This is a genomic window from Paenibacillus nuruki, assembly GCF_963311185.1.
Taxonomy (GTDB): Bacteria; Bacillota; Bacilli; order Paenibacillales; family Paenibacillaceae; genus Saccharibacillus; species Saccharibacillus nuruki.
In genome coordinates this window covers 1713946-1829288 of sequence record NZ_OY725677.1, presented here as the reverse complement: position 1 = coordinate 1829288, position 115343 = coordinate 1713946, and the positions used below count along the sequence as shown (strand labels likewise).

Genomic DNA, 115343 nt, shown 5'->3' with positions numbered 1-115343 from the left:
CAGACCATTTTTGGCAAGTAGCAAGGCAACCTATTTTATTCCAACAAACGATTCAATATATAGAATCCTCTGCTCCACATATGTATATCGATAATAGCCCTGGAGGAACATTATCAACTCTAGTCAAACGCAATCTAAATACTCATTCTTTATCATCCACAACGGTCATTCTTGGTCCTGCTTTGGATGAGAACGTGAATATAGAACGTCTATTCAATCAATCGAATAGGGTTCATCATTCCACACCTTATTCATCTGTACCGTCTCAATCACAAGGAGGAGAACAGCTTATGAGAGCCTATGTATTTCCAGGACAGGGATCACAATATAAAGGTATGGGTAAAGAATATTTTGCTGAATTTCCAGAGTTAATAGCTCAAGCTAATGAAATCCTTGGCTATTCGATGGAAGAACTTTGTCTAAAGGATACTCAAAATCAAATCGGACATACTTCTTTTACTCAACCAGCACTATACGTAGTCAATGCACTTATGTATTACACCATGATAAAAGAAAACAAGACTCCTGATTACGTAGCTGGACATAGTCTAGGTGAATTCAATGCATTATTAGCAGCAGGCGTGTTTGATTTTGCAACCGGTCTAAAAATCGTCCAATATCGGGGCGCACTTATGGGAGAAGCAAACGGTGGGGCAATGGCAGCGGTTGTTGGTCTTGATCAGGCTAGCATAGAACGAATTTTAAAAGAAAACCGACTTAGCACTATCGATATAGCTAATCTTAATACACCTTCACAAATTGTGATCTCCGGGCCTAAAGATGATCTTGTACAAGCACAATCTATATTTGAACAACAGGGAGCTACAAATTATGTAATGCTTAAAGTCAGTGCAGCTTTTCACTCTAGGTATATGGCAAACGTGCAACAAAAATTTGCTGATTATCTAAAGCAATTTCATTTTAATATGCCTGCTATCCCTGTCATTTCAAATGTATATGCATGTCCTTATGAATCCAATAATCTACATGAGTGTATGATTCAACAAATCACCTCATCCGTACAGTGGACAGATAGTATACGTTACTTAATGGGAAAAGGAGTGCAAGAAATTATCCAAGTAGGGCCTGGAAAAGCAGTTACTAATATGGTGGCAGCCATTCAGCGGGAGGCTAGCCCATTGATTATAGAAGAAGCCATTGTAGAGCCATCGCAACAAGAAGTGCCTACATCAACAGCACACCGTTATGATGCTTCTACACTAGGTTGTCATGAATTTAAAAAAGAATATAATCTCAAATTGGCTTATATAGCTGGTGGAATGTACGGCGGAATTGCATCTGTACGTATGGTGAGTACATTAGCCTCTTTTGGTTGCCTTGCTTTTTTAGGCACTGGAGGACTAACGATGGAACGAATTGAAGCTGATATTGTTGCCGTCCAGCAAACACTTCGGCATGGAGAGTCGTACGGAGTGAATTTTTTACATAATCAAGTTCAACCAGACATGGAACAACAATTGGTCGAACTTTTATTAAAGCATCAAGTAAATATCATAGAAGCCAAAGGGTTTTTAACGATGACAACAGCGCTTGTATACTATCGGGTGTCTGGTGTATCGCTTAATCCTAATGGTGAAATAAACACCTCTCATCGCATCATCGCTAAATGCTCACGTCCAGAGATAGCGACTTTATTTATGAGTCCACCACCTCAACATATATTAGATCAATTGGTGCAAAGTCGACACATTACAGCGGAACAAGCAAATTGGGCTAAAAAAATCCCAATGGCAGATGATATTTGTGCAGAGGCAGATTCAGGTGGTTATACGGATAGTGCAGTTATGATGGCTTTATTACCTTCACTCCTTAGTTTGAGAACCACAATCATGAAACAATACTCATATCCTCGAAAAATAAGAATAGGCGCTGCTGGAGGGATTGGTACACCAGAAGCGGCGGCAGCAGTATTCGTTATGGGAGCCGATTTTATTTTGACAGGTTCTATTAATCAATGCACTGTCGAAGCGGGAACCAGTACAACAGTAAAAGAATTACTTCAACACATTAATGTACAAGATACAGAATATGCACCTGCTGGAGATATGTTTGAATTAGGAGCGAAAGTACAGGTACTAAAAAAGGGGTTATATTTTCCAGCACGTGCCAATAAATTATATGAATTATATCGTCAGTATAATGCAATTGAAGATATTGATGAGAAGACCAAAGCAAGATTACAAGAACAATATTTCAAAAAAAGTTTTTCAGATATCTATGATGATGTAAAAGAAACGCATAGTACGCAAGAAATTGAACGTGCTGAACGTAGCCCCAAAGCAAAAATGGCTTTGCTGTTTAAGTGGTATTTTACCTACTCTACAGAGTTGGCATTACATGGAGATCAGGAATCCAAAGTAGATTATCAAGTATACTGCGGACCTGCATTAGGTGCATTTAATCAGTGGGTACAAGGCACTTTACTTGAACACTGGCAACAAAGACATGTAGACCAGATAGCAGATAAGTTAATGAACGAAACTGCCGATTTACTAAATCATCGCCTGCTTCATAACCAGTAGATACAAATAACCCTAAGGTGAAGGAGTCAAATGAATGCATATAAATACAGATGTATTGATTGTCGGTGGTGGAATTGCAGGTGTAGCATTAGCTCTAGCTATGGGCAAAAAAGGTCATGATGTTACTTTAGTAGAGCGTTTAAAACAATTTAAGCCTATACCGAAAGGTGATTTTTTACAGCCGGTTACGATAGAACTTTTAAAAGGGCTAGATGTACTTCCTGAAATTCGTAAGCATTGTGCACTGGTAACTAAAGTTCATTATGGAACAGTAGGTGGGAAACGCTGTTTTACTGGAGATTACAGCACAATGGATATCCCTATTCAATATGCTTTAAATGGAGATCATCATAAAATTCATGAAGGTATATTTAATGCTGCGGTTGCTCTTCCTAATGTTCATTTCTACGCTGGAGTCAATGCTCAGCAGCTATTATACGATAATGGAAAAGTGATAGGGCTAGAAGCAACGACTGATGGAGAATCTATGATCATTCATAGCAAAGTCGTAGTAGGTTCAGACGGTATTAAGTCTAAGATTAGGGAACAATTAGGAATTAAGCATCATCTATATCCGTATGAAGAGAAAAAAGCTAAAATGTTTGCTTTTACTTTTCATATGGAAGAAGAGCCACCAGCAGAAGCCAGTTTCTTTTTTGGAAGCGGGGTAAGCTGTGGTGTATTTCCTTTGCCTGGTAAACGTACTCGTGTCTATCTCGCACTTCGTAAAGAGCTATGGCAGAGTATCAAAGACGACGGGATTGATTCTTTGCGTCAATTGCTTGTATCTCTTTGTCCACATCTTCAGCAAGAGTTAACACAGATCACCGATTTCAAACAAGTTCAGTCTATACCTGCATTTTATCTGGAGACAGATAAGTGGGCTGTAGACGGTGCAGTTCTTTTGGGTGATGCTTGTCATGCATTGAGCCCAGCGCTAGGACAAGGCATGAATCTGGCGATTCAAGGTGCGATGGAGCTTAGTCAAACGTTAACAGAAGCATTGTCTACTGAAAATTATTCTGAATCGATGTTACGTTCTTACGAAAAGAAAAGACGTAAATATGTAAAGTTAATTCAGCAAAATAGCACAGCACATACTTTCTGTTGGTTTGTTAAAAATAGTTCTTTTATCAAATTACGTAATGCTGCTTTTCGTCGTATGGGTCATTGTCCGAATCTTCTCGAAGCCCAAATGCTAACCACATCAGGCTATAGTGATAAATCACCATCATTTTCATATTTGCTTCGTTTTGCAGGTATTATGAAACCTTAATTCCACGGAGGTGAAGAGTAATGGACTCGAAAAAAACAGATATCGCTATTGTAGGAATATCTTGTCGTTTTCCAGATGCGAACGGATATGATGAATTTTGGGACAATCTTGAAGCAGGTGTTAATTCTATTCAAGAAATTCCTGCGGATCGTTGGAATATTCAAGACTATTACTCTGCCGATGTGCTCAAAGCAGGCAAAACCAATAGTAAATGGTGTGGAGCGATAGATCATGTATACGATTTTGATCATCGATTCTTTAATATTTCGCCACGTGAAGTAAACAACATGGACCCTCAGCAACGATTGTTGTTAGAGGAGACCTGGCATTGTATTGAGGATTCTGGTATTTCATTATCACATTTGCAACAACAAATCACTTCTGTCTACGCAGGTATCATGTCAGCTGATTATTTACAAGAAATAAGCAGTTTGAATCATGAGAATATAGATAGCTATGCCTGCTTAGGTACATATGAAAGTTTATTAACTAATCGAATCTCATACATTTTAAATCTAAAAGGAATGAGTATGCCGATTAACGCCGCTTGTGCTTCATCTCTAGTGGCTGTCCATGAAGCTAGACGCGCATTGATTGATCATGATTGTGATTATGCTATTGCCTCGGCCGTTAATCTAAATTTACATCCGATGAAATATGTTTCCTTTGCTCAGTCTAGAATGCTTAGTCCAGATGGACAGTGCAAAACATTTGATCAACAAGCGAATGGTTATGTACCTGGTGATGGGGTGGCTGTACTGTTATTACAGCGACTTGATCAAGCGATAGAAGATGGGAACCATATTTATGGAGTGATCCGAGGGTCCGCTGTAAATCATGTAGGTAAAAGTGTTTCTTTGACTGCTCCCAAAATGGAAGCTCAACAAAAAGTTATTCAAGCTGCCTATCAATCTGCTGGTGTGAAAGCATCGACTATAAATTATATAGAAGCTCATGGTACAGGTACATCATTAGGTGATCCTATCGAAATCGAAGCGTTAACTCAAGCTTTTCGGACAGATACTTTAAATAACGGATTTTGCCAGATCGGTTCTGTCAAAACCAATATTGGGCATTTGGAAAGTGCAGCTGGAATGGCAGGAATAATTAAAGTCTTAATGATGATGAAGCACAAAAAGATACCGCCATCTCTAAATATCCAAACCCTTAATCCTATTATTGATTTTGAATCAACTCCATTTCAAGTCACTACAAAATGTAGTGTATGGGAATCTATAGATTCAGAGCAACCTTTACGAGCAGGAATAAGTTCTTTTGGATTTGGTGGTGTTAATTCTCATGTCTTGTTAGAAGAGTATCGTTCAGTTGTTAGTGAAAGTGATGCTGTTGTAGAATCTTCACTCAGTACACCACCCGCTCCATTTATTGTATTATCTTCCAAAACTATTCCAAGTCTTAAGCAATTGATTGAGAACTGGAAAAGTTGGATTCAGAATATAGATGAACATGAATATTCGTTGAACGATATTTGTCGAACTCTTTTGCAAGGTAGAGAATCTTTTTCTTATCGAGTAGGTAGTATTGTCTCATCTATCAACGACATCAAAAAATGGTTGGAAATCGCTGCTTCTCATATTGTCAAAGCTGAAATGCCTAATTGGAGCTTAGATACCAGATTCTCATCTTGGAAAGGGTATGCTGATATCACATCAAGTGCTATAAATAATCATTTATACAAACAAAAACAAGCAGAACTGCTAAATATTCTTCAACAATTAACAGAAGATTCCCAAAAAATCGAAGGATATTATCAGGATATTTGGCTTGAAGAGAATAGCGAATTATATACATTTATAAGCGGGTATAGTTATGTTTATACATTGATCGAATTAACTACAACTCCGGAATGGGTTACCGTATTTGGCAAAGGCACATGGGTTGGACTAGCCATTAGTGAGGTTTTACCGATCACAACGATTATCAAGCTATTGCTTAATCGACAAAATAAAGAAGAGATTGTTTTTAAGCGCCCCTCTGTTCCTTTATATATAGGAAATGGTCAGTCTATTATGCCTTTGATAGGGGATGCTCAATACGTTCAATATCTATCCAAGCAACTATCAGAGCTTGCACAAGATCAACATATACTACTTGTTCAACAAGAACATATAACAAAAGCTAAAATATTATATGCTCATCAGTATACGTTTAAATCATTGCTAGATGAATGGAATAAGGTCACACAGGAAAAATATAACATCGATATTGTGAAATGTATTATTCAAGACGAACAAATAAAGTCTGATTATCCTATCACTCATATCAACATGATGCTATTGTTAATCATTGTGCATTCTTTACGCAAACTGAAACAAAAATGGAATTTGTCTGAGCCTTATACTTTTGATCATCAAGCATGGCAAGAATTAATAGATTTATTAGACGATGAGATTATTAGCAAACAAGATGCTTTGGAAATTATTCTTTATTCTAATCAGAACGATGAACAGATAGCCTATTCATTGTCCAAACAACTAAATAATATAAATAAGCAAAATAATTATTCTATACTATATACGCATAATCGCACTTTGAACGAAATAGATCATCCTTCCGATTGGTTAGCCTATCTAGTCGGTGCAAAGTATGATTCATCTACATTAGTGGAAGATCTGATTGCACAGAGCATGATAACTAACAAAGAATCTTTAATTAGCTTAGATGGCGATTATGAAGAGCAATTATTACAATTATGGCTGAATGGTGTAGATATTCGATGGGATGTAGTGTATGACAATCAATCTTATACTAAAGTCAGTTTACCTTTATATGCATTTCAGCGTAGCACATTTCGACTGAAATCTAATCTACCCACAGCTCAAAAGTCTAGGCTAAAAGACATTGCAGCACATCCGATGTTACAACAAAATAGATCTACAGCAGACCAAATTTCTTTTCAATCTACATTTACAGGAGAAGAGTTTTTTTTATTGCATCATCATGTGCAAGGGATTGCTGTTCTACCGGGTGTAGCTTATTTGGAAATGGCTGTTGCGGCGCTTCAAAAAGCAAGCGGGATGTTAGCGAAAGTGCATACTGGCTTTGTATTGCGTCATGTGACATGGAATCAACCTATCTATATTACAGATAAACCTATTGATGTACATGTTCATCTACATTCTGAGAAACAAGAACAACTACGTTATGAAATTGCTATGCGACATCATGATTCGAGCCTTCCTATATGCGGTCACGGGATGGTTACTATGAAGAATCATTCTGTATCTAATGAATTAAATATATATCCTGAAGAACTCAAACGATTGTGTACAGAACAACAATGGGATGCTACAACCTGCTATAAAAAGCTGAATCAATGGGGGCTTAATTATGGCGACAGTCATCAAGGTATCGATTATTTATGGATCGATCAGAAGCAAGCAGTAGCTCGGATCAAGCTTCCAACTCGGATAGAAAATACGTTATCAGACTATATACTGCATCCCACTATGCTTGACTCAGCATTCCAAGCCGCTATTCTATTTACAATGTCTCAAGAGGGTACGAATTTGAAAGGAAAACCTCAGTTACCTTTTGCTTTGGAAGAGTTAGAGTATATTCAAGCTTGTACACCTACGATGTGGGCACGTATTTGTTGGAGCGAAGGAACAACTGCTCAAGATAAAGTGCAGAAGTTAGATATTAATCTCTATAATGATTCCGGGCAACTATGTATACGTATTTCAAAATATACAGCTAGAACTTTAGAAGGACAATTATTAGAACCCACTGTTGTACCTGTATGGACTGAATTACCTGAACATTTAACTATGTTTGCATCTATCTGGGATACTTTCTCAACAGATAAGATAGTAGCTTTGGATACTTCTATAATCAATTTACAGAAAATACTGGTTATTGGAAGTTCCGATATACAGTGGAATGCTATTTCTTCTTCTTATCCGAATGCTATACGGTGGCAATGGGACACAGATCAGACGATTGATTCTATCTATCAATCTATACTTCTGCATGATCAGTTAGATCATATAGTATGGATAGCTTCTGATCCCCCATTAGACACCACTCATAGTGAAGCTATCATATATGGACAAGAACAAGGCGTTATTCGACTGTTTCGACTGATCAAAAGTTTACTTCAACACCATTATGATCGTCATAGTTTGGAATGGACTATAGTCACTATGAATACGCAATATGTATCTCCTTCTGAAGAGGTCAAACCTATTCAAAGTAGTATTAGCGGCTTCATCGGTTCGCTGGCTAAAGAAATCAAAAATTGGCGCTTTCGTGTGGTTGATCTTGAGCAAACAAAAACGATAGATTGGCAATTTCTTTTTTCTTTGCCTACAAATCCTGATGGTAATATAATCAGCTATCGCAGATTGCAGTGGCACGAACAGCAACTCATTCCTGTACAGTATAAAGCTATTCAACAAACTGCTTATCGTAAAAATGGCGTCTATATAGTGATTGGTGGTGCGGGCGGGATTGGCGAAGTATGGAGTGAGTATATGATACGTGAGTATCAGGCGAAGATTATTTGGATAGGTAGACGTCGTATCAATCAACAGATTGAAGCAAGCTTGCGTCATTTATCACAGTATGGAACGGCGCCTGAATATATAAGTGCAGATGCAGCCAATCCCGATGAGTTGGAACGTGTCTATCAAGAAATAATAGAGCGTTATCCTCAGATTAACGGTGTTATTCATGCGGCGATTGCTTTATTAGATAATACAGTAATTCAGATGGATGAAGAACGATTTCGAGGAGCATTAACTGCCAAAGTTAATGTATGCGCTAGTATAGAACATGTATTTCAAAAGGTATCGCTTGATTTTGTATTGTTTTTTTCTTCAATCAACGCATTTGCCAAACCAGCAGGACAAAGTAATTACGCAGCAGGATGTACATTTAAAGACTCATTTGCTCAATATTTATCGAGTCATTGGACTTGTTCTGTAAAAGTTATGAATTGGGGATATTGGGGAAACGTAGGTACAGTAGCATCAAGAAATTATCGTGAACGTATGCTCAAGCAGGGTATTGGTTCTATTGAACCTCAAGAAGCTATGCAAGCGTTAGAATGGTTACTTGTCTCTCCATTTCAACAAATAGGATTGGTCAAACAAATAGATGAACGTAATGTGTATCATCTTAATGAACACGAATTAATGATTATACAATGATAAGAAAAGGGAGATTTTTATGTCTGATAATGAACAACTATACAATCAACAGCAACAGTTAGACGAACTCAATCAATGGCTTGTTCAATTATTATATGTACAGATGCAAAAAATAGGCTATACAGCAGATATGCCTATTTCTGAACTGTTAGACTTACTTCCTAAAACGAATCAAATGTATATGAAGTGGCTACAACAAACCACAACTGTTTTAACACAATATTCGGTTCCTTTGATCAATACGAATGAGTTATGGCGCAACTGGGCAGATTATAAAGAAAAGTGGTTACAAGATTCTAATATGCGTGCCAAAATTATCTTAGCTGAAACGATGCTACTTTCTCTACCCGATATTTTGCATGGTCATAAGCCAGCAACAGACTTGATGTTTTCGCACGCTTCTATGGATTTAGTAGAAGGGATCTACAAAAACAATAACATAGCAGATCATTTTAATCATATCGTTGCCGATCAAGTGATTGCTCAAATCGAACACATGGATCAGACGATCCCGTCCAAATCATTACGCATTTTGGAAATTGGAGCAGGAACAGGCGGAACAAGTGCGCTTTTGTTTTCTAGATTACAGCCGTATACGCAATATATAGCTGAATATGCTTATACTGATATTTCTAAATCTTTTCTTAATCATGCTCGTAAACATTATGGAATTCATTATGATTATTTAACATATCATCTTCTAAATATTGAAGATTCCATGTTGAATCAACAGATTGATATAGGTGGTTATGATATCGTTGTAGCTACTAATGTATTACACGCTACGCGCGATATTCGTTTAACATTACGTAATGCCAAAGCATTGTTGAAAAAAGACGGCATGATGATTATTAATGAAATTATTGAATATTCGCTATTTAATCATGTTACTTTTGGTCTGCTTCCGGGATGGTGGTTATACGAAGATCCTATATTACGGATTCCGGGGTGTCCGTTATTAACTCCTGCACAATGGCGTAATGTATTGGAACAAGAAGGGTATCAACATATTGCGTATCCAACTGTAGAGACTGAATTTTTGGGACAACAGGTGATAACGGCTTTAAGTGACGGGGTGATTCGTCAGAAAAAAAGAATAACGCTCCAAAAGACAATCATCAAAATGAAATCATTGAACAATCTAAAAGTATAGAAGATATCTCAAATAAAGTCATTGCGAAACCAATGGTATCGCATCAGACTGAAGAATTATTAAAACAGAAAAGTATGGACCATTTCAAAATAGTCATTGGACAGATTTTGGAAGTGGAACCCGATAGTATAGATGTCAGTGAAGAACTAGAAATGTACGGTATGGATTCTATTTTGATTATTCAATTAACAGATGAACTTAATAAAGTGATGGAAGAGCATGTAAGTAGCGTGCTCTTTTTTGAATACTCTACTATAGCTACATTAGTGGATTATTTTATAACTCACCGTTATGAAGCGTTAATAACCATGTTAGGGGAAAAAGTAGATGTGATAGAGCCAGTTATTCAGCCTTCTTCTGTTGTTCCTACAGAGCCATTACTTGAATCTGAAACGATCACATCACCAGAATCTAAGGATTCCATCAAGCCAGATATCGCTATTATTGGATTAGCCGGTAGATATGCACAAACAGATGATATGACTGAATTCTGGAATCAATTGCAAGAAGGCAAAAGTGCGATTACTGAAATACCTGCTGATCGCTGGCAATGGCAACAACATTATCATCCTGAAAAAGGGCAAACAGGATTCTCTTATAGTAAATGGGGAGGATTTATCAAAGGAATCGATACTTTTGATCCTCTATTCTTTTATATTTCTCCCAAAGAAGCAGAACAAATGGATCCTCAAGAACGACAATTTTTACAAATTGCGTACTCTTGTATTGAAGATGCTGGCTATATTCCACAACAACTCAGTCATTCACAAAAAGTAGGCGTGTTTGTAGGTGTGATGAATGGAAATTATCCTACAGGATCATCGTACTGGTCTGTTGCCAATCGAGTCTCTTATAGCTTTAATTTTGTTGGGCCTAGTCTGGCGGTTGATACGGCTTGTTCATCATCATTAACAGCTATTCATTTAGCATTAGATAGTTTGTATAGTGGAACCAGTGAATGTGCGATTGCTGGTGGGGTGAATTTGATTGTTGATCCTGTACACTATGAGCGATTATGTGATAAAAATATGCTTTCCTCTGGAGAACAATGCCGTTCATTTGGAGAATCTGCTGATGGGTTTGTCGATGGAGAAGGTGTAGGAGCCATTGTATTAAAGCCACTTCATCAAGCCATACAAGATGGTGATCATATCTATGGTGTAATTAAAGGTAGCATGATTAATACAGGTGGTAAAACAAAAGGGTATACGGTTCCTAATCCAGCGCTTCAATCCAAAGTGGTTGCAGATGCTATTCAAACATCTGGAATAGATGCACGAATGATTAGTTATATCGAAGCTCATGGTACAGGTACAGCTTTGGGTGACCCTATTGAAATTGAAGGATTACGAAGAGCATTTGAACAGGATACTACAGACACACAATTTTGTGCTATTGGTTCAATTAAGTCTAATATTGGCCATTGTGAAAGTGCAGCAGGCATAGCGGGATTAAGTAAAATATTATTACAATTACAACATCATCAATTAGTACCATCTCTTCATTCGGAGAGATTGAATCCTAATATTAAGTTTGAACAGACTCCTTTTCATGTTCAACAACAATTAACAACATGGAATAGACCACAAATTGAAGTGAATGGTCGTCAAGAAGAAATACCGAGAATAGCGGGTATTTCTTCTTTTGGTGCAGGAGGAGCAAATGCACATCTTGTTGTTGCAGAATATATTCCTACATCTGTGCAACGACCAGTCTATGTATCTCAGGATTCTAACAGTCCTGTAGCTATTCTGTTGTCTGCTCGTACAGAAGAGCGGCTACAGGTAGTAACAGAACGCTTGCTTCAACAATTGGAACGCTCTTCTCTAGATGAGAATCAATTATCTAATATAGCCTATACTTTACAAGTTGGTCGGGAAGCAATGGAGTTTCGTCTGGCTATCCTAGTGTCCTCTATAGATGAATTGAAACAACATATAAAACAGAGCATTGATCCTATTGATACATCTACAAATGTGTATAAAGGCGATGCTACAAATAGTAAGTCAATAAAAGCGCAATGGTCAGACGAGGATATGCAAGCTACCCTGACATCATGGATTCACAAAAGAAAATATCCTCAATTGTTAGAGTTATGGGTACAGGGTGTAGATATCAATTGGTCGTTAGCCTATAACGATAATGAGACTCGCCCGCAACGCATGTCTTTACCGGTATATCCATTTGCCAAAGAAAAGTATTGGTATAAGCCAGCAGAAACGGTATCTAGTATAGATACCCCATTACAGTTTCAATCTGATACTAAAGCAGAATTACTTCATCCTTTATTACATCATAATGATTCAAGACTACAAGAACAGAAGTTTACGTCTATATTTAGTGGAAAAGAATTTTTCTTAGAACATCATCAAGTACAAGGTATAGCAGTATTGCCTGGAGCAGCTCATTTGGAAATGGCTTTACAAGCAGTCAAACACTCTATGCCTTTATCAAGAGGTTCGAATACTGAACGGCCTTTGTCTTTTGCATTAACTCATATAGTATGGGCGAATCCTATTTCTATCGAACATGCACCTAAATCAGTGCATATTAATCTGCAATTGGAACATGTAGAAGAGATTAGTTATGAGATTTATAGTGAGCAAGATCAACAAGAATGGCGCTTATGTAGTCAAGGCAGAGCGACATTTGATATTGCATTGCAAAAAGAAGTCATCGATATCCAGTCTATTCAACAAGATTGTCAGCTAAAACAATGGTCTGCTGCTGAATGTTACAGAGCATTTACTGCGATGGGATTATCCTATGGTGTTGCTCATCAGACCATACAGCATGTATCTTTAGGTTCGAATCAACTGATAGCTAAATTATCTTTACCAGATGTATTTGAAAATACAATTCAACCTTATATTCTTCACCCTGCTCTGCTTGATGGGGCATTGCAAGCTTCTATAGGACTAACTACTGGATTTGATGCATCTATGAGTGTACCGTCTCTTCCTTTTGCTCTACAAAGGCTCGAAGTAGTAGAGAACTGTGATCCAGAGATGTGGGTGCATATTCAATACAGTGCAGGTAGTCATTCTCATGATCCTATGCCTAGATTGGATATTAATATTTGCAATCAGCAAGGAACTGTATGTATACGATTAAAAGAATTTGTTACACGTCGCATGCAATCCGATCATACTATCGAGCAGCCTTATACAAGTACAGATACTCGGGCGACTTCAAATACAGCAACAATGATGTTTACGCCAGTATGGGAGATGCTCGACAGTATTCCTACAACAGATTTATCGGAGTCTATAGAAACTGTCGTTTATATCCATAATCAATCTAGCATGTCAGAAATGTGGTCACAGTATATTCCAAATATAAATATAGTGTCTCTAGATCCTAATCAATCGATTGATGGCATAAATAATCAGTTATCTATATTCAAAGAAATCGATCATATCATATGGTCTGCTTCTTCGGAATCTATGCCATATGCCAGTGAGCAACAAAGTATCACTTTTCAAGAAAAAGAAGTTCTTCTATTCTTTCGCTTCGTTAAAAGTTTGTTAGCACTTGGTTATGGGAGCCGATCATTACATGTAACTGTACTCACCTATCAAGCACAAAGTATCCATCCATTTGATGCTATTAATCCCGCACAAGCTGCATTACATGGATATATTGGATCGCTTGCCAAAGAATATAGTCACTGGCATATTCGTCTAGTGGATATGGAAATAGGAGCAGATATTCCAATTGAAAGTATTTTATCTCTTGCACCTGATCCGCAAGGAGATGCTTATCTATTTCGTGAACAAGAATGGTATCGTCAGGAATTACTAGCTGTCGAATATGAACAAAACACCACATCTACGATATATCGTCAAGGTGGAGTCTACGTGATTATTGGTGGTGCTGGCGGAATAGGTGAAGTATGGAGCGAATATATGATTCGTAAGTATAATGCCCATGTGATATGGATAGGAAGAAAAGAAAAAAATCAACAGATTCAAGCTCAGTTAGATCGACTGGCTCGTTGGGGACCACAGCCTTTATATATTTCGAGGGATGCTACAGATATTAATCAATTACAGCTGGCGTATCAGCAGATCAAGCAACATTATAATCGTATTGATGGAGTCATTCATTCTGCTCTGGTCTTGTCTGATCGTAGTTTGGCAAATATGGATGAGCAACAATTCTGTAAAGGGCTTGCACCCAAATTAAATATCAGTGTAAATATGGCACAGGTATTCGCTAAAGAATCATTAGATTTTGTGTTATTTTTTTCTTCTTTAAATTCATTTATGAAATTACCAGGACAAAGTAATTATGTAGCGGGTTGCACGTATATGGATGCTTTTGCCCGTCAATTATCACAGTCTTTCTCATGTGCAGTTAAAGTGATGAACTGGGGATATTGGGGAAATGTTGGATCTGTTGTATCTCCAGAAGTTCAACAGAGTATGGCAAACAAAGGAATTGGTTCTATTGAGCCACCAGAAGCTAATCAAGCGCTTGAGTTACTTTTAACAAATACTTTAGATCAGCTTGTAATGATTGAGACGATAGGACAACCAGAGTTGCCATTATGGAACAACAACAAAACGATTATGGTATATCAATAATCGTTTTGTTTGGGTTGCAATAAAAAGGAGTGCTCAGACATGAAAAACTTCAAGATGATGGAATCAGCAAATCAACAAATGGAAGCTGTCAATGAACTTTTAATCCAACTATTGTGGTGCCAGTTGCATGCTACAGGTTGTTTGAATAAAGATTTTGTATGGCAAAAAGGTACATTATCATTTTATCCTCAATGGTTAGTGGAAAGTATTGCAATGCTTCAAGCTCAAGTTCAGTTATTGCCTATTCATAAAGATAACTTAAAAGACACGAACATATATAAACAAGTAGTAGATCGCTATTGGGACAAATGGGAAAAACAACTTTCTGGCTGGTTACAAAATCCGGATCTTCAAGCTCAAGTCCAGTTAGTAGATCGTATGTTGCGTAATCTGCCTTCTATTTTGCAGGGAGACAGATTAGCTACTGAAATTATGTTTCCTGAATCTTCTATGCAACTGGTAGAAGGTATTTACAAACATCATTCTACAGCAGATTACTTCAATACTGTACTTGCAGAATCTGCCTCTGTTTATGTTGAAAAGTGTGCACAAGCAGGCAAAAAAGTACGTATTTTAGAAATAGGAGCAGGAACGGGTGGAACAAGTGAAGTAGTTTTTGAACATTTAAAAATATGGGAAAGTCATATAGAGGAATATGTTTATAGCGATATTTCAAAAGCATTCTTGATGCATGCAGAACAAAAGTATGGACCGTCTGTACCTTATTTAAACTATCAAATTATTGATTTGAAAAAGTCATTTGCTAGTCAAGGCGTTGATCTGGGTTCATATGATCTTATTATTGCCAGTAATGTTCTGCATACAACCCAAAATATTCGTCATACTTTGCAAACTGTTAAAAACGCTCTAAAGAAAAATGGGATGTTACTTGTGAATGAAATCACAGATAAGTCACTAATCAATCATCTGACTTTTGGATTACTTGAAGGATGGTGGGCTTATGAAGATAAAGCTTTACGTATTAGTGGATCACCTGCACTATCAGCTGACTCCTGGAAAAAAATATTAAAACGCGAAGGTTTTCACACGATTACATATCCTGCATCAGAAGCGGTAATGTTTAAGCAACAAATTATTGCTTCTCAAAGCGATGGAATTGTTATTCATGCTCGAAATAATATCATACCGGAAGTCGATATACCTATAATTCCACCTAACCATACTTTTATGAGAAAGCAAGCTAAAGAAGATGCTAGTGTTACTGCTGTAACAGATCAAGCGGTGCTGGACTTTGTCAGTGATATCGTTCGCGGAAGTATAGCAGAGGATCTCAAAATCAATACAGATCGTATTCAAAATGATCGTAGCTTTGCTGAATATGGAGTCGATTCTATTATTGCTGTACATCTGGTTAATTTAATCAATAAGCGTGGTCAATTATCTCTACAGACTACCGTATTGTTTGATTACAACAATGTTGATTTGTTGGTAGAGTACTTATTAGAAGAATATTCTGATCATTTCAAACAGATGTTACAAGTGGCTAAAGATTCGTCTGAAGCGAGTGAACCTGTTTCAACGACTCAAGATAATCTAACTCCTAGCAAAGTCAGTGTATCTGTACAACCTTCAAAAGAGGATACCAAATATAATTCTTCACCCATAAACCAAATTATTTCAGAGGAGCATACAATAACTCCTAACGCTTCTGACACCTCTTTTTATCAAGTTGTACTTCATCGACCATCTGATATTCAAGAATTATCTATTCAAGCGCATGAAGTACCAGCACTTAAAGAAGATGAAGTTCGTATCGCTGTACGCGCGTTTTCTTTAAATTTTGGTGATTTATTAAGCGTAAAAGGGATGTATCCTACAATGCCTCCCTATCCATTTACACCTGGTTTTGAAGCCGCAGGAATTGTAGTCGATGTAGGGGCACAAGTGACACATATTCGTTCTGGAGAAGACGTTGTCTTTTTTGCTAGCGAACATATGGGAGCCCATGCAACAGCTATTACATGTAAAGCATCTCAAGTGTTTGCCAAACCATCTACGCTTTCTTTTGCAGAAGCTTGTTCTTTACCTGTTGTCGCTATGACTGTTATTGCTGCTTTTGGCAAAGTACAGATCAGACCCAAGCAACGGATATTAATTCAGACTGCCACCGGAGGAGTTGGTCTGGTCGCTATTCAGCTGGCTAAACACTATGGGGCTGAAATCTATGCCACAGCAGGCTCACAACACAAGTTAGATTATTTATTATCTATAGGTGTAGATCATGTGATCAATTATAGAGAAGTCGATTTTGAAAAACAGATTAAACAGCTTACAAACGGTCAAGGTGTGGATATGATTCTGAACACTTTATCAGGCGATGCTCTTCAAAAAGGATTAAATAGTCTAGCTTCCAATGGAAGTTATATTGAAATCGCAATGACTGCTTTAAAAAGTGCAAAAGCAATCGATCTATCTCAAATGGGCTCTAATCAGTCTTTTTACAGCCTTGACTTAAGAAAACTAAGCTTAGAGCAACCTGAACGATTGGTAGAGTACTACAACGAAATGTTAGATTGGGTAGCAAAAGGGATCATTGCTCCTCATATCGGTCAACTGTTTAGATTTGATCAATTGCAAGAAGCTTATCGAAATATTGAAAACCGCGAAAATATCGGGAAAATCGTAGTGACTATTCCAGAAGAATGGCAATATCATGCAGTGCCACAACCCAAGCCTGCGTTATCTTCCAAATCTTCCAATCAGGATATACATTCACGTGAACCGATTGCGATTATAGGGATTAGTGGGCGCTTTGCAGGTTCCAATACTCCTGATGAATTATGGGAACATTTAGAACAAGGAACCGATCTGATTCAACGTGTATCTCGATGGGATTTATCGCAATATTATGATGCAGATCAGGAATATTGCGATAAAGGTAGTTTTTTAGATGATATCAGCACATTTGATCCGTTATTTTTTAATATTTCAGGACAAGAAGCTATATATATGGATCCGCAACAACGTATTTTTCTAGAAGAATCTTGGAAAGCATTAGAAGATGCAGGTTATGCGGGTCATTCGATCAAAGGTCAAAAATGCGGTGTTTATGTAGGTTGTACGAGTAGTGATTATCCAACGCTAGTCGGAGATAATCCGCCACCACAATCTTTTTGGGGCAAAGCAGGATCTATTATACCTGCACGAATTGCTTATTATTTAGATTTACAAGGACCTGCTATTGCTGTAGATACAGCTTGTTCTAGCTCGTTGGTTGCAATTCATTTAGCTTGTCAGGCATTATGGGCAAATGAAATTAATATGGCATTAGCTGGTGGTGTTTTTCTTCAATCGACACCTCAATTTTATCTGGATTCTAATCGTGCAGGTATGTTATCTCTTGAAGGAAGATGTCATACTTTTGATGAGAAGGCAGATGGTTTCGTACCCGGGGAAGGTGCAGGAACTATTGTATTGAAACGTCTGCACGAAGCACTAGAGGATGGAGATCATATCTACGGTGTGATACAGGGAAGTGGAATCAATCAAGATGGTACAACGAATGGGATTACAGCACCAAGTGCCAAATCTCAGACTAGATTAGAACAACAAGTATATGATTCGTTCAATATTAATCCGGCACATATTCAGATGGTAGAAGCACATGGGACTGGAACAAAATTAGGCGATCCTATTGAATATCAAGCATTAACAAAAGCTTTTAGCACGTATACAAATGAACAAGAATATTGCGCTATAGGTTCGATCAAAACTAATATCGGACATTTGGCGACAGCGGCAGGTATTGCAGGAATTCTCAAAATAGTACTATCACTTAAAAATAAAAAAATTCCAGCTTCTTTACATTTGGAAAAGGGTAATGCCAACATTTCTTTTTCAGATAGCCCTTTTTATGTTAATACGACCACTAAAGAGTGGGAAGTTCCTATAGATCAAGCTCGACGTGCAGCGATTAGCTCATTTGGATTTAGCGGAACTAATGCTCATATGGTAATAGAAGAAGCGCCACAGACTGGTGCCCAATCCCAAGTATCCAAAGCAGGATATCTTATCGTATTATCTGCACGTACAGAGCAACAATTACGTCAGCAAGCGCAACAATTACTATCTTGGAATATGAATCATACAGCTGATTGTGCTGCGATCAGTTACACACTATTGAGTGGTAGACAGCATTTGAATCACCGTTTGGCTTGTATTGTACAAAGTCAGCAAAAATTAACGACATATCTACAACAATGGTTAGATCAAGGCGAATCTCCAGAAGTAACTGTAGGGCAAGTAAACCGAAGTGAAAACCGTGAACAATTATCATTCAAAAAATATGCAGCAGACTGTATTCAAAAGTGCCAACAAGCCAAACAAGATGCTTCTTATCTGGAATATTTAGTAGCAGTGAAGGATGTATTTGTGCAAGGGTATGAGTGGAATCTGGGAGATATATTTGCAAAAGAAGAACAACATCGGATACCGCTTCCAACCTATCCATTTGCTAAAAATCAATACTGGGTTCCAGCCTTATCTACATCAGCAGCAAGCTTTACCTCTTCTAAATCAGTAGCTGTTGAATCTATTCATCCATTGCTGCACAAAAATACGTCAGATTTACAACAACAAAAGTATACTTCTATATTCACGGGTAACGAATTCTTTTTCCGAGATCACATTGTACAAGGGAACAAAGTATTGCCAGGGGTGGCTCATCTGGAATGGATACGAGTAGCTGTTACAGAAGCGATAGGCGGTATCCCAGATCATCAAATCATTCAACTTAAAAATATCGTGTGGACCAGTCCTTTACATTTAGAAATAGATCCATTTATAGCTCATCTTGATATATATGTAGAATCAAATGGTGATCTTTCTTTTGAAATTTATAGCGATTCTACAGAAAATAGAGATCGTCTTGTATATAGTCAAGGATCAGCATCCATTATAGAGCAAGCACAACCAACAGCCATCGACATTGTTCATCTACAATATCAATATTCAATCAGTCCTATAAGTGCTAACCAATTCTATGAGCAGTCACAGAAAAATGGAATAGCCTTAGGAGAAAGCTTAAAAGGCATAGAGGTCGTCTATACCAAAGCAACAGAAGATCATGAAGTGTTAGCACGCCTCGAGATGCCTGTAGATCAGTTACCGGATAAAGAGTTATATCAATTGCATCCTAGTATGATGGATTCCGCCTTACAAGTAGCGATTGGTTATACGATCGGGACTGTAAGTAACCCTTTATATCAAGGTAAATCTACACTTCCATTTACACTACAGAAATTGGAAATATTTCAACCATGCCTTCCAGAAATGTGGGTATGGGCAAGATATAGTGCTGGAAGTACAGCAAATGATAAAATTCATAAATTAGATATTGATCTTTGCGATAATGAAGGTCATGTTTGTGTTCGGTTTAGTGGCTTTACACCTAGAACATTAGAGCATGCAATAACAGCATCTTCAGATCATCATGATTCGATGCTACTTACGCCAACTTGGACGGAACAGACAGTATTATCACATTCCGATCATACCAATAGAAATATTCATCATATCATAGTATTAGCTCCATCATTTGCATCTATGTACAATGATATTCGTACAAGTATGCCACATGTTGACTGTATTCTTTTGCAAGAAGAAGAGATTGCTTATGTAACAACAGAAGAACAGAATGCACACTTATTTACAAGTTGCACAGTACAATTGATTGACGTGTTAAAGCAATCAATATCCAATTCTTCCGAAAACATATTGCTGCAACTTATTGTACCTAATAAAGGAAAGTATCATACGTTACTTGGATTAGCTGCAACATTACAGACGGCTCAACAAGAATACAGTAAATTTAAAACGCAATGTATTCAAGTGGATCTTCAAGAAACAGCTATAAATGTGCTACACAAAATCAAAGATAATCAGAATGAATCTGTTTCTATTGTACGTTACGATAATCAGATTCGTTATATACGTGATTGGAACAAGTGGGAGCCTACACTATCTGAAGAATCGCAGCTTCCATGGAAAGATCAAGGTCATTATTTAATTACAGGAGGCCTTGGAGGTCTTGGGTATATTTTTGCGCAAGAGATTATTCAACAAACCAATCAAGTTACTCTTATTATAGTGGGTCGTTCACCGCTAGATCATTTTATGCAAGCAAAGTTAGATCAATTGCAACATCATCAAGCTCAAATTCACTATCTTGTAGCAGACATTACAATAGCAGAAGATGTAACTACTATGATCGATCAGATTAGATCCATCTGTGGAGAGTTGCATGGTATTATTCACAGTGCAGGTATACATCGTGATCATTATATCCAGCACAAAGTTAATGAAGAAATCGAAGAAGTATTAGCTCCTAAAGTTCATGGAACATTGTTGCTAGATCAAGTAAGCGCAGATATGCCACTTGATTTTTTTGTGCTGTTCTCTTCTCTTGCTTCAGTGGTCGGTAATACAGGTCAAGCAGATTATGCAGCCGCTAATGCTTTTATGGATATCTTCGCTTCGGAGCGTAATCATAAAGTAACTCATCAACAGCGTTCAGGTAAGACATTATCACTCAATTTTCCACTTTGGGAAGATGGAGGGATGCAGTTAAATACTGTAGAACGCACACGAATTCGAAAACAGTTAGGTATGATTCCTATGGATGCCGATACAGGAATCCAGTTATTTTATAAAGCTATTAAAAGTAGCCAAGATCAGGTTGTTGTTTTACATGGCGATACCGATAAGCTTCAATCGTTATTACAACCTTTTGTAGCAGAAAGCTTAACAGAACAGCATGCTTCTAATATCCTGCATAACGATCCAAATCCATCTATATTAGACCCATTCATAGAGGGGAAAAGCGAGATGAATTCAACTCCATTAATTGAGAAAATGCAATCTGCTTTAATTCAAATCGTTTCTCATATGCTTAAAGTAAGCTCAAAAGATATTTATCCAGATGTAGAATTGAACGAATATGGATTTGACTCGATCTCATTTACAGACTTCTCCAATCAGCTAAATGATAAATATCACTTGGATTTAACGCCAACTGTCTTTTTTGAATATTCAACTCTTCATACATTAGCCAAACATTTGGTAACTACTTATGCGGTACAATTAACATCTACCTTGATGCCAAATGTTCAAAGGAAAGTTTCTTTTACTTCGGATTCAACGAAGACAGTAGATAATGGGCTTAAAGAAGCTGAATCGGTAAATAGTAGGGCTATTCCTACAACACGCTCGCGTTTTCAACAGCCAGTAGAAACAGAGACCTCATATCCACCTGTTTCTTCTACAGATCAAAGTCCAGACCCTGTCGCTATTATAGGGATGAGCGGTAGATTTCCTATGGCAGAAGATATTCATGCACTTTGGGAAAATCTAATAGAAGGTAAAGATTGTATTTCCGAGATACCTGCTGATCGTTGGGATTGGAAAGCCTACTATGGTGATCCTTATCAAGAAAAGAATAAGACGAATATTAAATGGGGAAGCTTTATAGATGGAGTAGCTGATTTTGATCCAATGTTTTTTGGCATTTCTCCACGTGAGGCTGAATTGATGGACCCGCAACAGCGTCTCATGATGATGTATATCTGGAAAGCGATAGAAGATGCAGGTTATGCTCCTTCTAGCTTATCAGGTAGTAAAATGGGAATTTTTGTAGGTACGGCTAATAGTGGATACGGTCATCTCTTGTCTCAAGCAAATACAGAGATCGAAGGGTATTCATCGACAGGTAGTGTGTCGTCTGTAGGACCGAATCGAATGAGCTTTTTTCTAAATGTAAACGGACCGAGTGAACCTATCGAAACAGCGTGCTCCAGTTCTCTGGTTGCTCTTCATCGAGCTGTACAAGCGATTCATAATGGAGATTGTGATACGGCAGTGGTGGGTGGAGTCAATACTATTCTTGATCCTGATTATCATATTAGCTTTAACAAAGCAGGGATGTTAAGTCAGGATGGTCGTTGCAAAACGTTCTCTGATCAGGTTAATGGTTATGTTCGTGGAGAAGGCGTAGGTATGATTTTTATCAAACGCTTAAAAGACGCCGAGCAAGCAGGCGATCATATCTATGGATTAATTCGTGGTACCAGTGAAAATCATGGAGGAAGAGCCACCTCATTGACTGCACCGAATCCAAGAGCTCAGGCAGATTTGATTAAATCTGTCTATAGCCGTGCTCATGTTGACCCTGCAACGATCAGTTATATTGAAGCACATGGAACAGGGACTCCACTGGGTGATCCTATTGAGATCAATGGTCTGAAAATGGCATTCAATGAGTTAGGTTATGATGCTGCATCTAATACAGCAACTTGCGGATTAGGATCTATCAAAACCAATATTGGGCATTTGGAATTAGCAGCAGGTATTGCAGGAATCATTAAAGTATTATTACAAATGAAACATCAAACACTGGTTAAAACAGTCCATTTTGAACAATTGAATCCATATATTCAATTAGAGCAAAGTCCATTTTATATTGTGGATACAAACCGATCATGGGTGCCTTTAAAAGATGAACAAGGTAACGTATTGCCACGTAGAGCAGGAGTAAGCTCTTTTGGATTTGGTGGAGTGAATACTCATGTGCTGGTCGAAGAATATGTACCTTCTTCTATAGACACAGATTCATCTGCACATGAAGAGTCTGTATTGATTGTATTATCTGCACGAAATGAACAGCGTTTACGAGAACAAGCTAAGCAATTAAGAATAGCTATGCAATCTGATCGCTATACAGATCATGAGTTAGAACGGATTGCATACACTTTGCAAGTGGGTAGAGAAGCCATGGAAGAAAGATTAGCTATACGTGTATCTTCGATTCATGAACTTATTACTCAATTAAATAACTATATTGAACAAACCGATTCTACATTATGGAATGATCATATGTATGTTGGACAAGTAAAGCGAGATCAGGAAGTACTTGAATTTTTAACAGCAGATGAGGATATGCAAGAAACTGTACAACGCTGGATGCAAAAGGGGAAATATCATAAATTATTAAAACTGTGGGTAAAAGGAATGGATATCGATTGGGCAACTATGTATATCGATCGTTCATTACAACGAATCAGTTTGCCGACATATGCTTTTGAAAATAAACGATATTGGATTCCGAATGAATTAACGATAGATTCTAATCAGAATACAACAGCAAATGAATCGAATATGATCCATCCATTGCTTCATCATAATACGTCTACACTGATCCAACAGAGATTTACATCCACATTTACAGGAAAAGAATTTTTCTTGGACGATCATGTGATTAAAGGACAGCGAATATTGCCAGGTGTTGCTTATTTGGAGATGGCACGTGCTTCTGTGGTGCAAGCATTAGAACTTTATGAACATCAAGAATCAATGATTGTATTCAAAAATGTAACCTGGGTACGTCCAATAGCTGTAGACAAAGAACCTGTACAGATTCATATTCAATTGATTCCACAAAATGATCAGGTACTACATTACGAAATTTATAGTCAACAAGATGATGCACTGACTACACTGTACAATCAGGGAACAGTAACGGTGGTTCCAACTACAAAAGAACACAAAGAAATTGATATCTCTTCTCTTATTCAAAAGTGCGACCAGCAGATGATTATAGGAGAAGAATGTTATGCATCTTTCAAACAGGTTGGACTTTATTATGGGCCTGCTCAACAAGCGTTACAAAACATATATGTAGGGTATCAGCAAGCTATCGCTCAATTATCACTGCCGCCAAACGTATCACATACAGAAGAACAATATATTTTACATCCAAGTATGATGGATGCAGCTATTCAAGCATGTATAGGATTACCTTCACTTGGCTATGATTCAGTGACTCCATTTGCATTGGATGAAATGAGAATATATCAATCATGTACATCTACCATGTGGGCCTGGGTACGTTATCAAGATACTCCAGAACAACAGAAATCTTTGGATAAAGTAGACATTGATATCTGTAATGAACAAGGAGAACTCTGTATTGAACTTAAAGGTCTAAGTATTCTTCATTTGAGTCATCATCAAGATGATGTACAGCATACTGTGAGTTCTCCTCCAGTAGGTGCATTGATGCAGTATCCGGTATGGGATAGCGTTATTCCTGAATTTACAGCATCTCATATTTTGCCTTCAACACATATGTTATGCATAGGAGAGACTCCAGCATTGTGGTTGAATCTAATCCAAGATTATCCACAGATACGATATGCGCAATTAGAAATAGATGCTGATGTAGATCAAATCACTGCTTTGTTAGAAAAAGAGCCTGTAATTGATCATATCGTATGGTCTGTATCTAATACGACTCATCTTGATCTTTTACATGTCCCTGTACACCAACCATCTAAAGGGATATTACAAATATTTCGAATATTGAAATCATTATTACAGTTAGGTTATGGCGAAAAGGATCTAGCATGGACTATTGTTACAGCATATACGCAGCCTTTATCTGTTAACGAAAATGTATACGCAGAACATGCAGGTATTGCAGGTCTAGTAGGTTCTCTGGCTAAAGAATATTCCAATTGGAATATTCAACATGTGGATATGGAAGATCATTTTGATATTGCTACCTGTGATTTGTTAACTTTACCTGCTGATCTTGAAGGTAATACTTGGTTATATCGTGAAAAACAATGGTATCGTCAACAGTTAATGATAGTTGATGCCCCAAAAGAATCAGTCACTTCTTTTCAACAGAATGGAGTCTATGTAGTTATTGGTGGTGCTGGCGGAATTGGGGAAGTATGGAGTCAGTATATGATTAATACGTATAATGCAAGAATAGTATGGATCGGTAGACGACCATTGAATCCGCAAATTCAAAATAAAATAGATCGCTTAGGTCAGCAGGGGATAGCACCTTTATATATCAGTGCCGATGCATCTAATCTGCAAAGTCTGACAGAAGCTTATCAAACGATTAAACAATCGTATTCGTCTATTAATGGTATTATCCATTCGGCGGTAGGAGTTATGGATGCCAGTTTGAGTCATATGCAAGAAGAACACTTTCAAGCCAGTCTATCTGCCAAAATAGATATCAGTCTTGCTATGATGCAAGTTTTTGCAAAAGAGCCGCTAGAAATTGTACTATTCTTTTCTTCTATGAGTTCATTTAGCAAGCCGATTGGTCAGAGTAGCTATGCGGCAGGCTGTACTTTTACAGATACATTTGCGTATGAGATGAGAAGACAATTTGAATTTCCAATCAAAGTAATAAGCTGGGGATACTGGGGAGAAGTCGGAATTGCCGAAAAAGTACCTACAGCCTTCAAGCAAAGGTTAATTCAATCAGGCGTAGGATTTATAGAGCCCAAAGAAGCTATGCAGGCTATTGAATATCTCGTGGGGAATGCTATAGATCATATGACTTTTATTCGTACCACTCAACCTGATGCAGTCATTACTACCCATGCAGATGAACAATTATGGATTGCGCCAGAAGTGAATGCTATAGCTATAGAGACATTACAACGAGATTATAAAGATCATGCTAAAGTGAATAGCTTGATGCAAACGATGAAAATATTTGATCAAGAATTAGAAACTTTATTAGCCCATTTATTGTACCATCAGTTACAAGAGGCACAGTGTTTGGAGCATCATAATGAAGTTATTGAAGTATATGAACGCTGGTTAGACCATAGTAGATTGATGCTAAAACAAAAAAATATAGATGATCTACATGGTTCCACTGAACAACTTTGGATTCAATGGGAGCATCGAAAAGAAGTCTGGATTCAACATCCTGATCTGCGCGCTCAAGTCGTATTAGTAGATACAATGTTGAAGCATCTTCCTGATATTATAAAAGGTAAAGTGTTAGCTACAGATATCATGTTTCCAGATGCTTCGATGTCATTACTTGAAAACTTGTACAAGAATAATGCAGTTGCAGATTATTTTAATGAAAAGCTTGCTGATACAGTTGTCTCTTATATTCAAGCAAGGTTACAACATGATCCATCAGCGTCTATTCGTATTTTGGAAGCAGGAGCAGGTACTGGAGGAACAAGTAGTATCGTCTTGAAAAAATTAAAGCCTTATACAGACGCTATTGCAGAATATGCATACACCGATCTGTCGAAGGCTTTTTTGAATCGAGCAGAAATAATGTTTGGTCAAGATCATTCTTATCTCAAATACCAATTATTCAATGTCGAACAGCCTGTGCAAGAACAATCATTATCTATAGGTAGTTATGATATTGTTATTGCCGCAAATGTGCTACATGCAACACAAAATATTAATCGTACAGCCAAACATATCCATTCACTTTTGAAACGTAATGGATTGTTATTGTTGAATGAACTCAATCGCAGTACGTTGTTTAGCCATCTTACTTTTGGATTGTTAGAAGGTTGGTGGATGTATGAAGATGCATCTATTCGTATTTCAGGATCGCCTGTATTGGATGAGCATCACTGGCGTACAGCACTTGAATATACAGGTTTTCATACAGTAACATTTCCTACGAAGTCAGCCCAACCATTAGGGCAACAAATTATTGTAGCTGCTAGTCAAGGATTGATTCGTTTACCACGATCTCAATCTAATAATCTTTTACTCAACAATACGGATAAGAAGATGCTGGAGCAAGCCCGGACAATCAATACTACATCTATGGAACAAGATATCTCTTATCGACATGAGCATCAGGAGAAGGTTCAGATAAATTTGAATCTTGCTACCGAAGAACCAATCACAGAAGAACAAATGCTGCAACATAGTAAGCCTTATTTTCAGCAACTAATCGGGGATTTAGTGAAGTTACCTTATGACCAGATTGATATTTCAGAGCCGTTAGAGAAATACGGTATCGATTCAATATTGATTGTGCAATTGACGAATAAGTTACGTAAACATTTTGATTCGATCAGCAGTACTTTATTTTTTGAGCATCAGTCATTGCTAGCTCTTATGAAGTATTTTATAAAAGAGCATCAGCAACAGCTTATTGAACTATTAGAGATAAATCCATCCCAATCAACTAGAGTACCATCAACGTCTTTATTAACTAATAACAGCTCTAAAGTGATTTCGGACAAAGGATATCGTAAATTAAGAATGCCTGTACAAGAAATGCAAGCGCAAGAACCAACAGTACCACCTGTAGCTCAATCTGTTAGTTCAGCTCACTCTACATCGCCCATACAACAAGAGCCTATAGCTATTATTGGGATGAGTGGACGCTATCCGCAAGCCGGTAATCTAGAACAATATTGGTACAACTTGGAACATGGAATCGATTGTATTAGCGAAATACCTGAAGAGCGCTGGTCTATCGAAGGATTTTATAACCCTGATCGTAAGCATGCCGTAGCTCAAGGACAGAGTTATAGCAAATGGGGCGGATTTATAAACGGGTTTGCAGATTTTGATCCTTTATTTTTCAAACTATCGCCTCGAGAAGCGATCAATATGGACCCACAAGAACGTATTTTTTTACAATCAGTATGGGAATCGTTAGAAGATGCTGGACATACTAGAGAAAAGCTGGCAGAACATTATAAGAGCAGAGTGGGTGTATTTGCCGGTATTACGAAAACAGGATACAACTTGTATGGACCGGAACTGTGGAAGCAGGGGAGTGATTTATTTCCAATGACTTCATTTAGCTCAGTAGCGAATCGAGTGTCTTATTTGCTTGATCTGCATGGACCTAGTAAGCCGGTCGATACGATGTGCTCTTCTTCGTTAACAGCCATTCACGAAGCTTGTGAAAGTATACGTAGTGGAGCTTGTGAATTAGCGATTGCTGGAGGAGTAAATCTATATTTGCATCCATCCAATTATATTGGTCTATGTGCACAACAGATGCTAGCAGCTGATAGTCAATGTAAAAGTTTTGCAGAGCAAGCAGATGGATTTGTTCCAGGTGAAGGTGTAGGTGTATTGCTACTCAAACCACTATCAAAAGCTATAGCAGATGGGGATGCTATTCATGCTATCATCCGAGGCACAGGTATTAATCATGGCGGTAAAACCAATGGATATATGGTTCCCAATCCGACAGCTCAGGCTAACCTCATTCGCGATACGATGGATCAAGCAGGTATTCATGCGCAGGAAATCAGTTATATCGAAGCTCATGGAACAGGGACAGCGTTAGGTGATCCTATTGAAGTATCAGGATTAACCAAAGCATTCCGTATAGACACGCAAGAACAACAATATTGTGCTATTGGTTCTGTGAAAAGTAATATGGGACATCTTGAATCAGCAGCAGGAATCGCAGGAGTGACCAAAATCATTTTACAAATGAAGCATAAAAAAATTGCACCTACATTACATGCAACAAGACTTAATCCGGAGATTCCGTTTGAGCAGACTCCTTTTGCTGTACAGCAACATTTATCAGATTGGAAAAGACCACAAATAAATATCGAAGGTCAATTTAAAGAAATTCCGCGTATTGCTGGAATCTCTTCTTTTGGTGCGGGCGGATCTAATGCCCATGTGATTTTAGAGGAATATATAGCACAGCCGACTGAACTCCAATCACAATCTGAACCGATTGATCTTCAGCCAACAATGATTGTATTGTCTGCCCGTCAATCCGAGCAACTGCTCGAACGTGCTCGTCAATTACTTTCATTTCTAGAGCATGCTGTTTCATCTCATTCTTCATTAACAGATATTGCTTATACGTTACAAGTGGGTAGAGAAGCGATGGAAGAACGTGTGGCTTGGATGGTACATTCGGTATCGGATTTACAATCCAAATTAACCTCTTTTATTCAACAACCTGACGAACATATGCCTAATTATTACAAAGGAACTGTAAAACGTTTATTTGATATGACGTCGATGTTTGACTCTGAAGAACACATGCAGCAGATTATAAATGATTATTATTTACAAGGTCAGTATGATGCTCTTTTAGAACTTTGGGTACAAGGTGTGCCTATTCATTGGAGTGCATTGAATCGATCAGTCACAAGCAATATTATTCATTTACCTGCTTATCCTTTTGCAAAAGAAAAATATTGGTTAGCACCTACGCAGACAGAAGCAGATATAGCGATATCAGATCAAGACCGGGAGCGTAATGCATCGACAGTCATGGATAAGATGGTTTTGCATCCTTTGCTACATCGCAATACTTCTCAATTATCGGAGCAAAGATTTACTTCTATTTTTAATGGTCAGGAATTCTTCTTCGCAGATCATGTAGTGAATGGGAATAACATTTTGCCAGGTGTTGCTTATTTAGAAATGGTGCGCGAAGCGATTGCACAATCTACAAGTACGTCTCTAGATGACCATCTGTGGTCTTTAGAAAATATAATCTGGGCAACTCCAATCCGTATGGAAGATAGAGAATTGGCTGTTCATGTTGCGTTATATGCAGAAGATGAAAACCATATTCAATATGAAGTGTATACAGAACAAGAAAGTCACCATGTAACTACAAGAACTATTCATAGTCAGGGTAGAGCGGTACAACAATCTTTAACAGATGCACCTATATTGGATTTAGCCACTATTCAAGAGTCTGTTACAGAAGAGATAATAGCGACCACCTGCTATGAAAAGTTTGAACAGATGGGATTGTATTATGGAGAGCGGTTGCAGAGTATTTCTTCTTTGCAAATAGGCACAATGGGGGTGCTGGCTCCATTGAATATACCTAAGATGCTAGAAGCTTCATTATCTTCTTATGTGATTCATCCAAGTATGATGGATGGAGCATTACAAGCTTCTATTGGGCTGATCGTGGGTAGCCATCATTCAGCAGATCGTTCAAATGCTCCACTATTGCCATTTGCATTAGAACAGATTCGAATATTTAGTGCATGTTCTGCATCGATGTGGTCTTATATTCGTTACAGCGAAGGAAGTGATCCAATGGATAAAGTACAGAAATTAGATATTGATATTTGTCATGAAAATGGGGAAGTCTGTGCGAGTCTAAAAGGATTTACAAGTAAACGTTTAGAATCGTTACAAGCTCCGTTGTATCCTAAAGAAACTGTAATGTTGGTACCCGAATGGTTGGAGCAAGATACTGTAACAGTACCTGAAATTTCATTTCATCAACATATCATTATGGTCTGTAGTCCTGCGACACATATAGCTGAACAGATTCGACGAGAACTTCCAGACGCATTATGCATACAGATTGGTTATGATGGGAATCAACCTTTAGAACAACGATTTGGAACGGCGGCTTTAGAAGCATTTACTCAAGTGCAACGATTACTACAGTCCAAACCAGAAGGTTCTATTTTAGTACAATTAGTGGTCGTACATGATCAAGATTATCAATTGTATACTGCACTTTCAGGTATGTTAAAAACAGCGGAGTTAGAAAAGCCGAAGTTAATTGTACAAATGATCGAATTAGACGGTTTAGCTGCTGCATTTGATCCAGTAGATAAATTATGTGAGTGTAGAGATAGTGCAGGTGATACGCATATTTCATATCATAACTATCGAAGATATATTTCAACATGGCAAGAATTTGTTCCTAGTGCTACCTCTATAAAACAGGCATGGAAAGATCAACATGTCTACTTAATTACTGGGGGAATGGGAGGAATCGGTTATCTGATTGCGCAAGATATAGCACGAACTGTTACAGAGCCGATTTTGATTATCACAGGCCGCTCTATGTTAGATAAAGAGATTCAAACCAAAATAGATAAATTACAAGAGTATGGGGCTCAGGCTTTTTATTATGTATCTGATATTGCAAATAGAGAAGAAGTATCTACTTTGATGAATACTATTCAAAAAGAATTCGGTAGATTAAACGGAATTATACACAGTGCTGGTGTGTTGAAAGATAGCTTTATGATTAGAAAAACACCGGAAGAGTGGAACAATGTATTAGAAGCTAAAGTGAATGGAACGATATATTTAGATCAATATAGCCAACTGTTCGAACTGGATTTCTTTATTCTTTTTTCATCTCTTGCAGGAGTTCTTGGTAATATCGGACAGAGCGATTATGCAACAGCTAATGCTTTTATGGATCAATATGCTCATTATCGGAATAAATTGGTGCATACAGCTAAGCGAACAGGTCATACGCTATCTATAAATTGGCCTCTTTGGGAGCAAGGTGGTATGCAGATGGATACACAAAGGAGTACTTCTATGAAGGAGATTTCGGGAATGCTTCCTATCGATCAATCCACCGCTATTGATGCATTACATCAAGCATTACAACATGAACAATCTCAAATCGTAGTTATGTATGGCAATGGTGTACAAATTCGTAGCTTTATGGATGTGGACAAAGGTAGAGATTTAGACGTACAAGATCAATATTTTTTGGAAATGTTTGACCATATTCAAAGTGGTCAATATTCGTTAGATCAATTATTAGAACAGCATAATCAGTCAAAGCCATTTTAAAAAGAATAAAGAAATGAGGTGTTAACATTGAATGAATCATTATCACATCTATACAAACAGATTGAACAAGGAAAGATAGATAAGATCGAAGGCGCTAGGCAATTGCAACAATTGCTTTCTAGTCATAATGAGCTTTCTACACCATCTATAGAACATCCTATCCATAAAAATTCTGCAAATGATGATGAGCTTCAAGATCAAGCCGTTCAGTACCTCAAAACATTGTTATCTTCGGTGTTAATGCTACCTGAACGACAGATTGAAGCAGATGCACCGCTCGAAAAATATGGAATAGACTCTATCATGGTTATGAAATTAACAGATCAGTTAGAAACTGTGTTTGGTTCACTCTCCAAAACATTATTTTTTGAATATCATAATCTACAAGAGTTAACAGAATACTTTTTAACATCACATCGCAAACAATTAATTCAGCTTTTGGACACCGAGAAAGGAAATCATTCAAACAAACAACCAGAACAGAACCCATCACGCGGTGATTCTCTAGAATTAAGAAACATCAAGAATACAAGATATTCCAAAGTATCTACTAATCTTAAAAGTGTTGCTGAACCTGCTAATCATGCTTTAACAACAGAGCATACGTCTTCCAAAGCACTCGATATTGCTATTATTGGATTAGCAGGGCGTTATCCTGAAGCAGAAGATATATCGCAGTATTGGGACAATTTAAAAAATGGAAAAGACTGCATTACAGAGATACCTCAAGAGCGTTGGAACTATAAAGTGCATACTGATATTCAACGTCCCGCTAATGAGGGTAAGGTTTCTGGTAAATGGGGTGGATTTATAAACGGAGTGGATCGTTTTGATGCACTCTTTTTTAATATTTCTCCGAGAGAAGCAGAACGTATTGATCCGCAAGAACGATTATTTTTAGAAAATGTATATGCGGCTATAGAAGATGCTGGGTATACTCGTACTAATTTAGTTCAATCCGCAAATCAATCAAAAGTGAATAAAGTGGGCGTATATGTAGGTGTCATGTATCAAGAATATCAATTGTATGGTGTAGAATCTCAAAAAATTCATAAAGAACCATTTGCATTGAATGGGAATCCTGCATCTATTGCTAATCGTGTATCTTATTACTTTAATTTTCATGGACCGAGTATGGTTGTTGATACGATGTGTTCTTCGTCATTAACAGCGATTCATCTAGCTTGTCAGAGTCTGCAAAAGCAAGAATGTGAAGTAGCGATAGCAGGTGGAGTCAATGTCTCTGTACATCCTAACAAATATGTCATGCTAACACAGGGACATTTTTTATCCAGTAAAGGTAGATGCGAAAGTTTTGGAGAAGGTGGAGATGGATATGTTCCTGGTGAAGGCGTCGGCACAGCTATCCTCAAACCTTTATCCAAAGCGATAGCAGATGGAGATCATATTTATGGAGTTATTAAAGGAACATCGATTAATCATGGAGGCAAAACGAACGGCTATACGGTTCCTAATCCAAACCAGCAAGCAGAAGTGATAGATAAAGCAATACAAGAATCAGACATCAATCCTAGAAGTATTAGTTATATTGAAGCTCATGGTACAGGTACATCGTTAGGTGATCCTATTGAGATTGCTGGTCTTACTAAAATGTTTGATCGGTATACATCAGATCGTTCATTTTGCGCTATTGGTTCCGCCAAATCGAATATCGGCCATTGCGAAAGTGCAGCAGGAATCGCAGGCATAACCAAAGTATTACTGCAAATGAAGCACCGTACACTTGCTCCGTCTATTCATTCACAACCGGCTAATCCTAATATCGACTTTGCTAAAACACCTTTTATTGTGCAACATCAATTAAGTGAATGGAAGCGTCCTGTGATCGCAATAGATCATGTGATGACTGAAGTTCCTTTGACTGCCGGTGTGTCTTCATTCGGTGCAGGCGGTTCCAATGCTCACATTGTGATTCAAGAATATAGATCTGCCCCTATAGCACAACAATTAATTACACCTGTACAACCAGTAATGATTATATTATCTGCCAAAAACGAAGAACGATTAAAAAAGGTAGTGCTACACTTACACGATCATTTAATACAACAAACGTATACAGATCAGCATTTGGCTGATATTGCTTACACTTTATGTACAGGTAGAGAAGCGATGGATTTTCGTTTGGGCATTGTAGCTTCTTCGATCACTAATCTTATTGATCAGCTTCAAGACTATATAGAATCGGAACATGTTCCTTCATCGGTATACTATGGGGAAGTGCAGAATGATAGGTCTGCGTTACCTCTTTTATCTAATGATGAAGATATGGTAGCCACTATTCAGCAATGGATTGAAAAAGGGAAGTATTCCAAACTGCTTGAATTATGGGTTAATGGGATAGACTTGAATTGGGATACAGTATATTCAACTGAAAAATTTCAAAAATTAAGTTTACCTACGTATCCTTTTGCCCGTGATCGTTACTGGATTCCTGAAGTCGAAGAGACGCGTAAATCAGAAGTAGAATCGATGTCTGGCTCTCAATCTGTACTTCATCCTTTAGTTCATACCAACACTTCCAATATGAATGTGCAAAAATATACGACAGTATTTGAGAGTGATGAATTTTTTATAGCAGATCATCGTATAGGAGATGAGCCTCTTTTACCAGCAGTAACGTATTTAGAAATGGCAAGAGCTGCTGTCAAGCAAGCTATTGATGGAACAATAGCACAAGGGTACTCGGTATCTTTGCAACAAACAGTATGGAAACACCCGCTTGTGATTCAACAAGTAGCTACTTCGGTACACATTGCTTTATTTTCAGAACAGGAAAATGTCATTCGTTATGAAATATACACGCAATCTGACCATCTAGCCGAACCGATTATTCATTGTGAAGGGAACGCTATAATTGAAGCTATGCCTATGGATCAACCAGTATTCGATATTCATCAGATCCAAAACCGATGTCAGATAAAAGAGTTTAGAGCAGATACATGCTATAAAGCTTATCGTCAATTGAATATGAATTATGGAGAACGTCATCAGACGATTGATCATCTATATGCAGGATCAAATGAATGGTTGGCACAGCTACAGTTGCCAGAAGAATTACAATTGAATAGCGAAGATTATGTACTTCATCCTGCAATGTTAGATGGAGCTTTGCAAACTTCTATTGGTATATGGTTAGGTAGGGAGGATCAATCCCAAGAGCAAGCGACATTTTTACCGTTTGCTTTGGAACAGATAGATATCTATAGTCCAACAACATCAACGATGTGGGCACATGTCTATCAAGATGAATTTGTACAGTCTTCTATATCCAAGTTAAATATTGATCTGATGGATCATACAGGACTTCTTTGTGTAAGATTACAAGGTTTAACAAGCAAAGCAATACGCAATGAAACAGCTATATTACTTTCTCCAAAGTGGGAAGAAAAAGAGATTACCCATCGATCAGATGCCGATAATGATAAATATGATCAGCATATTATTATGCTTTGTGAGCCAGACTTAGAATTGGCAGAACAAGTGAAGATGCATCTACCTCATGCTCAGTGCATTTCTTTATTATCGGTTCAGGTAGCACATGTTGCTGAACCAATCATTTCGATAGATCAACGATTTAAGCAATTAGCTACGCAAGTCTTTAAAGAAATAAAGCATATTTTGCAAATGTATAAAGAAGATCGTATTTTGGTTCAAATGGTTACTGTTCGTGAGAATTCTCAACAATCACATACTGCTCTTATAGCATTACTCAAAACAGCTACATTAGAAAATCCAAATATAAATATTCAAATGATAGAAACGCAACCATCTGTGACAACTGCGCAAGTCATAACACAATTGCAAGAAAATCGGTATAGTATAGATCAACATATCCGATATGAATCTCAACAACGTTATACCCAGTCTGATTATGAACAGATTATTATACCCAAAAAGACTACTCGCTCCCCATGGAAAAATGGCGGAGTTTATTTGATTACCGGTGGCACAGGTGGATTAGGAATGATTTTTGCGCAGGAGATTATACAACAAGTTGAGCAACCCACACTTATTTTGACAGGTCGAGCAGAGAGTATAGCTGAACCTCTACTTCACTCTTTACGATTGAAAGAAGCAGTGGTGATATACAAACAGCTTGATCTAACTCAACTGACAGCTGTACGACAATTAGTCACATGGATTACTCAGCAATATGGATCACTAAACGGTATTATTCATAGTGCGGGTATGACTCAAGATAATTTCATTATCAAAAAAACAGAAGAAGAGTTTAATCAAGTGCTAGCTCCAAAAGTCACAGGTACTGTCCATTTGGACTTAGCTACTCAATCTATACCATTAGACTTTTTTGTATTATTTTCATCGGTTGCCAGTGCATTCGGTAATGCAGGTCAAGCTGATTATGCAACAGCAAATGCTTTTATGGATCAATATGCTACCGATCGTCATCAAAAAGTATTATCTGGACAATGTTCCGGTCAGACAGTGAGCTTTAATTGGGGTCTGTGGTTAGAAGGTGGCATGCATCTTGATCAGGATACAGCACAGTTTTTGTATCGTACCACAGGTATGAGACCATTGCCTACGGTTACTGGTTTAGATCTTTTTTATGCAGGCATGGCATCAAATCAATCTCAAATCATCACCCTATATGGTAATCAAGCTCAGTTATCATCAACATTATTATCCAGAAAAAAGGAAGTTTTCTCTGTTGCGAAAATAACAAATGATAAAGTCGAAAAACAAATACTACACATCATTTCTACTATTCTAAAAGTAGATTCTTCTGAACTGGATACCGAAACAGAATGGTCAGAATATGGTTTTGACCAGACGATGTTAACCGATTTATCTCATCAATTGAATCAGACTTTTCAATTGCAATTAACCACGTTAACGTTTGTAGAATATACAACAATTCAGCAATTAACGAATTGGATCGAAACTACAATGATGATCTCAGCACCAGCAGATACAAATAGAGCAGTAGAACAACCCTATAATCATTCATCTGAAAAACAATCTACTGAAGCTGTAGAACCATCCATGGATCTAGAATCTGCAACCATGATGTATTTAAAGCAAACATTGTCTAGTGTTCTTAAGTTGCCGGTAGAACAGATCGAAGCCAATGCTCCAATGGAAAAGTATGGAATAGATTCAATTACGACACTACAATTTACAGAACAATTAGAGCAGACATTTGGTCGATTATCCAAAACTTTATTGTTTGAATATCAGACATTGTCAGCATTATCAAAATATTTAATCAAAGCTCATTCTGCTATTTTGAATAATCAATTTAACACCAAGAGACCAAAATCATCATCTGTTGCTAAAGTAGAGCCTTCATATTCAGATCAACGCAGAGATGCAGGACAAGAATCTTTACCAAATATCCATTCTCGTTTCAAATTTGCTTATTCTGCAAACCAGCCTGCAAAAGAACGTGAAACAGATATTGCTATTATCGGATTATCAGGTCGATATCCTCAGGCAGATCATTTGGATCAATACTGGGAAAATCTAAAGCACGGAATAGACTGCATTACTGACATTCCTGAGAATCGGTGGAATCAACACTCGATAGGTTCTACATCCTCAGAGAATATCATTAAGGGTGGATTTATGAATGGAGTAGATCAATTTGATCCACTATTTTTTAATATTTCGCCTAAAGAAGCAGAGATGATGGACCCGCAAGAACGATTATTTTTACAAACGGTATATCAAGCAATAGAAGATGCAGGATATACCCGACAAACACTGGGTAATGCTAACGACTCCAACCCTAATGAAAATAATGAAGTAGGCGTCTACGTAGGTGTTATGTATGAAGAGTATCAATTGTATGGAGCACAAGCGCAAGCGTTAAGTCATAGTTCAGTAGCACTTAGTGGAAATCCTGCATCTATTGCGAATCGTGTCTCATATTTCTGTAACTTTAATGGACCGAGTATGGCTATAGATACGATGTGTTCTTCATCGTTAACAGCTATTCATTTGGCTTGCCAGAGTCTTATTACTCAGGAATGTTCCACCGCTATTGCAGGTGGTGTGAATATCTCTGTTCATCCTAACAAGTATCTGATGCTGAATCAGGGTGGATTTCTTTCTAGTCAAGGCAAATGTGAAAGCTTTGGGGCAGGTGGTGATGGTTATGTACCTGGAGAAGGTGTAGGAGCTGTTGTACTCAAACCACTATCTGTTGCTCAGGCAGACGGTGACCATATTTACGGAATTATTAAAGGGACAGCAATCAATCATGGTGGGAAAACCAATGGGTATACCGTTCCTAATCCGGTTGCTCAGTCTCAAGTTATTCAGAAAGCATTTGACCGAGCAGGAGTAGAACCAAGAACAATTAGCTATGTAGAAGCGCATGGCACAGGAACAACACTAGGTGATCCTATTGAGATAGCCGGATTAAACGCCGTTTATCAGCAAAATACAGAAGAAGAGCATTTCTGTGCTATAGGTTCAGTGAAGTCTAATATTGGACATTGTGAAAGCGCCGCTGGTATCGCAGGATTAACTAAAATTCTATTGCAAATGAAGCATCAACAGCTTGTTCCTTCTTTGCATGCAGATGTATTGAATCCCAATATCGACTTTAATCATATTCCGTTTGTTGTGCAAAAAGAATTATCAGAATGGAAACGACCTTTACTTGGGGAACATGGTCAAAAGCAAGAAATACCTAGAAGAGCAGGTCTTTCTTCTTTTGGAGCTGGCGGTTCGAACGCTCATCTTATTATCGAAGAATATACAGTACATCAAGACATCACAGCAGTTAGTCATTTACCTGAAAATGATCCTGTACTGATTGTATTATCTTCCAAAACAGCATCACAACTGCGCTTACAAGTAGAACAATTGTTGGAGACATTAGAGACCGATCATTCAGCATATCGCCTACAAAATATCGCGTATACGTTGCAGATGGGTAGAGAAGCAATGGAAGAGCGCTTAGCATTTGTCACTCATTCGCTATCTGATATGCAAGAAAAATTAAAATCTTATTTACAATCAACTACCCAATCTGACTCCTATCAGCTATATCGAGGGCATACTAAACAGCATAAAGAAATGTTATCTATGTTGTCTTCAGATCTTGGATTTGAGAATATGATTGCTTCGTGGCTAGAGCACCATCAATATAATCAATTGTTGGAATTATGGGTTAAAGGTCTATCTATCAATTGGAAATTACTTTATGTCGATACACAGCCACAACGTATTGCTTTACCTACGTACCCTTTTGCAAAAGAAAGATACTGGGCTCCAGATGATCTCATGTCTAACAGTTCAATCGTACCGACCAAAGTGCAAAAGATATCAGAAACACCTGAACGAACATCGATCTTCTACAGCAAGCATTGGCAAATGAGTCCTGTGGTTGAATCATTAACTAACAAGGTTATAGTACCTTCTAATCAACATGTTGTGATTTTAATGAATGATCAGACAGGAACTTTAGGAGATCATTTATCTTCTGCGATTCCCCATTCTTTGATCTGGCATGAAGATGAACTGGAGCATAAGTTGGTGAATACAGATGAAGAAGTAAAATCCATTACGAGCATTATTGATCTCACGGGATGGACAAACGATATTACAAGTAATAGTACAATTCAGCATACATTACACAACGGTTGGTTACTATGGCTTCAACGTTGGATCGAAGTCCATCAGAAGACATCGATCACTCTATTACAGGTGACCAAAGGATTAGAATCTTTTCAAAATACATCTATACATCTTCAAGGAGCGGAACGTGTAGGACTATACCGAATGTTACAACATGAATATGCTCATGTACGTTCAAGACATATTGATTTTGATGTTAATGCGCTAGAAGAGAGTACAGCTTTTGCGATTGTTCAAGAGCAGTTTTTCGATTCTCCAGATGTGGAAGTTTGTTATCGTTCAGAGCAACGTTGGGTAGCGTATCTCAAGCCAGAAGAAAATATCTCTGATTTTTCTGCTCATAATGCCCAACATCTTTCATTTTCTCAAGAACAAGTACTTTGGATTACAGGAGGAACAAGAGGTCTAGGCATGTTATGTGCTCAGCATTTTGTAGCTCAGTACGGAGTGAAAAAGCTTGTATTAAGTGGTCAAGAACTATTACCACCAAGAGAAGAATGGCATGTATATAATACTCAAAATTCGAAAACAGCAGAAAAAATAAGATCGATTGTACAGCTTGAAAAACAAGGTGTACAGGTCTATGTGACTTCTGTAGATTTGACATCTATTCAAGAACTACAGAAAGTCATCCATGAAGTCCATTCAGTGTTAGGTTCTATAGGTGGTGTTATCCATTGTGCAGGTACAGCTGACCCGATAAATCCAGCCTTTATTCGCAAGGATATAGAGTCTGTAGAATCTGTGATGAATCCTAAAATACAGGGATTGCATACTTTGTATCAATGCCTACAACAAGAACCTTTACAATTCTGGATATTATTCTCGTCAGTTGCAGCGATTATTCCATCTCTGGCTGTTGGACAAAGTGATTATGCTATGGCGAATGCGTATATGGATTATTTTGCTGAAGCACATACAGGTTCATATCCGATCTACAGCATTCAATGGCCCAGTTGGAAAGAAACAGGGTTTGGCGAAGTTAAAAGTAAACCTTATGAGCAAACAGGATTACTTAGTATGACCAATAAAGAAGGATTACAGTTACTTGATTACATTATCAATAGATCCAAAAACAGAGTGATATTGCCTGCAATCATCAATCAAGAGATTGCTCAACCATCTCTATGGATGAAATATCCAAAGCTTATACTCTCTAATCAGCTGATATCAGAACAAAAAATCAAATCTGATTATACGGCTACACCATCCATCACTATGCCTGAGTCTGATGAGCTACATCAAATGACTTTGAGCTGGTTAACAAAGCTAATTGCACATGAGTTAAAAGTAGATGTTACGCGATTAGATGATCGTACACCGTTTGCTGAATACGGAATAGATTCTATTTTATTGGCTCAAATTATTACAACATTAGATCGAACTTTACAAGGTACAGCAGTAGACCCGACCATGATGTTAGAGTATCCTACTATTCAACTATTGGCAGAGCAATTGGTATATACGTATCCATTAGAGTTAGTTACTTTATTCACAAATGATAAAGATATAGTACATGGAAAAAGTTTAACCTCGGTTAATATTGAACAATCACAGAATGTATCTATTTCTGCTTCACAGGAACCACAAGAGTCTAAGCAAAAGATTGCGGTGATCGGTATAGGTTGCCACTTTCCAGATGCCGATGATCCATTGCAATTTTGGAATAATTTAAAATTAGGAAAAGATAGTATTCAACAGGCACCTGCTTCTCGTCAGAGTCAGAAACAAACAATGACTCATCCAAATGATTCAATAACTCATGCACGATATGGTGCTTTTTTAAAAAATATCGAAGCATTTGATCCTGCTTATTTTGGTATAAGCGAAGCATTGGCGGTGCAAATTGATCCGTTGCAACGTCAACTGTTAGAAGTAAGTGTCGAAGCAGCTATGGATGCTGGATATACCAAAAATCAGTTATCCAATACACAAACAGGTGTATTTGTAGGATCACGTACCAGTAACTATTCTTCTAAAGTCAATCGTACAGCTAAAGATACGATTGTCGGTATTGGACAAAATTTTATCGCAGCGCATCTAGCTCATTTTTATAATTTGAAAGGGCCTAATCTGGTTGTAGATACTGCTTGTTCTAGTTCACTGACAGCGATTCATCTAGCTGTACAAAGTATTCAAAATGGAGAATGTGAATTGGCTTTTGCTGGGGGTGTCGATATTTTATTAGATGAAGTTCCTTTTGAAACCTTAGGATCAGCCAATGTATTATCAACTGACTCACGCTGCAAAACATTTAGTGCAGAGGCAGACGGGATAGGATTAGGAGAAGGTTGTGGAGTTGTGATGCTAAAACCGCTTAGCCAAGCGATTGCAGATCAAGATCGTATTTATGGTGTGATTGATGGTAGTGCCTTAAATAACGATGGAAATACGATGGGAATCACAACGCCCAATCCAGAAGCACAGAAAGAACTATTATACAAAGCAGTACAGAATGCGAATATTGATCCTTCAACGATTAGTTATATAGAGACACATGGTACTGGAACATTAATTGGTGATCCGATTGAATTGAAAGCATTAACAAGTGTTTTCTCAGATGTGACAGATCGTCAGCAATTCTGTGGAGTGGGTAGTGTAAAAAGTAATATTGGTCATTTATTAAGCGCCGCTGGAGTCGCCAGCTTTATTAAAGTGCTACTTTCTCTAGTGCATCAAGAGTTACCACCTACACTTCATTGTGAAGTACCTAATCCAAGATTTCGATTTGAGCAATCACCGTTTTATATTGTGCAACAACATCAGAAGTGGAGGAATGAACAAGGCATTTTACGTGCGGGTATTAGCGCATTTGGATTAGGTGGCAATAATGCTCATATTCTTGTGAGTGATGAAGGAATTCCTGCTTCTTACCGTCGCCAGTTGCCTTTAGTTTATTCTAATGTTGGCTTTGATCGTCAACGATACTGGCCTACTGAATACCAAGACTATCCAAAATCAGAAGTAACATCTGACTTTTTTGACGTGATTAAAGTTGGCGAAGGGAGTCAATAGGCATGACTATAGCATCTCGTACCGAAACCTTTTTGCAAAAGCTGAAGCATACCGATTATTTTGTACAAGATCATCGAGTGCATCAAATATGTACACTCCCTGGTGTTGTACTGCTTGATATGATTTATCGTCTCAGTTCTAAAGCATTAGGAACTCAATCTATTGAATTGCATCATGTTGTATTTAAGCAACCTATCGTTACATCAGAACAGTTTGATATTGACATTTTGGTATCTTTTACAACTCACGATACACATACAGATATCATCGTATCCAGTCGAAAAGTATATCATGCCCAGCAGAGTACCAAAGAGAACGACAAAGTGATTAATATGGAATGTTCGCTTCATCCTATAGATACTGACAGCAGTGTTAAAACGCAGTCTCAAATGCCTTTGCTCAAGAAACAAGCTGCTATTCAATGGGATATGGACAAAGTATATGGATTAGCACGTCAGTCAGATATTCATCATTATGACTTTATGAAAAATTCGGGCACTGTATATCAACAAGGTGATAATGAGTGGATGCATTTACAGATCAGCTCTATAGCTACGCCTTATATTGATAAGTTTTATGCACATGTAGCTTTATTAGATGGAGCTACATTCGCCGGCACATCGTTTCGTTGGGATGAACAGGGCAATGAGAGATCACAGGAAGGGTTCAAACCATATATTCCATTTATGATTGAGCGATTTGTGATTTATCGTTCTCTTCCTGAACGTATTTATACTCATACCGTACAAACCAAAGAAGATCTTGTTGCGGATGCAGATATTATCAAACGTCATATTTCTATTTATGATGATGAAGGCAACGTTCTTGCAACATTTGAGAATCTTACTGCCAAACGAATTCGCGAAGCTCGATTAATTACAGGATTAGTAGATCCAATGTCTACACCTGTGGCTGCTATTCATTCAAAAGCAGAACATTTCACATCTCTAAATAGCCATATATCAGAATCGCCACTAACACAAATAGAACAGTTTTTACAGTTACAATTAGCAGATATTTTGATGACTGAACAAGAACAGATTGATTCTGAAACGGGTTTTTATGAATTAGGTTTAGATTCGATTAAGTTACTTGAATTAGTTACTTTTTTAGAACAGTATCTTCAAATCGAGTTATACCCAACATTATTATTTGAATATTCTACAGTGGCTACATTAGCAGCTTATTTGAATGATCACTGGCAGGATGCTTTTTTGAAAACATACACTCAATCTCGATCGTTCTCGAACCCTTTAGTGGAATCAGATACTATAGATACATTTGAGAATAGTACAATTGCTTATCAACCTGTATGGGAAGTAATTCCAATCTCAACATCATCTTCAGCTAAAGGTGATGCTGTCGATCGGATGATCATTTTATATACGCCATCTCAAGTGTGGAAAAAAGTATTATCAGATCATCCTAAAATAACGCATATTACTGAACTTCAACATGAGTTAGAGAATACTGTATCTTATCTACCTTCTTTAATAGAACAGATCTTTACACTGATTCAACAACATTTACAAATCAATGGACATCGTCCGACTGTGATTCAAATCGTCGCTGATAGATCTGATAGAACAGGAACAATTTGGGGACTCGAAGGAATGTTTAAAACCATTGCTCAAGAATATCCTTTTATTCAAAGTCAATTGATCTTGTTCGACGTGGAAAGTGTAGCTTATTCAGATCAAATAGTAGAACGATTAGATGAAGAGTTTCAACAGTCATCTATTGTTCCATCAATTAGTATTCATTATCAAGGTCATAGATTAGAACGCCATATTAAAAATTTGCAAGAAGTGACGCTGTTAGGTTCTGGTTCTCATTCTATTACCCAGCATTCTTTTCGAAATGGTGGTGTATACCTGATTATTGGAGGGATGGGTGGTTTGGGATATGAGCTAGCCAAGCATATTGCAGATCGTACTCATACTGTCCTTATTCTCGTAGGAAGATCACCATTAAGTGATTCATTATCTTTACAGTTAGAGCTACTACGTTCTAAAGGATCAGAAGCAATATATATACAAACAGATATTAGCAAACATGAAGACGTCGAAAACATGGTTCATCTGATTTTGGCAAAATATTCAAACATTAATGGTGTTTTTCATTGTGCAGGTATTATTCAAGATAAGTTAATGATTCAGAAATCACTCACCGAATTACACCAGACACTGCAACCTAAAATTCAAGGATTTATTCATTTAGATCAAGTGCTTTCTCAACAATCGCTTGATTTTTTTGTTGTTTTTTCTTCACTGTCTGCTGTAGTAGGAAATATAGGGCAATCTGATTATGCAGTAGCAAATGGATATTTAGATCAACTTGTATTAGAACGTGCGCTTAAAGTGAAAAAAGGACAACGCTCTGGCGGTACGTATACGATCAATTGGCAATTGTGGGAACAAGGTGGTATGCAAGTCAGTAATGCACATCGTCAATTAATGTATAAGTCTGGCGGGATGGTTCCTTTACCAACAGATGAAGGCTTCCATATGCTTGATCTGATCTTGAAGTCTGATACTCCTCAATTAGCCATATTATATGGAGATGGAGAACAAATTCGTTCTCGTATACAAGAGAATAGATCTGAATCTTCTGTACCCTCAAAAAATAACGATAGTTCTACACAGCAGACGCAGGAGGATCATTCCACAGACATTGCTATTATTGGCGTGGGTGGGCGGTATCCAGATGCTAATACGATAGAACAATTATATGAAAATTTAAAAGCAGGTAAAGACTCTATTACCACTATTCCAGAACATCGTTGGGCTTCCAATCATACTGCATATTCGGTAGAGGACTATTACCGTTACGGTAGTTTTGTCGATCGTATAGATGATTTCGATCCTTTATTTTTTAATATTTCTCCATATCAAGCAGAACGAATGGACCCGCAAGCAAGATTATTTTTACAGACGGTATGGGAAGCATGTGAGGATGCTGGATTTGCTGTACATCGTAATCAACATGATTATTCAGCTTCGAGCAGTCGTAGTGTAGGGGTTTTTGCAGGTGTATTTTGGAATCATTACGAGTTATATAGTGCCGAGATGTCACAGCAAGGTCGTCCTTCTGCTTTTGGTACAAATTCGGCTTCTATTGCTAATATGGTATCGTATCATTTGAATTTTCACGGACCGTCTATGGCTTTGGATAGTATGTGTTCATCGTCACTTACTGCTGTTCATCTTGCATGTGAAAGTATAAAACGCGGCGAATGTCATTATGCAGTAGCAGGCGGAGTTAATCTAGTCACTCATCCTCACAAGTATGTATTTTTGAAAGAAGCTCAATTTTTATCGTCAGAAGGGAAATGCAGAAGTTTTGGTAAAGATGGTGATGGATATGTCCCCGGGGAAGGCGTAGGGGCAGTACTTATGACTTCAGTAGCTGAAGCTAAAAAACAAGGTCATCCTATCTATGCGGTTATCAAAGGTTCGGCTCTTAATCATTCAGGAAGAACATCAGGGGCTACTGTTCCTGATCCAGTCGCTCAATCAGAAGTGATATTAAATGCATTAGCAGTGGCGCATATCGATCCCAGTACATTAAGTTATATCGAAACTCATGGAACAGGCACTTCTTTAGGAGACCCAATAGAATTACAAGCATTAGAACGTGCTTTTCGAAAAGCAGGCAGTACCCAACAACAATTTTGCGCTATCGGTTCACTCAAATCCAATATAGGACATTTAGAAGCTGCCGCAGGTATTGCAGGACTAACTAAATTATTACTGCAATTTAAGCATCAAGAAATTTTTCCTTCTCTTCATGCAGAACCGTTGAATCCACTTATTCCTTTTGGATCAACTTCTTTTTATGTACAACATCAAGGGAAAGTGTGGGAGCGACCGACGATTACGAACAATGATAGCACAAGTGAAATTCCATTACGTGCGGGGATTAGTTCATTTGGAGCCAATGGAAGTAATGCTCATGTAATAGTAGAAGAGTACGTTCCTGTACCTTCAAACATGGAGCAACAACACACTATCAATCATCAAGGCTCAGTCATTATTCCTTTATCTGCTCAGACTGAAGAACGGCTTCAAGTCTATGCGCAAAAATTACTAGATTTTGTACACACTGCGGGTACCTCATTGAACTTGTGCAATCTGGCATATACTTTTCAATTGGGGCGTACTGAAATGAAAGCTCGTGTTGCATTTAATATTGTAGATATCGCTGATCTTAAGAAACAATTGAATACTTTTATACAAAAAACAGATATAGCTCCTATCCAGCCAACATTAACTATACCTGACCAGCAATCAGATCGTAATGTGTTCATATCACAACTTATAGCGAAGCAAGAATGGAATACATTAGCTCATGTATGGATGCAAGGAGTCAAAATCGATTGGACGATACTGTATCCAGATCACGTTTGTCAGTTGATCCATGCGCCTACGTATCCATTTAGAACAAATCGCTATTGGGTTCCAGACATTGATTCTGCTAGCTTATCGAACGAACAACAAATATCTAATGAACCACAGGTATCGTTAGAAGAAGTAAAATCAGAAGAAGTAGCTGTATCTTCTTTACATGAAGAGTCTATTGAAGAACACGTTTCAATAGAGTCTCTATCTATCATCGAAGAACAAGTGACGACATGGATCAAGACGACTGCTGCTAAAATACTCAAAGTACAAATGATAGATATAGAGAACGATGTGGAACTAAGTGAATATGGATTTGATTCGATTTTATTTACACAATTAGCCGATCAATTCAATCATCAGTTACAAACGGATCTAACACCTGCTCATTTTTTTGAACAAACAACGATCCAACAAATTACAGTATTTTTGATAGATCAATATAGTACAGAAATAAAGCAATTTTTTAGTGATGCTATTCAACAGCGTCCTGAGCCCATGAAGCGAAATAACACTAATTTATCGACATCATCAAAATCAAAAGAGAGTTCACTACCAAAATCAGGCGTTCCTGTTTCATCTTCTTTACCGGTAGATCATCAAGAACCTATTGCTATTATCGGAATGAGTGCTAAATTTCCGCAAGCAGAAGATATCGATCAATTCTGGGACAATCTTGTGTCCGGGAAAGATTGTATTGGTGAGATTCCTTCTAATCGTTGGGATTGGAAAAAACATTTTGGTGATCCTAATCAAAATAATTATAAAACCAATATTAAATGGGGAGGGTTTATCGAAGGGATTGATGAATTTGATCCTTTATTTTTTGGTATTGCTCCTCGTGAAGCCGTGCATATGGACCCCCAACAACGTCTATTAATGATGTATGTATGGAAAGCGATTGAAGATGCTGGATATGCGGCTTCGAGTCTGGCAGGTTCACAGTTAGGTATATTTGTTGGAACAGGTAGCAGTGGTTACAATGTCATGATGGCACAAGCCAATGAACAGGTGGAAGCTTACTCCATTACAGCGAATGTACCTTCAGTAGGACCTAATCGAATGAGTCATTTTTTAAATGTACATGGCCCAAGCCAACCGATTGAGACTGCCTGTTCAAGCTCATTAGTCGCTATTCACCGAGCAGTAAATGCTATCCGTAGTGGCGATTGTGATACGGCTGTAACAGGCGGTGTGAACACGATTTTATCATTGGATGCACATATCAGTCTGAATAAAGCTGGAATGCTTAGTCCAGATGGACGTTGTAAAACATTTTCTGCCCAAGCCGATGGTTATGCACGTGGAGAAGGTGTAGGCATGATCTTTTTGAAAAAGTTAACAGCTGCCCAAGCAGATGGAGATCATATTTATGGTGTTATTCGAGGTAGTTATGAGAATCATGGAGGCAAAGCAGGTTCTCTGACTGCTCCTAATCCTAAAGCACAGACGGCTTTGCTAAAAACAGCATTTTTGAGATCAGGTATTTCACCAGACACGATTAGTTTTATTGAAACTCATGGTACAGGAACACCTCTGGGCGATCCGATAGAAATCAATACTTTAAAATCAGCTTTTCAAGCTTCACCTGAGGAATCAACAGTATCTAATCATGCTGTCGGTTATTGTGGTATCGGTTCTGTAAAAAGCAATATTGGTCATTTGGAAATGGCCGCAGGTATCGCTGGAGTGATCAAAGTGTTATTGCAGATGAAGCATCAGAAGCTGGTCAAAAGTCTACATGCCGAAATCGTGAACCCCTATATTCATTTAGAAAATAGTCCTTTTTATATTGTTAACGAAACGCAAGACTGGCAAAGACTAAGAAATGAGAATGGACAAGAAATACCTCGGCGAGCAGGAGTAAGCTCTTTTGGTTTTGGTGGTTCCAATGCTCATGTCGTACTTGAAGAATATATTCCGGAAACATCTCAACATCATAACCAGACTGAATCTCCACATCAGCCTGTCCTTTTTGTATTATCTGCTGTTACCAAAGAACGGTTAGACGAACAGATTCAGCAGTGGATACAAGTACTTCAACAAAATCATTATACAGACGCTCAACTATCTGATATGGCGTATACACTTCAAGTCGGAAGAGACGCATTTGATATACGATTCGGATGTATAGTGAGTTCGATTGATGAATTAAAAGAAAAGCTTCAAACTTATGTGATATCTGAAAAGCCTATAGAAAAGGTGTATACGGGTGACGCCTCAGCGCACAAATCATTTATTGCTTTGTTCAAAGCAGATGAGGAATTATCTGAAGCTGTGCATCAATGGATGAAACGATCTAAATATCATAAGTTACTTGAAGTATGGGTAAAAGGGATTGATGTGAATTGGAGCGCATGGTATAAAGACTCTCAAATGCAACGAATAAGCTTACCTACGTATCCCTTTTCCAAAGAAAAATATTGGGTAAATGTATCATCGCTTAGTGAGAAAAGAGTGGAATTACAAGAGAATCATATAAGCAAATCCCAAGATCAAGAAAACCAAGAAGGGCATACAAGCATAAAGTCAATATCGCCAAAAGTTGAAGTTGATGCTGTAGTCTCTATCCAAAAGCAAATCACCACCATTTTAGCTGACTTGTTAGGAGTAGCGGATACTTCTATACAAGCTGATGTTCCGTTAGATCGATATGGTATGAACTCTATTCTTATTTTACAAATGTTACAAAAGTTCCAGAGTCATATAGATCCATCCATTCAGCTAGAAGATATTGTAGAGTGTAATACGATTGAAGAGTTAGTCGCTGCTTTGCCTGTTGATTCTATTGATATTCATTCAGATTCGGAATCTATCGCCTATTCTGAATTGATTCATTTGAATGCAGTGACAACAGGACAGCCTATTTTTTGGATTCATGGCGGAACAGGTGGTGTTGAATCTTATCTACAGTTAGCTACTCAACTGAATCGACCTTTTTACGGTATTCAGGCTAAAGGTTATTTAAATGATGAACCCCCTTTGCAAAGTATTTATGCTATGGCTGCTTATTACACACGTATTATTCGTGATATTCAACCTGAAGGTCCATACGATGTAGGCGGATATTCATTAGGCGGCATACTAGCATATGAGATTATCCGTATATTGCAGACTATGGAGCAAGAAGTATCTTCAATAGTTATGATTGATTCCTTTTATCCTGGTGATTCCAATCTTCAATGGAATACAGAGCATCCGTATCTATGGCAAATGCTCTATCCAAATGGTTCGACGGCTTCAAAAGAAAAATTTATAGATACTTGTTATCGTTTAGAACAAGCGTATGAATTAGATCAATATCAGCCGGTTCCTTTACTGGATTCACAATCGATTCGTAGTTACTATTTCCGTAATCAGAATGGTATTTTTGTAGACGAGAATAGCACAAATCCTACAGATTACTGGCAGAAATGGAGAACGATCTTACCACATCTTCATATAGTGGATATTGATACTTCTAATCATTTTGTGATGTTATCTGAACAGAAATCGCTCCAACAGATTATGACATCTATTCAATCGATTTATACGCCATCTGATATCTCTCATACAGTATCTTCTATAACTTTATAAAGGATTAAATAACCTACGGTACCCTGTAAAGGAGGTGATGCAGAGAACCGGGGTATTTGTTGATTTTATTTTTAAATGTCATAGCTGTATTTGTTCTACGTGAAGTAATACCTATACGAAAATAAGAGGAGATGTTTGTAATGATGATCGGTATTATCTTAATTCTACTATGTATGATTCGTGTTCCGTCTGCCATGATATCTGCACGTAATGAGAAACAAATCAAAGCTAATGGTGGAGTCGAGTATGGTATGAATAACAGCAAACTACTTATTGCTGTACAAGGGTTAATCTATTTAGGATGTATCATTTATGCTTTTGTATATGATGTTCAGTTTAGCTGGCTAACGATTGTCGGATTACTAGTATATCTATTCTCTTTGGTTACACTAATGTATGTTATTCGCACACTTAGTCCTTTTTGGACATTCAAATTGTATATCGCTAAAGATCACAAACTGGTTGAAAGTCCATTGTTCAAGCATGTACGCCATCCTAATTATTACATGAATATTATTCCAGAGTTGATCGGTTTTGCACTGATTTCTCAAGCATGGATAGTCTTTATTCCTTTATTTATTTTGCATTTGATTACATTAATTAATCGAATTTCATTAGAAGAGAAAGTAATGAAGCAGACGTTCCAACAATATTAAAACACGGATGTAAGATATTTTGCTTTTCAAAAATCATTTTCGGATTGGACTAGAATAGATCGCGCTTATACTGCCAAGCACTGGTTGCTATTTATAAAATAACAGACCATTAGGAGGAATTAGAATGGAGAACAAAACAAGAGAGTATTTTCCTGACTTGACGCAAGTGAGCGGTTTTACAACCAATGAAGAGAAGTATGAACCTTTTGCATGGTATCAACAAATGCGGCAAAATGACCCTGTATATTATGACGAAGGGCAAGATGTATGGAATGTATTTAAGTACGATGATGTGAAAAGAGTAGCTGAAGATAAAGATTATTTTTCGAATGCTGTGTTACTTCCTGATATTATTAAAGATTCGTTAATGGGTTTAGATCAGCCCAAGCACACACTTAATCGAGCATTGATCAATCGAGCATTTACACCCAAAGCGGTAATGTCTTGGATTCCAAAAATTGATCACATCATAGCTGAACTAATGGATGCCATAGATGGTAAACAGCAGATCGATATTGTGCAAGATTTTGCTTTTCCACTTCCAATGATTATCATTTCAGAATTGCTTGGGATTCCTACGGAAGATCTTGAAAAGTTTAGAGCATGGGTGAGTACACTTACTGTAGCACCGCAAGATAATACTATTGAAGAATATATGCGTATTGCTCAAATTCAAGCAGAAGCAAGTCAACAATTAATCGTTTATTTCCAACATATTATAGAGATCAAGCGTGCTCAACCAGAGCAAGATATCATTTCCGATCTTATTCAAGCAGAGGAAAATGGATACAGATTATCCCCTGAAGAATTGATGGGTAGTTGTGTCTTTTTGCTTATAGCAGGGAATGAAACGACAACAAGTCTAATCACGAATTCTATTTACTGTCTCAATCAAAATAATTTGTTTGAGACATTGCATACACAGCCACAACTTATTCCCACTACTATTGAAGAAGTATTGCGATACCGTGCTCCTGTTCAACGTACTATTCGTAAAGTATCACAAAACACAGAGATTGGTGGAAAATCATTAAAAGCTGGAGATTATATCGCGAATTGGATAGGATCAGCGAACCGAGATGAAGATCATTTCGAACAAGCAGAATTGTTTCTTCCTAGTCGCCGTAATAATAAGCATCTTTCATTCGGTAAAGGTATCCATGTTTGTTTGGGATCTCAATTGGCTCGAATTGAAGTGAAAGCAGCTTTAACAGCTCTTATGCAAAAGTATCCAAACATGAGAGTGAGCTCTAATTATCAGATTGATATTGCGTATAGCAACATTTATAGCCTGAAAAGCTTACCTGTGGAACTTGGCAAAAGTACATAGGTCTTTTTATTAAAAAATAAAGATAACAAATCGGAATAAAATACTTTCATATTTTAATTTACTTTCGTATAATAAAAATGGTTTAAAATGTAATTAATAGTTTTAATTTAAATTATTTTTGTTGAGGAGGCATTATGAGTTGGTATACATTTTTCGTCCAAACCGGTAAAGAAGAAAACATTAAACAGCATATGGACCGACATTATGACGACGAGCAACTCAAATGCATGATACCCAAAAGAATAATACCTGAAAAACATAAGGGTATTGTCAAAGATGAAGTGAAAGTATTATTTCCAGGTTATATTTTTGTGAAAACAAATATGATTCAAGATGTATACCATTCGATCAAAACAACGCCTCATGTTTATTATTTAGTAGGTAGTTCTTCTTGTACGACAAGTAACACCAAAGAATATTTTACTAAAATTCCTGAAAATCAAATGGATTGGTTACTTCAACTTTTTGGACAAAATCATATTATTGGTTATTCTGATATTATGGTCTTGGATAAAAATGTTCATGTTATTTCAGGTCCGCTTATGGGAAAAGAAGCTATTATACGTAAAATTGATAAACGTAAAGGCAGAGCCAAAATTGAAATACATTTACTCAATGATATTCGACTTATTGACGTCGGAATTGAAATATTATCTCCATGATCATAAGGTATAGAAGACTCGTTTAAGATTTAAGTCGGATCGCTTAACAAGGCGATCTGACTTTTTTTACATATGATTAGATCGAAGATCAAGGTTTCATTATAGCTAGAGTTGGGGAATCAATCCTTGAGTATAGGTATACTATAATAAGTTAAAGAAAGGATGTACTCACTTATGCCCGTCGATCCTCAAGTTCAACAATTGCTTAATATGATCAATCAATTTCCTATGCCTCCATTTAATACGATCTCTCCATCAGACTATCGCGATATGGAGAAGATGATGACATTACCTTTTATGGCAAATAAAACAGAATTACATGAAGTGAAAGATCAAGTGATTCCTTTGAAAGATCGTGACCTTGCTATTCGTATCTACAGACCAATCGCAGTAGAAGGACCACGTCCAGCACTTGTTTTTTATCATGGTGGTGGATGGGTAGTAGGAAGTCTAGATTCTCATGATGAAATGTGTCGTAGGCTTGCACATGAGTCTAGTTGTACTGTGATTGCTGTCGATTACCGTTTAGCACCAGAATATAAATTTCCCACAGCGGTATGGGATGCGTATGATGCATTAGTGTATTTGACAGAACATGCAGAAGAGTTCCAGATCGATCCGATGCGAATCGCAGTAAGTGGAGATAGTGCAGGTGGCAATCTAGCTACGGTAGCTTGTATTATTGCGAAGCAACGGGGCGGAGTACCTGCTATTCAATATCAATTGCTATATTATCCGTCTGTAGGCAATGAGAAAGATACAGATTCTTATCGTGACAATCAAAAAGGGTATTTGCTTACAGCAGATATGATGGATTGGTTCCGTACACATTACTTCAATACAGAAGAGGAAAGTCAGCATGTGTATGCAGCCCCATTATTATATGAAGACTTGAGTGGATTGCCTCCGGCGATGATTATTACAGCTGAATATGATCCATTGCGAGATGGTGGAGCAGCTTATGCCAAAAAGCTACAAGAACAAGGTGTTGCTGTAGAATATATGTGTTACGAAGGAATGATTCATGGTTTTATGAGTATGCCACAGATCGATAAAGCAACAGCAGGTGTGCTACAAGGTGCAGAAGCGTTAAAACGTATTTTTAATCTATAAAACACATAAAACCCCGCATCCTTGAATATCAAGAGTGTGGGGTTTTACGTGTTATTTTGAATATACAATTAAATTTTTCCTCCTGAAACAATCCTCCTGCGTGACATGGCACATACTTTCATATTTTCCATGTTGCCGATCATTAGGTCTTCACCATTTCAATAATCGTTGTACTGATTGTTATACTTATTTGATAAAAAAGCATTTCTTTGTTCGCCTTACCTCCAAACTCTACGTAAAGGAGATAGCGATATCCGTTCCTCCAATCTTCAAGTTTTGGAGAACTTCATCAAGCATATCCGGCTTCCATCCAAATCATGTCGCTTATGATTTCCCGTATACCCACGATCTCACGAAAAACGTTTTCACTGACGCTTTTCTTGCGTGTTATCGATTCTAGTATACTTCGCTAACATTTTCCAACGGAATCCTGCTCCCTTCCTGTATATCTTAACTACTAATACGGAAATGAGACTATCACCTGATTGGTGCTTGTGTGTTGCTTATGTGATGCAGCACCTCTTGGTGATGTCTTTATAATAAACCTATCTTTTCAAAAGTTAAAGGGGAGTAAAGTTTGTTTTGGGACTGTAAAATCTCATTTAGCTTACTCAGATCACGTATACTTGATTTCGCTTACATTTACTGATTATTTTTAGCTTTTTTAATGTTTTATTTAGTAGCAAAGTTGAATTTAAAATGGATTAAAGTTAGACTTTAAAAGGTTGCTTTTATTTTTTTCTATAAAAGCATGGAGATTAGATTATATTTTTATATTAGGAGGATCATCATGTCAGACTTATTTATATTTGGATTATTTGAAAGAACACGTAAAAGTATTCTTGGTTATACGGCAGAGTTGACTCCAGAACAACGTTCGATTGTTCCTACAGGGTTCAACAATAATATTCACTGGCAATTGGGTCATATTATGGTGGTTACGGATATGCTTCTATTTGGTTTTTCAGGCAAAAGTGGCGAGGTTCCTGCTGAGTACAAAACATTCTTCGGACCAGGTACCAAACCAGCCGATTGGACTACAGAAGCACCAGCATGGGAAGAATTGCTTGATCTATTTGCTAAGCAAACTCATCTGGTACGCGAAACATTTGCAGGACAGATCAATGAACCTGTAGTGAACAAAGAGAACTTTGCCAAAGCAGATACGATCGGCGATCTGTTAGAGTTGAACACGATGCACGAAAGTTCACATTCAGGTATGGTCAATGCGATGTCTAAATTGGTCAAACAAGCTTAATATCTAATAGATATAGCCATAGATAAAAGGACTATAGCATATACAGCTGTAGTCCTTTTTTGGTTATATTAGTGTAAATAAAGTAAGCGTTAACATTAAGATTGACTATCATTATAAAATAACGTAACATTCGAATTAATTGGAATATTATTACATAATAAACTATCTTCGAGGTGAGCCTGATGGAACAATATTATCCTTTACCTTTAGACGATTATTACAATAACAACGGGTTTAGTTATGATCTAGAACAACGAATAGGTAATTTCACTACATTTGGCTCCTCTTATCCTGGAGATGAGATCCCAAATCAGAAAGATCTCATTATTGAAGATATTCCGTTTTTATTTCCAGAGGCTAAGTCTACTTTTAATAATATAGAATTAGAAAATCAGCGTTTATCTGTTCCTGAACATCACTATACCGCAATGTCTATTTTGGGTGCGGCAGATAATGGCTCTTATGATGAAAATGTTGAGTATCATTTGAACGATACATTAGTACATCAGATGCCGTTAGCTTTGACCAATTGGACCGATCAGATGCCTAAATACAATGAAAAAGTAGTCTATCGTTGTAGTGGTATATATACACAGAAAGGATCTTTGTTAACAAGTAAACAAACTACCATTTGGCTACAAACGATTCAGTTTGAGCATCCTATTCATATCAATGCTATCGTATTACCGGATAATCCTTGTATGCACCTATTCGCCATAACCTTAAAAAAGGAGAATACGAATGAACATGCAACCACGATCTGAACCCAAAGAAGGTGAAGACTGCTTTACATTATGTGTTAGCAGTATTTTGGCATACCACAAAGTTCCTGACTTTTGTAGTGTATGGAAACAATGCGGATTGGTGTATACAGAACAAGGAACAGAGGACACAGCTCGAATCTCTCCAATCTATAGGGCTACTGAAAAGGATTTGCAACATATTCACCATATCTATCTACAGATTTATCGGACAGATGATCAGAGTAGTGTGGTATCCCATATCAAACAATTGCTTCTTCAAGGGGAACCTGTGATTGTCTGGTTGGATGTTTTTGATATGAAATATAACTCCTTATATCAACTGCGTCATTTTGCACATTGTTTGTTACTTGTAGGTTATGCAGACGGACAATTTGAATTTATAGACGAATTTTATCATCTTAAAGATACGATCGATGAACAGACCTTGATTAATGCACTCGATCTGACACAGACCGAAATGATTGAAGAAGGCACGCAATATGTCTATAATGTGGTGGATAGTACTCAAGCGGTTATGGATGTGCAAGAACAGGATATCTATGATGTGATCCAAATGAATCTAGAGGTGATAGAGAGTCAGCATTCCAATGTGCTCACAACCGATCATGGACAACCTGTAGTGAATGCGTATACAGGCTTAGAAGCATTAGATCGATATATAGATCATATTCGTCACTGTACAGCAGATGTTACATTATTAAAGGATAATTATGTTGAACAAATGTATCAAGATTTATCCAGAATAAGTAACAATCGCTATTTGTTTACCTACTTTTTGCAACAAGGTATATCCTACCATCCATCCATCGAAAAATTGATTTACAAGTATCAGTATGTGGCTCAGCGTTGGAAGCTAGTCTCTAACATGGCACTCAAAAGCCAATATGTCGAAGGGGAAAAACGTCAACATATGCTTATTCGCATTTTGCACAAATTAGAAGATGTTCGTCCGTTAGAAAGTGAACTGATCGAAATCAGCCACATGATACTAGCAAAAAATGATCAAGAGATAGAAATGGAGTATTTATAAATGACCTATAGAGTGGCTATCTGTGATGATGAGCAGCAGCAACGAGAACTTGTCCAACATATGCTGATGACATTATCTATGAAAACCAGCATTGATTTTGAAATTGAATATTTTGAAGCAGGCGAATCATTGGTATCTCATTACCAGAATGGTCAAGAACCTTTCCATATCTTAATTTTGGATATCGAAATGAATGGGATTAATGGAATTCAGACCGCTCAACGTATTAGAGATCTCAAGCATCTGGATGAACAGATTGTATTTTTGACCAGTTATCCTGACTATATGATAGAAAGCTTTGATGTAGTGACTTTTCAGTACTTGCTTAAGCCTATCGCAGTTGATGTTTTTGAAGAAAAGATGCTTAAGCTGTGTCAGTATTTTCAAGCGCTAGATAAAAGAATATTGATTATCAAATCAGACTATGAAGAAGTTGTACTTAAACACGATGATATTATTTCGATTGAAGTGGTCAAAAGCTTAACGATCAAAAACAAATTGCATGTAGTGACTTCTGAGCAAACGCATACGACCAAAGGCATTATTTCGAACTATGCTACAGCGCTGAAGTCGTATCACTTTTTACAAATTCATCGTTCGATTATCATCAATTTACTCCATGTCAAAAAATTCGCAGGAGGCATGGTATTGATGTCCAATGGAGAAGAACTACCGATCGGGCGTTCTAAAGTGAAAGAAGTCAAAGATGCCTATACTAAATTTATGATTACAGGTATGAATTAACGTATGGAAAATCAATTATTGTTACTGAATGCGTGTATTGTGTTAGTGATGGGTTATCAAATTAATTTTTATTTTAATGCTGTTTTTGGCAAAGCTCAGCAGGGATCGAATCGGTGGATCTATTTTATTGTTTTTGGTGTACTTGATTTCGTTTACTTAAATTCGTATACATCGTCTGTATTATCTTCGGTATTAGCATTAATAGTTATTTTTAGCTTGTCGATTTCTTATCACATTGAACTCAAAATGAAAATCGTTTTTTCGATTCTATATGCTGTATTGTTAACGTTGGTTAATTTTATATCCCTGTATATTTTGTATCCATTCAATGCTGCAAATCTAGGTGTTTCCAATCCTGTGAATATTGCAGAGTATGTTATTTTATCCAAAAGTGTATTGCTCAGTTGCCTGATTATGTTTGTGATTATTCTTATTATTCGGTTTGTGGTGAAGCGTAGAAGCTTTCCTTTGCATTACAGATACTATCTACTATTTCTTACCATACCGGCGATCAGTATTTATCAAGTCAATGTATTGTCGATGTATAGTGAGAAGAATATGTATTACTTTATCTCGATTTTTAGCTTTCTTTTTTTGAATGTTTTTATTATGTACATTTTAGATAATATGATTGAAAAATTTCAATTAATGCATGAAAATATGCAGTTGCAAGATCAAATGGATTATCAAGATGCTAATTATGAGAAAACTGTGCATAGTTTTAAACAGATTAAGCGCATAATTCATGATACGCATCAGCAATTTCTTTATATCGAGCAATGTATCGAAAAAAATGAATTAGCAGAAGCCAAGCAACATATCCAAACCACCCTTAATAAGGTCGAGGATGCGTATCAGCGTGTTAATACAGGCAATCTAGTCGTTGATGCGTTAGTGACCAATGCGCTCAATATCGGGCAAGCCAATGGCATTCAGATCGATACTCAGTTACAACTATATTCTCAGCATATACAGATCGAACGCTATGATCTGTGCGTGGTACTGGGCAATATGTTAGACAATGCAATCGAAGCTTCTAAAAAAATTAAAATAGCAGAAGACCGTTATATATTGATCAAAATCCAGTCCAGTTCGTCTCACTTATCGATTCATATCTTGAATCATATGGAACAAGGAGCAGGGCAATTGCAAAGTCAGAAGCTTAACCCTGATTATCATGGGATAGGGCTCACCAATATTGATCGTATCTGTAATAAATACGGTGGAAATATGACAATCGAAAGCAAACATCAAGTATTTAATAATATGGTGGTTATTCCTTTTCAATAAATGATTTCTATCCAAACAATCTCTTATCGATGTCGTTGAGGGATTGTTTTTTTCGTTTCAGCCCCTTTTGGCTATAATTCTGATTTTTATAGGTAAGATACAGTTATTGATTACATCTGAATATATTACAGGAGGCTATACCGAATGAAAAAGATAGGAAGTTTACTATTAGCGGCTGTATTAACCGTGGTACCGATGAGTCAGACGTTTGCGCAGGGAAGTACAGCTAGTCTATCTAGCGAAGAAAAAGCTAAACAATTAGCCACGACAGTGGTAAAAGATTATGGAGCAAGTGGTGTTCAGTATGCAATTGTCGATCATGGTAAAGTAATTTTATCCGGTCATGCAGGCATCAAAAACCAAGCGGCGAAAGAACAGATTACGCCGGACACGATGTTTGGAATTGGGTCTGTTAGTAAAATGTATGTCACTTCAGCAGTGATGATGTTAGTGGATGCAGGTAAAATTGATATTGATCAACCTCTAACGACATATATTCCTGATTTTAAAATGGCAGATGAGCGTTACAAAAAAATCACTCCTCGCCTATTAATGAATCATTCTTCAGGGTTATACGGGTCACATTACCATAATAGTATTCTATTTGATGATAATGATACTCAGAACTACGATAACTTATTAAAAGAGCTACAAACAGAACGTCTCAAAGCAGATCCGGGAGCATTTTCAGTCTATAGTAACGATAGTTTTCAATTACTTGAAGTGCTAGTCGAACGAGTAAGTGGAATGAGTTATTCTGAATTTGTCAAAACTCATATTAGTGAGCCAATGAATTTCAAATCTACACATACGCCATTAGATACGTTTGATCGCAATCAACTATCCAAAACATATTTCCCGGGCATCGCGAGTGCATTACCTGTAGAAAACGCGAATATATTAGGGACAGGCGGTATTTACTCTACAGCGGAAGAATTAGCTACATTTGGTGACGTGTTGATGGGAAATAAGACCGACCTTTTATCAGAAAAATCTGCTCAAGCTATGCAAAAAAATGAGTATCGGAATGGAATTTGGGTTCCAGAAGAACGAAATACAACTAATTATGGATTGGGTTGGGATGCTGTTAATTTAGCTCCTTTTAGCGATTATGGGATCAAAGCGTTATCCAAAGGTGGAGATACGATTATGTATCATGCGGATCTGATCTCTTTGCCAGAATATGATATGTCTGCTGCCGTCGTTTCTGCGGGAGGATCTTCTATATACAATACACAATTAGCAACTCAATTGTTGTTACAAGAATTGAAAGATCAAGGTAAAATCAAAAAGATATTACCCGATCAAACCTTCAAACCTGCTGTTCAAGTCAAAATGCCTGCTGAACTCAAGCAATATAGTGGATTATACGGCACATTAGATAACACATTAACATTGGATATTAGCAAAGGGAAAATAGCACTACCTGATATATTAGGTGGAATTATCCCTGCTCAGACGTATGTGTACACAGGCAAGAAACAATTCACCAGTAAAGATGGAAGTGCGATAGTAAGCTTTGATAAACAAAAGAATGGAAAAACCTATATCAAAGTGAACGCAAATGTAAGTCTTCCGGGGTTAGGACAAACCGTCATGGTATTTTATGAATATCAAAAATTAAGTAAAAATAAAGTTTCGACTGCTGTACAAAAAGCATGGAAAGCACGTGATGGTAAAAAATATTATGCTGTAGACGAAAAGATTAATTCTGCTTTTTATATAGCACCGTCTATTTTGACTAAAACATTGAAGGTCGATGCTACAAATGGTTATGTCAATGGAGATCGAATCATCGATCAGAACAAAGCTGTCAATGTAGCACAGATTCCTGTTATGACCGGCAGAGATACTTTCGATCTAGAATTTGTCAAACAAAATAATGTGGAATATCTAAAAGCAGTCAAACAACTATATATTCCAGAAGATGCGATTCAACCTTTATCTAAACAAAATGCTTCTAAAGTCACGATCGCTTCCAATGGACATGTAAAGTGGTTCAAAATAGATAAAACGACAGCTGGTAAATCAATCACCGTCGATTATGCCAACAATGCAGGCTTTGTTGTATACGATGATAAAGGAATGGTTGTCCAATCTTCTATTATTAATCACAAAAAATCAGTGGTTCTTCCTCAAAACGGTTTGATTGTTTTTGGTGGTGAAGCAGGCGATGTGTTGAAAGTAACATGGGGTAAAAAGTAAAACAATACTAGTTAAATAAAATAATCTAAATAAAGAATAGAATAAACAAGAAGTACGTACAAACAGAAAGAATGTTTATGCGTACTTCTTTTTTTGTATTATAATCTTCTAGTAAATATATAAGTACCTGAGAGAGGCATTGGAGACGATGAATAAATTAGAGATTCATTCTACAGAACAGAGTCAAAAAGTATTGGAAGCTGAAACGGCTCGATTAGCAGATTTGATCTCGATCAATGCGACTAAAGATGGAAGTTACGGTGCTGAGCAGATTTCAGGATTATACTTTAATCGTTTCTCTCAAATGGAAAAAGCAGATTATACGCATACCATGTACTGGCCTACAGTAGGTATAGCGGCTCAAGGCAAAAAAGTAATTCAGGTCGGGGATGAGCATTTCGAATATGGTGGTTCGACGATCTTTGTCGCTCCGGTCGCTTTACCTGTCATGATGAAAACGATCGTAGCCAGTCCCACTGAGCCTTTTCTCGGGGTAGGGATATATCTTGATCCACAACGAATTGCTGAATTAGTACCCAAAGTATACCCTCAAGGATTGCCCAAAGTGACAGAGCGCAGTGCTGGATATATGATACCGGGGGATCTAGCCTTTGTACATGCGGTTGCCCGTTTGGTCGAGTGTCTTGCTCATCCTAACGATAGTGAATTACTTGCTCCACTTATTGTGGATGAAATTTTTATACGGCTTCTGCGTAGTCCGATCGGTGTATTTGTGGCTGAGACTGTTTTTGTAGAATCTAATGTACAACGAGTCGCCAAAGCGATTCGCTGGCTTCAAGAACATTTTGCACAGCCTTTAAAAATTCCCGAGTTAGCTGATATGGTTCATTTAAGTCAATCTTCTTTCCGTGAGCATTTCAAAGCAATTACTTCGATGAGTCCGTTACAATACCAAAAAGCATTACGTCTACAAGAAGCAAGAAGACTCATGTTGTCCGGTCGTATGGATGCTATTACGGCTTGTCGGATGGTTGGATATATTAGCGATTCGCAGTTTAGTCGAGACTATAGCCGTTTTTTTGGAAGTCCTCCTAGTAGGGATATGAATAGATGGCGTCAACAGATGAACAGTTAAGCGATAAGAATATCATTTAAATACACCTATGCAATAGAACCTGCGGCTACTGGCTTTGCAGGTTTTTTTGGTATATATAGACTTTCTAGCAAAATAGGCAAGAATTCACGCAGAATAGGCAAAGTTCACCCGACAATCTATCCTATACTACAAAAGACTTAAAAATAGATCCCATATATAGCTATAGCAAACAAGAACATTAAAATGATCAATAACGATCTTAGGAGGATAAATGATGCGTGTATTTGTCACAGGGGCGAATGGATTTATAGGCACAGCAGTGATTCAAGAGTTGATTCAAGCAGGGTATCAAGTAACAGGGCTTGTCCGTTCTAAAGAAGGAGCTCATAAGCTGACCGCGCTTGGAGCAACAGCCCAACAAGGAAACGTGGAAAGTGTAGAAGATTTACGTAGAGGAGTAGACAACGCAGATGGCGTGATTCATACTGCTTTTTTTCATAAATTCTCGCATGCCAGCTTATTTACACGTGTAAAGATTGTATTGGGTGGTAATCCTCGTCATGCGGCATCTCGATTTATGGCAATTGCTACGGAGACGGATCGACGTGCGATTGAAACGCTTGGAAAAGCACTTTCGGGAGACGATCGATCACTTGTCATGGCGTTTCCAACAATGGCACTACGAGCCGGTTCCTTAGCAACTGAAAATGATCCTTCTGATCCCCAATCAGTAGGAGGCGGAAGGACGATTTCAGAGACAACAACGCTGACACTCGCAAATCACGGGGTTCGTTCTTCTGTTATTCGTATAGCCCCACTTGTACATGGTATAGGTGATAAAAGCGGTCTATTACCGACTTTGATTAGCATTGCTCGTAAAAAAGGCGTATCGGCTTATGTAGCAGACGGAGCAAATCGATGGCCAGCTGTACACCGATTAGATACAGCTCGTCTTTTTAGACTCGCTTTGGAACACGCTTCAGCTGGTTCTATATTCCATGCAGTAGGAGAAGAAGGAGTGCCTTTTCGTGATATTGCTCATGCCATCGGTCGTTATCTAAATATACCTGTATCGAGTATAAAGAAAGAACAAGCTGGTTCTCATTTTGGTTGGCTAGGTGCTTTTGTATCTGTAGACAATTACGTTTCCAGTGCATTCACTCAAGAGCGATTAGACTGGAAGATACAACATCCTGATTTATTTACAGATATGGAGCACAGCCATTACTTTTAATATATATTGGAGCTATAATACTGACTTAGTTATTATAATTATTTAAACTTTGGTATGTTCAAGATAAGCATCGATTCGATCTAGTGCTTCTTGGGGACCGACTGTGTGTTGGAAGCTTTTATTAATTTCCTGCACACCTTTTTTATATAACGGATTCGATAGTACTTCCTGTACGGCTTCTTTGAGCGATTGCACATGGATCTGATCTTTGGTAATACGGTAACCTGCTTGCAGTTCTGTTAGGCGCTGAGCGACCATCGGCTGATCTTTATCTTGAGGTAAAACGACTAAAGGAACATTAAAATGAATACCTTCATTAACACTATTCATCCCGCCATGGGTAATAAATACATCGGCATGCTGTAACACTTCCAACTGAGGAACATAAGGTAAAATCATGATATGTTCAGGAGCAGGGTTAATCTTTGTAACATCAACTTTCTCACCTGTAGCAATGATTACGATACCTTTGAAGTCTGTAAAAGCTTCGATACAAGTGTTAAAGAATTGTTCGGTGTGATCGAGAACGGTTCCCATTGAAATATATAGTACTTTTTGATCTTTAAGAAGATGAAGTGGGAATGAAGTATTTTCAGTACGTTTTGGAAAGCTAGGTCCAATAAAAAGATGTTCATTGCCAAACTGATCGCCATTGGGTTGAAAATATTTACTTGTATAAACAACATTTAGAGCGCCGTTATTATTCATAAATTGGCCCATTTCTTTAGGCATAACGTTGTATTTCTCTTTTATTAGCGATAATCCAGCTTGAATGTTCTCGGCAATCTGAGAAGTCGTATCCACATGACTTGGGAAAATTCGTTTAGTCATTTGATTATTAGATATCAAAAAAGATGGAGACGAGGAAATACCCGGAATATTCAGAAAATCTCGCACTAATTCACCAGCTCCGAATTTATCGTAAAATACAAAATCAAACTGCATGGTCTGCGATAGCTGTTCGGTTAATGCTAAAATGTGTAACGAAGTCTGAATATGAATGTTTAAAAATTCATTTATTCCGTTAGGGCTACCTACATGGATAGACGCATTTCGAAGCAGATCAGTATGAACATGAACAATCGCTCCAACGGCTTCTACTCGATCTCTGAACTTCTCAGTCGTAATATAATGAACCTCATCCCCGCGCGATGTAAAAGCATGAGTGATTCCTAATGTTGGATTCACATGTCCTTCTGCTGGAAAATTTACAATTAAAATACGTAGCATTTGTATCACTCCTTTTTGGTATATGAAGAATGTTATATATGGTACTTATTTTATGATAACAATAAATGGTTCATTTTCCAATTTTGCCGATCTGTATCGTCCTAAGTACTCTTTAGTTGGGATGCAATAGACTCTATTGTAATCAACATTTATACAAGTGAAGTATCATCTGGCTGTTCACCATACGCTTTACCAAAAGTCTCCATAGCATCTAAAATAGGCATGAGTTTGGTGCCTTTTTCGGTAAGCGAATATTCTACTTTCGGTGGAACGACGGGATACACTTTACGCTCAATCACACCATCTTTTTCTAATTCTCGAAGCTGTTTACTAAGAGAACCTTGCGAAAGATCACCTAGAAACGCTTTGATATCTGAATAACGACGTGTATGACCTTTTAAGTACCATAGGATGAAGTATTTCCAGCGCCCGGATAAAATATTTTGAGTAAACGCAATAGTATACATATCTGATTTGTCTTCTATAAATTCTCTTTGAAATCCATCTTTACACACTCTCATCGTAATCTGATTCCTCCCTAAGTACACAAAAATGTACTATGTTCATCTAAATTGCCCTCTATACAGCTTGAATTATTCATTTTATGATAGTTTCAGTAAGCGATGAGCAACAATAATTACTAACTGAATATGATTTGAAATATTAATTTTATATTTAGCAAGCTAAGTAATAGTGTATCATATTATTGAAAATTAGAGGAGAAAGCAATCATGAATAAAACGTTAGAATTACTTCATAACCATTCATCTGTACGTTCTTACACCAATCAACCATTAACAGAAGAACAACGCAATGCCATTTTTCAAGCAGCTACGCAAACATCATCATTTAGTCTTTTACAAGCCGTCTCTATTATTCGCATTACAGATCCAGCGCTTCGTCAAGAAGTTATGGAGCTTTGTGGTCATCAACCTTATATCGGTGAAGCAGCCGAGTTTTGGATTTTCTGTTCAGACTTCCATCGCAATCATGAAATCGCTCCTGAAGTAGATATCGAATATATCGAATTTCTAACGATTGGCTTAGTGGATGCTGGGCTTATGGCACAAAATGCTCTAACTGCGGCTGAATCGATGGGGCTTGGTGGTGTGTATATCGGTGGGGTTAAGCTTAATATTGAAAAATTATCTGAATTGCTTCAGTTACCTAAATACGTAATTCCAGCAGTAGGCTTGTGCATCGGTGTTCCAGCAGGAGAGAAAGCAGGTCTTAAACCACGCTTACCGAAATCCATGGTACTGTTTGACAATCAATACCAACCATTGGATACAAAACAATTGGCTGTTTATGATGATACAGTGAAAAAATATTATCAAGCTCGCCCGATTCGTGCGCCTTTCACAGTCAAAACCGTTAAAGGATGGAGCGATCATATTCAAGATCATTTAGAAAGAAGCATCCTGCCTGATATGATGAATTATTTAAATAAAATGGGATACGCCAAAAAATAAATGGCGCTGCTACAGTCAATTGACACATTAATTTCTTCATGTTATATTTAGCCCGCTAACTACTATTGAAGAAATAAGGAATGATGGATAGATGAACGAACCGGTCAAAGATCAAGTGGATTGTGATATCCGCCAGTCGTTAGATCGTGTCTCTTCCCAAATGCGTCGAGACTATAATGAATCTTTGCGACAAATCAATCTTTATGCAGGTCAGGATAAATTATTATATCGATTATGGTTAGGGGATGGTATCACACAAATGCAATTATGTGAGCATTTAAAATGTGAACCACCTACTGTAACTAATATGGTCAAGTCTCTTGAACAAAATGGATTTATATATCGTAAGCGTGATGAACATGATGCTCGTGTGATGCGCATTTTTTTGACAGATGAAGGAAGATTGTTGGAAAAACCAGTAGATCAGAAATGGAAAGAGCAACAGGAAAAGTTACTAGACTCTATCTTTCCAGAAGAGCGTGTGTTTTTAAGAAGGCTTTTAAAACAAATGGAGAGCAACTTATCCTAAGTTGTTCTTCCTTAAATCATTGCAAATGCATCATTTTATTTCAAAATATAGTTAGCTTGCTAAGTAAAGGGAAGATAAATATGGAACAGAAAAAGGAAATGCAGTTATCTTTACAAATGGTTTCAGGGTATGGCGCTGAATTCAATGCTTGGAGAATGCCCGGTGCCGATCCAGCTGCCTATACAAATATAGATAGTTATGTAGAACGTGCGAAGTTAGCCGAGCAAGGTAAGTTCCAAATGATCTTTATCGCAGACACACCAGCATTAACAAGTAGCTTGAGTCATAAGACACCTATGTTTCCGATGGACCCGATGCTGGCTTTGATGGCTGTCGCTAGAGAAACCAAGTACATTGGACTTGTTGCTACACTATCTACAACTTTTAATTACCCGTACAATCTAGCACGTCAATTCAAAGCATTAGATGTGATCAGTCATGGACGAGTAGGCTGGAATGCTGTGACGACATCCGATCCTAATGTAGCCGCTAACTTTGGAAGCAAGCCTATTAATCGTCAAGAAAGATACGAAAAAGCGCATGAATCTATAGAAATAGTTCAAGCTTTATGGGGAAGTTGGCAAAAGGATGCCTGGACATTGGATGTAGAGACCGGGCAATTTGCAGATATGGAAAAAATCCAACCGGTTCATCTTCAAGGTCAACACTATGCGACTCGTGGGCCACTGCCTATTCCACCATCTGAGCAAGGTCAGCCTGTCATTTTCCAAGCAGGAGGAGGTCAGGAAGGGTTAGAGTTAGCAGGGAGATTCGCTTCCGGGGTCTATGCTAATCCTTATGATATTCAATCTGCAAAAGAACACAGAGAAGCTATTCGGCAAAGTGCTATCCAGTTCGGTCGTGATCCTGATGATATTAAAATGTTTGCAGGGTTTATGTTTTCATTAGGAGCCACAGAAGAAGAAGCACTTATGCGTCGCAAACAACTTATGGATTTCAATCCTGAAGAGATTCCAGGTAGAGTCAGTTATCTCGGTTCTATGATTAATGTACCGTTATCTATACACTCTATAGATATTGATCAACCGTTAACAACCGAGCAACTTCAATATGCTTATGCAAGCCCAATGGACCCACGTGCACCCAAAGCGTTACAATTGCTACAACAAGGCTTATCTATTCGGGATGTGCTGGCTCATGGAGTAATCAATTATCATCCTGTGGTGGCAGGTACACCTGTGCAAGTGGCTGACTTTTTAGAAGAATGGTTTCTTGCTGGGGCATGTGATGGATTCTCGATTGTACCGGATGCATCGTTTGATGGAGTGGCTGATTTTGTTCATCTAGTCGTTCCTATTTTACAAGAACGTGGTGTATTTCATAAAGAATACGAAGGAAATACCTTGCGTGAAAATATGAAAGTTCCGTATCAATATGGAGTACAAAAAGGAGATTATAAACATGACTAAAAAAACAAAAGTAGGTATTATCGGTGGATCTATTAATAACGGATGGGCAAGTGGTACACATATTCCAGCTCTTCAGCATCTTGAGGAGTATGAGCTAACAGCAGTAGGAACAAGTAATAAAGAAAGTGCTCAAAAAAGTGCAGAGGCTTTTGAAGCCACTCATGGTTTTGATCAAATCGAAGAACTGGCTCAACATGATGATGTAGATATGGTAGTCGTTAGTATCAATGTCAAAGAGCACTATGATGCAGTCAAAACTATTATTCCTACAGGTAAGCCGATTTATAGCGAATGGCCATTGGGATCTACGACAGAAGAAGCTATTGAAATGCAAGAATGGGTAGCAACACATCATATTCCAACAGCAATCGGTTTACAAGCGCGACAAGCTCCTGCTATCAACTATGTGAAAGACCTTATTGCGGAAGGATATGTAGGAAAAGTATTGTCTGCGCAATTGAGAGTATCGATGCAAGGTATGGGTGCCAAAGCTGATAAATCTACAGCGTACTTGTTCGATCGCACATCTGGCGGTAACCTGCTCACTATAGTAGGTGGACATAATATCGATGCATTTACGTATATGCTCGGCGATTTTGCAGAACTTTCAGCGACAACAGCGCAACAATTTGCTGAAGTGCAATTAGAAGATATCCAGAAAGTCATCGAAAAAACAACAGATGATCAAATTCTAGTTACAGGAAAATTAACCAGTGGTGCTGCTGCTAGTATTCATATTCAAGGCGGAGTCAAACATCCTAAAGGCGTTACACTTGAGATCTTTGGAGATCAAGGAAGTATTGTTCTAACAGCACCAATGACGATTCAATTTGGATCACATCAATTGCTAGGCGCAGGAGTAGGAGATGCAGAGCTTCAAGAATTAACGATTCCAGATTCATATTACTCTGTACCTGAGTCTCTCAAAAATGATCCGGGTTATGTTCTCAATATTGCTCAGGTCTATCATAAATTTGCTCAAGATATTCAAGAAGGAACATCATTAACACCAAATTTTGCAGATGCAGTCAAAGTTCATCAGTTGATTGATGCGATACGAAAGTCTGCACAAACAGGCGAACGTCAATATCTTTAAGTTCATTTTACTCATAGAAAAAGAAGGGCTAATCCTTGATGATTAGTCCTTCTTTTTTTGTTCACTATCATCTAGATATTCGTAGTTAAGGTTGAAAGCGATAACCTACACCCCATACGGTCTGGATATAGCGAGGGTTACTTGGATCTTCTTCTGTTTTTTCACGTAATCGATTAATATGGACAGCTACCGTAGCATTATCGCCAATGGATTCGAATCCCCAGATACGCTCATACAATGTATCTTTACTAAATACATTATTGGCATTCATAATCAAAAAGTAGAGCAGGTCGAACTCTTTTTTCTTCAACTCTAGTTCTTTACCATCCAGATAAGCACGATGAGCTTGAGTATTAATCACAAACGAACCGATTTCAATATGACTACTTCGAGGGAAATCGTTTTTTCCTTTGATACGATCATACTGAGCCAGATTAGATTTCACTCGTGCCACCAGCTCATTAGGGGAGAATGGTTTGACAATATAATCATCTGCCCCCAGACCTAATCCTCGAATCTTATCTATATCTTCCTGCTTGGCGGTCACCATAAGAATCGGAATATCTAGCTTTTCGCGTAATCTACGACATACGGAAAATCCATCTTCACCGGGTAACATCAGATCAAGTAGAATCAGATCGAATTGTCCGGATAATGCTTGTTCTGCACCGGTGATTCCATTGTCTGCAATTTCGACTGCAAAATGATTGATTTCAAGATAATCCCGTTCTATCGATGCAATCGCTTCGTCATCTTCTATAATGAGTATTTTTCTCATCGTATATCCTCCTGCTTAATCAATGGCAGCTCGATAATAATCTGTAATCCACCTGATGATGCATGCATAGCCTTGATTGTGCCACCCATACGTTCGACCGCTTTGGATGTAATCGCAAGCCCTAATCCGCTACCTCTGTTAGGATTATTACGTGAAGGATCACTTCGATAAAATAAATCAAATAATTGGGGTAGAGATTGTTCAGGGACACCGGGTCCATCATCACTGATACTAATCGTGATCAGATCATGATCAACACGAGTCTGAATATGCACCCATCCACGTTCTTTATGTTTATAGTTTAAGCTATTTTCTACAATATTCGTAAATATACTATCTAATTGCAATTGATCTGCAAAAATAACAGCTCTCTGATCTGAAAAGGAAGTGGTGATATACAAGCCTTTACTCCGATATTCTTCGGCTGTGGCTTTGACTAGCGATTCCAACTCATAATTCACATCTAATAGCTCAGGATCATACGGATAATTACCCAGATCCATTTTGGAAAATAGAAAGATTTTGGCAACCATTCGGTCGATATCTCTTGCTTTGGTCTGAATCATCGTAATGTACTTATGTTGCGCTTCAGGTGTATTAGCAACGCCATCTAGCAAACCTTCCGAATAGGCACGAATCGAAGTCAGTGGAGAGCGCAGGTCATGGGAAATACTTGCTAATAGTTCTTTACGACTTTCTTCTTGACGCTGAATTAACTGCATCGACTGTTTTAATTGTAATGCCATATCGTTGAAATCATGACATATCGCTGCAAATTCATCTTTACTCTCATATTGGATACGTGTATCCAGATTACCATCTCTGATCTGTTGCACACCTACAACCAGTGTATCCAGTGGTTGACTGATTCGTTTGAATACAAAATAGGTGAGAAAGCGATTAGTAAAAAAGATCGTGACGATAATACCTATACCAAATAAAATCATAAAAAGTGTGATTAACATCTGGTACTGACTATAATACCCATCATCGCTGTTTCCATTTTCGTGAAAAGAATCGAATGTCGAAATAACATACGTTTGATTATTAATAGCGACTTTTTTGCTATACACATCTTCTTCGGAAAGATAGATACTGCCTTCTCCACTCAAAGACCAGATCGCGTTTATCATTTTATTATTAGGATCGATATCAAGCTTGCCCATATTTAATAATAACGTGCGAGAATTGTAATCGTGTACCGTCAATCGCATAGAATGCTTTTGTAAATAGTCTTCTAATTGCTTTTTCTCAGCTGTTTTTTGTTTCTGAGGGTTTTGAATAAGCTCGGTAGCCACAGAAGTGATTTTTTCAGGCACATCATAAATCGAGCTTTCACTGTTATATTGATTTTTCCAATACTGGTACGATAGATATTGTCCTGCTCCGATAATAATAGCCGAAATAAGTACAGGTATGACAATCATCAAAATATTAGAAATGATCAGGCGTTGCTTAATAGTCATACCACGTACTCCTTTTAATGTGTATAAGTGATTACGGATGTATTGTAGCATTTAATCGGTACGTAGCGCATAAATAGGTCGTAATCGTGCAGCTTTATTGGCAGGAATAATTCCGAACAGTACACCGATCACAAATGAAAATACAAAAGAAATCGTCACCATATTCCACGCATATTGAATTGGAAATGGAGTGAACTTGCCAGCAATCCATACCAATCCAAGCCCTACACCGATACCCAGTAATCCGCCAAGAGTACTCAAGAATATCGATTCGATCATAAATTGGATCAATATATTACTCTTTTTTCGCCCCGATCGCTTTGCGAATACCAATCTCACGAGTACGTTCATTTACCGATACGATCATAATATTCATAATCCCAATTCCACCCACAATCAGTGAAATACCGGCAATTCCTGCTAAAGATGCTGACATTAACGCATTGGTTTTTTCCATCGATTTGATCATTTCTTGAGCATCAAATATATCGTAAGCAGAAGAATCTTTGAATTTTTGTTCAAGGCTGTTAGCAAGCATGGCTTTGACCGTAGGAATATCTTGTTCAGTCACCGTTTTGACTTCAAACGTTTGAATACCTTTGGTCTGCAAAAAGCGTTCTGCTGTAGCCAGCGGGATCAGAATCTTCTCATCATTAGAACCCATCAAGCTAGTGCCTTTACTTTGTAACAAGCCCACAATTTTGAATGTTTCTCCATTAAGACGTATATCCTGACCGACTGGATTCTCACTGCCAAATAGAGTTGTTGCCGTAGAAGAACCAAGCACAGCTACTTTTTGCCGATACTGACTATCGATATTCAGAACGAATCGTCCCGATTGTACATGGAAATCTTTCACATGCTCATAGGCAGGGATAACACCTTCCAAGGATACATCGACATTGTTGTTACGGTGCTTGGCAGTGACATTACCTGAAAGGGTAGGAGAGACACCGGATACCCCTTTGATCTTGTTATAGGCAATCACTTCATCATACGTAAGCGAACTGGTAACTCCTCGCCCCATAACATTCACCGAAAGTAAATTGGTTCCCATATCGCCAAATTGGTCACTAATCTGACCATTAAAGCTCATCCCCACAGACACGACCAGAATAACGGAGGATACTCCAATAATAATACCTAACATGGTCAAAAAAGAACGTATTTTATTACTAATCACACTGAGCAAAGCCATACGTACACTTTGAAAAAAGATCATTCAGGATTCCTCCGATCTTCAGTCAATACCCCATTTTGAATACGAATCACTCGCTTGGCTTGATCGGCAATATCTAGATCATGGGTAATCAGAATAATCGTATGACCTTGTTGATTCAGTGTTTTAATCATTTGCATCACTTCTTTACCTGTATGGGTATCGAGTGCACCTGTCGGTTCATCTGCCAGTAGCAAAGGAGGATCGCCAGCAAGAGCACGAGCAATCGCTACACGCTGTTGCTGACCACCCGATAACTGATTCGGGCGATGATACATCCGTTCATGCAATCCAACTTGCTCTAATGCCTGACTTGCTCTTTTTTTACGTTCGCGATAAGACAATCCACGATAGATCAGAGGGAGTTCTACATTTTCGATTGCCGATAACTTGGGCAACAGGTTAAAACTTTGAAAAATAAACCCGATTTTCTCGTTACGAATTTTGGCAAGGCGATTATCCGATGTTTTGCGTACATTTTGCCCATCGAGTATATATTCTCCGCTGTTGGGCAGATCAAGGCATCCGATCATATTCATTAATGTTGATTTCCCTGATCCGGAAGGGCCGATAATCGCTACAAATTCACCGTGATTCACTGTCATCGAGATATCTTGTAAAATAGGCATTCGTTGTCCTGCCATCATATAGCCATGATTCATATGATTGATCTGTATGAGTGGCTCCTGACTCATGGTGTGCCACCGCCTGTAGAAGAACTATCGCTACTATTATCAGTCGTTGTATTGCTACTGTCTGTTGACGTGTTGCTACTGCTATCTGTAGAAGAACTATCGGTCGAACCACTATCTGAAGTTGGGGTAGAACTGCTATCATCTGATCCACCCATATTAGACATCGTACTTGCTGATGAAGATGTACTCAATCCGCTCATATCACTGGATGGAATAACGACCAGATCTCCTTCTTTTAGACCACTTTTGATTTCAATTTGACTATCATCGTGTATACCGATATTTACTTTCTGCTCGGTAGTGGTATCTGGTTGTGCATTTTGCGTTCCAGCCGATACTCTAGCTTTTTGAACCACATATTGATTCCCTTGCTGAATCACCGACTCAATAGGCAACACAAGAATATTTTTTTTCTGTTCTACCAAAATCGTAGCTTGAGCTGACATTCCTGCTTTAATCTCACCCGGTTGATCAAGATGGATAGTTACACCAAAAGTAGAAACACCATTTTTGATCGCACCTTCATTCGCAATCATAGATACTTTGCCATTATAGGTTTTTTCAGGAATAGCATCTAGCTGAAGGGTAGCTTTTAATCCTTGATGAATTTTGAGAACGTCTAACTCGTCAACCTGAATGGTAGCGCTCAAATCTTGATAATCAATAATGGTAAATGCTTCTGCGCCACTACTTACAGCCCCACCTGGAGAAACGCTCATTTTGGTAATCGTGCCACTGATTGGAGACAGTAATGGAGCAGGAGCGGCTTGATCTTTTTGCAAACGTGCAATTTCGGTCTCTGTGACTGTGATATCGTCTTTTCCTTTTTCAATACCTAGACGAGCACTATCAAGTTCTGTGGGTGTAGCGTTGTTCATAACAAGCTGTTTGTACTGTTCTTGCTTATCTTGTAGATCGCTTTGTTGTTGCTTGAGTGTATTGGTCTGTTGGGTGATATCTTTAGCATTATCTTTGTTTTTATACGTGAACAAGACTTGCCCTTTTTGAACACGGGTATTGATCTTAGCATTAACCTGATTAATATTACCTTCATGATCCGCATAGACGACAGTCTGACTTGTTGGTTTAATTGACCCAGCACCTTTGATTAATACGGTAATTTCTCCTTTTTGTACAGGAATAGAAGGAGTGGGTTCAACGACTATTTCTTCTTGCGACTTCGGCCAGAGAACATAACCAGTAACCGCCGAAGCGACTAAAACAATAATAATAGCTAGTGTAATCCAAATTCGTTTTTTACTATTCATAGGTTCCTCCGTTATTTAGCAGATGGATCTGTAGATTGATTTGGTTTGGTGCTAGGACTTGGATCTGATGAATCCGGTGGACTCGTTGTCGGAGGTACACTTGGATTGGTTGTTGGATTATCGACAGGTGATGATGGCTGTGTATTTACGATATTCGCTGTGTAATCGATTCTGTAGCTTTGTGTACCCAGAAGGATGCGCTCTCCTTCAAATTCATCATACACATTGATTAGGAAGCGACCACCTTTCATTGTTTTGTATACATTGCTATTGAGTGTAGTGGAATAAGGGACTGATTTGCCTAGAGTTAAATCGGTTCCGGGTACCATCGTTTTCTCTTGCATTTGACCGGATGGATCAACCCACTGAATAATCAGATTATGCCCGTACGTACCCATATTGTAGGTGTTGTCTTTGCTAAAGTTATAGGTCATATTCAAAGCGATACTTTCCTGACCTTCTGCTAATGAACCTGTTGCACCTGTAATCGCAAAGCGGTACGGGAACAACTCCATCTCACTACTTACACTAGCCACAACCGGTGGAGTCTGTTTGTTAAGCCCCAGTTCAACTGCATTGATATATCCTGTCGGTGTTGTCGTTGCAGTAGACATTTTGCCATCATTAATCGCTTCACCTAGATATAGTGTGAGTCCAGAGGTATTGATTGAAGTCGGTAATTTGCTCCATACAGTAATCAAGTTTTTCCCATCCGGTCCGACCGATTTATCGGATTGATTCACTGTTGCTTCATAATATTCATTGTTTGGTGTTTTGTAATAAGCAACGAGACGTGCAGGGGTCGAAGTACGCTTTTCTTCACTCTTCATTTCAAGTTCGGTATAAGCGATCTTTTGACTTGTGCCTTCATACATCATCGTACGTCGCTCTTTGATTTCTGCTTTTTTACCTGTAGTCTGGATATGGAAAGAAGCACCGGGAGCTATTTTGGCAATATTAGAATTAATCTGACCGACTTGAAGAGATAAAAATGGATTATCGCTATCCAGTGAATTAGTATTCGGATTCGTTGTATTGGCTGTAGTACTGTTTGTATCATTGTTGGCAGTATCTACCGTAGGATAAAGTTCAATTTTTAGTTGCGATAGATCCAGATCCGCACTGAAATGACTAACCAGATAGTAAACTTTGCTTTGTCCTGCATCTAGTGAGTTATCTGCTTGTTCCGCAATGATCTGCACAGGGCTACTGATTCGATTATTTTGTGCTTTGATCGATCCGCCCAGAGTAGGTAATGCAACCGAAGAAGTACCTGCATTACGTAGACGGATTTTGGCTACTACGATATCTTCAGCTGCCCACGGCATACGTTGGAACGATTCCAGAGTCACGCCAAAGCTACCCACATTATTATCAAAGGTATATTCCGTTTGAGCCGATTGATTCTGCTCCTGACTGTAAGGAATCATATAAAAAGCAGTCGGTAAAATAATCGGACTTGATTCTTGGGTACGATCGGATACCTGCGTATTAGTCGTCGTATTGCTTGGAGTGGGGGCTGACGATTCTAATAACTGCAAAAGTAGTTGTTGCTGTTTTAATTGCGCTGGAATTTCAGCAGATAGTTGAATTTGCTTTTCTTGTAACGGTTTGAGTGCTAGATTGGTTAATGCTTTGGTATTAATTGGGAAGGTATATCCTTCTATTGTTTTTATCGATGCTTCATAAGTAGGTAAAAGGACAGCTTGATTGCCTATATTTTTGACTCTAAATTGCATCGTCCATACCGCTTTATCTCCGCTTGTAGAAATCGTCGCTTTTTTCAACTGCGTCTCAATCGTGATACCATCGACGGTTATTTTTCGAGATGCGGATACAGGAACAGTTAGACTCGAAGGGCTTACTTTAGGTAGCTTAAACGCTACAATAGGTAGTTCGATATCCGTTATCGTACTGGTAGTTGAAGTTTCACTTTTGGTATCCGTTTGAGCGGTATTGCTAGTGATCTGTAGCGACATATTGGTCGTGTTGAGATAAGCAGGGATAGCAACGATATAACCGACACTTTTGGTATCGCCAGGTTGAATCGAGATATCACGGCTAGCGTAATCTAACTGCATTTCAAAATTAGAGCGATTAGATGATTGTAAATACGTATGATACGGAGGACGATCTAATCCTTCTGTACTTAGATTGGTTACTTGTAAAGCTAGACGAGCATATAACTTATTATTAAAACGGACGATTTGTAACTGTTGTGGCTTGAGATTAAGTAGTAAATTACCGATCGTTACTTTTTTGCTTTTTCCTTGAGCTATCGCAGGCGAATATGTCGAAGGGATCGTAAATGTACCTAGCTTTTTCTCATAATTGGAACTATTGAAATCCCAACCATACATAATGATCTGACTGCTGGCTAAAGTATTGTCTTTTTTCATATCTGCATAGTATGTGATCGCTTGAGTAGACTTTGGTGAAATCGTCACTTGATCTTTCTGATCGGGAATAGGTATTCCTTTGACGGGAGAAGTATGTGTTGTTTTCACTCTAGAAAAGCTATTCATTAATTTGTATGGACTGGATGTTTGGTTAGTATAGCTCAGTGTGTAGGTTAGAATGTTACCTGTATTTTTACTAGCTAATTGGATATCTGTTACTTTCACACTCACTCCAGATTGAAGCGAGATGGAAGAAAGTGCTTTTAACGAAGCGCTCGTAGAAGTGGTGCTCTGAGTAGTCGAAAGGTGCGTGGGAGCTGCAAGTACAGGGTTATTGATCGTCTGGCTTAGTGCAACCATGCCTGCGAGTACTACTAAATATGCAGGGTATTTCTTCATATCTTGTTCCTCCTGATCTTCATCATCCGTATAAAGGTTGAATTATAGATTGATCTTAGAGGAGAAAGTTAAATTACACATAAACAAAAGCAAACTATTTCTGTACAGGAGTTAAATTAAATATAAACTTTTTATAAACTGGAAGATGGATATACATATAATTCAAAATGATGCTCAAGTAATAATCCCAATCGTTCAGCCATAAAAGAGGGAGGGTGAGGTTTCTTATTCTTGAGCCACCATTCCATTACACCTAAAATAGCCGCTCCTAAAAACTGAATATCTACATAATCGCCTTCTGTTAATTTTCGCCCTCCTTCGTCTATTATGCCTTGTTCTAATTCTTGAAGAAAAAAATCTAAGAATCGAGTACGAAAAAAAGAACTTCCTTTGCTAGCTAGCATGGCAGAGAAGAATGAATACTGACTTTCAAAGTATTCGAACCATAATAATGCTGACTCCATATAAGTAGCATTCATGTCTTCTGTATTGCAAATTTCTTGCATCTCTTCAATATGTTCTTGAATCAGCTTATCTAACAAATCGAATTTGTCGGTATAATGCAAATAAATTGTTCTTCGGCTAACATCTGCTTGATCCGCAATATCTTGTATCGTAATCTGGTCAAACTTTTTGGCAATCATGAGGTCGATAATAGCTGATTTGATAGCTTTTTGCGATTTTCGTACTCTTCGATCGATCTGTACCATATCTGAAGCACCATCTTTCTTTATCTTAATACACAGTTCTAAAAAGAATGTGAACTAATACACGGAAATTATATTTTTAATCATTGTAAATGCTGTAGTTCTCTTTACTATTATACATAGTTGTTTCTTAATGCACGAGTGTGCATTTTTGAACCGAATGTATTCATGTAATCACCTAAGGAGGAATATAGAAATGAAAGTTACCGTTATTGGAGCGACAGGAGCCACAGGTAAGAAAGTGGTAGAGCGTTTACTTGAATTAGATCATGAAGTTACCGCTGTCGCTCGTCGACCAGAAGTAATTGCACCTACCGAGCAACTCCATGTTTATCAGGGAGATGTGTACAATACATCTAGTATGATCCAAGCTATGATAGGTGCAGACGTAGTGATCAGTTGCATCGGCCCAACGACTAACTTCTCATCACGTCATCCGCTGTCCAAAGGGTTCTTGAATGTTCTTGCAGCCAATTTTTCACCGGGTACTGTGATGTCAGAAGGGATACCAAATATTTTATCTGCTTGTCAGCAAGCAGGAGTTCAACGTCTAGTGATGCAAAGCGGGATTAATTTGAGTAATGGAAAAGAACTTTCGGCTGTAAATCAGAGTGCAGTACGTACTATGCGATTTATTTTCTCAAAAGCAATCAAAGACAAAACGATCGCTGAGCATGCAGTAATCGAAAGTAAGCTAGATTGGGTAATTGTACGTCCTTCTGTACTGAGTCATACTGCTAACTCTATAACGTATACAGCAGGGCCCTTAACACGTATTGCGCCACTTCGTCCTTTATCATTTGTAGACTGCGCAGACTGTCTTGTTCGAGCAGCGACCAGTGAGCCATCATGGATCAAAAAGATCATTAATGTTGGGCAATCATAACCTACGTATTTGTTCCATAGCTAGCCTGAATTTCTTTTAAAAATGTATCTGCCGCTGTTGAAAAGATCTGATCTTTTTTCCAAACCATCACTAAACCCGTTTCAAGTCGGGGTTCAAGTGGTTTGAAGCAAAGTGGGCTCTCGCTAGACGTATTCACAATCTTATCTAACATTAAGGCATATCCAATGCCTTCTTCTACCATAATGGCGGCATTGTAAGCAAGATTATACGTAGTCACAATATTCAATGTATCAAATAGATCCCCAAACCAATCTACAAATTCATTTTGGGTAAACGATTGCTTGATGACTTGCCTTGAGCAGATCAACGGTAAGTCTATCAGATCGGTTGGTTGGATCGTTTTTTTCTGAGCAAGCGGGCTATCTTTACGCATAACGACGCCCCAGACATCGGTAGCAGGGATATGGATGTAATTATATTTAGATATATTAACCGGTTGAATCAAAATGCCAAAATCAAGTAATCCTTTATCTAATCGTTGGGTTACATCTTCAGCATTCCCACTATAGAGGTGGTACTTGATATCAGGATAGTTCAACTGTAATTGCTTAACTCCTCGTGCAATCTGCTTCATAGCTTCTGTTTCTCCACCACCAATATACACATCACCACGTACTGTTTCTTTCATAGATTGAAATTCAGCTTCTAGTTTATCGACCATTTCTATAATTTCTTCTGCTCTTTTTCGGAGTAATATACCTTCATCTGTCAGAATCACATGATGACTACTACGCACAAATAGTGCTTTGCCTAATTGCTGTTCCAAATCTTTCAATTGTCTGGATAACGTAGGTTGTGTCATATGTAATGATGCCGCTGCTCCTGTAATACTTCCTTCTCTTGCAATAGCCAAAAAATAACGTAACACTCTGATCTCCATACCTATTTCTCCTTGTATATTTACATAAATAGAAATGCTTAATAAGCATATCATAGTATAAGATATGAGTATTTGCTATATACATTGAGGTTGCTACAATAAATAGTAGAGAACGAACACAGAATATTCTTAGCCGGCTAAAGCATATTCATATCATTTCAAAAATCAATCTATGTATCACTAGGAGAAAAAAATGAAAGTCACTACTAAACAGAATACATTTGGATTTGCATTATTGTTAGCTTCATTTTCTGCATTGGGGCCATTTACTGTAGATATGTATTTGTCGTCTCTGCCCGAAATTATGAGCTATTTTCAAACGAATACATCGATGATTCAAACGACATTAACCGCTAGCTTATTAGGTTTGGGGATCGGTCAGTTAGTGATGGGGCCCTTGAGTGATATCTATGGACGACGTTATCCTTTATTAATTTCGATGATTCTCTATTTTATTTCTTCGATTGCTTGTGCTTTTGCACCTAATATTGAACTGTTTATCGGTATTCGATTTGTTCAAGGGTTTGTAGCTTCGGCAGGGCTTGTTATTTCTCGTGCAATTGTACGGGATCTCTATAATGGATCAGAATTAACTAAATTCATTTCACTGTTAACGATGATTAGCAATGTTGCTCCACTTATATCACCGCTCGCTGGCAGTGGAGTGATCGCATATACTTCATGGAATCATATATTTATCGTTTTGGGGCTGTTGGGTATTGCACTTACGTTGTTAACGATATGGGGGATAACCGAGACTTTACCTGCTTCAAAGCGTGTAGCTGGTCATTTTAGACAAGTGATTGGAAATTATAAAGAATTATTTTGTGATCGGTTATTTATGAGTTATGCACTGGGGAATGGGATTTTGTTTGCTGGAGTATTTGCTTATGTATCAGCAACTCCGTTTATTTATCAGAATATTTATGGAGTTTCGCCTATGGTATTTTCGATTCTATTTGCACTAAATGGAGTAGCGATTATGTTAGGATCGCAATTGGTAAAGTATCTGGCAGGGCATATGGCGGAACGGCGCATTTTTGCGATTGGATTGATGTCTGCTTTTGTAGCCAGTGCCGTTATTCTTGTGATGACGTTATCTTACGGATCGTTGATCGGATTAGTCATCGCTCTGTTTTGGTTTGGCTTTTCGATTGGATTGATAGGACCTGTGTCATTCTCTTTGGCTATGGAATCGCAAGGTCATATCGCTGGAAGTGCTTCAGCCGTACTGGGTGTGTTACCTTTTTTATTAGGTTCATTTACTTCTCCACTGGTAGGACTTGCTGGAGAATATTCTGCCCAGCCATTCGGAATTGTTATTTTTATAGTGAGCTTATTATCTCTGATATGCTATAAAGGTTTAAATTCTGCCTCTACAAGCAAAGTCATCAATAACCAGTAAAAAACAGAAAAAAATAAAGCGTGGAAGAGCAGACAATTATCTGCTTCCACGCTTTTGTTATATTACCAATTAAGCCCAGCGATCAAACCAGTAAACATCGGTAATAATATCCTGATCTAATGGAATACCATACGTTTCGTTGATCCATTTCAAGCTATTCAATTTATTTTTGACTACTTCTGCTTCTTCAGGCGACAACTGCTTATCCATGACTTTGATTACTATAAATTCACTCCAAAAATCATAAAAAATAACAGGTGCTCCGACAGCTTCTTCAACAGCTTGGAAAAAACGTCCACGAGGTTCGCTATCACCTGCCATAATTGTATCCATAAAATCGATAGAGAAACGGATACTATGATAGTTCACTGATGCTTGAGCAGAAGAAGATTGCAACGATTGGGCTTGATCGCCTGTTGTTGCTGGACTTGATACCACTTGAGATTGATCAATATCTGCCGCAGATACCGATGTCATCGGGAGAATAGAAGCGAATAACGTAGCAGATAATAATACAGATGATAATTTTTTCATTATAAAACCTCCAGTATAAGTGTAGTTGAATTACGCAAGTCAGATCATAAAGCCATGTTCAAAGTAGTTACAACCTTTCAAACGTAAAATAGAGTTAGTATGTACTCAATTCCCCCCTTTATTTATTAATACATAGATGTTGGAATTACAAATAAATTATATAATAATTTCTTTTTCATTAATATACCTTAATTGTTAAATTATTCTTTTTATATTATAAAATAAAAAGTACTTGCTATCCTATAAAACATATTATAAACTGTTGATATATCAATCGTTGATAAATCAACAGTTTTTATTTTGATGCACATGAGATGTGAAAAAGGAGAATATACATGAACAAAACCGCATTAGTGACAGGAGCCAATAAAGGCATTGGATTTGAAATTGCCAAACATTTATTACAAGCAGGGTACCATGTTCTGGTTGGCGCACGAGATCAGGAACGTGGAGAAACAGCTGTTCATACGCTTAAAGCATTTGGTGATGCAGAGTTGTTATTGATCGATGTCGCTGATCTGCAAAGTATTGATCGAGCTGTCGCAACGATTAATGATAACTATCCACAATTAAGTCTGCTGGTAAACAATGCCGGTATTTCAGGAGATATGCATAAAGTGGGCTGGGAATTTGAAGTGGAAGAACTTGTCACTACGCATCAAGTCGATTTTATCGGCCCATTTGCACTTTCTAAAGGATTATTACCTTTGTTAATTGCAAATAAAGGCACCATTCAAAATATCAGTATTCCTATTGAGCCATTATCATTCTTTAATGCCTTTGCTTATCAGACAGCAAAAGCTCCTTTGAATGTGATGACTAAATCATGGGGAATGAGTTTTGAGAAAGAAAATATACCGGTCGAAATTTTCGCTGTTATGCCAGGAGCCGTATCTACGGATCTAAATGGCAATATGACAGGAGATTTTGTGAAAACAACTGCTCAAGCTGCTGAGATTATCGTTAATTATGTATTAGATGATGAGAATCATAATGGACAGGTGATCAATTACGATGGGACGTTATCTGTATACTGATCTAGTTAGATCTATATTTTATAAAGATAGAACACGTACTTAAAAAACAAAACCTCTTTCTTAGCTAAAGAAAGAGGTTTTTATCTATAGAGAAGTGTGTTAGCAAGTAAACAAGCTGTTTATAGTGAATTTACATACCTTTTAAAGGGTTATTATGTAGCTGTATTCTACATTTTTTTCATATATATAAGCATACGATCAAGTGCTGATTTACTTGTAAAAAAGGGATTTAAGTTGTATATTGTCTAATACACTGTCTACCTGTAGTTAGCAAATATAATGATGAAAGATGGGATGGTTTTGAGGAAAGATTGGTCAGAAGAAAGTGCGTTGTTATACCAAATGTATCGTGTAAACAATGCCATCAATACTACATTCGATGCTTATATTAGTATCAGCCAATCTCGCTTTGAAATACTTGCCTTACTATATCAGGAAACTGAAATTAGCCAAAGTGATCTACAAAAAAAAGTGACGATTGATAAAGCAGCTGTTGCGAGGCATTTGAGACAGCTTGAAGATAACAAGATAGTCTCACGAAGACGCAAAGATGGAGATAATCGTATTATTTTAGTGCAATTAACTGACTATGGTAAAGAAGTTATTGAAACTTCGCAAACAGAGAAAGAGCATTTTGCAAGTGAACTATTAACCAATATTAGTGAGACCGAATTTAATACGCTCAAAAAAGTATTAGACCAGTTAGATAAAAATGTGAAGCACATGAAAGACAATGCGTAAGAGGATATATCTAATAAATAAGGCATACGATTAGATACTAATATACAGACAAATATGGATAAAAAGTCGGTCTATACTGATCGACTTTTTTATCTTTTTGTAAAAAGAAAGATTAATTCTTGCTATTCAGGAGTGTTTATTATATATTTGTTGATACATCAACGTTGATATGTCAACAAATATAATTCCGGAGGAATAATCCTATGAATATGATCAAAGATAAAAAGAGTGAGCTTTTAAGTGCTTATCAATTTAGACATGCATGTAAAAACTTTAACACTGACTTAAAAATTTCAGATGATGATTTTCAGTTTATTTTAGAAACAGCAAGATTATCTCCAAGTTCCTTTGGTTTGGAACCGTGGAAATTTGTTGTAGTGCAAGAGAAAGCACTTCGTGATCAGTTAAAACCTATTGCAGGTGGTGCTCAAAGGCAGATACCGACTTCAAGTCATTTGGTTTTTATTTTAGCAAAAAGAGCAAGTGAGTTAACTTTCGATTCTGAGTATGTCACTCATATGATGAGCAATATTCAACAAATGCCAGAAGAAGTCGTAACATTTGTTTCAAGCGTGTATAAAATGTTCACAGAAGTTGAATTAGAAAATAATGCTCAATGGATTCACGAGTGGGCATGCAAACAAAGTTATATTGCAATGGCAAACATGATGACAGCCGCCGCTCATATTGGTATTGATTCTTGTCCAATTGAAGGAATTGATAGAGAAAAAGTAACTTCTTTATTTCATGATGAAGGCATTATAGATAAAAATGAATTTGGGGTTGCTTGTCTTGTTGCTTTTGGTTATCGCACAGAAGATCCGAAGCGTTCCAAAACAAGACAATCGTTAGAAGACATTGTGGTATGGAAATAAATTATTTTTTTGTCAAAAGACGCGCTTGATCTTGATGATGCAACCAGAGAGGGCAGAATATGCTGAAAAAGTAGCGTGTTATTCTGGTCATGTTAATCGGTATCGTAGCTATATGTACGGCTGCATTATGGGCAAATGATCTATACCGTACTTCATTTAGGAGCGCTAATATAGCGCTCTTTTATGTATATGATTACAATAATGCTATATAAGGTATGTCATTTACTGAAGAAAGAGGAAATTACGATGCAACAACATTACTTAATACTAGAAGCTATGGCTGATCAAGCTTCAATATCTTCTACAGAATGGGAGTGGTTTGTTCATGCTACAAGTGTGAGGTCTATTCCTAGTGGAGTGGCAATTGTTCAATCGGATGAACCTGTACAGCATGCTTATTTTTGCACACAAGGATTGTTTCGTTTGTATTACATATTATCGGATGGACGAGAATATAATGTTGCTTTTACGTTAGAAAATGATTTTGCAACCTCTTATGGAGCTATGATCACTGGATCAACTTCGAAATATACGATTCAGGCTATAGAAGATTCTATTGTCATCGAGATTCCATATTCTACTTTACAAAATCTTATGGATCGAAGCCATAATTGGGAACGATTTGTTAGAACAGCTATAGAACGACTTTATATCCGTAAAGAAGAACGTGAACGAGAATTATTATATCTATCAGCGTTAGAACGCTATCACGCTTTTTTAGTAAAATATCCAGGACTTGAGCAAAGGATACCTCAATATCATATCGCTTCTTACTTAGGCATCTCACCTGTTTCACTTAGCCGAATCCTACATGAGAATCATTAACCTATGTTAATGCAGTTTGAAATCTTGCACGTTAGACTGGTGATATAGCAACGATATAGTAAACATTACTTAGATGAGGTGAGAGAAGTATGCGACAAATGATGATTGTTTTACTGGAGTTTTATCCTTCTTGGTTAGCCTTACCACGAGAAGAGCGCCGAGAACATGCAGCAGGGTTGCAAGAAATTATCAATAAGTATCGTTCATCCACAACAGTACGTTTTTTTGATGCGGAAGCTTTACCGGGGAAAGAGTATACTGATTTTGTCGTCTGTGAGACCGAAGATATCAAGCAGTATCATTATATGTGGGAAGAAATTCGAGATTCCGAGACATACACCAAAGGATATATGAAAATAAAAGATGTGATTATGGGCTTGGAAAATGCTTTTCAATCTTATGAGCAAGAAGCATTACACATGCATTCGGAATAACAACATCATTTTGTAGGAAATGTGCTTATTTTATGATTGATCTCTATCATAGGATTAAATAAAAAAGGAGTGCCTCTTCATGAGCACTCCTTTTTACGTTTACTGCAATTTTATTCCATTTATATAAAAAGATTATGATTCGCTTGCGAAGCTTCTCCCAAATAGTAACCAACGCCAACACTTTTAACATGATCCATTAACTCATCACGGTGAATGCCCATCAGATCCATCGACATCTGACAAGCGACCATTTCTACGCCTTGATCGACAGCACCCTGTATCAGTTCTTCTAGAGAAGGAACATTATGATGCTTCATTAGACCACGAATCATTTTAGGACCTGCACCCAACATGTTCATTTGAGATAAACGTAGCTTACGACTACTACGAGGAAGCATCATATCGAACATACGACCGATCATTGATTTGGATATCGGTTGTGGCGATTGTTTACGAATAACAGTCAATCCCCAGAACGTGAAGAACATCGTGACTTTACGTCCACTTGCAGCTGCACCATTAGCAATAATCAAAGAAGCAATCGCTTTGTCCAGATCACCACTAAAGACAACCATGGTACTCGCAGGATCGGCTTCTAAAGCATGTGCAGTTACAAGTTCAGGATTAGGTTGTACTATATTTTTACTGACCACAGCTTCAATCACACCACTGTTACCACGCTCTAACTTGAGTAGACTCGAGCGAGACATTGTAGCCCATGCTTGGATATCTTCGTAAAATCCGGGATCAGAAGCTTGTATACGCAATGTCTGTCCATCGGGCAATTGATCCATCGATTTTTTCACTTGCATTAAAGGCCCCGGACAACTCAGACCACGTACATCGAGTTCAGCATCTATATGCATAGGTTGGATAGACTTCTGTTCATTGTTAGACGATTTATTTGTGTCTACAGTCCATGTTTGTACATGGTCTTCTTTCTTGTGACTATTATTGTTGTCTGATTCTTCGGATGAAAAAGGAGTTGGCTGGAATTGAGCCATACGGTATGTTTTATAACCACCACTCAAGTTCTTCACATTGAACCCATATTGTCGCAAAATCTGTGAAGCTGTATAACCACGTAGTCCAACCTGACAGTACACCCAGATTTCTTTAGACATATCCAGTTCGCTAAGTCGTTGACGAAGTTCATCGACCGGAATAGACAATGAGCTGGGAATATGTCCATTATTATGTTCCAGTTCACTACGTACATCGAGCAGAATCGTCTGATCAGGGCGACGTTCTGGTAATTGATCATAGGTAAAGACCTGTACACGTCCAGAAACTATATTTTCAGCTGCATAACCAACCATATTGACCGGATCTTTAGCCGAAGAATAGGGCGGAGCATAACTTAATTCAAGTTCTGCCAGATCATGAATAGACCCTCTGAAATGAATAGCTGTAGCGATATCGTCGATGCGTTTGTCTACCCCTTCATAACCGATCGCTTGAGCGCCCAAAATGGTACCTTCCGGCGTAAATAGCAACTTGAGTGTAATTGCACTAGCACCGGGATAGTAAGAAGCATGGGAAGAAGGATGAACGATAACGCTCTGATAGTTTATCCCAAGACGTTTTAACGTTTTCTCGTTACTCCCCGTAGAAGCAGCAGTCAATTCAAATATTTTAATAACCGAGGTGCCCATGGTTCCTTTATACGTAGAATTCAATCCAGCGATCCGATCAGCAACAATACGACCTTGTTTATTGGCAGGGCCTGCGAGCGGAATTGTTGTCTGGTTTCCGTGAATATAGTCTTTAACCTCAATAGCATCTCCAACAGCATAGATATCCGGCAAGCTACTTTCAAGCGCTTCATTTACAAGGATATGTCCACGTGCTCCAAGAGCAATACCACTACTTTGTAAAAAGGTAGTATCTGGTGTAACTCCGATAGCAAGAATCACTAGATCAGCATGTTGATTTTGCCCACTTTCAAGTTCAACCCCGATACCTGACTGATGGGAATGAAAGCCTATAACCCGTTGCTTGAACATTAGCTTCACACCGTGTTTCTCCATTTCCTGTGCCAGTAACACTGCCAATTCAGGATCGTACGGAGCCAGTAGCTGTGCATTACTTTCAATCATGGTTACATCTAGACCTGCTTCGCGCAAGTTCTCTGCCATTTCTACACCGATAAATCCTCCACCGACGACGATAGCAGATTGTGTATCTTCAGCAGTGACCTTTTCCTTGATATGCTCAATATCCGTTACATTGCGCACCGTATAAAGGAGTGGATGATCATTGCCCGGTAGATTTGGGATAAAAGGACGAGCACCCGGAGAAAGAATCAACTTATCATAACTTTCCTCATATAATCCTTTTTCAAGACTTTGGATCTGGATCGTACGTGTATGTGGATGAATAGCAATCACTTCGCTTTGTGTCCGCACATCGATTTGAAAGCGATCTGCCATTCCTTTTGGCGTTTGTACAAGCAAACGTTCACGATCGGTAATAGAACCCCCAATATAGTAAGGTAATCCACAGTTAGCAAAAGAAATATGAGGCCCTTTTTCAAACATAATAATCTCGGCGTGCTCGTCAAGTCGGCGTAAACGTGCAGCCGCCGATGCTCCTCCAGCGACACCGCCAACAATCAATACTTTTTGACTTTTTGGATTCATGATTCGCAATCTTCCTCTCCAAATAAAATATGGATGATCTGTTCAATTCGTGGATCTGCAAGCAGATAGTTCACTTCTAGTCCGCTCCGCTCTGTTGTGACAATGCCTGTACTGCGAAGCTTCTGTAAATGTTGCGAAATCGTCGATTGTGGAATATCCAGACATTCTTGCATATATGAAACGTTACATTTACGTTTGCGTATCAGTCCACGCACGATACATAAGCGAATAGGGTGGGATAAAGCTTTTAATAGATTGGCAGGTTCATCAAATTGTTTTAGATCTTTTACATCAAAAGCAGTAGTGTCCATATGAATTCTCCTTATATCGTTATATTAGAATAATACGATATAAGAAATGAGTAGTCAAATGTAGTTTGAAAAGAGAGATTAGGATGATAGAGGGAGGTTGTGATTGGATATGAGGTAATTAATAAAAAGGAACCCATTGTTGCAGGCTCCTTTTTGTATAAAGATTACAAATAAGAGTGACTTTTATTTTTTAATATGGCTGTTAATGCATCGCTTTGTTTAACTTTTTGGATCGATAAATTCAAACTGTAATTGCCATGGACAAGTAACGCATCCAGAAAATCATTTAACTGGTCTTGCGAACTGACTTTCAATGTTAAATGATAACAACCTTCGCCAGAAATACGATGTGCTTCGATAACTTCATCCCGTTTATCAATAAAATGTATAAAAGATTTGTGATTGGCACTATTCATCGTAATAATAACAAACGCTGTATAAGCAAGACCCAGCTGGAGTTCATCCACAATCAAAGAATAGGAGTGGATCACGCCGTTATCTTCAAGCTTTTTGATCCTATTGCCAACCGCTTGTCCGGTCATATGAATCTGTTCTCCAAGATCTTTCCAAGGAATACGTGAGTTTTCTGCTAATATTCGAAGGATCTGATAATCCGTGTGATTAAGTTGCATATAGAAATCCTTTCATCTTGAAATGATTTATTACGAAATGGTTTCGTCAGGTTGTTTTCCGAAATCCAAATAACCTTTATCATTTGATTATACGCTAAAAGTTGTACAGAAATGAAATACCTATTTCTACAAATTTTAATATGTACTTATCGTATCTAAATAAAAGGAGTCTTATAAAATGAATATTCAATTAATCCGTAATGCTACTCTTATCGTTCAATATGCAGGCAAGAAATTTCTAGTCGATCCATTTTTATCTGAAAAGGGCACACTTCCTGCTTTTCCTAATGCCGCTAGAGAAGATCAAAAAAATCCTCTGGTTGCTTTACCTATTTCAATCGAAGAAATAATCAGCGAGGTAGACGCAGTAATTGTCACTCACTTGCATATCGATCACTGGGATGATGCAGCCAAAGAAGCTCTACCGAAAGCAATAACGCTTTTTACACAAAATGAAGAAGATGCTCAAGAAATCCAAAACGCTGGTTTTACAAATGTTGAAGTGCTACAAACAGATACCGTATACGAAGGTATTCAATTAATCAAAACAAAAGGCGAGCACGGACGTGGAGAAATTCTAAATATGGCAGGCAAAGTATGCGGTGTAGTATTCAAGCATCCCACTGAAAAAACGTTATATGTCGCTGGAGATACGGTCTGGTATGAAGAAGTTCAACAGACTATTCAGACGCATCAACCCGAAATCATTGTAGTAAACGGTGGAGACAACCAGTTTATGCAAGGCGGTTCACTGGTTATGAACAAGGAAGACATTTACAATGTATATCAAGCTACTCCAAAATCTCAAATTATCTCTGTTCATATGGAAGCCGTGAATCACTGGAATCTTTCAAGAGAAGATCTAAGAAACTTTGCTATTGAAAAAGGAATGTCTGCTAATGTTCATGTACCTAATGATGGTGAATCGTATACGTTCTGAGGCAATTCTGAGAGTGTATCGTCTAACTAATAATCAATCTAAAAATAAGAGTATCCCTTGCGGATTGCTCTTATTTTTGTTTATTAAGCTAAATATACAGTTCACAGTCGCAAGGTAGGTTGATCGTATAAGTACCACCAATCATAGTATTTATTGATAATTTAAGAGTTTATGGGCAATCATACCCAATCATGTATTCGAGTTACTGATGAGTGATAAAGCACTTTGGATCACTGGATATACGATTCATGTGAATGATGTGTTTAACTAAGGGTTTAGGGTTTTAACGTTAGAGATTAGATGATCATTCTTATACTGGAGTTACAAGATTATTTAAAAAAAGTGCTTCTTTCTGATAAGAGGGGTGTGTATACGATATGTCCTTCATGTGTGTACAAAAAACAAAAAAGATGATACATTGAAATCAGCATAATATCTGAATTGTAAGCGTTTACTAAGTAAAATATTGTCTCTTGGAAAAGGACATTTGTATGTTAGGGAGGGAATGTAATGTCGAGTCAAGCATTAGAACAATTTTTGACTGTGAATATCGAGGATCTAAAGACGAAAGGTCTATATAACGTCATTGACACGCTACAGGGTGCGAATGGGCCTGTTATTCAGATTGATGGAAAGTCTCTGATCAATTTGTCTTCCAATAACTATTTGGGACTCGCAACCGATCAGCGCCTGATTGATGCTTCAGTGAAGGCGGCGCAGACATACGGTGCAGGCGCAGGAGCTGTGCGAACCATCAATGGTACGATGGATCTGCATATTGAGCTTGAAGATAAGCTTGCGCATTTCAAAAAGACAGAAGCTGTTATCGTGTATCAATCGGGATTTAACTGCAATATGGCTGCTATATCTGCGGTAATGGATCAGCATGATGCGATTTTATCAGATGAGCTGAATCATGCTTCAATTATTGATGGCTGTCGCTTATCGAGAGCCAAGGTGATTCGATATAAGCATTCAGATATGGATGATCTAAGGCAAAAGGCGAAAGAAGCTACAGAATCAGGACAATATCATAAAATTATGGTCATCACCGATGGCGTGTTCTCTATGGATGGCGATATAGCTAAGCTACCCGAAATCGCAAAAATAGCCGAAGAATTCGATCTGATTACGTATGTGGATGATGCCCATGGCTCGGGGGTTCTAGGAGCAGGTGCAGGAACAGTCAAGCATTTCGGATTATCCGACCACATTGATTTTCAAATCGGTACGTTATCCAAAGCGATCGGCGTTGTTGGCGGTTATGTCGCTGGTAAGAAACAACTGATCGAATGGTTGAAGCTGAGAAGCCGTCCATTCTTATTCTCGACCTCACTACCACCGGCTGCAATCGCTGCTTGTAGCACATCAGTCGATATTTTAATGAGTGATACAGAACTGATTGAGAAGCTATGGGCGAACAGCAAGGAGTTAAAGCATGGCTTGAGTCAGCTTGGATATGATGTAGGTCAAAGCGAAACGCCGATCACCCCTTGTATCATCGGCGATGAAGTGACTACCCAGCAGTTCAGCAAGCGGCTTTATGAAGAAGGTGTCTATGCCAAGGCCATCGTATTCCCAACTGTTCCAAAAGGAACTGGCAGAATACGTAATATGCCAACGGCTGTCCATACGAAGGAAATGCTAGATCAGGTGATCTCTGTTTATGAGAAAGTCGGTAAGGAAATGAAACTGATCTAGATGCATACGTGGGAGTCTACTTCGGGAGGAATGTCTGATGAAAAAGATATTGGTAACGGGAGCACTCGGTCAGATCGGTTCAGAGTTAGTGATGAAGTTACGTGAGCTATATGGCACAGATCACGTTATTGCTACAGATCTCAAATCATCTACCCACGAAATCACTCGCTCTGGACCATTCGAGCTGCTAGATGTGACGAATGATAAGGCAATGTTCGAAATCGCCAAGCGATATGAAGTCGATACTGTCATTCATTTGGCTGCATTGCTGTCAGCAACGGCAGAGGAGAAGCCTTTGCTTGCCTGGAATCTGAATATGGGCGGATTGATGAATGCACTTGAGGTATCTAGAGAGCTCGGTTGCCAATTCTTCACACCTAGCTCGATCGGAGCTTTTGGTCCTTCGACTCCAAGAGATAATACCCCGCAGGATACCATCCAGAGACCAAATACGATGTACGGTGTGAATAAGGTATCGGGTGAACTGCTGTGTGATTATTATTTTCATAAATATGGTCTGGATACAAGAGGATTACGCTTCCCCGGCTTAATTTCTTATATGACACCTCCCGGTGGAGGAACAACCGATTATGCAGTAGAAATATATTACGCAGCCGTGACGGCTGGAAGGTATACATCATATATTGCGAAGGATTCGAATATGGACATGATGTATATGCCAGATGCACTAGACGCTATCATTGATTTAATGGAAGCGGATTCATGTCGGTTAGTACATCGGAACTCATTTAATGTCACCGCAATGAGTGTTGACCCAGAGGCAATCGCTGAGGCGATTCGAGAGGAGATTCCTGGCTTCGTCCTTGATTATAATGTGGACCCCAAGAGACAAGCGATCGCAGATAGTTGGCCGCATTCTATTGATGCAACGGCAGCTACAAGAGAATGGGGATTTCATGCCCGCTATGACTTGAAGGCGATGACGAAAGATATGCTATCCAAGCTGAGTGAGAGATATATGCTTCGTAAGGCTTAGAGCTTTGTGAAGCATATGTTCTAATCTAATGTGTTAAGAAAATGTTCGCTTTCTTCGAAAACAATCTGTTTTTTGGGCTTAATGTCAGAATATAAGCAGAGTTGGCATAGACAATGTATGTTTTGCTAGGGTTGGAAATTTTCTCGTAAATCATAGTGGTGCTTTTTACGTATAAAGTATTCTTCACAAAAATGTCACGTCAAACGCTGATTAATCAGTATTTGACGTGACATTTTTTAAAGTTAGTATATTTAAAGGAAAAAAGGGTAATAGCATTAGAGAACTAAAGTTAGAAACGATTCATTTCTAGTTTAAATGGCAAAAAAGCGAGGTTATCCTTATGTTCACGTTTACCCGTATGGCTGCAAGGTTACTTCGTCTTCTCCCCAATCAGGCGAAAAAGATGCCGATGCTTCCCTTCGAGCCAGTGAAGGAAAAAAAAGAGATGAAAGTAGAGACATCTGTAAAACTCACGGATATTTCCTTCTACTATCCCTCGGAATCCAAACTGAAAAAACTCCCGTTGTATATTAATTTTCACGGGGGAGCGTTCATCATGCACGAAAAGGAGATGGACGATCCGTACTGTCGTTATCTGGCCAACCGGACAGCATGCATCATTGCGAATGTGGAGTACGCAAAAGCGCCGGAGTACCCTTTTCCCAACGCACTCGAACAAGTCTATGAAGTATTTCGGTGGATCCAGAGCAGAGCCGACGATTTGAACATTGACACGGAAAAAATGATGGTCGGCGGACAAAGTTCAGGAGCCAATCTGGCCGCTGCGCTCTGTCTCTATTTGGAGGAAAAAAAGGAAAAGCAACCGTTGCTTCAAGTGTTGTCATGCCCGATGCTGGATTTTGCGACTCCTCATGCCAACAAGCCGGAAACGGACAAATGGCGGGCACGATATCCCCAGGCCGCTCACTTTTTGAACATGTGCTACGTCCCGGAAAAAGGTCAAGCCGAACATCCTCTTGCTTCTCCGGTTCGCGCTGTCGTAAGTGACCATTTGGCACCTGCCCTTATTCTCATCGCAGAACATGATGCTTTCAGGCCGGAAGCGGAATGTTATGCAGAGAAATTAAAGGAAGCTGGGGTACATATTGAGGAAAAAGTATTCAAAGACTGCAAGCACGCTTTTACCCAACTGGGTCCAAAAGAAAAAGCGGAGGAAGCCTGGGAAATGATTGCACGTAAAATCAGAGAAACGGCGAATGAGCGGTATGCAGAATAAAGTAAGACATGTGCCGGCTTGGCGCAACAATGAACACCATTCTTGATTGATGGAAGGAGAAACAAGACAAGTGAAAACGACAAACAAAAACGTAGTGGTTATCGGAGGCGGACTTGGAGGACTGTCAGCTGCAATTTCGCTGGCACAGGCAGGATATGAGGTATCTTTATATGAAAAAAACAATCACATCGGAGGGAAGTTGAACCGACTGGACCAGGACGGTTTCGGTTTTGATTTGGGCCCGTCTATTCTGACAATGCCTCAAGTGTTTGAGAATTTGTTTGCTGCCAGTGGCAAATCAATGAAGGACTATGTGCAGATCGAAAAGCTGAATCATCAATGGCGTTCCTTTTTTCCTGATGGAAACATCATCGACTTATATGAAAATCTACAGGACATGAAGGAGAAGAACGACTCCCTGAGTGAAAAAGATATACGCGAGTATCAGGATCTGCTTGAATATTCCAAAAGGATCTACAATATGACGGACAAAACCTATTTTAAGCATGGTGTAGATAACATAAGAGAAATTATGAAGCATACGAGTCTGTTTGGTGCGTTAAAAAATTTCGATTTGTTTTCTACTGTTCATGGAGCAATCGACAAGCGGATCAGCAATAAACAATTGCGCGATATGCTGTCCTACTTCATCAAATACGTAGGTTCTTCGCCTTACGACGCACCCGCCGTTTTGAATATGATGATTTACATGCAGCATGATCAGGGATTATGGTATGTACCCGGTGGATTGAATAAACTGGGAAACGGTTTGGTGAAGCTGGCTGAAGAAGTGGGAGTTCATTTCCATCTCGGGACATCCATCGTCAAACTCGAAAAAAACAATAACGAAATCACAGGAGCTTTTTTGGAAGACGGAACAAAGCTGACTGCGGATTATTACGTTTCCAATATGGAGGTCATCCCGGTTTACGAACGGTTACTGGATGAAGACAGCCGCTTTGTAGACAAATTAAAGAAAAAATTCGAACCGGCCAGTTCTGGTCTTGTTTTGCATTTAGGCGTGAAAAAAAGCTACCCTCAGCTTCACCATCATAATTTCTTTTTTGCGGAAAATATGAAGCAGCAAATGCAATCCATTTTCCATGAACATACCCTGCCGGAGGATCCGGTTATTTACTTGGTTAATGTTAATAAAACCGATCCGTCGCAGGCTCCTGAAGGACATGAAAATATCAAAGTATTGCCCCATATTCCTTACATACGGGATCAGAAACCATTTACTCAGCAGGACTATGAACAATTCGCCGAGCGAGTTCTGATCAAATTGGAAAAAATGGGCTTACACGATTTGCGAGCCAATATCGTGACCAGAGATATGTGGACACCAGAAGATATCAGAAAGATGTATGGCTCTGACCGCGGTGCTATTTACGGAACGGTATCAAATCGTAAAAAAAATAAAGGATTCAAGCATGCCAAACAAAGCGAACGCTATAACAATCTATATTTTGTAGGCGGAACGGTAAACCCGGGCGGCGGAATGCCGATGGTTACGTTAAGCGGCCAGCTGGTCAGCAAAAAAATTGTGCAGAGGGATGTTTCACATGCCAGACAATGAAAATCATTTTCTGAAGACCTTGCCTGAAAAGCAGCGTGAAGAATTACTGCGCCAAGGCAGCCCTTCAAACGAGATGCGTAAAAAACAGCTTTTAAAGCTGAAAAATATTCTTGTGGAACGCGAAAAAGAATTAACGGATGCGCTTTATTCCGATTTGGGTAAGCCGGCATTTGAATCTTTTTCATCGGAGATTGCCGTTCTGTTGAACGAAATCGATTACGTTTGCAAGCATATCAATAAATGGAATCGTACCCGAGGTTCCCGGTACTTGAAATTAGGCTATATCGAATCACTCCGAAAAAAGAGACATCCGTACGGAAGTGTACTGGTTATCGGTTCATGGAATTATCCAGTCCAGCTTACCCTAATGCCTGTGATCGGAGCTATCGCTGGAGGGAACTCTTGTATTATCAAGCCGTCCGAATATGCGCCAGCAGTAGCCGAGCTGCTAAAAGAAATCATCAATCAGGTATTTCCGCTTGAACAACTGCACGTGGTAACAGGAGATTCGCAAACCGCCAGCCTGCTGACTACAGCACCGTTTGATCTGATTTTTTTCACAGGCAGCGGGCAAACTGGTAAGCTGGTGGCGGATCAGGCAGCCAAGCAGCTCACGCCAGTAATTTTGGAACTCGGCGGGAAAAACCCGTGTATTCTTGATGAAACGGGTTTTTCGGCAGCCGCTGTTAAGGACATTGTATGGGGAAAATTCATCAATGCCGGCCAAACTTGTATTGCGCCGGATACCCTTTTTGTTCAGCGCTCCGTTTACGAAAAAACGCTGGCTGAAATTTCTACGGTGCTTTCTGATTTCTATGGAGAGCAGCCTCAGACAAGCAAAGATTATGGGCGAATCTGTACCGAAGCCCATTTTCAAAAAGTGATAAATTTTATCGAACAGGGCACAGTTCAGTATGGCGGTGCGTATGATCAAGCCGACCGGTTTATCGCTCCAACCGTGTTGACGGATATTGAGCCGGGAAGTTCCGTTCTGGAAGAAGAAATTTTCGGTCCGGTTCTTCCGGTTATTCCCTATACCGATTTGAATTCGTTATTATCCGGTGGCAGTCTTCAGCGCGATGCCCTTACTGGATACATATTCAGCACTGACAAACATCAGATTGGGCGATTTAACGAATATATGCGTTCCTCGACGATCAGCGTTAATCAAGTCATTCATCATGCGGCGAGTCCCCATATTGCGTTTGGCGGAGTTGGCCAAAGCGGATACGGCGCTTACCATGGCAAAGCTGGATTTTTGGCTTTTAGCTATGAAAAAACGAGCGTTCGAACGTACCATTATCTACGCTTTCCGGGCAAATTCCCGCCTTATTCGGAACGAAACATGAAAGCTTTGAAGAAGTTGAGAAAGAGGATTCTGTAAACAATCGGTATCGGAACAAAGAAAATAGGATGTGGAAATGAGGATTTTGTATGAGTAAAAAGGTAATTGTCATCGGAAGCGGGGTGGCGGGTCTTGCCTCTGCCATCAGGCTTCAGGCTGCTGGCTACCAAGTAGAAATTTACGAAAAAGGTTTGACACCCGGTGGTAAAATGAACCGGATCGAACTGGACGGAGGATACAAATTCGATTTGGGACCTAGCATCGTGATGATGCCAGAAATCTATCGGGAACTATTCGAAGTGTGCGGCCGCGACCCGGACGATTATATTCCTATGGAAAAACTAGATCCGATTTATCGGGCTTATTTTAGTGATATTCCTGATGAGCCTTTTGACATTTCCTCCGATATGACCAAGCTGACCAAAACGATCGAAGCGATCAGTGAAGAAGATACAGCAGGCTTTTTTCGGTATCTGCATGAAATTTATCAAAAATTCATCATTGCTAAAAATTATATTCTTCCCAGACCTTTCCGTAAAAGGAGTGACTTTTATAACCTCCCAATGCTGAAAAAGGCAATAAAATTAAAACCTTACGATACCGCAGATAAATTTGTCGGTCGGTATATCAAGAACAAAAGGCTGAGACAGATGATCAGCTTTCAAACGTTATATATCGGCATTTCACCTCTAACTAGTCCTTCTTTTTATACAATGATTCCGATGCTTCAATTTTTATATGGAGTATGGTTTATTAAGGGTGGGATGTATACGATGGCTTTATCGATGGAAAGACTCTTCAAAGAGCTTGGAGGAATCATTCATTACGGCCAAGATGTACAGCAGATATCTATTCAAAATCAAAAAGCGGAAGGGATTGTCGTGGACCGACAAAACATTTCTTCGGATTATGTTGTTTGCAACGCAGACTTTCCTTATGCAATCAAACATCTGGTACAAGACAAGTCTGCCAAAGGACAGTATACCGACGAGAAAGTTGACAGTATGAAATATTCTTGCTCCTGTTTTCTGCTGTACCTCGGTATGAACCGCAAGTATGAAGAAACTGACCATGTGCATAATTTTATTTTCAATGAGGATATGGACCAGAATCTCAATGATATCTTTGATGGAAAAAAACTGACGAATGCTTCTTTTTACGTGTATATTGCGTCAAAAGCAGATCCTTCCATGGCTCCTGAAGGAACAGATGGATTGTATATTCTGATGCCTGTATCAAATGCAACCGAATCCAATTATGAGTGGGACGAGGAGACGGTTACTTATTATCGCAGTTACATCTTAAATGAATTGAAAAAGATTCGTGGTTTTGAAAATGTGGATAATGAGATTGTGACCGAAACGCATATCACACCGCTGGATTTTAGTTCCAAGTTCAATGCGTATAATGGTGCTTCGTTTGGTTTGCAGCCTATTTTAAAACAAAGCAACCACTACCGTCCGCAAAGCAAAGCGAGCGATTGCGAAAATTTGTACTTTACTGGAAGCAGTACACATCCCGGCGCTGGCGTTCCAATCGTACTTCTGTCTGCCAAAATTGCCGCCCAAGAATTGATCCAAGATGATACAGGCAAGCTGTTTGATTATTCGGTGAAATAAAGAAAGGGGGCGAATGTTATAACGACTTTGGACATTATCAAACTAGCGATTGGATTCGGAACAGTGATAGTCGGCTTCCTCGTGTTCTGGTCGCTACCTGTACCTCTTGCCTCCTCCACGGATGCAACCAATCTACCATTTCTATCTATTATTATTCCTGCTAGAAATGAAGAAAGCAGGATCGTGCCTTTACTGCGATCTCTACAGGAGCAGCGGTTTACTTCATTCGAAATTCTGGTTGTGGATGACGATTCATCGGACAAGACCGCTGCTGTAGCGGAAAGCTTCGGTGCAAAGGTGTTGCAGAACGAAAGAGCGGGGAAATCCTCAGCCTGCTGGTACGGCACCGAACAAGCTAAAGGAAGCTGGTTATTATTTTTGGACGCGGATACCAAATTCGAAAGCCCAGAGGGGCTAAACAAACTGCTTCAGTTTTATCAGGAAAAAGGAGCCAGAGGTATTACAGCGCTACAACCTTTTCATACGGTAGAGCGCTTGTATGAACATCTTTCTGTTATTTTTAACATTATCGTTGTAACCGGAATGAATCTGTTTACCATTTGGGGTTCGCGTTTTAAAACGGCCGGTTCGTTCGGTCCGTGTATTTTATGCAATCGCGATGATTATTTTTTGTCTGGAGGGCATAAAAAAATTGAAGGAGCCATCATGGATGATCTGGCACTAGGGGAGGCGTTTCTTGAACAAAATCTTCCTGTACGCTGCCTGGGGGGAAAAGGTATTATATCTCTGCGCATGTATCCCGAAGGCATTGGCAGTCTGATCGAGGGCTGGTGTAAAAGTTTTGCCGTCGGTTCCAAATCGACGCATCCGGTGGTCATGTCCATGGTCATCTTATGGATATCCGGCAGTTTCATTGCTGCATCCGCTCTAGTTTCTTCCCTAATAGGATGGAATCCTGCTGCGATCCTGTTGAGCGGGATATTGTATGTCCTGTATGCCATTCAGACAGGATGGTTTGCCGGCAGAGTCGGGGACTTCAAAAAAGCGATTTTTATTGTTTACCCGATATGGTTTGCGTTTTTTATAGGCATCTATTTATATTCCTTTATCAGGGTGAATGTTTTCCGTTCCGTGAGTTGGAAAGGTCGCAAAATCAAAGTCTGAAGACTGCGTGCTGTAAGCTAATTATTAAATCAAGTTTTTGGGAGACCTCTTGTACATTTTTTGAACTTACAAGAGGTCTTTTTATATAATGAACATAACAATTGAATATCAAGCTTCACCAAAGTCTAACAAGCATTACTCAAATCATACAAATTTTGATTATTACAGATTAACCTCAAAAGATGGCGTCTTTGTAGCTGTGAAGTTCAATTCATCGGGTGATGACTATGTTGGATTGGATGTGGATCAGGATGGAATAATGATAATGTCCATTGAAAGGTACAAAATTGAGCGTGGAGAGCGTAATATCTTTTTAGATAATTCACAAAAATTTCTAGTAGCTTTACATAGAAAAAATAATAAGCAATTTGCTAGAATCAATAGATGAATTAAATTAAACAATAAATAAGTATTCTAATATAATAACCTTAGTAACCAATGCAATTAAATATTGAAAGTATCAAATAGCGGCAATAAGAAAATTAAGATTAGCAATTATTAAATAATAAAAAGCTAGCAGAATATACAATATATCAGTAATAACTATGCATATAAAATAGTATAAAACATCAGTATTCTCAAATATCTTATACATAATCACAAAACTCGTATTTTGTACATATGTATATGTAAGCGATATAACTATATTAATTACTTATGCGCCTATTCACCTGTTACTGTTTATTGTAAAAAAATTCTCTCTGACATTTTAAAGCATGATCATTCACAAAAATAGTTATGCGTAGTTGCGCTAGATGATAAATACGTATATGGTCGATGCGAATGACATCATTCAATATAATTCACTTCATAAAATAAAGCCTATTTATGAAAAGTATATTCATGCTTAACTTTTACTGAACCAAATAAATTGAACTAACATATATCCTTCCAGACATTATATCCTCAAATTTTTTAATTCTTGATCCAGCGTCTGAACCTAATATTTCAGAGTATTTCTTTACTAAAATCGTATATGCTGGCGAGCTTTCAACCTCCAACTGCTCTCTTGTACTCCTCATAAATATGATTTTGTGTGCTTTATCTAATGATTACAATGAGCAAAAGATCGTCTTTATTATTTACCTGATTAAGACAAGTAGCAACATAATTAGGATAATACGTTCAAACTGTTTCCATTTTACTCAATTCCCCTCTCATCTTATCATCTACCGCCAATGCTCTCTAATTCTACAACTAATTAGAAAAAATTAGATTTTATTTGACAAAAGAGAATATAAAATTTAATATATGCTATAGCATATAAATGATTGATACCCGCTTGTTTTGTTCTAATTCACTAGTTGATTAACTAATCTAAATGGAAAGGAAGATCTATAAGTAATAAAATCTCTAAAGTACTAATTGTTGAAGACGAAAAAATAGTGCATGAATTTACTTGAAATGTATCTTTTACACTAGAGTTATCACATTGATTAGACTGATAAAGGATTCATTTATACATGCTATAGCATATAAAAGGAGGTTTATTTTATAGTACAGATTGCGGATTTACTTGGACAGAAGTTGTCGATGCTCCACTTAATATCCATCAATTATCTATACACTCTAAAGATCCCTCACGTTTATATGGAGCACTTGGTGTTTCTTTTTTAAAGGAACAGAATTTAGGTCATTGCTATGTACAAAGTTTAGATATGTTTTGACATGGGAATATATTACCGATGGATTAAAATTTCATTATAGTCAACATCAATTAGTGATATCACATTACAATGTCCAATCCGGTATTAGATTGACAGTAGATAGTACATCTCGTATGATTCAGACAAAATTACTATCTGAGAAATGGCGAGGTGATACGATGAATTTACACCAACTGACTGGATTTCTTGTACATCGTACAGATGTGAAAATGACTAACTATTTTATGAGAACGTTACGCCCTTATGATATTACACCTGATCAATGGGGGATCATCTCCATTTTGGATACGGAACGTGCAGTGAATCAGAAGCAACTCGCTGAAGCGATCGATCGTGATCAAACTACGGTTGTTCGTATGATTCATTCTCTCGAACGTAAAGAAATGATTAAAAAAGTAGCTAATCTAGAAGATAAACGCTCTCATCATTTATATCTGTCTACTAAAGGAGCAGATATCAAAAAAAAGTTACTGACTACAGTACAAGAAGCACATGACTATGTCACTAGAGGATTTACAGTAGAAGAAATCGAACAACTTCAATCTTTTCTTAATCGTTTATATATTAATGTTATGGATGAAGAATAGTCGTTTGAGATATTCTTTATATCCTACAAGGAGGACGTTCTTTTGTTAAATAATAAGGTTGCCATCGTTACGGGAGCAAGTCGAGGAATTGGAGCTGCAACAGCATGCCTTCTAGCACAACATCATGCTAAAGTAGTGGTTAACTATTTTAGCAATGCTGCGGCAGCTCAGCAGGTTGTAGAGGATATCAAAAAAAATGGTGGTAAAGCCATAGCGATTCAAGCTGATGCTAGAAATGAAGAGCAAATGTCTTCGCTTGTGCGGGACACACTCAAGCATTTTGGACATATTGATATACTCGTTAGTAATGCATCTATTTCTTTTCCAATGACTTCGTTTTTAGATATTTCTTGGGATGAATTAGATCGTAAAGTTTCTGATGAGTTAAAAGCAGCTTTTGTATCCACAAAGGTTGTATTACCACATATGATTCAGCAAAATAAAGGGAAACTAATTTTTATTTCAAGTGGACTAAGCAACTTTGCACAAGCTGGATTTGTCGCACATGGCATTGCAAAAGGAGCACTCAATTCTTTTGTCCGTTATATAGCCCATGAAATGGGACCCTATCAAATTACTGCCAATGTTGTATCTCCAGGAATGGTTGCCACTGATGCTACTTTGCATACGCCTGCAGAAGCTAAAAACCAAACGGCTCAGATGACACCGCTTGGTCGTATTGCACAGCCAGAAGATATTGCAAAATCAGTTGTAATGTATGCTAGTTCATATAGTGATTTTATTACCGGTGCTTATGTCCCTGTATCAGGTGGCATGGAAATGAATTAATTGATTTTTATTTTAAATGAAAGAAGGGAATTTCATCTACATTACGATAATTATTATTCAAATTTTATTAGGGATATTCTTTTTAATGACCGGATTCAACATTGCTTCTGGCAAAATGGCTGAAGAGTTCAAAAGATTTGGCTTCCCCTCTTTTTTCAATATACTAACAGGAAGCTTTGAAATTATTGGCGCAATCGGCATGATTATAGGAATCTGGGTGCCTGTAGTGGCACTTCTAGCAGGATTTATTTTAGGTGGAACGATGTTAGTCGCCGCATTTACATTGATTGTGATTGCTAAAGATGCTTTGGCTAAAGCAATCCCTTCTATTGTTTTGAGTTTGATCAGCTTGTTTATTGCTTATTACCATTTTGTTTATAACATTTGAAATTGAAGAAAGCCGAAGTAGCTCCTTTATGCAGCTCTTCGGCAAATTTTCCTCTTGAACAACACCAATTGAAGACAATTTAGCATTTTTATTTATTATCGCAGTTTGCAAATAATTACATAGGCATAATATGTAGAGTAGCTAGAGAGATATTAAGTTCTCCCCCGCTATCCCAATATTATAAATGATTTACCTTTTCATTTAAGAAGTATACTCTTATATCAGATTTTATTTAATAGAAAATATGCTGATAACGTTATTTATCAAAAAAGCGGCCTCTCTATTATTGCTTTAAACATTACGCATGTAATTTTATTAGATTGCCTCAGCAACCGCTTTTGTGGCTTGGCGGGCACCTACGGATATAACGGAAGAATAGTACGTTAAAAGGAGATTTATATATGATAAGAAACGACAGAGATACAATTGTAGAGGGTATCAAACATTTATGCGATGGAATTGGGCCATTCCAAAAAATGGATTCCTATGAGGATTTTCTTAAAATGCAAACGGATATCTATGATACTTTTGGAGACGATTCGTTCGATATTTTAATTGATATTTTATTACATCCTCCTGAGTTAGGACGCATTGATTCGAATGATTTTGACTATGAATTACAAGAAGCTCTTATAGCGATTGGGCTTAGAAACCCTCGCTATACTTTGGATACAGTCGAGAATCTGCTTAGTATAAAAAGTATACGGCTTGTCCTGATCAATATCATTGGTGGATTGGAAAATGAAGACGGGTTGTTTCTATTAGAGTTTTTATTACAACAGTCAACAGAGACGGATCCCTTGTCGGAAGATGAGCTCATAGAGTTGGCTTGTGCACTCGATGAGATTAGAGGTGAGAAAGCTGTTGAACTTTTAACAAAAATGAAAATAAGATATTACAATCATTCACCTGAGCTATTGCAATATATAGAAGATGGATTAAAGGTACGTTAGTAGCTTATTTCAAGTTATGGAGTAAAGTCCAGCAGTTCTTTTGAACGTTCATATTGAAGAGGACGCAATTGCACGGGGGATCATAAAGCGAGAGTAGATAGAATGGCTTATGCACGATTTCATCATATTCTCCGAATTTTTCACACTCGATTTCAATGACAAAAAATTGTTACTGGCATCATCTTTCGCTATCTCGTACAAGAAGATAAGGATTCTCAAGTAATCATCCTACAAGTAGCACTGGAAGAATCGGAAATAAACAAAAGCAGCCGATCATGATAATCGGCTGCTTTTGTTTTATATTCTATTCCATCAAATCAGTTACTGCCCCTTTAGAAGCAGAAGAAACTAATTTGGCATATTTGGCAAGTACACCGGATTTTACTTTCAGCGGCGGTTGTATCCACGCTTGCGCTCGAGTGGCTAACTCCTCTTCTGATATCTCAACTTTCATCTCCTGGATATCACTATCGATCGTAATAATGTCCCCATTTTGCAGCAAACCGATTGGTCCGCCTACTTGTGCTTCAGGTGATACATGGCCGACTACAAATCCATGTGAACCACCCGAGAATCGACCATCTGTGATGAGGGCGACTTTCCCACCAAGCCCTTTTCCTACGATGAGTGCTGTAACGGAAAGCATCTCAGGCATACCAGGTCCACCCTTCGGACCACAATAGCGTATAACCACGACGTCTCCTTCTTTAATTTCATCATTCATAATTGCTACTGTCGCTTCATCTTCGCTGTCGTAAACCTTGGTCGGACCGGAGAACTTCTGAATCTTCATGCCTGACATTTTGGCAACAGCACCTTCAGGAGCGAGGTTTCCTCGAAGTACAACCAGTGGTCCATTGGGCTTGAGTGGATTATTAAGCGGTCGTATAATCTCTTGATCATTCTGAAGTGGAGCAGATTCCGCTAAATTCTCTGCTAACGTTTTACCTGTTACTGTCAGGCAATCTCCATGAAGTAATCCTCCAGCAAGTAATAGCTTCATTACTCCTGCAACGCCGCCAATATCATTCAAATCCTGCATTACATATTGACCACTTGGCTTCAGATCCGCCAAATGAGGAACACGCAAGCGAATGCGCTCGAAATCATCCAAGGTTAGATCTACTTCTACCGAGTGTGCAATAGCTAGCAGATGGAGAAACGCATTGGTTGAACCCCCTAGAGCCATAACAACGGTGATCGCATTCTCAAATGCTTTCTTGGTCATAATGTCTCTTGGATAGATTTCCTGTTCAAGAAGTGAGATGACCTGTTTACCGGCTGCTTCACATTCCAAAGCTTTATCTGCTGAAATAGCTGATGTCGAAGAAGAACCAGGTAAACACATGCCCAGTGCTTCTGCCGCTGCTGCCATCGTATTAGCGGTATACATGCCGCCACAAGCCCCTGGACCCGGGCATACGCTACATTCAACTTTATGCAGCTGTTCCTCTGTTATTTTACCATCTTGATATTGTCCTACTGCTTCAAAAGCCGAAACGATATCTACATCTTTACCATCGAGTTTACCGGGTTGAATAGTTCCTCCATATACATACACGGAAGGAATGTTCATCCGTCCAATAGCCATCAGACATGCAGGCGTATTCTTATCACAACCACCGATCGCAACCACGCCGTCAAAACGCTCAGCTCCGGTCACAATTTCAATCGAATCAGCAATAGCTTCCCGGCTTGGTAGTGAGAACAACATCCCGCCATGACCCATCGAGATCCCATCAGACACGGTAATCGTATTGAAAATCAATGGAGCACCGCCGTTATTACGTGCGCCTTGTTTCGCTTGTACTGCCAAATCATTAATATGCATATTACATGGTGTTACTTCACTCCACGTACTCGCTATACCGATCATTGGCTTTTTAAAATCCTCATCTTGAAAACCAACAGCACGTAGCATCGCTCTGTTCGGTACGCGGTTAGCTCCTTCACTGATTACCTTGCTTCGAATACGAAGATCTTTTTTATTTTCCATATTGTTTACTCCTCATTTCAAAATATATCGTACAGTTCCTGCATCGGACGAATAATATTTTGTTTCATTAGTATATGAGCATCGTCACTATTTTTACTTTCAAAAGCTTTAATGATCAACTCATGTTCTTCGACTGAAGCCAGTGTAGCTGTAATCGGTTGTTTTAAAAACACATATTTGAAACGTCTAATGTGAATTTGAAGAGATGTATTAAATGTAGCCACGTAAGAATTCTCTGAGAGCTCCACAATATAATTATGAAATTGCTCATCGACCTCCATCGCTTGATACACTTGTCCACTTTTAATAGAACTTGCAAATTCCGAATTGATGGATCTTAATTTCTCGATCTGTTCTGGAATAATAATTGGAGCGGCAATTTCAGCAGCTAAAGCTTGAAGAGCCGCCATCGTTGAATACATCTTAAAAATATCATTTTTCTCAATAGTCGTTACTTTTGTTTCTTTGCCTGGATGCATCGACACGAGACCTTGAACTTCAAGTAATTGAAATGCCTCACGAACCGGTGTCCGGCTAACTCCAAGCGATTCAGCCATTTCCGCATCAATCAGCTTTTCACCGGGTTGCAGGGTTCCATCAATAATCCAACGCTGAATCTGAGAAAATGCTCTCTCCTTTGCAGACATACGGACAGGTAAGGCAAAATCTTGAGGAATTGGCATGCGTTTTCATCCTTTTTACAATTGTTATTATATGCAATATATCGCATACAAGTGTGAGAAGCAATTGTTATTTAATTTTTTTTAATTACAAAATGAATTTCTGGAAGGATGATAAGAAATGAAATCAAAAAAAATAGACTCCATTGAGGGGCCCAACATCGCTTTTCAAATAAGAGAAGAAGTGTTTGTGAAAGAACAAAATATACCCATTGAAGTTGAGTTTGATGATCATGATAGTTTAGATGGACAGTGTGAGCACATCTTGGGCTATTTTAATGAACTGCCTGCCGGAACAGGCAGAATTATTATTCAAGATGGTATAGGTAAATTAGATCGAATATGTATCCTAAAACCTTATCGCCAATATGGTCTCGGTAAATTAATCGTTACATCACTGGAAGAAATTGCAGAAGATAATAGTATATTCATTCTAACTCTTAGCATTACATTGACCATCCTATCATAGCTTGGAAGCTCTCTATTTGACGTTCTTCTGGTCGGTTCCTCTCACATTCCTCAGTTAAGTAATATGCTAAATAAACATAATTATATAGCAATATAAAAGAGTTGTTCTTCATAAGAACAACTCTCAAAGTTCTAGCCATTCAACTCGATCAAAACCTACTGCTGTTTGAGTTTCGATTACTAATACATCTTACTTCGAATGAAAGTTCCTTATGCACGAACAACTTATTTATTAGTCAACTTCGTATTCGAGATCTTGCTATGAAATGAAGCCATATGACTCATAATCATTTCAGCGGCTCGCTTATAACCGCCAGCCTGACGTAAAGATTCACCGATGATGCAAGCCTGCTGTTTATAAGATGGATTGCTTAGGACTTCTAATAAGACCTCTCTCATATCAGCTGCACTCAGCTTATGTTTATTTAAAGCAATACCTGCTCCCAATTCCTCTACTCGATTGGCTACAAGCGGCTGATCCGACGTTAGTGGAATCATGACTAACGGAACGTTGTAATAGAGCGCCTCACTCGCACTATTCATTCCGGCATGAGTGATAAAAACATCCGTATGCTGTAGCATATCCAACTGTGCAATGTACGGCATGACGATAAAATTAGAAGGAATTTGATCAGCCAATGGCTCCATATCTGTGTATCTTCCTGAAGACAGCACCACATTTACTGGTATATCCCCAAAGGCTTCAAAGCAAAGCTGATAAAACTCCAAGTTTTTATTTAAAATAGTCCCCATAGCAATGTACACTGTTTGCGGGTAACGTTCGCGAAGGAGCTCGAACGAGAACGTCTGAACATCTTGACGAGGTATGATCGAAGGCCCCGTGAAAATAAAGCGATTATCCATTTTTTCTGCATATGGCTGAAAATAACGACTTGTATACACAAGTTTTAACTCCCCTGCATGTGCTGGAATCTCCTCTATAGAAGGAACGCTTACTTGAAATTCTTGCGCTAACGCCTGCGTTATCTTCATTGTAGCCTCATACAGTTCCTTCGTATCTGTGTCCAGTTCTTTCACGCCTTTTTCAGCTCCCAACGGATTGATAAAAGCAAAGGAAGCAATCGAACACACCGCAGGTATTCCTAGCTTTTCAGCAAGAATAGTCCCTCCCCAGCCCATCAGTGAATCAAAAATCAGATAATCGAACTTTTGATTTTCGATCACTCGAAGTACTTCGGGTATAATCCTCTGAATGATACCCGCTACCATCATATAAGTGAACTGATAAGGATGCTTGTATTCCTGTGGTTTTAACACTGGATCATGCGAAAAGGCATCTTGTGGGAATGGGTATGTAATCAACAGAGCTCCAGTCTGTTCAATTCGGGAACGATACTCCTCTGTACACACATAGACAACTTGCTCACCATTATCAACCAATTGAGTAACTAATCCTAACGACGGATTTACATGACCTTCAGCCGGAGTAATGACAACTAATACACGTGCTATGGTGTCCACCTCCCCATCACTCTAATTTTTTTCTGTTATTCGTAAAGATGCTAAAAAACTCAATAAGACCCAAAGTAATTGGAGGATAAGCACTATCATTACGCCTGCCGATATGCCCCAATGTAACGTTTCTGACAAAGCGATTAGAGCACCTCCAACTCCGATGCTTACTCCTATATAGAAGGAATCTACGAATTGCAGATTTGCAGACATTTCTCCTTCTTTTCTAGGAGCCGCATGCTGTAAAGCAATGACCGCAGTAGTAGGATTAGCCAGTCCAACACCGAATCCGGTAATCATTTGCGAAAGCAGAATAAGTAAAATTCCACCATCTGACAACATAAGGGCTAAGATCACAATTACAGTTCCTGCGATCATAATCCCGATACCTCCCATCACTCTACCTTTGCGACCACGACCTTGATCTCGTACATCAAGCTTGGCTTGCAACCATGCGGCGGCGGACCAACTTAAAGAACCTGCTGCTACAATAAGGCCAGCAAGATCTGCTGATAGTCCCTTTACTTCGGTTAATGCCAAGATCACAAAACTCTCTGTTGTAAAATAACAAGCTACATACAATCCTCTGGAAACCAATGTAGCAGGCAATCCTTTTTTCACTGTAAAAGTACCTTTAGGAAGAAGTTTTCGCATTTGTGGGATCATGATGAATAATCCACCTAAAGTAAGCACTATTCCTATCCAATCCGTGATCATACCAAGTCCTGTGAGTAATAAGCCTGTTCCAATAGCAAGTAGGATCGCATAAAGAGTCTTCGAATCAGATTTTTGGACTGAGTCTGTCAGCACTTGCCGAAGCTGTAGATCACGGAAAGAGCGGAATGTGAGACTCAATGCTAAGCCAATCAAGGGCAAAACTATCCAGAAAACAAATCGCCATGACATATATGAGGCAATAAGACCTGCCAGATAAGGCCCAATTAAAGAAGGCAAGACAAATGCCATAGAAAATGCCGCTAAAATTTGAGTACGAAGAGAATCCGAATAATGCAGTGTTACACAGGTATATACACAGGTAATCAGAGCTCCTGCCCCAAAACCTTGAAAGGCCCTTCCTGCAATAAGCATGTGCATATCAAAAGAAACAGCCGAAACTACAGTCCCTAGCACAAAAATGCTAAATGATACAAGCATAGATGTAAAAACGCCACGCTTATCAACCTGCTGCCCCATAACCAGAGTCCCAACAAGCTGAGATAACAAAAATGCACTGAAAATCCAACCGTATAAATGAATACCTTGTAAGCTTTGTGCCATTTTCGCTGCAATTGTCGTAATAGCCAGTCCCTCGAAAGCTACCGTTGTTAGAACTAGCATAATACCAATCGTCAATGCCCTATGTTGCTTATCAAAAATGCCAATCGGATTGTTATTTATTTCCTACACCTCCATAACAGATAATTTGGTAAAGTGAACAAATGATTTTTAAATAGCAAAAAATGGATATGTATACATTGTACCCGGATACTTAGTAAACATTTTTATTTACAAAGTCTAAACTACATCTCAGCTTTGACTTTGTCAACATTTTTCTTTAAAATGTAGTGAGTCATGTAGAATAACTTGATTCAAAAGGAGATGTACCATGAGCAAGAATCAAATCAAAAAGGATGTCTCCACCCGTACTCGAAGAGGGATCATTGATCTGTTAAAGGAGCAAGGAGGAATGGATGTTGTAGCACTCTCCTCTCAATTTTCATTGTCAGGAATGGCGATTCGTCAACATCTGAATGCGCTCAAAGAAGAAGGATTGGTTATGAATGTGGAAGAATCCCGTCCGATGGGCCGACCCGCCAAGCTATGGGTATTAACTCCCGCCGCTAACCGTTTTTTCCCAAGTGGCTATTCAGATTTATCCGTCAGCCTTATTCATTCGATCAAAGAAGCTTTTGGCAATGAAGGGCTGGATAAACTGCTGGATGTTCGAAATAAAAATATGCAAGAACAATATCTTCAGCATCTTGGAGGTATATCAGATATTCGGGAGAAACTGGAGAAATTAGCCGAGATAAGAACCATTGAAGGTTATATGGCTGAGGTTAAGACACAGGATGATGGTAGTTTTTTATTAATTGAGAAGCATTGTCCGATTTGTGAAGCTGCTGCTGTATGTACTGGATTATGCAAGAATGAGTTACATTTATTTCAAACGGTTCTAGGAAATAATGTTCATATTGAACGAGGGGAATACATTTTAGCAGGAGGAAGAAACTGCATATATACGGTTAGAAAAAATAAACCATAACCCAAAGAGCAACCTCATTAGAGATTGCTCTTTTAGTATAACCAGTGTGTTCCTTTTTCTTATTATTTATGAGCCTATTCACCTTGTTCATACTCCATGAAAAAATATAATCGTTGAGCGCATGTATCGATAATATTCGGTTCCTTGCTTTTTAATAAAAATATTTGCAGGAGAGTTAGGTCTACCCGGGTAAAAATACATCTGGTCTTTGTAGGCTCCTTCTCCTTGCGTAAACTTTGTGGGCTTCGCCTCTTTCAGATCCACCGTATCTTTATATGTCCAATGTTCCCCATACGCTTCGATCTTTGGAGCATGAGCTTGGAGACGCTTTACCGTAGAGTATAAAGTAGGAGTGTGATTATAAAGTAGCAGTACTTCTACTCCTATATAAATCACACATGTTGCGCTGATCACCAGAATCCATTTAATCACTCGTTTGCGCATTTTCACACCTCTATTTCTGTAATTGCACCTCACTATTTCTAGTCATTGTCTAAGATATGGCAATCTGCTAATACTTCTGGTTTGTGACGCATACTGTCTGATTCTGTAATGGGTCTAATCACTTTACAAGGAACCCCTGCTGCAAAAGAATGTGCCGGAATATCTTGAGTCACGACACTACCTGCCCCAATAACACATCCGTCTCCAATGGTTACGCCACCACATACTGTTACATTTGCAGACAACCATACATCATTCCCGATCTGCACAGGTTTGGCATAACATAAAGAATTCGGCACATTGTGCTGATCTAGCATCTGTCGACGTTCAGAAGCTATAAATGGATGAACAGGTGTAACAATAGTAACATTGGGTCCAAAACTAGTATGATGTCCAATCGTGACTTTGGCATCATCTTGAACCGTAAGATTATAATTGGCAAAAAAGTGATTCCCTATTTCAGTATGAAGACCATAATGAAAAAAGATAGGTCCTTGTAAGAAACACCGTTCGCCTTTGCTTCCAAGCAGCTCGCTAAGCAATGCTTCACGCTCTTCGACCTGATCTTCATAAGTGTCACTATACTGATGGCTGAGTTTGTGAGCATTTAATTTAATTTTTTTTAGATCCGGATGACCAGGGTTAAACAATAATCCATCAAAAATGCGTTGTTCTTCACTCATAGGACATCTCCTTTTAAAAGTATGTATAGACACTTTATAACTATCCTTTACAAAGTATCTACAGTTCAATGCGTATGTATATCTTCCCTTAATATACTCTATAAACAACCCTAGCTAAACATTTGTTTGAACTAGGGTTATAATTTGATTCAACATTTTAGAATAATAAGGCAAAAAAATCAACGAGCATATGCGTTAACCATGATCCCCAAATACTTTTTCCAGTTTTTATATACACAAAGTTAAAAATAATTCGTGCTACACCCTGTAACAAAATAACGTGTACTAATGTTGAAAAGAAAGAGCCATCCCAATAAGACGGAATATGAAGAAATGCAAAAATCAATGCACTCCATAACGTACTGCTAACTAATGAGAGCCCTTTGTTTCTCGCAGCTTCTAATATCCCTATTCCTAGCAATTCTTCCCCCATCAACATAAATGGAATCATCAAAGCCAGTTGACCCAAATGACCTGATGCTGGATTAGCACTCCATTCAAAACCAAGCTGTACAGACAATAATCCAGTAAGCATTCCCAAAATCAAATAACTTACTGCACCTATTGGAATCAACCATAATGCACGAGGAGCTACAAATGCTTTTTTGCTATCTTTTCCGAAAACAGTGATCCACGCTAGAATTCCACCCAAAAACATTCCCCACCATGCCCATGAAATAAGCATTAAGCTACTAAAACCCGCAATAAGAAATAGAGCACCTATAAGAATACGAATATTGGAAATAGGCAACTCTCTAATACTATTCATATTTACCCTATCGTTACTTGAAGTCATAGAGAATCACGACCAGACTTTGAAAATTGGCTCCATAATAGCTTGGATTGGAGCTGAGACCATGCTAAAATAGCTGAGTAAAAAGATATCTCTGTTATCCAAACTTTAAAATCATTCAGTATGTATCGATTTGTATCTGTATGATAGGTTTTAATAGTATACGATTCGGTAATATGCAACATAGTTATTTTCCCCTTAGATGAATTGGTATTTAGAATGCGACTTTATTTGGAAAAATAGAATTAAAGCAAATAACAACAGATTAACAAGATGGTTTACAAAGAGTATATTTATCATCAATAAAATAGTCAATATGGAATAAAATTCTAAAATATAAATATTATTCTCAAATCTATTATTGTAATTTCTTATTTATTCGCAATAGTTAATAGTAATCCAGCTTTGCCAAAAACATATTCGTTAGGAATGTTTAGATTTAGATGGCATAAACCTACCCAGAATCCTGTTGGGATTTTCTACACTCTATTGTATGATCTGTCCTCCATCAATTTGCTTCTTTCGGATTGCAGATCATTTTGTACATAAATAAAAAAAGCACCAAGACTTTAAAAGCCTTGATACTCAATGTGTGAAGAAAAGCAGGTGCTACACATGATGTGCAACACCTGCTATTTATTCATGTTATCACTTATGCAATAATCTATAAACCACCACAGCTGTTTCTTCTTTTGTAATCTTCCGATTGGGTTTAAATTGACCATTCTCATAACCGATAAAAAGTTCTCCTCCTAGTTTATTAATTGCTACTTTTGCCCATGAAGGAATATTCTTTTCATCGGTAAATGGATATACAGCATCTCCCTGATACTTCATAAAGCTTTGCAAAATTTTAGCTGCTTCTGCTCTAGTGATTACTCGATCTGGCTTAAACGTTCCATCGGGGTAGCCTTCAATATAATTCAACTGAGCTGCTTTCATTACATCATCTGAATACCATTTTCCGTCGATATCATTAAATAGATTGGATACTGGCAAAGAGTCAGCTGAAACGTCAGGCTGTTCATTGCTAGAACGAAGCAATATACTTACAAATTCTGCTCTGGTAATGCCTGCTGTAGGATTGAAATTACCTAATTCGTCACCTTTTACAATACCACGATCAGCTAAATCATTAATGGCACTTTCCGAGTACCGAGACTTCACGTCAATAAACCTATTGACTAGATCATTATCGCTAGCAGATGGACGTACAGATACTGATGCATCATTCTCTACTATTTTATCCGGATGCTGATGGTCTATAGTCACGGCTGGATTTAAAACGGTAGAAGGCACATTACCTACTGCTTTTTCTTTCGTTTTAAAAGTTATACTTTGTACTTCCGATGGAATGCCTGCCGAATTTTCTGTCCATACATTTATGGTGTATCGATGTGCATCTGACAAATTCTTGAGTTCAATCATTGGTGATGATGATCGCTGCATCTCATGTTTACCGTCTGCAAAAATAAAGGTGTCTAGATCGCTTCCATTTCGCGCGTGTATAGTGGCTGAAGATGTAGTGATATCTGCTGTATCTAATTGAAATCCTGAAAAAGGATGCGTTTCGAAAGATAACTTATACAAGTCTCCCATGACTCCTGTTGCGTTAACGGCACGAATGC

Annotated in this window: 66 protein-coding genes and 6 pseudogenes (2 of these 72 only partly in view); 50 read left to right on the top strand and 22 right to left on the bottom strand. The window is 38.2% G+C overall.

The annotated features are described in order from the left end of the window. From fabD to RCP16_RS07895, 24 genes and pseudogenes are all read left to right on the top strand, one after another. Positions 1-2543: the 3' portion of an ACP S-malonyltransferase gene (fabD, locus tag RCP16_RS07990; protein ID WP_308642108.1), read on the top strand. Its footprint begins 721 nt before the window's first position; the window shows 2543 of its 3264 coding nt (coding positions 722-3264); its start codon lies beyond the left edge, outside the window; it ends in the stop codon at positions 2541-2543. Between the two features lie 34 nt (positions 2544-2577). Then, positions 2578-3819: an FAD-dependent oxidoreductase gene (locus RCP16_RS07985; RefSeq protein ID WP_308642107.1), complete on the top strand. Its 1242-nt coding sequence runs from the start codon at positions 2578-2580 to the stop codon at positions 3817-3819. A gap of 20 nt (positions 3820-3839) precedes the next feature. Beyond that, a complete protein-coding gene (locus RCP16_RS07980; RefSeq protein WP_308642106.1) occupies positions 3840-8993 on the top strand; it encodes an SDR family NAD(P)-dependent oxidoreductase in 5154 nt (1717 codons plus the stop codon). Between the two features lie 19 nt (positions 8994-9012). Then, positions 9013-10146, top strand: a complete 1134-nt coding sequence (locus RCP16_RS07975; protein WP_308642105.1) for a class I SAM-dependent methyltransferase — start codon at positions 9013-9015, stop codon at positions 10144-10146. A 32-nt stretch (positions 10147-10178) separates the two neighbouring features. Then, positions 10179-10409, top strand: a pseudogene (locus RCP16_RS22555) (phosphopantetheine-binding protein); the annotation flags it as partial. A gap of 162 nt (positions 10410-10571) precedes the next feature. Beyond that, positions 10572-12101 (top strand): annotated as a pseudogene (locus tag RCP16_RS22550) (type I polyketide synthase); the annotation flags it as partial. 81 nt (positions 12102-12182) lie between these two features. After that, positions 12183-14735 carry an SDR family oxidoreductase gene (locus RCP16_RS22545; RefSeq protein ID WP_442789691.1) on the top strand — a complete coding sequence of 851 codons (2553 nt, stop codon included), beginning with the start codon at positions 12183-12185 and terminating at the stop codon, positions 14733-14735. A gap of 39 nt (positions 14736-14774) precedes the next feature. Next, positions 14775-32108, top strand: coding sequence for an SDR family NAD(P)-dependent oxidoreductase (locus RCP16_RS07965; protein ID WP_308642103.1), 17334 nt, complete (start codon positions 14775-14777; stop codon positions 32106-32108). A gap of 27 nt (positions 32109-32135) precedes the next feature. After that, positions 32136-42755: an SDR family NAD(P)-dependent oxidoreductase gene (locus RCP16_RS07960; RefSeq protein WP_308642102.1), complete on the top strand. Its 10620-nt coding sequence runs from the start codon at positions 32136-32138 to the stop codon at positions 42753-42755. Between the two features lie 2 nt (positions 42756-42757). Next, a pseudogene (locus RCP16_RS22540) lies at positions 42758-46984 on the top strand (SDR family NAD(P)-dependent oxidoreductase); the annotation flags it as partial. Positions 46985-47368: 384 nt separating this feature from the next. Continuing rightward, positions 47369-49333: pseudogene (locus tag RCP16_RS22535) on the top strand (beta-ketoacyl synthase N-terminal-like domain-containing protein); the annotation flags it as partial. 111 nt (positions 49334-49444) lie between these two features. Further along, on the top strand, positions 49445-50731 hold the full coding sequence (locus RCP16_RS22530; RefSeq protein WP_442789690.1) for a thioesterase domain-containing protein: 1287 nt from the start codon (positions 49445-49447) through the stop codon (positions 50729-50731). Between the two features lie 140 nt (positions 50732-50871). Further along, positions 50872-51387, top strand: coding sequence for an isoprenylcysteine carboxylmethyltransferase family protein (locus RCP16_RS07950; RefSeq protein WP_175425167.1), 516 nt, complete (start codon positions 50872-50874; stop codon positions 51385-51387). Positions 51388-51511: 124 nt separating this feature from the next. Beyond that, positions 51512-52717, top strand: a complete 1206-nt coding sequence (locus tag RCP16_RS07945) for a cytochrome P450 (protein WP_308642100.1) — start codon at positions 51512-51514, stop codon at positions 52715-52717. A 134-nt stretch (positions 52718-52851) separates the two neighbouring features. After that, positions 52852-53379, top strand: coding sequence for an antiterminator LoaP (gene loaP / locus RCP16_RS07940; RefSeq protein ID WP_308642099.1), 528 nt, complete (start codon positions 52852-52854; stop codon positions 53377-53379). 174 nt (positions 53380-53553) lie between these two features. Beyond that, entirely contained in the window at positions 53554-54492 is a 939-nt protein-coding gene (gene lipP1, locus RCP16_RS07935; RefSeq protein WP_308642098.1) for a LipP1 family hormone-sensitive lipase, read from the top strand. 790 nt (positions 54493-55282) lie between these two features. After that, positions 55283-55750 (top strand): DinB family protein, encoded by a 468-nt coding sequence (locus RCP16_RS07930; RefSeq protein ID WP_308642097.1) that lies wholly within the window; start codon positions 55283-55285, stop codon positions 55748-55750. A 182-nt stretch (positions 55751-55932) separates the two neighbouring features. Next, on the top strand, positions 55933-56514 hold the full coding sequence (locus RCP16_RS07925) for a beta-sandwich domain-containing protein (RefSeq protein ID WP_308642096.1): 582 nt from the start codon (positions 55933-55935) through the stop codon (positions 56512-56514). Beyond that, a complete protein-coding gene (locus tag RCP16_RS07920; protein ID WP_308642095.1) occupies positions 56492-57544 on the top strand; it encodes a BtrH N-terminal domain-containing protein in 1053 nt (350 codons plus the stop codon). The genes RCP16_RS07925 and RCP16_RS07920 overlap by 23 nt, the downstream gene beginning before the upstream one ends. Next, on the top strand, positions 57545-58288 hold the full coding sequence (locus tag RCP16_RS07915) for a LytR/AlgR family response regulator transcription factor (RefSeq protein ID WP_069327591.1): 744 nt from the start codon (positions 57545-57547) through the stop codon (positions 58286-58288). Positions 58289-58291: 3 nt separating this feature from the next. Then, complete coding sequence (locus RCP16_RS07910; protein WP_069327590.1) at positions 58292-59578, top strand: ATP-binding protein; 1287 nt, start codon at positions 58292-58294, stop codon at positions 59576-59578. Between the two features lie 144 nt (positions 59579-59722). Continuing rightward, positions 59723-61783, top strand: a complete 2061-nt coding sequence (locus RCP16_RS07905; protein ID WP_308642094.1) for a serine hydrolase domain-containing protein — start codon at positions 59723-59725, stop codon at positions 61781-61783. A 148-nt stretch (positions 61784-61931) separates the two neighbouring features. Then, positions 61932-62879, top strand: a complete 948-nt coding sequence (locus RCP16_RS07900; RefSeq protein ID WP_308642093.1) for an AraC family transcriptional regulator — start codon at positions 61932-61934, stop codon at positions 62877-62879. 235 nt (positions 62880-63114) lie between these two features. Further along, complete coding sequence (locus tag RCP16_RS07895; protein ID WP_308642092.1) at positions 63115-64074, top strand: SDR family oxidoreductase; 960 nt, start codon at positions 63115-63117, stop codon at positions 64072-64074. Positions 64075-64116: 42 nt separating this feature from the next. On the opposite strand, the gene RCP16_RS07890 is transcribed toward RCP16_RS07895, so the two are convergent. Further along, entirely contained in the window at positions 64117-65304 is a 1188-nt protein-coding gene (locus RCP16_RS07890; protein WP_308642091.1) for a macrolide family glycosyltransferase, read from the bottom strand. 149 nt (positions 65305-65453) lie between these two features. Then, positions 65454-65825 carry a winged helix-turn-helix transcriptional regulator gene (locus RCP16_RS07885; protein ID WP_069327585.1) on the bottom strand — a complete coding sequence of 124 codons (372 nt, stop codon included), beginning with the start codon at positions 65823-65825 and terminating at the stop codon, positions 65454-65456. Positions 65826-66035: 210 nt separating this feature from the next. Here RCP16_RS07885 and nfsA point away from each other — a divergent pair, with 210 nt between their 5' ends. The 4 genes from nfsA to RCP16_RS07865 all read left to right on the top strand — a co-directional run bounded on the left by nfsA (position 66036) and on the right by RCP16_RS07865 (position 69831). Then, positions 66036-66776, top strand: coding sequence for an oxygen-insensitive NADPH nitroreductase (gene nfsA, locus RCP16_RS07880; protein WP_069327584.1), 741 nt, complete (start codon positions 66036-66038; stop codon positions 66774-66776). Positions 66777-66867: 91 nt separating this feature from the next. Further along, positions 66868-67305: a MarR family winged helix-turn-helix transcriptional regulator gene (locus tag RCP16_RS07875; protein WP_069327583.1), complete on the top strand. Its 438-nt coding sequence runs from the start codon at positions 66868-66870 to the stop codon at positions 67303-67305. A 74-nt stretch (positions 67306-67379) separates the two neighbouring features. Next, a complete protein-coding gene (locus RCP16_RS07870) occupies positions 67380-68735 on the top strand; it encodes an NtaA/DmoA family FMN-dependent monooxygenase (protein ID WP_442789689.1) in 1356 nt (451 codons plus the stop codon). Beyond that, the gene (locus tag RCP16_RS07865) at positions 68728-69831 is read left to right on the top strand and encodes a Gfo/Idh/MocA family protein (RefSeq protein ID WP_308642089.1); all 1104 of its coding nucleotides are present in this window, start codon (positions 68728-68730) and stop codon (positions 69829-69831) included. The genes RCP16_RS07870 and RCP16_RS07865 overlap by 8 nt, the downstream gene beginning before the upstream one ends. An 85-nt stretch (positions 69832-69916) precedes the next feature. Here the strand turns inward: RCP16_RS07865 and RCP16_RS07860 are convergent, their stop codons facing one another. From RCP16_RS07860 to RCP16_RS07825, 7 genes and pseudogenes are all read right to left on the bottom strand, one after another. Next, positions 69917-70609 (bottom strand): response regulator transcription factor, encoded by a 693-nt coding sequence (locus RCP16_RS07860; protein ID WP_308642088.1) that lies wholly within the window; start codon positions 70607-70609, stop codon positions 69917-69919. Beyond that, entirely contained in the window at positions 70606-72075 is a 1470-nt protein-coding gene (locus tag RCP16_RS07855) for a sensor histidine kinase (protein ID WP_308642087.1), read from the bottom strand. The genes RCP16_RS07860 and RCP16_RS07855 overlap by 4 nt, the downstream gene beginning before the upstream one ends. A 51-nt stretch (positions 72076-72126) precedes the next feature. Further along, positions 72127-73297, bottom strand: a pseudogene (locus RCP16_RS07845) (ABC transporter permease). Then, positions 73294-73989, bottom strand: a complete 696-nt coding sequence (locus RCP16_RS07840; protein ID WP_137224280.1) for an ABC transporter ATP-binding protein — start codon at positions 73987-73989, stop codon at positions 73294-73296. Before RCP16_RS07840 ends, RCP16_RS07845 begins: the two are co-directional and overlap by 4 nt. Beyond that, on the bottom strand, positions 73986-75257 hold the full coding sequence (locus tag RCP16_RS07835; protein WP_308642084.1) for an efflux RND transporter periplasmic adaptor subunit: 1272 nt from the start codon (positions 75255-75257) through the stop codon (positions 73986-73988). The genes RCP16_RS07840 and RCP16_RS07835 overlap by 4 nt, the downstream gene beginning before the upstream one ends. 11 nt (positions 75258-75268) lie before the next feature. Next, the gene (locus RCP16_RS07830; RefSeq protein ID WP_308642083.1) at positions 75269-78055 is read right to left on the bottom strand and encodes a hypothetical protein; all 2787 of its coding nucleotides are present in this window, start codon (positions 78053-78055) and stop codon (positions 75269-75271) included. A 131-nt stretch (positions 78056-78186) separates the two neighbouring features. Next, positions 78187-78765: a TetR/AcrR family transcriptional regulator gene (locus RCP16_RS07825; RefSeq protein ID WP_308642082.1), complete on the bottom strand. Its 579-nt coding sequence runs from the start codon at positions 78763-78765 to the stop codon at positions 78187-78189. A gap of 193 nt (positions 78766-78958) precedes the next feature. Here RCP16_RS07825 and RCP16_RS07820 point away from each other — a divergent pair, with 193 nt between their 5' ends. Then, complete coding sequence (locus RCP16_RS07820) at positions 78959-79648, top strand: NAD(P)-dependent oxidoreductase (RefSeq protein WP_308642081.1); 690 nt, start codon at positions 78959-78961, stop codon at positions 79646-79648. Position 79649: 1 nt separating this feature from the next. Here the strand turns inward: RCP16_RS07820 and RCP16_RS07815 are convergent, their stop codons facing one another. Further along, positions 79650-80549 carry a LysR family transcriptional regulator gene (locus RCP16_RS07815; protein ID WP_308642080.1) on the bottom strand — a complete coding sequence of 300 codons (900 nt, stop codon included), beginning with the start codon at positions 80547-80549 and terminating at the stop codon, positions 79650-79652. 193 nt (positions 80550-80742) lie between these two features. Between RCP16_RS07815 and RCP16_RS07810 the strand changes: the two genes are divergently transcribed. Beyond that, entirely contained in the window at positions 80743-81954 is a 1212-nt protein-coding gene (locus tag RCP16_RS07810) for a multidrug effflux MFS transporter (protein WP_308642079.1), read from the top strand. Positions 81955-82023: 69 nt separating this feature from the next. Here the strand turns inward: RCP16_RS07810 and RCP16_RS07805 are convergent, their stop codons facing one another. Next, positions 82024-82488, bottom strand: coding sequence for a hypothetical protein (locus tag RCP16_RS07805; RefSeq protein ID WP_308642078.1), 465 nt, complete (start codon positions 82486-82488; stop codon positions 82024-82026). 335 nt (positions 82489-82823) lie between these two features. Between RCP16_RS07805 and RCP16_RS07800 the strand changes: the two genes are divergently transcribed. The 5 genes from RCP16_RS07800 (at position 82824) to RCP16_RS07780 (ending at position 86400) form a co-directional block, all read left to right on the top strand. Next, the gene (locus tag RCP16_RS07800) at positions 82824-83525 is read left to right on the top strand and encodes an SDR family NAD(P)-dependent oxidoreductase (protein ID WP_137224300.1); all 702 of its coding nucleotides are present in this window, start codon (positions 82824-82826) and stop codon (positions 83523-83525) included. A 294-nt stretch (positions 83526-83819) separates the two neighbouring features. After that, a complete protein-coding gene (locus RCP16_RS07795; RefSeq protein WP_137224302.1) occupies positions 83820-84266 on the top strand; it encodes a MarR family winged helix-turn-helix transcriptional regulator in 447 nt (148 codons plus the stop codon). 203 nt (positions 84267-84469) lie between these two features. Beyond that, on the top strand, positions 84470-85141 hold the full coding sequence (locus RCP16_RS07790) for an NAD(P)H-dependent oxidoreductase (RefSeq protein ID WP_308642077.1): 672 nt from the start codon (positions 84470-84472) through the stop codon (positions 85139-85141). Between the two features lie 246 nt (positions 85142-85387). Beyond that, positions 85388-85966: a Crp/Fnr family transcriptional regulator gene (locus RCP16_RS07785; RefSeq protein WP_308642076.1), complete on the top strand. Its 579-nt coding sequence runs from the start codon at positions 85388-85390 to the stop codon at positions 85964-85966. An 89-nt stretch (positions 85967-86055) separates the two neighbouring features. Then, positions 86056-86400, top strand: coding sequence for a darcynin family protein (locus RCP16_RS07780; RefSeq protein WP_308642075.1), 345 nt, complete (start codon positions 86056-86058; stop codon positions 86398-86400). A gap of 119 nt (positions 86401-86519) precedes the next feature. On the opposite strand, the gene RCP16_RS07775 is transcribed toward RCP16_RS07780, so the two are convergent. The 3 genes from RCP16_RS07775 to RCP16_RS07765 all read right to left on the bottom strand — a co-directional run bounded on the left by RCP16_RS07775 (position 86520) and on the right by RCP16_RS07765 (position 89985). After that, positions 86520-89042, bottom strand: a complete 2523-nt coding sequence (locus RCP16_RS07775) for an FAD-dependent oxidoreductase (protein WP_308642074.1) — start codon at positions 89040-89042, stop codon at positions 86520-86522. Then, the gene (locus tag RCP16_RS07770; protein WP_069327564.1) at positions 89039-89353 is read right to left on the bottom strand and encodes an ArsR/SmtB family transcription factor; all 315 of its coding nucleotides are present in this window, start codon (positions 89351-89353) and stop codon (positions 89039-89041) included. The genes RCP16_RS07775 and RCP16_RS07770 overlap by 4 nt, the downstream gene beginning before the upstream one ends. 164 nt (positions 89354-89517) lie before the next feature. Further along, complete coding sequence (locus tag RCP16_RS07765; RefSeq protein WP_308642073.1) at positions 89518-89985, bottom strand: Lrp/AsnC family transcriptional regulator; 468 nt, start codon at positions 89983-89985, stop codon at positions 89518-89520. A 178-nt stretch (positions 89986-90163) separates the two neighbouring features. On the opposite strand from RCP16_RS07765, the gene RCP16_RS07760 reads away from it, so the two are divergent. The 13 genes from RCP16_RS07760 to RCP16_RS07700 all read left to right on the top strand — a co-directional run bounded on the left by RCP16_RS07760 (position 90164) and on the right by RCP16_RS07700 (position 104912). After that, positions 90164-90925 (top strand): MBL fold metallo-hydrolase, encoded by a 762-nt coding sequence (locus tag RCP16_RS07760; RefSeq protein WP_308642072.1) that lies wholly within the window; start codon positions 90164-90166, stop codon positions 90923-90925. A gap of 510 nt (positions 90926-91435) precedes the next feature. Further along, positions 91436-92626, top strand: coding sequence for a glycine C-acetyltransferase (locus tag RCP16_RS07755; protein WP_308642071.1), 1191 nt, complete (start codon positions 91436-91438; stop codon positions 92624-92626). Positions 92627-92663: 37 nt separating this feature from the next. Continuing rightward, positions 92664-93623, top strand: a complete 960-nt coding sequence (locus RCP16_RS07750) for an L-threonine 3-dehydrogenase (RefSeq protein WP_308642070.1) — start codon at positions 92664-92666, stop codon at positions 93621-93623. Between the two features lie 358 nt (positions 93624-93981). Continuing rightward, a complete protein-coding gene (locus RCP16_RS07745; RefSeq protein WP_308642069.1) occupies positions 93982-94860 on the top strand; it encodes an alpha/beta hydrolase in 879 nt (292 codons plus the stop codon). Positions 94861-94930: 70 nt separating this feature from the next. After that, positions 94931-96439, top strand: coding sequence for a phytoene desaturase family protein (locus RCP16_RS07740; protein WP_308642068.1), 1509 nt, complete (start codon positions 94931-94933; stop codon positions 96437-96439). Next, positions 96426-97823: an aldehyde dehydrogenase family protein gene (locus tag RCP16_RS07735; protein WP_308642067.1), complete on the top strand. Its 1398-nt coding sequence runs from the start codon at positions 96426-96428 to the stop codon at positions 97821-97823. The genes RCP16_RS07740 and RCP16_RS07735 overlap by 14 nt, the downstream gene beginning before the upstream one ends. A 50-nt stretch (positions 97824-97873) precedes the next feature. Next, positions 97874-99403: a phytoene desaturase family protein gene (locus tag RCP16_RS07730; RefSeq protein ID WP_069327557.1), complete on the top strand. Its 1530-nt coding sequence runs from the start codon at positions 97874-97876 to the stop codon at positions 99401-99403. A 27-nt stretch (positions 99404-99430) separates the two neighbouring features. Beyond that, entirely contained in the window at positions 99431-100528 is a 1098-nt protein-coding gene (locus RCP16_RS07725; protein WP_308642066.1) for a glycosyltransferase, read from the top strand. A gap of 88 nt (positions 100529-100616) precedes the next feature. After that, positions 100617-100916, top strand: coding sequence for a hypothetical protein (locus tag RCP16_RS07720; protein ID WP_308642065.1), 300 nt, complete (start codon positions 100617-100619; stop codon positions 100914-100916). Between the two features lie 1437 nt (positions 100917-102353). Next, complete coding sequence (locus RCP16_RS07715; RefSeq protein ID WP_308642466.1) at positions 102354-102782, top strand: MarR family winged helix-turn-helix transcriptional regulator; 429 nt, start codon at positions 102354-102356, stop codon at positions 102780-102782. Positions 102783-102824: 42 nt separating this feature from the next. Then, complete coding sequence (locus tag RCP16_RS07710; protein WP_308642064.1) at positions 102825-103571, top strand: SDR family NAD(P)-dependent oxidoreductase; 747 nt, start codon at positions 102825-102827, stop codon at positions 103569-103571. 16 nt (positions 103572-103587) lie between these two features. Beyond that, entirely contained in the window at positions 103588-103959 is a 372-nt protein-coding gene (locus RCP16_RS07705) for a DoxX family protein (protein ID WP_308642063.1), read from the top strand. A gap of 401 nt (positions 103960-104360) precedes the next feature. Next, positions 104361-104912, top strand: a complete 552-nt coding sequence (locus RCP16_RS07700) for a hypothetical protein (RefSeq protein WP_308642062.1) — start codon at positions 104361-104363, stop codon at positions 104910-104912. Positions 104913-105216: 304 nt separating this feature from the next. Here the strand turns inward: RCP16_RS07700 and ilvD are convergent, their stop codons facing one another. Both ilvD and RCP16_RS07690 read right to left on the bottom strand, forming a co-directional pair. Beyond that, positions 105217-106908, bottom strand: coding sequence for a dihydroxy-acid dehydratase (gene ilvD / locus RCP16_RS07695; protein ID WP_308642061.1), 1692 nt, complete (start codon positions 106906-106908; stop codon positions 105217-105219). A gap of 17 nt (positions 106909-106925) precedes the next feature. Beyond that, on the bottom strand, positions 106926-107591 hold the full coding sequence (locus tag RCP16_RS07690) for a GntR family transcriptional regulator (RefSeq protein ID WP_069328872.1): 666 nt from the start codon (positions 107589-107591) through the stop codon (positions 106926-106928). A 118-nt stretch (positions 107592-107709) separates the two neighbouring features. Here RCP16_RS07690 and RCP16_RS07685 point away from each other — a divergent pair. Continuing rightward, a pseudogene (locus RCP16_RS07685) lies at positions 107710-108006 on the top strand (GNAT family N-acetyltransferase); the annotation flags it as partial. Between the two features lie 275 nt (positions 108007-108281). On the opposite strand, the gene RCP16_RS07680 reads toward RCP16_RS07685, so the two are convergent. Together RCP16_RS07680 and RCP16_RS07675 are read right to left on the bottom strand one after the other, a co-directional pair. Further along, positions 108282-109529 carry a macrolide family glycosyltransferase gene (locus tag RCP16_RS07680; protein ID WP_308642465.1) on the bottom strand — a complete coding sequence of 416 codons (1248 nt, stop codon included), beginning with the start codon at positions 109527-109529 and terminating at the stop codon, positions 108282-108284. A gap of 21 nt (positions 109530-109550) precedes the next feature. After that, entirely contained in the window at positions 109551-110867 is a 1317-nt protein-coding gene (locus tag RCP16_RS07675) for an MFS transporter (RefSeq protein ID WP_308642464.1), read from the bottom strand. A gap of 268 nt (positions 110868-111135) precedes the next feature. On the opposite strand from RCP16_RS07675, the gene RCP16_RS07670 reads away from it, so the two are divergent. Continuing rightward, a complete protein-coding gene (locus RCP16_RS07670; RefSeq protein WP_308642060.1) occupies positions 111136-111795 on the top strand; it encodes a helix-turn-helix transcriptional regulator in 660 nt (219 codons plus the stop codon). A gap of 87 nt (positions 111796-111882) precedes the next feature. On the opposite strand, the gene RCP16_RS07665 is transcribed toward RCP16_RS07670, so the two are convergent. The 4 genes from RCP16_RS07665 to RCP16_RS07650 all read right to left on the bottom strand — a co-directional run. Then, positions 111883-112239 (bottom strand): hypothetical protein, encoded by a 357-nt coding sequence (locus RCP16_RS07665; RefSeq protein ID WP_308642059.1) that lies wholly within the window; start codon positions 112237-112239, stop codon positions 111883-111885. Between the two features lie 38 nt (positions 112240-112277). After that, positions 112278-112922: a sugar O-acetyltransferase gene (locus tag RCP16_RS07660; protein WP_308642058.1), complete on the bottom strand. Its 645-nt coding sequence runs from the start codon at positions 112920-112922 to the stop codon at positions 112278-112280. Positions 112923-113079: 157 nt separating this feature from the next. After that, positions 113080-113691, bottom strand: a complete 612-nt coding sequence (locus RCP16_RS07655) for a CPBP family glutamic-type intramembrane protease (RefSeq protein ID WP_308642057.1) — start codon at positions 113689-113691, stop codon at positions 113080-113082. 672 nt (positions 113692-114363) lie between these two features. Next, on the bottom strand, positions 114364-115343 hold the 3' end of the coding sequence (locus RCP16_RS07650) for an S-layer homology domain-containing protein (protein WP_308642056.1). It continues 3793 nt past the right edge of the window; only the last 980 of its 4773 coding nucleotides appear in the window; its start codon lies off the right edge, out of view; it ends in the stop codon at positions 114364-114366.

Coding starts and splice junctions, on each gene's coding strand:
- RCP16_RS07985 (WP_308642107.1), top strand. CDS start 2,578: ATGCATATAAATACAGATGTATTGATTGTCGGTGGTGGAATTGCAGGT.
- RCP16_RS07980 (WP_308642106.1), top strand. CDS start 3,840: ATGGACTCGAAAAAAACAGATATCGCTATTGTAGGAATATCTTGTCGT.
- RCP16_RS07975 (WP_308642105.1), top strand. CDS start 9,013: ATGTCTGATAATGAACAACTATACAATCAACAGCAACAGTTAGACGAA.
- RCP16_RS22545 (WP_442789691.1), top strand. CDS start 12,183: ATGCAAGCTACCCTGACATCATGGATTCACAAAAGAAAATATCCTCAA.
- RCP16_RS07965 (WP_308642103.1), top strand. CDS start 14,775: ATGAAAAACTTCAAGATGATGGAATCAGCAAATCAACAAATGGAAGCT.
- RCP16_RS22530 (WP_442789690.1), top strand. CDS start 49,445: ATGAAACGATCTAAATATCATAAGTTACTTGAAGTATGGGTAAAAGGG.
- RCP16_RS07950 (WP_175425167.1), top strand. CDS start 50,872: ATGATGATCGGTATTATCTTAATTCTACTATGTATGATTCGTGTTCCG.
- RCP16_RS07945 (WP_308642100.1), top strand. CDS start 51,512: ATGGAGAACAAAACAAGAGAGTATTTTCCTGACTTGACGCAAGTGAGC.
- loaP (WP_308642099.1), top strand. CDS start 52,852: ATGAGTTGGTATACATTTTTCGTCCAAACCGGTAAAGAAGAAAACATT.
- lipP1 (WP_308642098.1), top strand. CDS start 53,554: ATGCCCGTCGATCCTCAAGTTCAACAATTGCTTAATATGATCAATCAA.
- RCP16_RS07930 (WP_308642097.1), top strand. CDS start 55,283: ATGTCAGACTTATTTATATTTGGATTATTTGAAAGAACACGTAAAAGT.
- RCP16_RS07925 (WP_308642096.1), top strand. CDS start 55,933: ATGGAACAATATTATCCTTTACCTTTAGACGATTATTACAATAACAAC.
- RCP16_RS07920 (WP_308642095.1), top strand. CDS start 56,492: ATGAACATGCAACCACGATCTGAACCCAAAGAAGGTGAAGACTGCTTT.
- RCP16_RS07915 (WP_069327591.1), top strand. CDS start 57,545: ATGACCTATAGAGTGGCTATCTGTGATGATGAGCAGCAGCAACGAGAA.
- RCP16_RS07910 (WP_069327590.1), top strand. CDS start 58,292: ATGGAAAATCAATTATTGTTACTGAATGCGTGTATTGTGTTAGTGATG.
- RCP16_RS07905 (WP_308642094.1), top strand. CDS start 59,723: ATGAAAAAGATAGGAAGTTTACTATTAGCGGCTGTATTAACCGTGGTA.
- RCP16_RS07900 (WP_308642093.1), top strand. CDS start 61,932: ATGAATAAATTAGAGATTCATTCTACAGAACAGAGTCAAAAAGTATTG.
- RCP16_RS07895 (WP_308642092.1), top strand. CDS start 63,115: ATGCGTGTATTTGTCACAGGGGCGAATGGATTTATAGGCACAGCAGTG.
- RCP16_RS07890 (WP_308642091.1), bottom strand. CDS start 65,304: ATGCTACGTATTTTAATTGTAAATTTTCCAGCAGAAGGACATGTGAAT.
- RCP16_RS07885 (WP_069327585.1), bottom strand. CDS start 65,825: ATGAGAGTGTGTAAAGATGGATTTCAAAGAGAATTTATAGAAGACAAA.
- nfsA (WP_069327584.1), top strand. CDS start 66,036: ATGAATAAAACGTTAGAATTACTTCATAACCATTCATCTGTACGTTCT.
- RCP16_RS07875 (WP_069327583.1), top strand. CDS start 66,868: ATGAACGAACCGGTCAAAGATCAAGTGGATTGTGATATCCGCCAGTCG.
- RCP16_RS07865 (WP_308642089.1), top strand. CDS start 68,728: ATGACTAAAAAAACAAAAGTAGGTATTATCGGTGGATCTATTAATAAC.
- RCP16_RS07860 (WP_308642088.1), bottom strand. CDS start 70,609: ATGAGAAAAATACTCATTATAGAAGATGACGAAGCGATTGCATCGATA.
- RCP16_RS07855 (WP_308642087.1), bottom strand. CDS start 72,075: ATGACTATTAAGCAACGCCTGATCATTTCTAATATTTTGATGATTGTC.
- RCP16_RS07840 (WP_137224280.1), bottom strand. CDS start 73,989: ATGAGTCAGGAGCCACTCATACAGATCAATCATATGAATCATGGCTAT.
- RCP16_RS07835 (WP_308642084.1), bottom strand. CDS start 75,257: ATGAATAGTAAAAAACGAATTTGGATTACACTAGCTATTATTATTGTT.
- RCP16_RS07830 (WP_308642083.1), bottom strand. CDS start 78,055: ATGAAGAAATACCCTGCATATTTAGTAGTACTCGCAGGCATGGTTGCA.
- RCP16_RS07825 (WP_308642082.1), bottom strand. CDS start 78,765: ATGGTACAGATCGATCGAAGAGTACGAAAATCGCAAAAAGCTATCAAA.
- RCP16_RS07820 (WP_308642081.1), top strand. CDS start 78,959: ATGAAAGTTACCGTTATTGGAGCGACAGGAGCCACAGGTAAGAAAGTG.
- RCP16_RS07815 (WP_308642080.1), bottom strand. CDS start 80,549: ATGGAGATCAGAGTGTTACGTTATTTTTTGGCTATTGCAAGAGAAGGA.
- RCP16_RS07810 (WP_308642079.1), top strand. CDS start 80,743: ATGAAAGTCACTACTAAACAGAATACATTTGGATTTGCATTATTGTTA.
- RCP16_RS07805 (WP_308642078.1), bottom strand. CDS start 82,488: ATGAAAAAATTATCATCTGTATTATTATCTGCTACGTTATTCGCTTCT.
- RCP16_RS07800 (WP_137224300.1), top strand. CDS start 82,824: ATGAACAAAACCGCATTAGTGACAGGAGCCAATAAAGGCATTGGATTT.
- RCP16_RS07795 (WP_137224302.1), top strand. CDS start 83,820: ATGGTTTTGAGGAAAGATTGGTCAGAAGAAAGTGCGTTGTTATACCAA.
- RCP16_RS07790 (WP_308642077.1), top strand. CDS start 84,470: ATGAATATGATCAAAGATAAAAAGAGTGAGCTTTTAAGTGCTTATCAA.
- RCP16_RS07785 (WP_308642076.1), top strand. CDS start 85,388: ATGCAACAACATTACTTAATACTAGAAGCTATGGCTGATCAAGCTTCA.
- RCP16_RS07780 (WP_308642075.1), top strand. CDS start 86,056: ATGCGACAAATGATGATTGTTTTACTGGAGTTTTATCCTTCTTGGTTA.
- RCP16_RS07775 (WP_308642074.1), bottom strand. CDS start 89,042: ATGAATCCAAAAAGTCAAAAAGTATTGATTGTTGGCGGTGTCGCTGGA.
- RCP16_RS07770 (WP_069327564.1), bottom strand. CDS start 89,353: ATGGACACTACTGCTTTTGATGTAAAAGATCTAAAACAATTTGATGAA.
- RCP16_RS07765 (WP_308642073.1), bottom strand. CDS start 89,985: ATGCAACTTAATCACACGGATTATCAGATCCTTCGAATATTAGCAGAA.
- RCP16_RS07760 (WP_308642072.1), top strand. CDS start 90,164: ATGAATATTCAATTAATCCGTAATGCTACTCTTATCGTTCAATATGCA.
- RCP16_RS07755 (WP_308642071.1), top strand. CDS start 91,436: ATGTCGAGTCAAGCATTAGAACAATTTTTGACTGTGAATATCGAGGAT.
- RCP16_RS07750 (WP_308642070.1), top strand. CDS start 92,664: ATGAAAAAGATATTGGTAACGGGAGCACTCGGTCAGATCGGTTCAGAG.
- RCP16_RS07745 (WP_308642069.1), top strand. CDS start 93,982: ATGGCTGCAAGGTTACTTCGTCTTCTCCCCAATCAGGCGAAAAAGATG.
- RCP16_RS07735 (WP_308642067.1), top strand. CDS start 96,426: ATGCCAGACAATGAAAATCATTTTCTGAAGACCTTGCCTGAAAAGCAG.
- RCP16_RS07730 (WP_069327557.1), top strand. CDS start 97,874: ATGAGTAAAAAGGTAATTGTCATCGGAAGCGGGGTGGCGGGTCTTGCC.
- RCP16_RS07720 (WP_308642065.1), top strand. CDS start 100,617: ATGAACATAACAATTGAATATCAAGCTTCACCAAAGTCTAACAAGCAT.
- RCP16_RS07715 (WP_308642466.1), top strand. CDS start 102,354: ATGAATTTACACCAACTGACTGGATTTCTTGTACATCGTACAGATGTG.
- RCP16_RS07705 (WP_308642063.1), top strand. CDS start 103,588: ATGAAAGAAGGGAATTTCATCTACATTACGATAATTATTATTCAAATT.
- RCP16_RS07700 (WP_308642062.1), top strand. CDS start 104,361: ATGATAAGAAACGACAGAGATACAATTGTAGAGGGTATCAAACATTTA.
- ilvD (WP_308642061.1), bottom strand. CDS start 106,908: ATGGAAAATAAAAAAGATCTTCGTATTCGAAGCAAGGTAATCAGTGAA.
- RCP16_RS07690 (WP_069328872.1), bottom strand. CDS start 107,591: ATGCCAATTCCTCAAGATTTTGCCTTACCTGTCCGTATGTCTGCAAAG.
- RCP16_RS07675 (WP_308642464.1), bottom strand. CDS start 110,867: ATGCTAGTTCTAACAACGGTAGCTTTCGAGGGACTGGCTATTACGACA.
- RCP16_RS07670 (WP_308642060.1), top strand. CDS start 111,136: ATGAGCAAGAATCAAATCAAAAAGGATGTCTCCACCCGTACTCGAAGA.
- RCP16_RS07665 (WP_308642059.1), bottom strand. CDS start 112,239: ATGCGCAAACGAGTGATTAAATGGATTCTGGTGATCAGCGCAACATGT.
- RCP16_RS07660 (WP_308642058.1), bottom strand. CDS start 112,922: ATGAGTGAAGAACAACGCATTTTTGATGGATTATTGTTTAACCCTGGT.
- RCP16_RS07655 (WP_308642057.1), bottom strand. CDS start 113,691: ATGAATAGTATTAGAGAGTTGCCTATTTCCAATATTCGTATTCTTATA.